This is a genomic window from Pseudomonas sp. 8209, assembly GCF_028682105.1.
GTDB classification, from domain to species: Bacteria; Pseudomonadota; Gammaproteobacteria; order Pseudomonadales; family Pseudomonadaceae; genus Aquipseudomonas; species Aquipseudomonas palmensis.
Genome location: NZ_JANIAH010000003.1, coordinates 454,569 through 549,019, shown reverse-complemented (window position 1 = coordinate 549,019; position 94,451 = coordinate 454,569). Strand labels below are relative to the sequence as shown.

Below are 94,451 nucleotides of genomic sequence, written 5' to 3'. Positions count from 1 at the left end.
CCTCTCGTAGCGGGAGGCGAATTCTACAGCGTTACAACCTGCTGTCAACCACCTTTTTCACCGCTACCGATCTTTCGATCGAAGCACCTCCAGCCTGACCTGAAACGCCCAACTCGTTGATATTCAAGGAGTTTTTCGTTCCTGCTACGCTGGAAGTGGGGCGAAGTATAAAGACTTCTGGAAACCCGTCAAGCGCTATTCGCAATAAATCTGTCACATCGGTCAAAAACGCTGAAAAACAAAAGAGGGAGGCCTTGCGGCCTCCCTCCTTTCAGCCCGACCTCAAAGGCTTGGGAATGCGAACTGCGATGCTTCATGGCTGGCGCGCTGCGGCCAACGCTGGGTGATCGCCTTGCGCCGGGTATAGAAGCGCACGCCATCCGGGCCGTAGGCATGCAGGTCGCCAAACAGCGAGCGCTTCCAGCCACCGAAGCTGTGATAGGCCACCGGCACCGGCAACGGAACGTTGACCCCCACCATGCCCACTTCGATCTCGTCGCAGAACAGACGCGCCGCTTCCCCATCACGGGTGAAGATGCAGGTGCCGTTGCCGTATTCATGATCGTTGATCAACTGCATGGCCTGCTCGAGGCTGTTCACCCGTACCACACACAGCACCGGGCCGAAGATCTCTTCCTTATAGATACGCATCTCGGGGCTGACCCGATCGAACAGCGTACCGCCCACGAAGTAACCTTGCTCATGCCCCGCAACACTGTAGCCGCGGCCGTCCACCACCAATTCGGCACCGGCGGCCAGGCCGTCATCGATATAGCCAACCACCTTGTCGCGCGCAGCCGCAGTCACCAGCGGCCCCATGTCCAGGCCGCAACTGGTACCGGCACCGATCTTCAGCGCCTTGATCTGCGGCACCAGCTTGGCCACCAGTGCATCGGCTACCTGGTCACCCACGCACACCGCTACCGAGATTGCCATGCAGCGTTCACCGCACGAACCGTACGCCGCGCCCATCAGTGCGCTGACCGCGTTGTCCAGGTCGGCATCGGGCATCAGCACCGCGTGGTTCTTCGCACCACCCAGCGCCTGCACACGCTTGCCACGACGAGTGCCCTCGGCATAGATGTACTCGGCAATCGGCGTGGAGCCCACAAAGCTCAGCGCCTTGACCTCTGGGGCTTCGATCAGCGCGTCCACCGCCACCTTGTCGCCATGCACCACGTTCAGCACGCCCTTGGGCAAGCCGGCTTCCAGCAACAGCTGGGCAATGAACAGCGACGAGCTCGGATCGCGCTCGGACGGTTTGAGAATGAAGCAGTTGCCACAGGCAATCGCCAGCGGGTACATCCACAGCGGCACCATGGCCGGGAAGTTGAACGGGGTGATCCCCGCAACGATGCCCAGCGGCTGGAAGTCGGACCATGCATCGATGTTCGGGCCCACGTTGCGGCTGTATTCGCCTTTGAGCACTTCGGGGGCAGCGCAGGCGAACTCGACGTTCTCGATACCGCGCTTGAGTTCACCCGCCGCATCCTCGAGGGTCTTGCCATGCTCTTCGCTGATCATCTGCGCAATGCGCGACTCGTTCTGCTCAAGCAGTTGCTTGAAGCGAAACATCACCTGGGCCCGCTTGGCCGGCGGGGTATTGCGCCAGGCCGGGAATGCCGACTTGGCCGAATCGATGGCCTGCTGCACGGTTTCCCGGCTGGCCAGCGCCACCTTGCGTACCGCCTGGCCGGTGGACGGGTTGAACACATCGGCGGTGCGCTCACCGCTTGAAACCATTTCACCGTGGATCAGATGCTGAACAATGCTCATGCAGAACTCCAGAAAGGGGGTTCAGGCGCGGCACCGCGCGCCTGCTTATATAAAGAGAGGGATCAGCCGACCTGGTTGATCGCTTCGCCCACCGCATCGAACAGGCGATCCAGCTCTTGCGGGGTGGTGTTGAAAGTCGGGCCGAACTGCAGGGTGTCGCCGCCGTAGCGAACATAGAAGCCGGCGTTCCACAGCTTCATGGCGATCTCGAACGGACGCACGATGGCATCCCCGTCCCGCGCGGCAATCTGGATGGCACCGGCCAGGCCGTAGTTGCGAATGTCGACGATGTTCTTCGCGCCCTTGACTCCGTGCAGCACACGTTCGAAATGCGGTGCCAGGTCGGCAGCCGACTGCACCAGGTTCTCCTTCTCCAGCAGGTCGAGTGCAGCCAGGCCGGCAGCGCAGGCAACCGGGTGCGCGGAGTAGGTGTAGCCGTGCGGGAATTCGACCGCGTATTCCGGGGTCGGCTGGTTCATGAAGGTCTGGTAGATCTCGCTGCTGGCGATCACCGCGCCCATCGGGATGGCGCCGTTGGTAACCTGCTTGGCGATACACATCAGGTCGGGCGTCGCACCAAAGGCGTCGGCACCGAACATGGCACCCATACGGCCAAAACCGGTGATCACTTCGTCGAAGATCAGCAGAATGTTGTGCTGGTCGCAGATCTCGCGCAGGCGCTTGAGGTAGCCCTTGGGCGGTGGCAGTACACCGGCGGAGCCGGCCAGCGGCTCGACGATCAGTGCCGCGATGTTCGACGCATCGTGCAGCTCGATCAGCTTGAGCATCTCGTCGGCCAGGGCGATACCGCCCTCCTCCGGCATCCCCTTGCTGAATGCGTTGCCCGGCAGCAGGGTGTGCGGGATATGGTCCACATCCAGCAACTGGCCGAACATCTTGCGGTTGCCGTTGACGCCGCCCAGGCTGGTGCCGGCGATGTTCACGCCGTGGTAGCCACGGGCACGGCCGATCAGCTTGGTCTTGGTCGCCTGGCCTTTGAGGCGCCAGTAGGCACGCACCATCTTCAGCGCGGTATCGGCGCATTCGGAACCGGAGTTGGTATAGAAGACGTGGTTCAGGTTGCCCGGGGTCAGGTCGGTGATCTTCTCGGCCAGCTGGAACGACAGCGGGTGGCCGAACTGGAAGGCCGGCGAATAATCCAGCACACCCAGCTGACGCGACACCGCTTCCTGAATCTGCTTGCGGGTATGCCCGGCGCCGCAGGTCCACAGCCCCGACAGCGCATCATAGATCTTGCGCCCCTTGTCATCCGTCAGGTAGCTGCCTTCGGCGGCGACGATCAGGCGCGGGTCGCGCTGAAAGTTGCGGTTGGCGGTATAGGGCATCCAGTGCGCATCCAGCTTGAGCTGGCTGGCAAGGCCGAGGGGAGCGTTTTCAGGCAGATTCATGGGACAAACCTCGCAAGGCAATGAGCAACATGAGGGAGGCAAACGTTGTTGCAGCTAAGTTGTCACGGGGATAAAGTCTGAAAAAGCCTACTTTTCTAATCTTCAGTTAGCTGGACACTAAACTATGAGCCGTCGCCCGGAGCCGCTTGCGCAGGTCAGTGATTTCGACATCCGTCTGTTGAAAATCTACCGCAGCGTGGTGGAATGCGGCGGCTTCTCCGCAGCCGAGAACGTGCTGGGCATCGGCCGCTCGGCCATCAGCCAGCAGATGAGCGACCTGGAGCAACGCCTGGGCCTGCGCCTGTGTCAGCGCGGCCGTGCCGGGTTCTCGCTGACCGAAGAGGGCCGCGAGGTGTACCAGAGCGCACTGCAACTGCTCGGCGCGCTGGAAAGCTTTCGCACCGAAGTCAACGGCCTGCACCAGCACTTGCGCGGCGAGCTGAACATCGGCCTCACCGACAACCTGGTGACCCTGCCGCACATGCGCATCACCCATGCCCTGGCGCAGCTCAAGGACCGGGGGCCGGAGGTACGCATTCAGATCCGCATGATCGCTCCCAGCCAGGTCGAACAGGGCGTGCTCGACGGCAGCCTGCACGTCGGCGTGGTCCCCCAGACCAGCCCGCTGTCGGGGCTCGAGTACCAGCCACTGTACAGTGAGCGCTCACTGCTCTATTGCGCGGTCGGGCACCCGCTGTTCTATGCCGATGACCGCCAGCTGGACGACGACCGCCTCAACAGCCAGGACGCGATCGCCCCCACCTTCCGCCTGCCGGCCGAGATCCAGGCCCAGTATCAGGACCTGCACTGCACCGCCAGCGCCTCGGACCGCGAAGGCATGGCGTTCCTGATTCTTACCGGGCGCTACATCGGCTACCTGCCCGACCACTACGCCAACGCCTGGGTACAGCAGGGGCGCCTGCGCGCCCTCAAACCCGACGAACGCTTCTATGACCTGAGCCTGTGCTGGGTTACCCGCAAGGGACGACGCCCGCACCTGGTGCTCGAGAGCTTCCTGGACAGCCTGGCGGCCACCCGCTGATGCGGTTTATCGGCTTTTTCGCCGATGAGCGCTTGCCCGCCTGCCACGGCTGGGTTATCAGTGCATGTGCCACACTACCCCGCTCTGTCCGGAATCGCCCATGACCTTCGAAGTCCCCGCACACCGCCTCCAGGCTACCAGGCCTGCCGGCCGTATCCGCCAGAAGAACGAGCAGGCCATCATCCAGGCTGCCGAAGACGAGTTCGCCCGTCACGGCTTCAAGGGCACCAGCATGAACACCATCGCGCTGAACGCCGGGCTGCCCAAGGCCAACCTGCACTATTACTTCACCAACAAGCTGGGCCTGTACGTGGCGGTGCTGAGCAACATCATCGAGTTGTGGGACAGCACCTTCAACACCCTGAGTGCCGACGACGACCCGGCCGAGGCGCTGAGCCGCTACATTCGCGCCAAGATGGAATTCTCGCGGCGCAACCCGCAGGCCTCGCGGATCTTCGCCATGGAGATCATCAGCGGCGGCCAGTGCCTGACCGACTACTTCAGCCAGGACTACCGCGACTGGTTCAAGGGCCGGGCCGCCGTGTTCGAAAGCTGGATGAATGCCGGCAAGATGGACCGCCTCGACCCGGTACACCTGATCTTCCTGCTCTGGGGCAGCACCCAGCACTATGCCGACTTCTCCACACAGATCTGCCAGGTAACCGGCCGCAGCCGCCTGACCAAGCAGGACATGGAAGACGCCAGCAACAACCTTATCCACATCATCCTCAAAGGCTGTGGCCTGACCCCACCGAACTGAACCCTGCTTATGCCTTTTACCCTGTTGGACACTTGCGAGTTTCGTGAAGAGATCCGCAAGAGCCGCTTCATCACCCTGGCCGGCCCCATCAGCAGCCCGGCCGAGGCCCAGGCCTTCATCGAACGGCACAGCGACCTGGCCGCCACCCACAACTGCTGGGCCTGGAAACTGGGGGCGCAGTACCGCAGCAGCGACGACGGCGAACCCGGCGGTACGGCCGGGCGCCCGATCCTGGCGGCCATCGAGGCGCAGGACTGCGACCAGGTAGTGGTGCTGGTGATTCGCTGGTACGGCGGCATTCAGCTGGGCACCGGTGGACTGGCCCGGGCCTATGGCGGTGGCGCCAACAAGTGCCTGCAACAGGCCGAAAAGCGCCTGCTGGTAAGCCGTGTCGAGCTGCACTGCAGTTGCGCATTCAGCGAACTGGCCCTGCTCAAGCTACGCGTCGCCGAAGCCGACGGCCTGGTAATGGACGAGCAGTTCACCGCCAACGGTGTCGACCTGTTGCTGGCGCTTGGCGAGGAGCAGATCGAACCGGTGCAACGACAACTGGCCGACCTGAGCCGCGGGCGCATTCTGCTCGAACGGCGCTGACACTTGCCCACATCCACTGTGGGCCCGGCTGTGGATAACCTCTTAGCACTCGGCTGCAGCCCTTCTGGATCAAGGCTCACAGAGAAACGATCATATTTTGAGCAAGATTTGATGACAGGCCATCAAGCGGCGTCGAATCAGTGACTTATCCCCAGCCAGGTGTCCTTTAGGGCCGGCTCCATGGCCACAAAACCGTGCCTGGCGCTTGCACACAAATACTGTGGAGCAAGCTGTGGATAAACCGTGAGCGCCTGCGCCAAAGGCCTGCCGGCCAATGCTCAGCGTCGATTGATCATTTTATGAGCAGCCTCCAGGCCATGCTACGCTGCGTATCCTCTGCCCACCTGTACGGAGTTATCCCATGACCGCCCCCAAAACCGCACTGATCATTGGCGCATCCCGTGGCCTGGGCCTTGGCCTTGTGCAGCGCCTGCGCGAGCAGGGCTGGAACGTGACCGCCACCGTTCGGGACCCTGCCAGGGCCCCTGCGCTGGCCGCAGTGCCGGGCGTACAGGTCGAGACCCTGGAAATGAACAGCACCGATCAGCTCGATGCACTGCAGGCGCGCCTCAAGGGTCAGACCTTCGACCTGCTGTTCGTCAATGCGGGGGTCAAGGGCCCTGATGACCAGAACCCGGAGCGGGTACAACTGGCGGATATCGGCGAACTATTCATGACCAACAGCGTCGCGCCGATTCGCGTGGCGCAGCGCTTGAGCCCGCAGCTCAACGACAAGGGTGGGGTCATCGCCTTCATGAGCTCGGTGCTGGGCAGCGTGAGCATCCCCGACGCGCCCGACCTGGCCCTGTACAAGGCCAGCAAGGCGGCACTCAATTCCATGATCAACAGCTTCGTCGTGCAGCTGGGCGACACCGGCCTGACCGTGCTGGCCATGCACCCGGGCTGGGTCCAGACCGACATGGGCGGCGAAGGCGCTGAAATCGACGTGCCTACCAGCACAGGCGGGATGGTTGAACAGGTCACCCTCAACAGCGGCAAGGGTGGCCTGCATTTCATCAACTACAAGGGCGAAAAACTGATCTGGTGATCTGACGCGCGGTGGGTGTAGACTCGGCCCTTCGCCCACCGCGGCGGACCTGGATCAGCAGACAGGGCAACACTGAGCTGGCTAACCTGAACCCACTTTCAGAGGAGCCGGCACCATGCCTGCGACCCGTATCTGGTTGAAAAACCCGCTTGCCATCTTTACCGCCAACACCCTCGACGCCCGTGGCGGCCTGGTGCTCGAAGGCGGCATCATCCGCGAAGTCCTCGGCCTCGGCCAAACCCCCGCCACACCTTGCCAGCAGACCTTCGATGCCCGTGAGCACGTGGTACTGCCAGGCCTGATCAACACCCACCACCACTTCTACCAGACCCTTACCCGTGCCTGGGCTCCGGTGGTCAACCAGCCGCTGTTCCCCTGGCTCAAGACGCTGTACCCGGTGTGGGCCCGGCTCACCCCGGCCAAGCTGGAGCTGGCGACCCAGGTAGCCCTGGCCGAACTGCTGCTGTCGGGCTGCACCACCGCTGCCGACCACCACTACCTGTTCCCCGACGGCCTGGAAAACGCCATCGACGTACAAGTGGAGAGTGTGCGCAAACTCGGCATGCGCGCCATGCTCACCCGCGGTTCCATGAGCCTGGGTGAAGCCGATGGTGGCCTGCCACCGCAGCAGACGGTGCAGCAGGGCGAGGTGATCCTGGCCGACAGCCAACGACTTATCCACAGCTACCACGAGCGTGACGCGGGCGCGCAGATCCAGATCGCCCTGGCCCCCTGCTCACCGTTCTCGGTCACGCCCGAAATCATGCGCGCCAGCGCGACCCTGGCCCAAGAGCTGGACGTGCGCCTGCACACGCATCTGGCCGAAACCCTCGACGAGGAGGACTTCTGCCTGCAGCGCTTTGGCCTGCGTACGGTCGACTATCTGGACAGTGTCGGCTGGCTCGGCCCGCGCACCTGGCTGGCCCACGGCATCCACTTCAACCCCGACGAGATTGCCCGCCTGGGCGCTGCCGGCACCGGCATCTGCCATTGCCCCAGCTCCAACATGCGCCTGGCATCGGGCATCTGCCCCACCGTGGATCTGACCGACGCGGGTGCGCCAGTGGGCCTGGGTGTGGATGGCTCGGCCTCCAACGATGCGTCCAACATGATCCTCGAAACCCGCCAGGCCCTGTACCTGCAGCGCCTGCGCTACGGTGCCGAGGCCATCACCCCCGAGCGCGTGCTGGGCTGGGCCACACGAGGTTCGGCGCAACTGCTGGGGCGCGACGACATCGGCGAGCTGGCCGTGGGCAAGCAGGCCGACCTGGCCCTGTTCAAGCTGGATGAACTGCGTTTTTCCGGCAGCCATGATCCGCTCTCGGCCCTGCTGCTGTGCGGTGCCGACCGGGCCGACCGGGTGATGGTCGGCGGCCGGTGGCGAGTGATCGATGGCCAGATCGAAGGGCTGGACGTGAAGGGCCTGATCGCCGATCACCGCCAGGCCGCCGCGCAACTGATCGCCGGCTAGGCAGCTACAGGCCCAGCAGCGCCAGCATGATGAACGTGGCGAACAGCACGAAGTGGGTCATGCCCTCGATCGCGTTGGTTTCGCCATCGTTCAGGTTGATGGCGCTGACGATCAGCGTGATGAAGATCATCACCGTCTGCACCGGGGTCATGGCCATCTGGAACGGCTGACCGGTGTACAGGGCCATGGCCTCCATCAGCGGCACGGTGAGGATCACCGTCGACAGCGAGGCCCCCAGGGCGATGTTGACCACCGATTGCATGCGGTTGGCCAGCGCCGCGCGCAATGCGGTGAGAATCTCGGGCGCGGCAGAGATGGCCGCTACCACGATTGCCGTCAGTACCGGCGGTGCTCCGCTGCCCTCCAGGCCATAGTCCAGGGTCTTGGACATGACTTCGGCCAGCAGGCCGATCACCACCACCCCCGAAATCAGAATCGCGATCGATCGCGCCTTGTGGCCGCCCGGCGTCCCTGCCACCGGGTCGCGGCGTTTCTTCTGCGGGTAGCTGTAGCTGAAAAAGTAGCTGTGCGGCCCCACCTGCATGCGCAGAAACAGCGTATACAGCACCACCATCGCGCCGATGGTGAAGGCCGAATACAGATGCCACTGGGCTTCGGGGATGAACTCGGGCACCACCATCGATACGCCCATCGCGGTCATGATCATCACGCTGTAGGTGCGTGCCGAATCGTCGTTGTAGCTCTGCTCGCCGTGCTTGAGCCCGCCCATCAACGCGGCCAGGCCCAGGATCCCGTTGATATCGAGCATCACCGCCGAGTAGATGGTATCGCGCACCAGCGTCGGCGAAGCCTCATTGCTCATCATGATGGCCAGGATCACCACCTCCACCAAGACCGCCGACAGGGTCAGGATCATGGTGCCGTAGGGGTCGCCGACCTTTTCCGCCAGCAGCTCGGCATGCTGTGCAACCCGCATCGAGGCGCACACGATCGCCCCCACCAGCGCGAACCCGGCCAACAACGCCACGCCATGGCCATGCCCCAGCAACAGCGGCTCCAATGGCCAGGCCAGCAGGGCGGTCACCACGGCCAGCAGCAAGAGCTTTTCCTGGGTCAGTAGCTTGAGCATCGGTGGCCTTGAACAGAAGGGGTGTGGCTAGAGACTGTAGCTGCTGTGGAAGGTTTCCTGCTGCCGGACCATCCGGCCAGGTTTCGCGCCGCCCCTCGTCAACCGCTGTAGAATGGCGCGCAACCGCACCTTGATGAGAACACGCTATGTACGACTGGCTTAACGCGCTGCCCAAGGCAGAATTGCACCTGCACCTGGAGGGATCGCTCGAGCCCGAACTGCTGTTCGCTCTGGCCGAACGCAATGGCATCGCCCTGCCCTGGAACGATGTGGAGGCCCTGCGCGCGGCCTATGCGTTCAACAACCTGCAGGAGTTCCTCGACCTGTACTACCAGGGCGCCGACGTGCTGCGCACCGAGCAGGACTTCTACGATCTTACCTGGGCCTACCTGCTGCGCTGCAAGGCACAGAACGTGATCCACACCGAACCGTTCTTCGACCCCCAGACCCATACCGACCGGGGCATCCCGTTCGAGGTGGTACTGGCCGGCATCAGCGCAGCCCTCAAGGATGGCCAGCGCAAGCTGGGCATCAGCAGTGGCCTGATCCTGAGCTTCCTGCGCCACCTGAGCGAAGACGAGGCCCACGCCACCCTCGATCAGGCCCTGCCCTTTCGCGATGCCTTCATCGCCGTGGGGCTGGACAGCTCGGAGCAAGGCCACCCGCCCAGCAAGTTCCAGCGCGTGTTCGACCGCGCCCGTAGCGAAGGCTTCCTGACGGTCGCGCACGCCGGCGAGGAAGGCCCGCCCGAGTACATCTGGGAAGCCCTGGACCTGCTCAAAATCCAGCGTATCGACCACGGCGTGCGCGCCATCGAGGACGAGCGCCTGATGCAGCGCATCATCGACGAACAGATCCCGCTGACCGTCTGCCCTCTGTCCAACACCAAGCTGTGCGTGTTCGACCACATGCGCGAACACAACATCCTCGAGATGCTCGAGCGTGGCGTGAAGGTCACGGTGAACTCGGACGACCCAGCCTATTTCGGTGGCTACGTGACCGAGAACTTCCATGCCCTGCATACCCACCTCGGCATGACCCAGGACCAGGCCAGGCGTCTGGCGCAGAACAGCCTGGATGCGCGCCTGCTCAAGCCCTGACCTCTGCGCGGGCAGGTCGACCCATCACCGGTGGGTCGGCCTTGCCCGCCACCTGCGGCTACTCCCCCACCGCCAACGGCATAGGCGACTGTGCAATCAGCGGGATTTCACGCAACCCGGCGGGGGTGACGTGCAAGGCGCGCGAGTCACCGTTCATGCGCACCCAGCCCGACTGCACGAAAAGCCTGAGCAGGCTGCTGCCCAGAGCCCCGCCCAGGTGCGGGCGCTGCTCGCTCCACTCGCTGCAGCAACTGCACGCACTGCAGGCTCTGCCCTCGCGCAGTGCCAATGCCTCGACGAAGATGCCAAAGTCGGCAAAGTGCAGGCGCCCCAGCGAGCTGACCTCCAACTGGCGGTCGCAGAGCTCCAGCCACTTGGCCTCCTGCAAGCGCTGGTACAGGTCGGCCGCCAGCTCACCGCCCAGGTGGTCACGGCACAAGCGTGCGCGGCGCATCGCCAGCGGGATCCCCGGCGCCTCCCGGCTGACACGCACGCCCTGACGAAAATGCTCGCGCACCGGCACACTGGCCAGCGCCTCCACAGCGGCGCCCACCTCCGGGGCTGCCAGCCGAAAATACCGTTTGCGCCCGCGCGCCTCTATCTTCAGCAACCCCCCTGCCAGCAGGCGCCCAAGGTGAGCGCAGGTGGAAGAAGGTGTCAGGCCGGTCATCCTGGCCAACTCGTCGGAGGGGCGGGCCAGACCGTCGATCAAGGCCCACAGCATGGCGCTGCGCTTGGGGTCAGCCAGCAGGCTGGCGATCACACTGATACTTGCTACAGGTTTCATATCTGCACTCCCTGCGGATTCCGAAGACGTAACTTGCCCGCCCCTGCAATGGAAACGTCTCTTGCTGGTAACGACTGCGGGGGCAAGTATATGCCGGCCTGTAAGCACTTAAACGGCCTCTATCTCCGGCAAAATTGCCCGTTTTGGGCAACCATGTGGCCTTCTGCAAAGGTCACTTTCGGGTGGCGGGCCTTCCGCCCCTGGCACCACAGCCGCATGGGGGCGGCTTTCCCTGCAGAGCGAGGGTTGCGCTCAAGGGCCGATGAGCGCGCAACGCCCTACATCCAAGGTAAACAAGTCACTCAACCTAAAATGAAATGTATGACCCTGATCCAGCGCCCGACAGCCGGCCCTGCCTAGCCGGTCATCGCCAGCAGCGGCTCCAGCAGGTGCCGGCATCTGGCCTTGAGTTCGTCGCGCAGCAACTGCACCGGCTTGCCGAGCTGCGCCCGGTGGGTGCACAGCAGATTCAGCGGCGCAGCTTCACCCCGCACCCCGGGCAGCAGCACTTCGAGGCGCCCGGCCTTCACATCGGCTGCCACATCCAGCCAGGACTTGTAGGCAATGCCCACACCTGCCACGGCCCAGCGCCGTACCACGTCGGCGTCGTCGCAAAAGCGGTCGCCACGCACCAGCACCGTCTGTGTCGCGGCCCCGTCACTGAAGCGCCACTGGTCATGCACACGGCCACCCAACTGGTACAGCAGGCAGTTGTGCTCGGCCAGCTGTGCAACCGTCGCCGGTTGGCCATGGCGCGCCAGATAATCAGGTGCGGCGCACAGCACCCGGCGGTTGTCGGGGCACAGGGGCAACGCCACCAGGCTCGAGTCTTCGGGGGTGCCGTAGCGCAGCGCCACATCCACCGGCTGGCGAAACAGGTCGGCATTGCGATCGCCCAGCAGCAGGCGCACGTTCAGCAACGGGTGCGCCTGCTGCAACTGGTCCAACCAGGGCAACAGCACATTGCGTCCGAAATCCGACGGTGCCGACAACTGCAGCACGCCGCTCACCTCGGCCTGGCCCTGAGCCAACGCCCGCCGTCCCTCCTCGAGGCTGGCCAAGGCTACCCGGGCGTGGTTGAGGAACCCCTCGCCTTCAGCAGTCAGGCGCAGACTGCGCGTCGAACGGGCCAGCAGCCGCACTTTCAATTGCGCCTCAAGGCGCTTGAGCGCTGCGCTCGCCACTGCCGGCGAAAGGTCGAGCTGGCGCGCAGCGGCCGACAGGCTGCCCAGTTCCGCGGCGCGCACGAACAGTTGCAGATCATCGGTACGCAGCACTTGTCGGCCTCATTATCAAAAAAAAAATGAAAGTATCTGCCGTTTTATCGGGTTTTAACCCCAAGTGAAAGCACTGATGATGGCGGCACTCCCCCCCTCAAGGACCTCTTCATGAAAGCCATTGCCTACTATCAATCGTTGCCGATCGCCGACCCCGCCGCGCTGCAGGACATCGAGCTGCCCGCCCCGCAGCCTGGCCCGCGCGACCTGCTGGTGCAGGTGCACGCCATCTCGGTCAACCCGGTCGACACCAAGGTGCGCCAGAACGTGCAACCCGAGGCCGGCGTGGCCAAGGTGCTGGGGTGGGACGTTGCCGGTGTGGTCAAGGCGGTGGGCAGCGAGGTCAGCCTGTTCCAACCTGGCGACAAGGTCTACTACGCAGGCTCCATCGCCCGCGCCGGGGGCAACAGCGAGCTGCACGTGGTCGACGAGCGCATCGTCGGGCACATGCCCCGAACCCTGGGTTTCGCCGAAGCCGCCGCATTGCCGCTGACCGCCATTACCGCCTGGGAGCTGCTGTTCGAACGCCTGCAGATCGCCGAAGGCAAGGCCGACCTGGGCCAGAGCCTGCTGATCGTCGGTGGCGCCGGCGGCGTCGGTTCGATCCTGACTCAACTGGCCAGCCAACTGACCGGGCTCAAGGTCATCGCCAGCGCTTCACGTCCCGAAACCCAGGCCTGGGTAAGGGAACTGGGCGCCGATGTGGTAGTCGATCACCGTCAGCCCCTGGCCCAGGCCCTGAAGGCGCAGGGTATCGATAGCGTTACCCACGTTGCCAGCCTGACGCAGACCGACCAGCACCTGGACCAGCTGGTCGAGGCACTCGCCCCGCAGGGCAAGCTGGCGCTGATCGACGACCCCAAGCAGTTGGACGTGACCAAGCTCAAGCGCAAGAGCCTGTCGCTGCACTGGGAATTCATGTACACCCGCTCGCTGTTCGAAACCGCCGACATGCAGGCGCAGCACACGCTGCTCAACCGCGTGGCCGAGCTGATCGACGCAGGCACCCTCAAGACCACCCTGGGCGAGCATTTCGGCCCGATCAATGCAGCCAACCTGCGCCGGGCTCATGCGCTGCTCGAAAGCGGTGCAGCCAAGGGCAAAATCGTGCTGGAAGGGTTCTGAGCCCCTCCGGGCCCCGGCATGACCGTCAGTCAGTACACTGACGCCGGTCATGCCGGGGCCCGGTCGCGGCGCTACAATGCTGCTGCATTTACCCAACCACACAGGTAGGCAGCGATGAAGATTATCGTCAGTGCATCAGCCCGCAAACCCGGGTGCCCGTGGCAGGTTCAGCTCGACCAGCATGTGGTCAGCTTTCGCAGCGAGGCCGAGGCTCGCGCCTTTGTCGACACCCTGCAACAACGCTTGCGGGCCCCGCACCCGCTCAAGCAGGTCGGCTGAGCTGCAGGCGTCGGGTCAACATAGCCACGCCCACCGCCGCCGCACCGCACAGGCTGATGACCAGCGCCATCGGCAGCGCGCTGCCGTCATGCAGCACTCCCACCAGGGCAGCCGCACCCGCCGCCACGCTGAACTGCACGCACCCCAGCAACGCCGAGGCACTGCCGGCGCGGGCACCCTGCCCGCTCATGGCGCAGGCCGAGGCGTTGGGGATGATGCAGCCAAGGCTGGCAATGCACACGAACAGCGGCACCAGCAACGGCCACAGCGCCTGCGTATGCAGCGCGCTGATTCCCAGCAGCACCAGCCCGGCCGCCAGGTATACCCACACCGTGCGGGCCAGCAAAAAGGCAGGCCCACGCTTGGCCAGCAATCGCGCATTCACCTGCGCCACCAGGATGAAGCCCGCCGCATTGCTGCCGAACAGCCAGCCGTAATGTTCGGCCGGTACCCCATAAAGCTTGATGAACACGAAGGGCGACCCGGCGATATAGGCGAACATGCCGGCAATCGCGATGCCGCCGGTCAGTGCATGCCCCATGAACACGCGGTCCTTGAGCAGGCGCCCGTATTGGCGCAACGCCCCCGACAGCGGCTGGCGTGGTTGGTTGGAAGGCAGGCTCTCCGGCAGGCCCAGGGCAACGGCCAGCGTACAGCCGGCGCTGAACAGGGTGAGCACGAGGAAGATCGACTGCCAGCCATACAGGTTGACCAGCACCCCGCCCAGCATCGGGGCAAGGATCGGCGCCAGGCCCATCACCAGCATCAGTTGCGAGAACACCTTGGCCGAAGCCACTGCATCACACTTGTCGCTGACGATGGCCCGCGACAGCACCATGCCTGCGCAACCACCCAGGGCCTGTACAAAACGCGCGGCGATCAGGGCGTCCAGGCTCGGTGCAAAGGCACAGGCCAGCGACGCCAGGGTAAACAGGGTCACCCCGACCAGCAGCGGAATGCGTCGACCGAAGCGGTCGGCCACCGGGCCATAGGCCAGCTGCCCCAGCGACAGGCCCAGGAAATAGGCCGCCAGGGTGGTCTGGATGTGTTTTTCGTCGGTCGCAAAGGCCAGGGCCATTGCCGGGAAGCCGGGCAAGTAGAAATCGATCGCCAACGGCCCGAACGCACTGAGTGCGCCGAGGATCAGGATGGTGCGCAGGTTCATCGGGAATCCATAGCAGGCTAAGCAAGTGCCTTAGTCTAACCGGGCTGCCATGGATAAGCCGCGAATCTTTTGCCGAATTCGCTGGCACGTGCGCCCCTTGTTGGAGCCGGCCTTGCCGGGGATCGAGCGCGCAGCGCTCGCACACCGGAATGCACAGTGCAGCAGACACACCGCCCATGCAGGGTCGGTAGCCGCTTCGCGCCGGTTCGCCAGCAAGGCTGGCTCCTACAGGCGAAGCGGCTACCGGCTTGTTCAGGCCACAAGCTCGGCCTTGTAACCCTCATCGACAATCGCCTGCACGATCTGCGGCGCCTGCAGCGAACTGTCGACGCGCACCTGCTTGCTGGCCAGGTCCACCTCTACGATGGCCTGTGCATCCTGGCTCTGTACCGCACGGGTCACGGCCTTCACACAGTGGCCACAGGTCATGCCTTGAACAGTGAATACTTGCATGGGAACTACCTCCTTGGGATTTGAGCGCAGTCTCAAGCTTGCCATCGGGGCAAGGTCAAGTGCATGCCGAACTGGAAATCCGCGCCAAGCTCGGCCAAGCTGCGCCCTTGTCGAACGATCAGCAGGAGATTCATTCATGGGCAGGGCAGCATTGGGCCTTATCGGTTTGCTCGGGTTGTGCAGCATCGTGCCCCTGGCCAGCGCCGAAGGGCCGTCGGACTACAGCGTGTTGATCATTTCCCGCGAGCGTCTGGAGGTCGCCACGTCCTGCGAGATCGGCATCTATCTCAACGACCAGCTGTCGGCGCGACTGTTCCAGGAACACTCCACCTCGTTCAACCTGCCGGGCGGCCCGGTGAACGTGCGCCTGCGCCTGCTTCCCGGGCAGGCACCGGGTTGCAACAACGGCATCGAGAACCAGCGCAGCACACGAATCAACGTACTGGCGGGCCAGGTCAACAAGTACCGCATCGTCATGGACAACAATGGCCTCAGCCTGAAGAAGGCCGCTCTGGGCTATTGACCTTGCCAATGGGGTAAGGTTGATGCTTGGCGCCTGTCCAAGGAGGAGAGCCCCATGTCCGCATCAACCACCTTCGATCTGCCGATTCAAGGCATGACCTGCGCCAGCTGCGCCGGTCGTGTCGAGCGCGCCCTGCGCAAAGTCGCCGGCGCCGAACACGTCAGCGTCAACCTCGCCACCGAACACGCCCGGGTGCAAGCCCCTGCCGGCGCCCTGCCGGCACTGGTCGACGCCGTCAGCCAGGCCGGTTACAGCGTGCCCGCCCAGAGCCTCGAACTGCAGATTGGCGGCATGACCTGCGCCAGCTGTGCCGGGCGCGTGGAGCGGGCCTTGAACAAGGTGCCCGGCGTACAGCGGGTCAGCGTCAACCTGGCCAACGAGCGCGCGCACATCGAGCTGCTGGGGCAGGTCGACAGCGCGCTGCTGATCGACGCGGTGACCCAGGCAGGTTACACGGCCAGCCTGCCGCAAGCGGGCAAGGCCGATCAGGCCGACGCCGAGCGACGCCTGCGCAAGGAGCGCTGGTCGGTCGGCCTGGCCATACTGCTGGCCCTGCCGCTGGTGCTGCCGATGCTGCTGCAGCCCTTCGGCATCCACTGGATGCTGCCGGCCTGGGCACAGTTCGTACTGGCCACCCCCGTGCAGTTCATCCTGGGCGCACGGTTCTATGTCGCGGCCTGGAAGGCGGTACGCGCCGGGGCCGGCAACATGGACCTGCTGGTAGCCCTGGGCACCAGCGCCGGTTACGGCCTGAGCCTGTACGAATGGGCGCGGGCCACCGCAGGCAGCATGCCGCACCTGTATTTCGAAGCCTCGGCGGTGGTCATCGCCCTGGTGCTGCTGGGCAAGTACCTGGAAAGCCGCGCCAAGCGCCAGACCGCCAGTGCCATCCGCGCCCTCGAAGCTCTGCGCCCTGAGCGCGCCCTGCAGGTGATCGACGGCCAGGAGCGCGACGTACCCATCAGCGCCCTGCGCCTGCATGACCTGGTGCGGGTACTGCCCGGCGAACGCTTCCCGGTGGACGGTGAGGTGATCGAGGGCCAGAGCCATGCCGACGAAGCCCTGATCAGCGGCGAAAGCCTGCCCGTGCCCAAGCAGCCGGGCGACCGCGTGACCGGCGGCGCCATCAACGGCGAAGGCCGCCTGCTGGTAAGTGTGCTGGCCCTGGGTACTGAAACCGTGCTGGCGCGCATCATCCGCCTGGTCGAAGACGCCCAGGCCGCCAAGGCCCCCATCCAGAAACTGGTCGACCGGGTCAGCCAGGTGTTCGTGCCAGCCGTGCTGGTGCTGGCCCTGGCAACCCTGGTCGGCTGGTGGCTGGCCGGCGCGCCAATCGAAACCGCGCTGATCAATGCCGTGGCCGTGCTGGTCATCGCCTGCCCCTGTGCCCTGGGCCTGGCCACACCCACCGCGATCATGGCCGGTACCGGCGTGGCCGCGCGCCACGGCATCCTGATCAAGGACGCCGAAGCGCTGGAGCGTGCCCATGCAGTCAACCGCGTGGTGTTCGACAAGACCGGCACCCTCACTTCCGGCAGCCCGCGCATCGTTCACAGCAAGGCCCAGGGCATCGAGGCAGGCGAACTGCTGCAACTGGCCGGCGCCCTGCAACGCGGCAGCGAACACCCGCTGGCCAAGGCGGTACTGGATGCCTGCCAGGAGCAGGGCCTGACCGTACCCGACATCGACGACAGCCAATCGCTGACCGGCCGCGGCATCGCCGGCCACCTCAATGGCCGCGACCTGGCCCTGGGCAACCGTCGCCTGCTGGAAGAAAGCGGCCTGCAACCGGGTGAACTCGCCACCAGCGCCCAGGCCTGGGAGGCCGAGGGGCGCACCTTGTCGTGGCTGATCGAGCGCGGTGCGCAACCACGGGTGCTGGGCCTGTTCGCCTTCGGCGACAGCCTCAAGCCTGGCGCAGACGCCGCCGTACGCCAGCTGAGCCAACAGGGCATCAGCAGCCACCTGCTGACCGGCGACAACCGCGGTAGCGCCAAGGTGGTGGCCCAGGCCCTTGGCATCAATGACGTATACGCCGAGGTGCTGCCGGCCGACAAGGCCGCCACTGTTCTCGAACTGAAGAAATCGGGTGTGGTAGCGATGGTGGGTGATGGCATCAACGACGCGCCGGCCCTGGCCGCCGCCGACATCGGCATCGCCATGGGTGGCGGCACCGATGTGGCCATGCAGGCCGCCGGCATCACCCTGATGCGCGGCGACCCGCGCCTGGTACCGGCCGCCCTGGAGATCAGCCGCAAGACCTACGCCAAGATCCGCCAGAACCTGTTCTGGGCCTTCATCTATAACCTGATCGGTATTCCGCTGGCGGCCTTCGGCCTGCTCAACCCGGTGCTGGCCGGGGCGGCCATGGCCTTGTCGAGCGTCAGCGTGGTCAGCAACGCCTTGCTGCTCAAAACCTGGAAACCGCAAACGCCGCCACAGGACGATGCCCCATGAACATCGGACAAGCCGCCAAACGTACCGGCCTGAGCGCCAAGATGATCCGCTACTACGAGTCCATCGGCCTGCTCAAGCCGGCCTCGCGCAGCGACAGTGGCTACCGCCTCTACCAGCAGGACGACCTGCACGCGCTGGCATTCATCAAGCGCTCGCGAGACCTGGGGTTTTCATTGGAGGAAGTGGCCAAACTGCTGACCTTGTGGCAGGACCGCCAGCGCGCCAGCGCCGACGTGAAAGCCCTGGCCAACGAGCATATCGCTGACCTGAACCGGCGCATCGACGAGCTGGTGAGCCTGCGCGATACGCTGAGCGAGCTGGTCGCCCACTGCCAGGGGGACGATCGCCCCGACTGCCCGATCCTCAAGGACCTGGCAGCCGGCAGCTGCTGTCACTAGCGCGTTACTGCATCCACGGCGGTGGCGGTTCCTCGGCCTTGGCCGGGCCGTTCTCCGCCTCGGCGCGTGCAGCCTGCCGGCGCGCCTCGTCCAGGCGCGCCGCTTCGATCTCGCGCATCACCCCGTCGACATCGGCGCTGTGCTCGTCCTCCGCGAACTGCCCGCTCAGCGGGCTTTCCGGAGTCAGCTCGCCGGCCTCGTACAACGCCCACATTTCCTTGGCGTAGCGGGTGGCCTTGAGCTCCGGGGCAAACTGGCCGAAGTACCCGGCCATGTTCCCCACATCGCGCTCGAGCATGCTGAACGCATGGTTGTTGCCGGCCGCATCCACCGCCTGGGGCAGGTCGATGATCACCGGGCCGTCAGGGCCGAGCAGCACGTTGAATTCCGACAGGTCGCCATGCACCAGGCCGGTGCACAGCATCAGCACGATCTGGCGGATCACGAAGTCGTGGTACTCGCGGGCCTGATCGGCCTCCAGGTGCACGTCGTTCAGGCGTGGCGCCGCATCGCCATGGGCATCGGACACCAGCTCCATCAACAGCACGCCATCGAGAAAATCGAACGGCTTGGGTACCCGCACGCCGGCACTGGCCAGGCGAAACAGGGCTGCCACCTCGGCATTCTGCCAGGCCTCCTCGGCCTCTTTGCGCCCATACTTGGAGCCCTTGGCCATGGCCCGCGCCTGGCGGCTGTTGCGCACCTTGCGGCCCTCCTGGTATTCGGCGGCCTGACGGAAGCTGCGCTTGTTGGCCTCTTTGTAGACCTTGGCGCAGCGCAGCTCGGTACCGCACCGCACCACGTACACCGCGGCTTCCTTGCCACTCATCAGGGGTCGGATGACTTCATCGACCAGCCCGTCTTCTATCAGTGGTTCTATGCGTTTTGGAGTCTTCATCGGCTTTTGTTCTGGGTCCTGTTTTGCCAAACACACGGGTATCACGGGTTGCCGGCCATCGTCTCACAGCCATGAGCCAGATGCGCGCTCACGATACAACAAGGCCCTCAAAGGAAGTGGACCCGATAATGTCCAAATAATTTAATCCCGCCTGCACCGAGTGCCTCGTGGCTTCCCGAACATGGCAGACACTCACTGCCTGAACAGTTCCCCCGGCGTCGCCCCGAACAAGCCCTTGAACGCCACGATGAACGCCGACGTCGACTCATAGCCGCAACCCAGCGCCGCCTGGGTCACGCTCTGCCCCTGCTCCAGCGCCTGCAGCGACGACAGCAGGCGCATGCGCTGGCGCCAGCCGCGAAAGCTCAGCCCCGTCTCGCGCTGAAACAACCGCATCAGGGTCTTCTGCGAACGCCCCAGGCGCTCGGCCCAGTAGGCCAGGCCGGCGTCCTGCTCCGGGTGCGCCAGCAATGCATTGCACACCTCGAGCAGGCGCGGGTGCTGCGGCAGCGGCAACGAAAAACCCACCTCGGGCAGCCCCTGCAACTGCTCCAGCAGCACCTGCACCAGATGTGCCTCGGGGCTCTCGCCTTCGGCGTAATCCACCGGGAACAGGCAGAACTGCTTGATCAGCTCACGGGCCAGCGGCGTCACCTCCAGCACCCGGCAGCGCGGCCCGGCCCACGCCGCATCGGCCTGACGCACATACAGGCTGCGCATTTCGGCACGAGTCGAGGTAATCACCTCATGCTCCACCCCGGCCGGTATCCACACGCCCCACTGCGGCGGCGCAAAAAAACTGCCCTCGGCGGTGTACACCCCCAGCACCCCGCTGATCGCATAGGAAAACTGTATCCAGTCGTGTCGATGACGCGGCGTCCACGAGCCGGCCCCCAGGCTTTCGGCACGCGCATACAGTGGCCGCGGCAGGGCATCGAGCAGCGGGATTGGGCGTGGCAGCAGATTTTGTCCGTTACTCGGCATCGCTTGGCCTTGTGTCGCGAGACGGAAGAATGGCCACAGGTTAGCCTGCCGCTTCGTTATTACAAGATGATTCGCAGGCCCGCCTATGCAAGCTCACCTCAAGCGCGTGGTAACCGACTGGTTCCTGTGCGGCATGTTTCTCGCCACCTTCCTCGCCTGGCTGTTCCCGCACTTCGGTGCCAGCGGCGGCTCGATGCACGCCGAATACGTGATCAACATCGGTGTGTTCGTGGTGTTCTTCCTGCACGGCATCAACCTGTCCAGCGAACAGATCCGCCATGGCCTGAAGAACTGGCGCCTGCACCTGATGGTGCAGGGCTTCACCTTCGTGGTGTTCCCGCTGCTGTGGTGGCTGGGCAACAGCGTGCTGGGCAGCCATGTGCCAGCGCTGCTGATGCTGGGCTTTCTGTACCTGTGCGCCCTGCCCTCGACCATCTCCTCGTCGGTGGCGCTGACCGGCAGCGCCGGCGGCAACGTGCCCGCCGCAATCCTCAACGCCAGCCTGTCCAGCGTGCTGGGCATCTTCCTGACCCCGTGGCTGGTGAGCCTGGTGGTGGGCAACGGCAGCGATGGCATCGACCTGGGCGCCACCCTGCTCGACCTGTGCGCCATGCTCCTGCTGCCGCTGGTGCTGGGGCAGTTGCTGCGCCCGTGGCTGGGCCGCTTCTTTGCCCGCCACAAGCGCTACACCAACGTGATGGACAAGGTGGTGATCCTGCTACTGGTGTACGCGGCGTTCTGCAACTCGATGATCTCGGGGCTGTGGCAGCAGCAGGGTGGCTCGGTACTGCTCACCGCCGTTCTGGGCAGCGCGTTGCTGCTGGCGCTGATCCTGTGGCTGACCACCCGCAGCGCGCGGCTGCTCAGGTTCAGCCCGGCCGACGAGATCGCCGCAGTGTTCTGCGCCAGCAAGAAATCCCTGGCCGCCGGCGCACCGATGGCCGCATTGATCTTCGGCGCCCATCCCGGGCTGGGGCTGATTCTGCTGCCGATCATGATCTATCACCCGCTGCAGTTGATCGTGTGCTCGATCATGGCCGAACACTACGCCAACCGCCCGGCGCCCCTGGCCAAGGAGGCGCCGCTGGTCAGCGCTCGATGATCGCGGTCACGCCCTGCCCGCCCGCGGCGCAGATCGAAATCAGCCCGCGGCCCTGGCCGGCCTCGTCCAGCAGCTTGGCCAGGTTGGCCAGAATGCGCCCGCCGGTAGCGGCGAACGGGTGCCCTGCAGCCAGCGAACTGCCCTTGACGTTGAGCCTGTCGCGGTCGATGGCACCCAACGGCTCGCTCAGGCCCAGCCGGCTCTGGCAGTAGTCGGCGTCTTCCCAGGCCTTCAGCGTGCACAGCACCTGGGCGGCGAAGGCTTCGTGGATCTCGTAGAAGTCGAAGTCCTGAAGGGTCAGGCCGTTGCGCTCCAGCAGTCGAGGTACCGCATAGGCCGGCGCCATCAGCAGCCCCTCCTGGCCTTTGACGAAATCCACCGCAGCATTCTGACCATCGAGAAAATACGCCTTGATCGGCAGGCCGCGCTCGCGGGCCCACTCTTCGCTGGCCAGCAGTACCACCGAAGCGCCATCGGTCAGTGGCGTGGAGTTGCCCGCCGTCAGCGTGCCCTTGGCGCTGCGCTCGAACACCGGCTTGAGGCTGGCAAGTTTCTCCAGGGTCAGGTCCGGGCGCAGGTTGTGATCGCGGGTCAGGCCCAGGAAGGGCGTGAGCAGGTCATCCTGCCAGCCTTCGGCAAACGCCCGGGCCAGGTTCTGGTGGCTGCGCAAGGCCAGCTCGTCCTGCTCGGCACGCCCTATCTGCCAGGTCTGCGCCATCAGCTCGCAGTGCTCGCCCATCGACAGCCCGGTACGCGGCTCGCCATTGCGCGGCAGCTCGGGCTTGAGGTGCCAGGGCCTCAGTTGCAGGAACACCTTGAGCTTGTCGCCCGTGGTCTTGGCCCGATTGGCCTGCAGCAGCAACTTGCGCAGCCCCTCGTTGACCGCAATCGGCGCATCGGAGGTGGTGTCCACGCCGCCAGCAATGCCGCTGTCGATCTGCCCCAGGGCGATCTTGTTGGCCACCATCAGCGCGGTTTCCAGCCCCGTGGCGCAGGCCTGCTGCAGGTCATAGGCCGGGGTCTGCGGCGACAGCCGCGAGCCCAGCACGCATTCGCGGGTCAGGTTCATGTCGCGCGAGTGCTTGAGCACCGCGCCCGCCGCCACTTCGCCCAGTTGCAGGCCATGCAGGCCGAAACGCTCAACCAGCCCTTCGATTGCCGCAGTCAGCATCGCCTGGTTGCTGGCCGTGGCGTAGGGCCCGTTGGAGCGGGCGAACGGGATTCGATTGCCGCCGATGATCGCGACCCGACGTAAAGCGCGCATGCACAGACTTCCTTATTCCGAGACGGGATAGACCCGCTATAGCGTAGGTGTTTTTTCGCCAGTCGAACGACCGAAGGCGAAACATGGTCCACACTTTGGTGCTTAATTTCCGGGAGACGTTCACATGAGCGACCGCTATATCGACTTCGCCAACTCTTCATTCGGTCGGCGCGTGGCCGGTGCCGTCGGCCTGCCCACCCCCGCCCGCCTGGAGCGCTGGGAAGCCGGCAGGCTGCGCCCGGTCGAAGGCGCCCTGCTGCTCGGCGGCGGGCCGCTGGTGACGAACGTGGCCGCCTTTGCCAGGCGCCTGACCGACGAGGTCTACAGCTATGCCGATGAAAGCCTCGAACTGCCGGCCTGGGTCGCGGGCCTGGGGCCCAAGCTCAAGGCCGTGGTGTTCGACGCCAGCCACCTGACCGACAGCGACCAGCTCAAGCAACTGCGCGAGTTCTTCCAGCCGCTGCTGCGCAGCCTGGCTGCCAGTGCGCACATCGTGATCCTGGGGCGCGCGCCCGAATCGCTGGACGACCCGCTGGCCAGCGTGGCGCAGCGGGCCCTGGAAGGTTTCAGCCGTTCGCTGGCCAAGGAACTGCGCAACGGCGCCACCCTGCAACTGCTGTATGTGGACCCGGCCGCGCAGGACCAGCTCGAAGGCGCGCTGCGCTTCTTCCTCTCGCCCAAGAGCGCCTTCATCAGCGGCCAGGTGCTGCGCCTGACCGCCTGCGCCACCCAGGTACAGGACTGGTCGCGCCCGCTGGCCGGGCGCAAGGCGCTGGTCACCGGTGCGGCCCGCGGCATCGGCGCCGCCATCGCCGAAACCCTGGCCCGTGACGGCGCCGAGGTGGTGCTGCTCGACGTGCCCCAGGCCAAGGCCGACCTCGACGCCCTGGCCGCGCGCCTGGGTGGGCGCAGCGTGGCGCTGGACATCTGCGCCAGCGATGCATCGGCGCACCTGCTCGAAGCGCTCCCCGAGGGCATCGACATCGTCGTGCACAACGCCGGCATCACCCGCGACAAGACCCTGGCCAACATGACCCCCGAATACTGGGACGCCGTGCTCGCGGTCAACCTCAAGGCCCCCCAGGTGCTGACCCAGGCGCTGCTCGACGGCGGCGCGCTGCACGACAACGCACGCATCGTGCTGCTGGCCTCGATCAGCGGTATCGCCGGCAACCGCGGGCAGGCCAACTATGCCGCCAGCAAGGCCGGCCTGATCGGCCTGGCCCAGGCCTGGGCGCCGCTGCTGGCCAAGCGGGGTGCCAGCATCAATGCGGTGGCCCCCGGCTTCATCGAAACACGCATGACGGCGGCCATCCCCTTCGCCCTGCGCGAAGCCGGGCGACGCATGAGCTCCCTGGGCCAGGGCGGCCTGCCGCAGGACGTTGCCGAAGCCGTGGCCTGGCTGGGACAGCCCGGCAGTGGCGCGGTCAACGGCCAGGTGCTGCGCGTATGCGGCCAGGCCGTGATGGGGGCATGAGCATGGACCGACACTGGCACGATCTGCACCGCACGCAAGGGCTGAGCGGGCTGTACCTGAAGGCTGCGCGCAAGCGCAGCATCACCGGCGACAGCCTGCCCGCCAGCGGCCTGCACTGCGCCATCGGCGTGAATCCACAGCGCCTGCAGGCCTACCGCAAGCTCTGCCACTTCGGCGACGACAGCCACCTGCCGCCGACCTTCCCCCATGTGATGGCGTTCGCCCTGCAACTGCAACTGCTGACCGCCGACGACTTCCCGTTCCCGCTGCTGGGCCTGGTGCACCTGAACAACCGCATCCGCGTGGTGCGCCCGCTGGGTGGCATCGGCACGCTGCGCTTCAGCGTGTTCGTCGACAACCTGCAGCCCCACGCCAAGGGCGCGACCTTCGACCTGATGACCGAAGCCGAAGACAGCCTGGGGCTGCTCTGGCACGAGCGCAGTCGCATGCTGTGTCGCGGCGTCAAGCTCGAAGGCGAGCCACCCGCCGTCGACACCCCTGAACCGCTGCCTCTGGGCGAGCTGACCCGCTGGTATGCCGACAGCGACATCGGCCGGCGCTACGCCAAGGTCTGCGGCGACTACAACCCCATCCACCTGAGTGCGCTCAGCGCTCGCCTGTTCGGGTTTCCCCAGGCCATCGCCCATGGCATGTGGAGCAAGGCCATGGCGCTGGCCGCGCTGCGCGGGCACCTGCCGCTCAGCGGCTACGAGGTGGACGTGGCCTTTCACAAGCCTGTGCGCCTGCCCAGCGAAGTGGTGCTGGAGGGCAGCGCAGTCGCACCCGACGGCCAGTTCCGCCTGGTAGGCCATGGCGACCTGGTGCACATGACCGGCAGTTGGCACACGCTGCACGAATCTTCTAGACCTGCCTGACGGACCGGGCGATAACGGTTTTCTTTGCCGGTAGCACACGATGAACAGCAACTGGATAGACCTGCGCCAGGAGCCCGATACCGGCATCGAGACCCTGCGCGCGCATTTTCGCGGGCATGCCTATGATCCGCACTGGCACGACAGCTACCTGGTGGGCGTGACCGAACAGGGCGTCCAGCAGTTCACCTGTCGCCGCGCCCGCCACCAGAGCACACCGGGCAAGGTGTTTCTGCTCGAACCCGGCGAGTTGCACGACGGCGATGCGCCCAGCCCCGAGGGCTTCACCTACCGCATGCTCTACCTCGACCCGCAATGGCTGGAGCGCGAGCTGCGCGGCTTCACCGAGCATGCCCCGCCCGCCAGCCAACCCGGTTTTGCCCACACCCTGGCCAGCGACCCGCGCCTGGCAGCGGCCACCGCGTGCGCCTTCCAGTCGCTGCACGAGCCGGAGCTGCGCATGGTGCGCCAGGCGGCACTGGACCAGTTGCTGGAGCACCTGAGCGGGCATCTGCAATGGCGCCGCCGGCTCGACCCCGACCCGCGCCTGCCGCTGGTGGCACAAAGGGCGCGCGACTACCTGCATGCACACCTGCACCACGACATCGGCCTCGAACAACTGGCGGCGGCGTGCAACATCGACCGCTTTCGCCTGAGCCGCGCCTTCAAGGCCGCGTTCGGCCTGGCGCCCCACGCCTACCTGGTGCAACTGCGCCTGGCCCATGCACGCCGGCTGCTGGCGGCAGGGTCGAGCCCGGCACAGGTGGCGCCAGCGCTGGGCTTTGCCGACCAGAGCCACCTGGGACGCTGGTTCCTGCGCGCCTATGGCATGACCCCGGCACAGTACCGCAGGCGCTGCACAAAGCTTCCAGACTGACGCGCGCCAACACGCGAGCATGCAAGCCCCTCTACCAAGGAGCCTGCCCATGCTGGCCTTCATGCTGTTTGCCTTCGTTGCGTCCATCACCCCCGGGCCGACCAATTTCCTGGTACTGAGCAACAGCGCCAGCCATGGCCTGCGCGCTGCATTGCCAATCATCCTGGGGGCCGGTGCAGGGGCCGCGCTGATCGTCTGGCTGGTGGGCAGTGGCATGGGCGAGGCACTGTTCCGGGCCCCGGCGGTGCAGCCGCTGCTCAACGGGCTGGGCGTGGCCTGGCTGACCTGGCTGGCCTGGAAGATCTTTCGCAGCCCAGTGCAGGTGCAGCAATCGGGCGCGACGTCGGCCAGGCTCGGCCTGTGGGGCGCGGCGGCGTTGCAGGTGATCAACCCCAAGACGTGGATGATGGCGCTGGCGGTGGCCAGCGTGTTCATCGATGCCGCAGCCAGCGACCGCCTGCTGCAGGTGACGCACCTGAGCCTGGTGTTCTTCGTGATCGCGCTGCCGTGCCTGGGTGGCTGGGCCTTGCTCGGCAGCGGGGCGCGGCGCCTGAGCGGTTCGCCGGTGGTGCTGCGCCGGGTCAACCAGGGGCTGGCGCTGCTGTTGCTGGTGTCGGCCTGGGCCAGCCTCTGGCAGTGAGGCCCCATGCACCTGACACAGGGCTTGCAGGAGCCGGCGTTGCCGGCGAACAGGCCAGCACAATCCCCTGAAAAACCCGCCGACCCGCGCTAAGCTACGCCGCACGAGGAGAGCCCCCACCCATGAACCTGCAAGAACTCACCACCCGCCTGCACACCATCCGCGACAACAACGACTGGCGCGGCTTCCACAGCCCCAAGAACCTGGCCATGGCCGCCAGCGTGGAAATGGCCGAGCTGGTGGAGATCTTCCAGTGGCTCAGCGAGGACCAGTCGCGCCAGCTGTCCCCCGAGCAGCTCGAACACGCCGGCCAGGAAGTCGGCGACGTGGTGCTCTACCTGTTGCTGCTGTGCAGCGAACTGGGCCTGGACATGGACCAGGTGGTGCGCAGCAAGCTGGCCGACAGCGAACGGCGCTTCGCCCGATGAAAGACCGCCACTTCGACGCACTGGCGACCCGCTTCGCCGAAAAGATCTACGGCGGCGCCAAGGGCGCCATCCGCCTCGCGGTGCTCCAGGCCGACCTCGCCGAAGCACTGCCCGACCGCCCCCTGCGCGTGCTCGACATCGGCGCGGGCCTGGGCCACATGGCCCTGTGGCTGGCCGAACGTGGCCACCAGGTGACCCTGGCCGAACCCGCCGCGCCTATGCTCGAGGGCGCCCGCGAACGCTTCGCCGCCGCCGGCCAGCCGGCCACCTTCATCCAGGCGCCCTGGCAGGAACTGCTCGGCCAGCTCACCGAACCCTACGACCTGGTGCTGTGCCACGCCGTGCTCGAATGGCTGGCCGAACCCGAGACCATCCTGCCGGTGCTGCACCAGCTCACCCGCGCCGACGGCCTGCTGTCGCTGGCCTTCTACAACCGCGACGCACTGGTGTATCGCAACCTGCTCAAGGGCCATTTCCGCAAACTGCGCGGGGCCAGCCTGGCCGGTGAAAAGCAGAGCCTGACCCCGCAAAAACCACTTGATCCGCGCGAACTCCGGGCGCACCTTGAAGGTCTGTGGGATATACACAGCGAGAGCGGTGTACGGGTGTTCCACGACTACATGCCCGTCGAGTTCCAGGCCAAGGCAGAACTGCTCGACCTGCTCGAAATGGAACTGGCGCACCGCCGCCACCCGGCCTTCGCCGGCCTGGGCCGCTACCTGCACTGGATGTGCCACCCACGCTGAGTACCGAGCCGTGTCTGCCGGGAGACTGCCATGCCGTACCGTTTGACCCTGGGCCTGTTGTGCCTGGCCCTGGCCGCCTGCCAGGGCAGCAACCCGTATGTGGCCAGCTCCCGACCGCTGCCGCCGGCCCCGCCCCAGGCGGCCACCACCTTCGACGCCAGCGCCTACCCTGCACCAGCCCGTGACTATGGCCGTTACCGCAGCTGGTCATGGCGCAACGGCCAGCTCCCGGCCGGCAGCGCCTCCAGCGACCCGGCCGAGCTTGCCGACGCAGTCAGCGCCGCCCTCGACCAGCGCGGCCTGCGGCCTGCGCGCAACACCCGCAGCGACCTGCTGGTCAGTGCCGACCTGCGCATGGAACGGCGCCTGCGCCAGGTGCGCGACGATTACTACCCCTATGACGACTACGGCTACGGGGGCATCGGCTACAACCGCTACGGCGGCTATCGCAACGGCTATGGTGTGTATGGCAGCGTGCCGATCATACGCACCTACCAGGTCGACGTGATGGTGGTGCGCCTGGACCTGTTCGATGCCGGCAGCGGCCAGCCGGTCTGGAGCGCCAGCGCAGAAACCACCAGCCAGGGCTCACCGAGCGAGCGCGCCCGCGCCCTGCGCGATGCCGTGCACAAGGCCCTGGATGGCTACCCCCCAAGCTGAAGGCAACCGGAGAATCATCATGCTGCGCCGTCTCGCTCTACTCCCCCTGTTGGCCCTGCTGGCGCTGCTCGGCGCCTGCCAGAGCAACAACGTCACCCAGGACTTCGATGCCAGCCGCGACTTTGCGGCCTACCGCAGCTGGAGCTGGCAGGAGCCGGCCCTGCAATATCGCCCGGACGACCCGCGAATCAAGAGCGACCTCACCGAGCAGCGCATCCGCCAGGCCGTCAGCGAACAGCTCGACCAGCGCGGTCTGCGCCCGGCCCAGGGCAATGCCAGGGGTGACCTCAAGGTGCAGACCTACCTGATCGTCGAAAACCGCCAGCAGCAGATCACCACCAACTACGGCGGTGCCTGGGGCGGTTACTGGGGTGGCTACTGGGGCGGCCCGGCCTACAACGAGACCCGCAGCGTCGACTACAAGGTCGCCACCATCCAGGTCGACCTGTTCGACAGCCGCGACGGCAAGCTGGTATGGCGCGGCAGCGCCGAGCAGATCATGAACAACTACCCGCCCGGCCCCACCGAGCGCAACACCGCGATCCAGAATACCGTGGCCAAGGTACTGGCCAACTACCCGCCCCACTGAGCCGGCGATGGCCGGTCGCCACCTCAAGGCGACTGGCCATTATCTTGACTACACTTCTTTGACGCATGCGTTCGCGCACGGCCTGGTGCCGGCAAAGGAGTGCTCGTGGCTACCCGATTCCCAACCCGGCAGCGTGGCGCGATCGGCCTGATGGCCGCCCTGACACTGGCCCTGGCGCTGGTGTTCGCCCTGTTGGTGATCGATAGCGGGCGGCTCTATCTGGAACAGCGTTCGCTGCAGCGGGTGGTCGACATGGCCGCCCTCGAAGCGGCTGGGCAAAGTGCGGTGTGCACCGGCAGCGGCCCGCAGGCGGCGACCGTGGCCCAGGCCAGCGCCGCACGCAACGGCTTCGCGCCCGGCGCCAAGCATACCCTGGCCACCACCTGCGGCACCTTGCAGACCGGTGCCGGCAGCCGGCGCACCTATACCGTCAACCCGAGCAAGAGCGAAGCGATCCGGGTCAGTGCCAGCAGCGCCGTGGCCACCAGCATTGCCGCCGGTGTACAGGCCCTGCTGAGCGGCGGCGCCGTGCCGGCCACCACCACCCTGCACGCCAGTGCGGTGGCCTCGCTGCCCAAGCCGCCGCAGGCGATGCTGCGTCTCAAGAGCACCCTGCTGACCATCGACACACGCAAGTCCGATGTGCTCAACGCCCTGTTCAAAGCACTTGGCGGCAACGTCAACCTCGACGTACTGGGCTGGCAGGGCATCGCCGATGTCAACGTCGACCTGCTGAGTTTTCTCGATGCCCTGGCCATCAAGGCCGGGGTGCAGGTGGGCAATTACGATGAACTGCTGGGCAAACAGCTGCACCTGACCGACCTGCTCGATGTCGCCGTCGAACTCGCCCGGCGCGGCGGCGCGGCGGCCCAGGTGGTGACCGACCTCGGCAAGCTGGTACTCGGTGCCGGCAACAACCCGCTGGTCAAGCTGGGCGATATCCTCGACATCCAGAACGGCGCGGTCCAGTCCGGCCTGGATGCCCAGATGCAACTGCTGCAACTGCTCAAGGCCTCGGTGATGCTGGCCAACAAGAACACTGCGGCCACCGCCGAGGTGCCGCTCAACATCCCGCCGCTGGTCAAGGCCAACCTGCGCCTCAAGGTCATAGAACCCGAACAGATCTCCGCCGTGGGCAACCCGCAGTACGACACCATCAAGGTGCACACCGCTCAGGTCCGTGCGCTGGTCAGCCTGGAGCTGCCGCTGCTCAACAGCATCACCGGCCTGCTCAACGCCGTGCTCGACCTGGCCGAACCGCTGACCAACGTGGTCAGCAACCTGCTCAGCCTCAATCTGGTGGCCACGCTGGAGTCGGTGTTCTGCCTGCTGGCGATCCCGTGCAAGGTCAGCGACGTCCGTTTGCTGCCTGGGGTGGTACACCTGGACATCGGCCTGGAAGTCGCCAGCGCCAGCAGCCAGGTCACCCGCTACAGCTGCAAGCCGGACAAGACCCTGACCGCCAGCACCCGCAGTTCGGCGCTCAACGTTTCGGTGGGCATGTTCAGCGATCCCCAGGCCTTTTTCAGCACAGGCAACACCGCCATTTCGCCGCTGCCGCTGATCGACATCGGCAGCAAATACTGCACGCGCTTCCTGATACTGCCGTCCACCTGCGGCGCGCGCACCGCCTTCGCTGGCGGTGGCGTAGGGCTCAAGGTCAATGCACCGCTGCTGGGCAGCAACTCCACCGGGCCTGCCACCGACCTGCTGTTTCGCAACGCCAGCGCGCCACCGGACATCGACCTGCCACCGGCCTACATGGCCACCTCGGCCAGCGATATCGTGCAGAGCCTGAACAACACCATCAATGGCATCGAGCTGCAGGTGTACCGCCCGCTCAACGGCAACCTGCTCGGCAACGTGCTGGTGGTGGCCGGCAACCTGCTCGATGACGTCAAGGCGCTGCTGCAGCCAGTGATCAGGAACCTGCTCGGCAAGTTGGTCGACCCGCTGGTCAACACACTGCTCAAGGCACTGGGGCTGGACCTGGTGAACGTCGAGGTCGGTGCCAACCTCACCTGTGACGGCAACCGCGCTCAGTTGATGCTCTGAACCGGCAGCTCGATCACGAAACACGCGCCCTCGGCGCCATTGTGTGCGCTGAGCAACCCGCCCATGCCCTCGATGATTCCGCCACTCACCGACAGGCCCAGCCCGGTCCCCACGCCGCTGGGCTTGGTGGTGAAGAACGGCTCGAAAATCCGCTCCAGCAGCCGCGGGTCGATGCCGCCGGCATTGTCGCGCACCTGCAGGCGCACCCCACCCGCCACCGGCTCGGCCTCCACCGCGATCCAGGGGCGCAACTGCGGGTCGGCCTCACGTCGGCCCAGCAAGGCGTCGCGGGCATTCACCACCAGGTTGATCAGCACCTGCTCCAGCTGATCGGCATGGCCGCGCACATGGCAGCCGCTCAGCGCCGGGCCCAGGTTCAGCGCCACGCCCTTGCCGGCCAGGCCGTCGGCCAGCAACGACACGGCACCCTCAACCGCCTGCCAGGGCTCGAACAGTTGCTGTTCGACCTCCGAACGCCGCCCGAACACGCGCATGTGGTCCACCACCTTCGAGGCCCGCAGCACCTGCGCATCGATGCGCCTGAGCTTGTCCTGCAGGTATTCCACCTGCACGTCGCCGTTCTCCAGGCGCTTGAGCGCGTTGACCACCGCCATGCGCATCACGTTCAACGGCTGATTGATCTCGTGGGCGAGGCCGGTGGCCATTTCGCCCAGGGTGGCCATCTTCGCGCTCTGCAACAGCTGCTGCTGGCTGCGCCGCAGCGCGGTGTTGTCGCGCCCCACCGCCTGTACCTCCAGCAGACGGCCCTGTTCATCGAACAGGCCGCGGTCGGACCACACCCACCAGGCATGTTCGCGCCCCGGCAGCTCCAGGCAGATTTCGGCACTGCTCACCGGCTGCTGCGGGGTCAGGCCGGCCAGGCGCTGCGAGAACGCCTCGCGCTGGGCCGGCGACATCCACTGCCCCAGGTCGCTCCCGGGCAACTGGTCAGGTAGGCACTCCAGGTAGTCGGCCAGCGGGCGGTTGCCGAACAACACAGTCAGGTCGGGCCGGTAGCGGCAGATCATCGCCGGCGAGTCCTCCACCAGCACCCGGTAACGTTCCTCGCTCTCGCGCACCCGCTCGGCGGCCAGGGTCGCCTCGGTCACGTCGAGCCAGATACCCACGGCTTCCACCGGCAGGCCCAGGTCGTCACGCAGCAGGCGCGCTTCATCCAGCACCCAGTGGTAGATGCCCTGCGCATCGCGCAGGCGGTAGCGGCTGCGCACCTGGCCCTCGCGCAGCAGGTCACGGGTACGTTGCAGCCACAGCGCCTGGTCGTCGGGGTGTACCCAGTGCGCCGGTTGCAGGTCGGCAGCGGGCGTCCAGCCAAGCAGCGGCTGCAGGCTGGCACTGAAGAATTCGGCCTGCAGCGCACCGGCGTCATAGCGCTGGATATAGATCACTGCCGGCGAGCTGGCGATCAGGTTGTCCAGCCGTGCGTGCGCGGCCCTGGCCTGCTGCTCCTGGGCCTTGATATCGCTGATGTCGAGCATGAAACCCTGCAGACGTCGCTGCTGCCCCTGCCCGTGCACATCGCCACAGATGCGGTACCAGCGCAGCGACGCGGCCTGCAGGCGCACGCACAGTTGCAGGCTGCAGCCCTTGCGCTGCAGCGCCTCGAACGCCAGTTGCGCCGCCTCCCGGTCGGCCGGGTGCAGCAGCGCCCACCAGGCCGGCAGCGCCAGTTGCGCACTCACGCCGAAACTGGCCGCCAGCCCCGGTGCCAGGTGCAGGTAGGGCTCGTGCAGCGACCACTCCCACCAGCCCGCACCGAGCAACCCCTGTACATTGTCCAGGCGCTGCTGGCTGGCCTGCAGCCGGTCGCCGGCCAGGCGCGCCAGCAGCGGCTCGGCCATGGCATCGAGCAGCAGGGGGGCCGCCTCGGGCCGGGCCTGCCCGCCCTCGTCCGCGCACAGCAGCCAGGCCTGGGCCTGATGCTGCTGCGCATGGCCCACCACATACAGCGGGTGAGTCGGGCAGAGCACCTGCAAGGCCGGAAACTCGGCGCTGCACAGCACGCGCCCCGACGGCAGGCGGTCGAGTACCGCGCTCAGGCGTGCATCGTCGGCCCAGGGCACGCTCGATGCGTCCCGCGCGAAGGTGTGCCAGCCGCCGGGGGTGCGCAGCAGCAGCGCCGCCCAGCCCATGCGCCAGTGCCAGGCCAGGCGCTGCAACTGCTCGGCGGCCACCTGGGGCAGGCGCTCCTGGCTGCAATCGCGCAGTGCTGCGCCGACCTGGCGGGCCAGTTGCTGCTGGCGCCGGGCATCCTGGCCCTGCTGACGCTGCTGCAGCAGATCGCCCACATCGAATAACTGCAACAGCCAGTCCTCGCCCTGGGCCAGCAACCAGCCGCGGGTGTGCAGGGTGCTGCCATTGGCGGTTCTGAAGTCCAGGTCCAGCGGTTGTGCCTGCCAGTCGGCGGGCTCGCCCTCGAGCACCAGCAGGCTGTGCGCCTGCACGTAGTCCTGCACCCGCGCAGCAGCCTGCGCGGGCAGCGCCAGGGCGCTGCGCAGCGGGCCGCCCAGGCGCAGCACGCGGCCCTTGTCATCGAGCCACAGCTGCAGGCCCACCGCCGCCGGTACCGGGGCCTGCGGTGCGGCCACCGCGGCGGCCGGGCGCCCGCGCCAGCGCTCGAACAGGCCGTGGCCACCGCTCAAAGCTGAAGGCTCGCGGTGGCGCCAAGGGTTGCCGGCAGGCGTGGCACCTCGCCCACCACCGGCAGGTCGAGCACCGGCAGCACCGTCGTGAGCCGGGCCTTGGCGTAGTTGATGCGCACGGTCAGCAGGTTGGTGTTGCTCAGGGTCACGACCGCGTCGGTGCCGGGCTGGAACTTCAGCGTTCCCGGCATCCACGCCAGCTGCTGGGCCAGCACCTCGCGGGCCAGTGCCGGCACATCGGTGCGGTAGGTGGCGCTGGTCGGGTCCAGCGCCATGCAGCGACGCACCGCCTCGCTGCTGGCCTGGTGGAACGACTGCAGCATCAGCAGTGGCAGGGCGTAGCTGACCACCCCGTAGAACACCGCGAAGAACACCACGAACACGGCGGCGAATTCGATCGCCGCCGCACCTTTTTGCCGTCTTGCAAGGCCTGCTTTCATGATCGCGTCTACCCTGACAATGACACCCGCAATCAAGCATAGAATCAATCACGACCAAGGGATGGCATTTCGCCTATGCAAAGCATCGTCCTGCTGCTGTGGCTCGCATTGTGTGCCGAACAGGATGCCCGAGAAAGGCAGATCAACAACACCTTGACCCTTGGCGCCGCAGCCTGCGCCCTGGCCTATCTCTTCATCACCGGGCACACCTGGATCGGCGCCGATGCCAGCGAGGGCGGCTGGGCGCTGCTGATCGTGATGCTGCTGACCCTGCCCGGCTACATGCTCGGGCGCCTGGGCGCCGCCGATGTGAAACTGCTGGGTGCGCTGGCGCTTGCCACTGATCGGATGTACCTGCTGGGCACCTTTATCGGTGCCGGGGTGGCGGTGGTGATCTGGTTGCTCAGCCGCCGCTGGCTGTGGTCCCTTCTGAGTCAGAAGGTTAAGCAACGCTTCAGGCAGGTGATCGAAGAAGCGTCAAAAAAACAGCCCTTCGCCCCCTTCGTGCTGGCCGGTTTTTTATTGGCTGCGGTATGGATCCATTGATCGAACAACCCGTCTAACCTGCTGTACATACGTTGTACATAGCCGCCAACTGCGTCTATTTTTCTAGTCACTGCCCCTCGATACCACAAGCGTCATGGCCGTACCAGGAAGGGCACGTCAGCAGGGAGTTGCGTGTGAACAAGCCAGTGAGTCCATTCAAGGTGTTGATCGTCGACGACCAGCCGTTGATCGTCGAAGAGCTGTGTGAATTCATCGAGGGCAGCGGGTACCGGTGCGTACCGTGCCACAGCAGCCAGCAGGCCATCGAGCGGTTTACCGAAGACCCGGCAATCGGCCTGGTGCTGTGCGACCTGCACATGCCCGAGCGTGACGGCATCGAGCTGGTCAAGGCGCTCAAGGCCATTGCCGGCAAGCAACGGATCTTCGAGGCGATCATGCTCACCGGGCGGGCCGAGAAGCAGGATGTGATCAAGGCGCTGCGCGAGGGGTTCGCCGACTACTACCAGAAGCCGGTGGACCTCCCCGAATTGCTCGAGGGGCTCAAGCGCCAGGAGACCGCGTTGCTGGAGCGTCAGAAGAACTTCCAGCACCTGGGCCACCTCAACCAGAAGCTGCAGTACCTGGCCGAATCCATCGACGACCTCTACCAGGACCTGGGCAAGGCCCGCGAGCAGGTGGTGGGCACGGGCCTGGGTGGCGAGGATGCAACGGCAGCCGAGAGCATGCCGGCGATCTTCGACCAGCTGTCACCGCGCCAGCTGGACGTCGCGCGGCTGGTGGGCAAGGGCCAGACCAACTATCAGATCGCCTGCGAGCTGGGCATTACCGAGAACACGGTGAAGCTGTATGTGTCGCAGGTGCTGCGCCTGACCCACATGCACAACCGCACCCAGCTGGCCCTGGCGCTGGCGCCCAACCCCTCGGCGCTGCGTCAGCGCATCACGGCGCATTGAACAGGTCGTCGTTGCCTTCGAGCCTTCGAAGGCAGCGGTGAAACCTGACACAAATTGGATATGCCAGCCCCCTTGGGCTATGCAAGAATCCGGGCCACTTCTCGTCGATGTGTGGCCTGCTCAAGCATGACTTCATTTCTCAAAGGGCTGTTTGCCCCCAGCGGTGCGTTCTTCGGCTCTATTGCCATTTTCGCTACCGTTCTGGTGGGTGCTTACATCTCCCTTTACAGCTCGGCAATAACAGGACAGTTCAACAACCTGTGCCTTGGGCTGTTACCCACCTGCGAGGGGGCGCCGCTGAATGAAGCGTCCACGGCATTCAGGCTGTTGCTCTACCTCGGCCTGTTCCTGTTGCTACGGGAAATAGCCGTCAACCGGGAAAACAACTCGGCGCGCAGCCAACTGCACAGTTACATAAAAAGCACTCCGTCAAAGTCGTTTCTCGGAAACTACTCTGCCTACATGCGTATCCTCGGCGCCCGGCGTCTGGAAATCAAAGCGGAACTCAACAGCGAGGCGCCCAAGCCCGACGTGGTCCACAAGCTGATGCGCGAGTGCCTGCACGGTGTGTTGTCGCTGGCCAAGGACTGGGATGGCAATGAAGGCAAGTCGTCGGTCTATCGAGCCAACATCATGACCCTGGTGCCGTCGGGTTTTCTCGATACGGTAACGCTTGCCGACGGCAGCATGGACAACATTGCCCGCATCATCGATTCCAGCAAGCTATTTCTGTACAACAACTCAACACTTGGCAAACTTGCAAAGTGCAGTGGCATCCTGGTGCTTGAAGATACGACTTTCACAGTGTCTACCAAAGTCGAGTTCGGCGAGCGGGACGACTTCATAAAAGAGCCGATTTGCTTCCCTTATGTCGAACAGGGTTATGCCGGTGTCACAACGCAACCCATCATCCCCGGTGCCCCCATGTGCGCCAGTTTCGGTATGGCGCAATACCTGCACCATACCCAAAGCGAAATATCTCTGTTTCTGGACAATCTTGCATACAAGAACCGCGAGTTCTGCAATCGCTTCAAACATGATGTACTGGAGTATTACAACGATATAGAAGAAGCCCAGTCGATACTCTCCATTCCCATTCAGGTTCGACGCGAGGCGGATGCGGAACAACTCCCTGTCTATGAAACCATCGCCGTAATGAATATATACCGCAACAAAAAGGGGATTTTCCGCGATGAAGACAGCGCGATGAACTTTGCTCAACTTCTGGAGCCGATTTGCTATCATTTCGGGAAAATGCTAGTATCCCTAGCGCAAATAGAACCTGAAACATGACACTCAGCGTATATTTTCATTACTTTCAGGAGCCGTAGATGACCTCCCTAAAAGTACTAAAAACCAGATACAAGGAAGAGAGCCCCAGCAAGCGCTCCTCCGAGCAAACCCGGGAAGCCCTCAAGAGCATGGTGCTCAGAAACTTCTCCGCCAAGCCCAAATCGTGAATGAAGCCCAGCCGACGCTGGGCTTTTTCTTGGGCATGACTCACTTGTCGCTATTGCTGGTCTTCTCCCACCGGAAGAAATCCGGGATCACGTATTTGTAGGTATCCAGCCAGCGTTGCATGCTCTGGTCGCGCTCCTTGGGCGTGGCGCTCTGCGGGGTCTTGGAGGCCTGCGCGCCGCTGGCCTGCACCTGCAACCACGCCTCGGTGGCCGACTGTGCCCTAGACGAAGGCCCGGGCTCGATCGCCTGGGCCAGGCCCGGCAGCACTACCAGCATCACCAGTATCCGACTGTTCATGACGACCTCTGCACGGCAGCCACACTGCCAGGTTTGAGTTGTTGGGCGCGCGCCTGCGCTTCGTTGAATTGCGCCGCACTCAGGCCCAGCCGGCTCACCAGGTCGGCCGCCTGCTGCCACTTGTCCTGGTACAGCAGCAAGGTCACCAGGTTGACCGCCGCCAGGCGGTCGCTGTCCTTGAGTTCGATTGCGGTCAGAAACTCGAAGCGCGCCTGCTCCAGCTTGCCCTGGTTCAGGTACACCACCCCCAGGTCGTTGCGGATCTTCTCGTCGGTGGGGGCCAGTTGCATGGCCCGTTGCAGATGCTGCAGCGCCTGCGCGTTGTCGCCGCGGGCCGCCGCCATCTGCCCCAGCCCATGCTCACCCTCGGCCGCCAGGCACCCGTCGAGCAGGCTGCGGTACAGCGGCTCGGCCTCGCTGCGTCCAAGCAGGCGCAGCACCTTGGCCTTGCGCACCCGCACCTGGGCCAGATCGGCCGGCAGCGCCTCCAGGTGCGCAAGGCTGGCATGCGGGCGCCCGTCGGCAAGCATCTCGTCGGCCATGGTCAGCGACAGCTCCTGGCTCGAATCGGGCTTGGCACAACTGGCCGTCGAGCCCGGCATGGCGAGCCACGGCGCCGAGCCATCCGTGGCGCAACCACCGAGCAACAACAACCCCAGCGCCGCGATGCATGCCTTCATTGCGTCCACTCCTCTCAAGCCCCGAATGCCCTGGCCAGGGCGGTCAAGCCCGGGCCGGCGAGTACGATCAGCAACGCCGGGAACAGAAACAGCATCATCACTGCCGACATCTTTCCCGACATCTTCGAAATCCGTTCCTGCAAGGTGGTCAGGCGCCGGTCATCAAGCAGTTGCTTGAGCGCCAGCAGCGACTTCATCGCCCCGCCCCCCTGGGTCAGCAACTGGCGCAGGATGATGCAGGTGTCGCTGAACGCCTCCACCCCCAGCAACTGCGCGGTCTTCTCCAGCTCCGGGGCCAGCGCCAGCCCCGAATCGACCCGTGCCAGCAACAGCCGCAACTCCTCGCTCAGCACCGGCAGCAGGCGCTGCCCCTCCAGGCTCAGCAGGCGCAGGCTCTGCTCCACCGCCAGGCCCGACTCGAACATGATGCGCAGCAGCGGTATGAAGGTCGACACCTCCTGCGCCACCTGGCGCTGACGGCGTGCCGCCAGCAGCGCCAGCAACCGCTTGGGCAGCAGGTAGCCCAACCCCAGCCCCATCAGCGGGAACAACCAGGGCGAACGGCTCTCGCGAAAGAACACCTCCTGCACCAGCACCGCCGCCCCCATCAGGCATAGCGGCAAGCCCACCTGGCAGGCCGCGAACAGCGAGCGCTGGCGCGAACGCCGCCAACCCACCCGGTCGAGCAACTGGCGGGTCTCGCCGTCCAGGTTCAGCGAACGCTGCCCCAGCCGGCTGTCGCCCATGCGCTGCAACCAGCCGCGCAGTGCCGGCTCGTCCGGCGCACGCCCCTGCAGGCGTTGCTCCACCAGGCGCTGGCTGCGCCGCTGACGCAGCCACTGACCCAGCAGCAGGGCGAACGCGCCAAACAACAACACCGCACTGAGCAACAAGGCCATCTCAGATACTCCGCAACATGCGCCACAGCGCCAGACACCCCAGCGCCTGCAGCACGAAGGCACTGAACAGCAGGCGCTGGCCGACACTGTCATGCCACATGGTCAGCAGGTAATTGGGGTTGCTGAACATGAAATAGCCGGCCACGCTGACCGGCAGCACCGCCAGCACCACGGCGGTGATGCGGGTTTCACCGGTCATCGCGCGCAGCTGCCGCGCGCCCTGCTCGCGTTCGCGAATCACCTTGATCAGGTTCTCCAGCAACTCGCTGGCATTGCCGCCATAGCGGTGGTTGATGCGCAGGCCCAGGGCGAACAGGCGCAGCTCTTCGCGCGCATACAGTTCGGCCAGATCCGACATCGCATCGTCCAGGCTCACCCCCAACTGCACGTTGCGCTTGACTCGCTGCATGGCCCCCAGCAACGGCTCGCGCGAGGCATCGATGGCCCCCAGCACCGCATCGCTCAGAGTGCGCCCGGCCTTCAGGCTGCGCACGCAATGGTCAAGCAGCACCGGCAACTGTTCGATAAGGCGGCGTACCCGGTGCTGGTAGCGCCAGGCCAGGAACAGGCGCAACAGCAACGGCCCCGCCAGCAGCACCAGCAGCAGGCCAGGCCAGCCGCCGTACAGCCCGGCGCACACGGCCAGCAGCAGCCAGCCTGCCACCCACACCATCAGCCGATCATTGCGGCGGTCGAAACCTGCACGCAACAGCATCAGCTCGAGCCAGTCGGGGCCATGTGGCCCGCTGTTGTCGGCGGCCTGCTGGTGCTGGCCCAGGCGCTGCAGAATGCGCTCGTTGCCCGAGCGGTGCAGGCTGGTATAGAACAGGCGCATCGAGATGCCGAGCATGACCAGGCCCCCCAGCCACAACCACACCGCGCCGCTCACGGCCCGGGCTCCGCATCGTTGAGGTCACGACGCAGCTTGTCGCTGGCCGGGTTGACCGCCTCGCGCAGGAAGGTGTCGCCGCCGCGCCGGTCGAGGCGAAACAGCGTGTTGGTGACATACACATCGTCGCGCACCCCCACCACCTCCAGCACCTCGCTCACGCAGCGACGGCCATCGGGCAGGCGGGCCAGCTGGATCACCACGTCGAGCGCGGCGCAGATCATCTGGCGCAAGGTCTTCTCGGCCACCTGGCGACCGGTCAGGCCCACCAGGGTCTCCAGGCGCAGCAGCGCGTCCTGCGCGTTGTTGGCGTGCACCGTGCTCATCGAACCGTCGTGGCCGGTGTTCATCGCGGTCAGTACATCGAGCACCTCGACCCCGCGGATCTCGCCCAGGATGATGCGGTCCGGACGCATGCGCAGGGCGTTGCGAATAAGCTCGCTGGCCTTGATCTCGCCATGCCCCTCGGCATTGGGCGGGCGGGTTTCCAGGCGTACCACGTGCGGGTGATCCAGCTGCAGCTCGGCCACGTCCTCGATGGTCACCAGGCGTTCACGGGGGCTGATCAACTGGCTGAGGATGTTCAGCAAGGTGGTCTTGCCGGTGCCGGTGCCGCCGCTGACCAGGATGTTGCAGCGCTTGCCCACGGCTCGTTGCAGAAAGTCGAGGATCGCCTGGTCGATGGCGCGGGTGGCCAGCAGGTCGGCGCTCTTGAGCATGTCCTTGCGAAACTTGCGGATCGACAGGCACGGCCCGTCCAGCGCCACCGGCGGGATGATCGCATTCACCCGGCTGCCGTCGGGCATGCGCGCATCGACCATCGGCGACGACTCGTCCAGGCGCCGCCCCAAAGGCGCGAGGATGCGCTGCATCACACGCTCCACGTGATGCGCGTCGATAAAGCGCAGGTCGGTCTGCTGCAGCACGCCCGCGCGCTCGATGAACACCCGGTGCGGGCCGTTGACCAGGATCTCGGTGACGCCCGCATCGCGCAGCAGTACCTCAAGCGGGCCGAAGCCGGTGAGCTCGTCGACGATCTCCTCGGCCAGGCGCTCCATCTCGTAGCGCGACACGGCCAGGTGCTGGCGCGCGATGTAGTCGCCCACCTGCTCCACCACGAACTGCGCCAGCGCCGGGCGGGCGCCCTCCAGCAGGTTGAGGCCGGTATCCTCGATGGCATCGATGATGTGCCGGTGCAAGGCCCGCTTGAGCCCCTGCGGGTCGCTGCCCGGGTTTTGCCGCGGGCCGCCGAACAGCTCGTCGCCGCTCATCTACTTGTGCCCCCACAGGCGCTTCATCCAGTTGCCCGCCTTCGGTTGCAGGCTTTCCGAACGTCGTGCCAGCCGCTCGCCCAAGGCCTTGAGCGCCTGGGTCAAGGCCTCGCGTGGGGCCACCTCGAACAGCGACAGCCCCTGGTTCTTGGCGTTCAGGCGCACCTCGGGGCTGTAGGGCAGCACCACCAGCACCGGCAGGCCATAGCGCTTGCCCAGCGCGTCGGAGTCGGGCGCCACGCTGCGCAGGTAGCGGTCCACCAGCAGGCTCGCGTGTTCCAGTTTCATGCCCTTTTCGCGCCACAGGGTCAGCACCTCCAGGTTGCGCCGGCAGTCCAGCACGTTCTGGTCGGTGTACCAGATCAGCTTGTCGCAATGGCTGACGAAGGTGCGCAAGGGCTCGCTGTCGGGCTGCCCGGCCAGGTTCACCACGATGTGCTGGAAGTGCTGGCGCAGCGCGCTGAGCAGCATGTACAGCTCGGCCGCGCTGGTGCGCTCCAGTGCCTCGTCGCTGTCGGTATAGGCCAGCAGGCGCAGGCCCGAGGGTTCGCGGGCGAACGCGCTGTCGATCAGGGTGGCATCCAGGCGGCGCAGGTGGCGCAGCGCATCACCGAAATGAAACGAGGCCTCCAGCCCCAGCAGCGCCAGGCTGTCGCCACGGGGCAGGCCCAGGTCCAGCAACAGGGTCTGCTGACCACTGCCCTGCACAACCCGCGCCAGGTGACTGGTGAGCAGGGCGCCGTCGCTGGCGCACTGGGTGCCGTACAGCACCGTCAGGCCGCCCAGGTGCGGGTTGCTGGTCACCGGTGGCAGGCGCTTGCTCAGGCGGCGCACCAACCCGGCCACTTCGCTTGAGCGCGAGCCGTAGGCGACGAAGTCCCGCGCACCGGCGCGCATCGCATTGAGCACCAGCTGGTTGTCCATGCCATCGCCCAGGGCAACGATTGCCAGCATCGGCTTGGCCTCCAGCACCCCTTCGATCAGCGCGCACTGGCTCACCACCTGCTCGCGGTCCAGGCCCACGAACACCAGGTTGGCGAAGGTCACATCCACCAGTGCGAGCAGTTCGTCGAGGCTGCCGCTGCCGGCCCCCACCACCTGGCCCAGCGGCGCCAGGGCGGTTTTCAGCCACTGCAGGTCACCGTCGTCACGGGTGATCGCAAGGAAGGTCTGGCTCAGGCTCTGGCTCATTGGCTCAATCCACTGCGCTGTTCGAAATTGCCGTTCTCGAGAAAGAACAGACGCCCCCAGCTCGGGTCGTAGGTGCGCAGGCGCTCCCCGGGCAACTCGGGCAACTTGGCATTGGCCGCCAGCGGCTGCACCAGGCGCGGGGTCACGATCATCAGCAGTTCGGTCTCCTCACGGCTGATCGACGACTGGCGAAAGAACGCGCCCAGGATCGGCACGTCGCCCAGGCCCGGAAACTTGTCCACCGCCGAGCGCGCACTGCTGCTGATCAGGCCGCTGATGATGAAGCTCTCGCCATCGGCCAGCGACACGCTGGTGTCGGTGCGCCGCACCGTCAGGCCCGGCACGGTGACGCCGGCGATGCGCACTGCGTTGTTGTAGTCCAGCTCGCTGACCTCCGGCGCCACCTTGAGGGTGATGCGGTCGCGGCTGACCACCGTGGGTGACAACGCCAGGCGAATGCCGAACTCCTTGTACTCGATGGTCACCGTGTCGCTGCCGGTGCTGGGCACCGGAATGGGGATTTCGCCGCCGGCCAGAAAGCTCGCGGTCAGGCCGCTGAGTACCACCAGGCTGGGGCGCGCCAGGGTGTAGGCGAAGCCGCTGCTTTCCAGCGCATCGATGGCCGCCAGGAAGCGGCTGCTGCCGCCGCCCCACACGATATTGAACACATCGTTGTTCAGCGGGATGCTCGGGCGCACCTTGACCAGCCCGCCAACGCCGCCACCGTCGGGGCTGGTCACCGCACCCGGCACGTAGCCCGGCGACACCGTGGTGTTGGGCACGCTGCCCGGCGAGCCGAACAGCGAGTTGTTGGAGCCCTTGAAGAACAGCCGCGTACCGGCCTCCTTGAGCTTGGTGCGGCTGACCTCGACAAAGCGGATATCGGCCTGCACCTGGCTCGGCAGCAAGGGGTCGAGGCTGGGCGGCAAGGCGCTGTCGGCCATCTCGGCAGTGGCCCGGCCCTTGATGAACAGCATGCTCTGGCGCGGCACGCTGGCGCATGCGGTCCACAGCATCAGGCTGGTGGCACCGGGGCCCACGGCGCTGACCACCACGCCGCGCTCGCCACTGGCCTGCACATCGGCGATGTTGGGGTCGCCAACCGCCGCCCGGGTGATCGGCACCGGCAGGCGGATCTCCTGCTGCAGGCCCTGGTCCAGCTCGATGCTGGCCGGCACCGGGCTCAGCCCGGCACAACCCGACGGCGCCGCCAGGGCATGGGCAGCCGGCCCCCCCAGCAACAACAGGGTCAGGATGGAACGCTTGAACATCAGCTCGGAACGACTGCTCATCAACGGGCATCCTTGCTTCGATCAGGGGGTGGGCGTTGAAGCCTGGGGGCCTCGAATGATCTGCATCTGGTGCCTGGGCGCCTGGCCTGCAACCGGGGCGGCGGCCGGGGTCATGGCCAGTTGACTGAAGCGAAAGAGGTCGCGGTTGGCGCTGTCCAGTTGCGGTGCAGCGGCCTGCGGGTCGGCCCAGTAGCTGGCCAGGCGTTTCTCTTCGGCGCTGCGTACCGCCAGGCGCAGGCTGCCTGCCTGGGCGGCCAGCAACAGGCGGCTGGCCAGGGCTTCAGGTACCGCCAGCACCACGGTGCGCGCCATGGCGCGACGCTGTTCCTGGGCCGCCTTGGCATCGGTGTCGGCCTCCGGCGGGCGGCCATCGTTGGCCAGCCCCAGTTGCTCGCCCACGCTGAGCAGGCGCAAGGCCGGCACGGCCACCTGGGCCGAGGCCTGCGGGTTGAGGTTGTCTTCGCGCAGGTACAGCAGCACATCCACGTAGTCGCCGGGGCGCAGTTGTCCGGCGGCGCCGACCACTTCGTCCACCGCCACCGCCAGGGCGCGCTCGCCGGGGTGGATCATGCGCGCCAGCGGCCCACCGGCCTCGAAACTGCTCTCCTCCAGCCAGGTACCTGCAGGCAGGGCCCGCCAGCTGGTGCGGCCCAGCACCTGCTCGGGGCGCTGGAAGCTGCCGGCCGGGGCCACCAGCAGGCGCTCGACACTCAGATCCTCGGCTGTCAGCACGGTGTAGGCGGGTACGTCGCGGCGCAGCACCAGCACGGGCTTGCGCAATGCGTCGGTGCCAGCCTCCGTGGCCTGGTCCACCGGCTGGGCCGGGCCGGCCGGCCCTGGCGCCGCCGCTTGCGGCGGCTCCGGTGCCTCGGATGCACGGCTGAGCACCAGCCCCCAGTAACCTGCCAGCACGGCACCGATCAGGAACAGCACGGCAAGGATCATGGTGATGCGACTGCTCATGTCGGCGCTCCCTCTGCCTGAACATCCCTTCGGCCGCGCGGTGTGCGAACTGGCCCGCAAACATGAAGTTGCAAGTAACTATTTCGCTATTTGACGGTAGCGCAGCTAGGACAAAACGCCATTACCCGTCAGTTTTTTTTCGGTCCGAAACCCGACACCCCCTGAAAACAACAGCTTATTGGCGCCAGCGTTGACACCCTTACTTTGGTATTAATGCCTTCTTACATTTGCCGGTTTCGAACCGCTTGACGATGCTGTGATGGCAAAGGGGAATCACCGTTTCCGGGCCCCATTACCCGCGCCTGTGGCGCAAGGAGAAGTACCATGGTCCTTTCCCGCATCCTCAAGCACTGCAAGCTGTTCTTCCATCGCAAGGACGGCGCGTCCGGTATCGAATATGCCATCGTGGCCGCCATGGTGGCCGTGGTGATCATCGGGGTCTCGACCGATGTGGGGGGCGGGGTGAAAAAGGTCTTCGACGACATCGTCGCCGCCCTGCCCTCAGCCTGATGACAGGACCTGAACATGCCGGCTTCCCACTCACGTCAACAGCTGCTGCTGGTGGATGACGAAGAAGACGCACTGCTGGAGCTGGCCGAGCTGCTGGAGGGCGAGGGCTTCTGTTGTCACACGGCAACCTCGGTCAAGCTCGCCCTGCAGCAGTTGACGCGACATCCCGACATTGCCCTGGTGATCACCGACCTGAACATGCCGGAAGAGAGCGGCATCTCGCTGATCAGGCGCCTGCGCGAGCACACGGCGCGTCAGCACCTGCCGGTGATCGTCACCTCGGGGCATGCCGACATGGATGCGGTCAGCGACCTGCTGCGCCTGCAGGTACTCGACCTGTTCCGCAAGCCGATCTACCACCTGCGCCTGCTGGAAACCCTGGACAACCTGTTCCCCAAGCCCCGCCTGCAACTGGTTCAGTGACGCCTGGCCGCCACGCGGCCCTCGCGGGTCAAGCCCGCTCCCACAGGTAGTGCGCATACCTTGTGGGAGCGGGCTTGACCCGCAATCGGTCGTCACAGCTGGTAACTGAAACTCAACGTGTACCGTGGCCGCCGATTGAAGCTGTCCAGCGCGATATCCGACATCGGCTTGGCCGCCTCCAGCGAGATGTTGTAGTAGCGCGCATCGCCAAAGCGCAGCCCCAGCGCCGCCGACGACAATCGTGAATCACGCACCGCCAGCTCGTTGAACCAGGTACGCGCGGCGTCCACCACCACGTACGGCTGCAGTACCTTGAGCCAGCTGCCATCGCGCTTGAAACTGTAGTTGACCTCGTATGCCGCACCCCAGCCCTTGTCGCCGGAAGCCTGATCGCTGGGGTAGCCGCGGCCGAAGTTCTGCCCGCCGAACACCGCGCGCTCGCTGTCGGGCAGGCTGTCGTCGGTCCAGTACAGCGCCGCCGATGCCACCCCCTGCCAGTTCTGCAAGAACCGGTCACTCTGCACCCCCGACAGGCGCAGGCGCAAAAAGTCCAGGTCGTAGTCGCTGTCGGTCTTGGCACCGAAGTGATCGAGGCCCTGGTACACACCGGCACTGAGGATGCGCAGCTGCTGCGCATCCGACTTGCTCCAGTCTGCCTCGAAGGCAAAGGCGCGCACATCGGTGCGGGTACTGACCTTCAATGGCAGGCCGACCACCCGGTAGTCGGTGCTGTCGTTCACCGCATAGAAGCGCGCTGCCACGTTCAGCCATTCGTTGCTCGAGGCGATCAGCGCCTGGCTCAGGCCGATGGAGTAACGGTCGTTCTCGCGGTGCTGCTTGAGGTCTATGCCGTTCTCCAGGCGCACCCGCGCCGCCGGGTTGCTGCGGTAGGTCGAGGCCGAAAGATTGAGCTGGGTGCCTTCGGCGTCCACGTACTGCGAGTAGTCGAGACGGTAGTAGCGTTCGTCATCCTGCCCCGGCGGGAACAGCGCGCTGAAGCTCAACTGCTCGGCCACCGCGGTCTGGGCGTTGCTGTTCAGGCCAAGCAGCGCCTGGGTGTCGTCGCGGCTGCCGTCGGTGAGGCTCAAGGTACTGGTGAACGGCTTGCGCGAGGCCTGCGCGATCAGCCGCGTGGCGCCGTCGGTGGTGCCCGGCGGCGGCACCTGGGCCTGCAAGGTCAGGCCCGGCACCCGGCTCATCAGCGCGGTGTAGCGTTCGAAGGTCTTGCGGGTGAGCGGGCGCTCGGCCTTGAGCTTGCCCACCAGCTTGTCGAGGTAGGCCGACACCGGCCCCACATCGCCCTGCAGTTCGTAATCACGTATGTAGCCTTCCACCAGCACCACGCGCAGACGGCCTTCGGCGAAGTCCTGCGGCGGCAGGTAGGCATACGACAACAGGTAGCCATCCTGCTGGTAGCGCTGGGTGAGGCGGCGGGTGGCCTCGATCAGCTCGCCCAGGGTCACCTCGCGGTCGAGCAGGCCCTGGTAGTTGTCGCGCAGTTCGCTGAGCGGGTAGATGGTGCCGCCTTCGATGCGCACCCGCTGCACGCGCACCCGCGTGCCCATCAGCAGCGGCTGTGGCTGCTGGCCGGCATCCGGTGCGGGCAGGTTCAGTTGGGGAGTGACGGGGCGAAAGGCATCGGCGGGCAGGTTGGGCGCTGGCAGCTTGCGCTCGGTCTCGTTGCTGTTGAGGAAGCTCGGCAGGGGCTCGGCATGCAGCGAAGCCACCCAGGACAGACCCAATAACGCGACGAACATCGATCGCATAGGACACTCCATGATCCTGAAAAATACGAGGGAACCAAAGACGGTTCCCTCGTCAGCCTCAAGCGTAGGTGTTGCCCGTAAAATCGTCTAATCGATGATGGCCATTTAGTTACTTGTTACCCCCGAGGCCGCCTTTCAGGCCCGTGGTCAGGCCATTGAGCAGACCGCCCACGCCGCCGCCCCCTTGCCCGTTGCCGTTGACCAGGGTACCGACCTGGCCCACGGTGCCGCCCACGGCGTTGACCGTCGCCCCCAACTGGGTGGTGACCGGGTTGTTGCCGGCTGCGGCAATCTGATTGCCCACCCCGCTGACTGCGCTGCCCACCTGGGTGACCAGGCCGTTGACCGGCGCACCGATGCCGGTTGCCGCGCCTACCTGCTGGGTAACGCTGGTCACACCGCTCACCACCGGGGTGAGGCCGGCGCCGACGCTGTTGCCCAACGCAGCGGTGGGCACCCCGGCCGGCACGCTGGCCACGCCATTGCCGCCCAGTACCGGCCCCAGCGAGGCCACGGTCTGGCCCACCTTGTTGACCGTGCTGCCTGCGGCGTCGAGCAGGCCGTTGCTGCTGCCGGCGCCGAGCCCGCTGCCCAGGCCCGCCACGGCGCCACCGGCGGTTTCCAGCAGCCCCGCACCGGGGGCGCTGCCACCGCTGCCGGTGCCGGTGTTGACCAGGCCACCGCTGGTGCCGACCGCCGTGCCGACATGGCTTACCAGCCCGCCGACGGCGGTGGTCAGCGGGTTGCCGTTGCCGGCACTGGCGACCTTGTCGCCCACCCCGTCGACTGCGCTGCCAACCTTGTTCAACAGGCCGCTGACCGGTGCACCCACCCCGGTGGCATCACCCACCTTGCCGGTGGCGCCTTCCACCAGCGACACCACCTTGACCACCTGGTTGCTCAATTGCTGGTTCAGGTTGCCCAGCTTGCCGGTGGTGCTCTGGGTGCTGAGGGTATCGCCAAGCATCACCACCACGTCGCCGACCTTGTCCACCACACCGTTGACCACGGGTATCTGTTCGATCAACTGGCTGCTGGCCACCGACTTGACCCCGCCGCCGATATCCGACACCCCGTTGCCCACGCCCTTGACCGTCTCGCCCAGGGCATTGCTGCCAGTGCCAAGCGTACCCAGGCCCTTGCCCAGGCCATCGCCGATGCTGGTGACGGCGTTGCCGGTGGCCGTCACCAGGTCGCCGGCACCGGTGCTGCCCACTACCGGTACGCCGCTGACGGCGTTGCCCACGCCGGACACGCCCGTGCCCACGCCCGACACGCCGCTGCCAACCTGGGCCACCACCTGGCCGACGACCGTGGTCGAGGTCGTGCCACCACCGTTGTTGCCGCCACCACCATTGTTGCCACCGCCGCCATTGTTACCGCCACCGCCGTTGTTGCCACCGCCGCCATCCGTACCGCCACCGCCAGTACCACCACCGCCGTCCGTACCGCCACCACCTGTGCCGCCACCACCGTCAGTACCGCCGCCGGTACCGCCACCACCACTGCCGCCATCGGTACCCGAATCGGGTGTGGAACTGCTTACGTGACTCTTGTGACCGCCACCGCCGCTGCTGCAACCGGCCAGGCTCACGGTCAAGATCAACATCACTGCCGTACTTGCTTTGATCCACGCTTGAGTTTTCATGGCGACTCCCTGCTACTGCTGCCGCTGCTTTTATAGGTGTGAAGCACCGGGTTTCCGGCCACTCCACGTCCGTTGCAGCTATCTGAGCGCGCAGGCGCAAGGGGAACAATTCTGAGCTTGGTATTAACCCGATATATACAGTCGCAGCACCAGCAAAAGCCCTTTTGCTTCAGGCACTTGAAAGCAAGGGGAAGGTGCTTTGGCAGCCCTTCCCCTTTCGCGTTATATCCATCTTACGGGTGCGCGGTCAGTCGTTGACCTGGAACTCGACCCGCGCGGTCTGCCCGCTGGCATCCAGCACGCTGAGCTCGTAGCGCCCCACCTCCTCCAGGTTCACGGCCAGCGCCGCCTGGGCTGTGGTCTCGCCCAGGGGTGCGCCGTTGAGGAACCACCAGCGCTGGCCTTCGCCACCCAGCGCCGAAACGCTCAGGTGCAGGGCATCGCGGCTGGTGGCGGGACGACGCAACTGGTCGCCCGGGCGTATCCCCACCACCGACAACGGCGCGGCACTGGCCGGTACCTGCGGCGGGCAGTTCGGGTCGATGGCCGGCAAACGCGCCTCGCGCCGCTCCAGGCGCGGCAACCACGGGTCCAGTGGTGCCGGCCACAGCGCGATGTCGCGCGGCGCGGCCCCCGCACAGGCTGCATCCACCCGCAGGCCCCGGGCATTCACCCACACCTTCTCCAGCAGGCCGACACCCAGGGGCTGGTCCTGCGCGAGCAGGGTCGGCGGCGTGGTGTTGTCCAGGGTCCAGGCAAAGCGCTGGCGCCGGCAGTTGGGGTCGGTGCGTGCCATCGGCTGGCCCAGCGGCCAGCAGATCGCGGCCACCCCGACGTTGCCCGGCACTGCCGGCACCGGGGCGGCAATGCCGCGCTGGCTGTCGCGGTTGCTCAGCACGTCATGCACCTGCAGCATCAGCGGCGCGGCCGAGGCCAGGCCGAACTGCCCCGGCACCGGAGTGCCGTCGGGGCGGCCGATCCAGATGCCGATCAGGTAGCGCGGCCCCACGCCGATCGACCAGGCATCGCGAAAGCCGTAGCTGGTGCCGGTCTTCCAGGCCAGCTGCGGGCGCTGCACCAGTTCGGCGTGCGGGTCGCGGTCGGGACGTGCCTGGCCACTGAGGATGCGCCGGATGATCCACGCCGAGCCCGGCGACAGCAGCCGGCGCTCGACCAGCGGCGCATCCGGTTGCAGGCGCAGCGGCGCGCTCATGCCGTCGCGGGCGAACGCACTGTAGCCACTGACCAGGTCTTCGAGGCGGCTGCCGGCGCCGCCCAGGATCAGCGACAGGTTCGGCTCGGCCGCCGTCGGCAGGCTCAGCGGCATGCCGCCCATGCGCATCTGCGCGGCAAAGCGCTTGGGCCCGTAGGCTTCGAGCAACTGCACCGCCGGCAGGTTGAGCGACAACGCCAATGCCGAGCTGGCCGCCACCGGGCCACTGAAACCCATCGAGAAATTGCCGGGGCGATAGTCGCCATAGCGGCGTGGCACATCCTGCAGCAACGACTCCGAATGGATCAGGCCGTCATCCATGGCCATGCCGTACAGGAACGGCTTGAGGGTCGAGCCCGGCGAACGCAGGGCAGTGATCATGTCGACGTGGCCGAAACGGCGCTCATCGCCAAGGTCCACCGACCCCAGGTAGGCGCGCACTGCCATGGTCTGCGACTCCACCACCAGGATCGCCGCCGAAGTGCGCTCGGGCAGGCGTGCGCGCCAGCCCAGCAGCAGGTCTTCCAGGCGCCGTTGCAGCGCAGCGTCGAGGGTGGTGTGGATCAGCGGCGGGCTGTCGGCACGGTTCAGCCGGCGAGCCAGCAGCGGAGCCAACGCCGGCTCCTGGCGTGGTGCCAGCAGCAGCGGTTCTTCCTGCGCTTCGGCGATGCGCTGCTGCGGCCACACCTGGTACTCGCCCAGGCGTTGCAGCACCTTGTCCCGGGCCAGGCGCGCGCGCTCCGGGTGGCGGTCGGGGCGCAGACGGCTGGGCGCCTGGGGCAGCACCGCCAGCAGCGCAGCCTCGGCCGGGGTCAGTTGCAAGGGCGACTTGCCCAGGTACGCCCAGCTGGCCGCCGCCACACCCTGCAGGGTGCCGCCGAACGGTGCGCGGTTGAGGTACAGCTCCAGGATCTGGCGTTTGGACAGGTGCCATTCCAGCTGCGCGGTGCGCCACACCTGGCGCAACTTGCCCGGCAGCGTGCGCGAGTGCGGGTCGAGCAGGCGCGCCACCTGCATCGACAGCGTGCTGCCGCCCGACAGCACGCGCCCGCCCGTGAGGTTCTGCCAGGCGGCACGGCCCAGGGCCAGCGGGTTGACCCCGGGGTGCCGGTAGAACCAGCGGTCCTCGTAGGTGAGCAAGGCTTCGAGGTAGTAAGGCGACACCTGATCAAGGGTGACCGGGTAGCGCCACACGCCCTCGGCATCGGCAAAGCGCCACAGCGGCGTGCCGTCTTCGGCCAGCACCACCCGCGCCAGATCGTCGGCCGGCATCGGCAATGGCCACAGGCGATCAGCCAGCCACAGCAACAGCACGCAGGCAAAGGCGGCGCACAGCAGCCGGGCGATGCGCGAGCGGGGTCGGGCTAAGCTGAACATCAGGCGCGGACACCTTTTTGCGTGGGTGAGGAACCGAGCCGGCAGGATGATGGCCAAAGCTCTGGGCACGGCGACTGCGCCGTAGCGTCGATCAGGAAGCGATTATGCATGTAGAAGGTTTTTTCGAATGGCTGGGGCAAGCGCTCGGCGCGGTGATCCGCTTCGTGGTGGATGCCCTGAGCGGGTTGTTCAATCTGCTGGCCAATGCCGGCGGCAACTTCATCGACGGCCTGGCACGCACACTGGGCATGGACACCTCGCTGGTCAGCATCCTGATGCTGGTGATCGGCCTGCTGTTGCTGTACTCGGCGGTGCGCGCGTTCATGCGCGCCTCGATCATCATGGGGATCATCTGGCTGATGCTGGGGTTGTGGGTGTTGAGCTGGGTGGTGCGGTGACAGCATCGCGGGTCAAGCCCGCTCCCACAGGGATTACTGCGACCCTTGTGGGAGCGGGCTTGACCCGCGATGGGGCGTGACTAGCGCCCCAGAATCACCATGTCACCCGGGCTCTCGCCCACCGCCTGCCAGTTGGGCCGGTACATCGACTCCACCTGCACCGGCGGCACGCGGTAGGTGCCCGGCGTGACCGCACGGGCCAGGTACAGCAGGTGCGTCACGCCGTACGGGTCGACGTTCATCGCCGCCACGTAGCGGTCATCGCGAAACTCCTGGTGCACCACGTTGGCGTTCTGCATCGCTTCACGCCATTCCTTCACCGCACTGCTGGCGTTGTCCAGGCTGGCCGCACTTTGCGCCAGGTTCTGGTTTTCCAGCTCCAGGCCCGCCGGCAGCAGGTCGACGATCAGCGCGTCCGGCACCCGCTCGTTGGCGCGGATACCAATGTGCACCAGCACCAGGTCGCCACTCTTGAGCGACTTGATGTTCAGTGCCCGGCCATTCATGCCCAGGTACTCGCGGTAGATGCTCATGTTGGTGCCCACCGCACGGGGTGCGAAGCGCGGGTAGCCCGACACGGTCAACTGCTGGTACACGGTCTTGTCGCTGGTGTTGGTCACGGTCAGCGGCGAGGCCAGCAACGGCCCCTCCAGCTTGAGCCCGGCCTGGGTCGGGCCCAGGTCGCGCAGCTCGCCCGCGCTGTCCAGGCGTGCACTCCAGCGGCCTTCAGGCTGCTTGAGCATGCCACGCCCGGCCATGAACAGCGCATTGCGCTCCTGGGTGGACAGGTACGAGCTGCTGGCCATCTTGTCCGACAGCTCGAACAGGCGCTGGTCGAGCTGGTCGGTGGCCAGCTTGTTCTCTTCGAGCAGGGCCAGGATCAGCGCCTCGTCACGTACCGGGCTGCCATAGTCGCTCAGCCACACGTCCTGGCGCTTGACCGCCAGGCCCGCCTGCAGGGCCTGCGCCGAGCGCGGCTTGTCGCCCATCTTGTCCAGTGCGATCGACAGCTGTACCAGCGGCAGGCCCGAGCGTGCATCGGCGCGGCGCTCGAACAGGCTGCGCAGGGCACCCAACGGGGCCTGCTGGGTACGCGCCAGCACCAGCGCCGCATACGCCTGTACTGCGAAGCGGCTGTGCTCGGCGTTGCTGGTGTAGTACGGCTCGATCAGGTTGCGTTCCTGCAGGTAGCGCAGCAGGCGTTCGTTGGCCTTCTTCAGCGCCTCGGGCGGCACCGCATAGCCTTGCTCGCGGGCACGCTGCAGGAAGTCGGTGACGTAGGCGGTCAGCCAGTACTCCTCGCTGTCGTCCGCGCTCCACAGGCCGAAGCTGCCGTTGTAGCGCTGCATGCCGAGCAGGTGCTCGATGCCCATCTCGATCTTGCGCTGGCGCACCTTGGGCTCTTCACCCTTGATGCCCAGGCGCTTGAGCGTCTCGGCATCGGCGTACAGCGACGGGTACAGCCCGCTGGTGGTCTGCTCCAGGCAGCCATAGGGGTAGGCCTCGAGGGCACGGATCTGCTCGGCGATGTTCAGCGGCGGGCGGCTCGACAGCGACAGCATCGCCTCCAGGCCCTGGGGTTCGAACGCGGCCAGGTCCTCGGCGGGCAAGGTCCATGGCTGGTCCTTGAGCGCGGCGCGGTAGTGCCTGAGCTGCGCCGGGTAGGCCGGGCGAATGCCCAGGGTCCACTCGCGGGTGAAGGCGGTGTTCGGTTCGCCCGGCAGCACCAGGCCGCTGACCTGCACCTTGACCTTGCCCTGGCCCAGGCCACCCACGGCCTGCACGCCCAGCAACGAGGTCACGCGCTGGCCGTCACGCAGGCTCAGTGGCTGCTCGGACGGGGTCAGCAGGTTCAACTGGCCCTCGGTGGTCACCTTGACCGTGAACTTCTGCGCCTTGCCCGACAGGTTGGACAGGTCCAGCGCCAGCTCGGTACGGTCGCCGCCGGCCAGAAAACGCGGGGCCGACAGTTCGGCGATCAGCGGCGCGGCGACCACGGTCTTGGCCTCGGCCATGCCGAAGCGCTCGTCGGTCCAGGCCTGGGCCATCACCCGAAGCTCGCCGTTGAAGTCGGGGATGTCCACCGTCGCCTGACCTTCGCCCTTGGCGTCCAGGGTCACCGGGGCGCTCTGCAGGGCCACGATGGTCACGCTGGTGCTGGGACGCTTGCCGCCCTTGGCCATGGCCGCGTCACCGCCGAATGCCAGGCTGGCCAGGCGGCCCTGCCCGGCTTCGATCAGCTGGCCGTAGATATCCAGCTGGTCGGCGCCGTAGGCCTTGCGGCCGAACATGCCGGTGAACGGGTCGGGGGTGGCGTAGCTGGTGATGTTGAGAATGCCCACGTCCACCGCGGCCAGCAGCACCTGCACCTGCTTGGGGATGCTGCCATCGGCATTGCGCGCCTGCACCTTGACGGTGAGCGGCTGCTTGGGACGCATCTTTTCCGGGGCCTTGAGGGTCAGCGCCAGCTTGCGCTCGGCGCGATCCAGCGGCAGGTGCAGCACGCCCACGGCACGTTTTGGCGTGGCATTGGCCTTGCGCTCGCCGGGGCGGATCACCAGGGCACTGACGTACAGGTCGTGGCGGGCCCATTTGGGGTCGAGCTTGACCGCGTAGGTCTTGCCTTCGGCAGGCACGTCGATTTCTTCCCACCACAGCGGGCCGTCATTGCCCTCGACGATCAGGTAGCCCTTGCCGGCAGCCGGCGGGGTCACGGTGATCTGCGCGGTGGCGCCATCGGCGTAGGCCGGCTTGTCCAGCGCCAGCTTGACCTGGTCGGGGCGCACGGCGCCGCCGTCGGTGTTGTCCTGGGCGCGCCAGCCAGCCCAGAAGCGCACGCTGCTGGTCACGCCGGTGCTCGGGTCTTCGACCTCGACACGGTACGGGCCCCATTCCACCGGGAAGCTCAGCTTGGCAGTGCTGCCGGCCTTGATGCTGACCGGCTGCTCGGACTGCAGCAGGAATTTCTCGTTGTAGTTGTAATCCCAACCATCGCTGGAGGAATAGTTCCAGTAGTAGTCGCGGCGCTCCTGAATCAGGCGCAACTTGAGGTTGTCGGCGGCCAGCTTGTGGCCGTCACGGTCGGCCATCAGCAGTTCGAACTCGACCGGGGTGTTGCCGTCGACCTCTTCACCGTCGAACAGCCCACGCAGGCCGGGCATGCGCTCGGCCGGCCAGATCGGCTGCTCCAGGCGCCGGGTGATCGGCCGGCCACCGGACTCCTGCAGGCTGGCCTGCACGCTCAGTTGCAGCGGCGAATGCGCCTCGGACCAGCGGCTTTCGATCTGCAGCGTGGCATCGCCCGACGCGTCCAGGGTGGTTTCGTCCAGTTCCAGGTCGTGGCTCAGGTCTTCCTCGGTGATCGAGCCGAACTGGTAGCCCGGCAAGGCCGGCACCGCTTCGCGCAGCGGGCGCACGTAGGCCTGGCCGCTGAGGCGGTTGCCCGAGGCCGGGGCGCCGTAGAGGTAGCGGCCATTGACATGGATTTCAGCGGTTTCGCCCGGGCTCAGCGGGGTCGCGCTGCCCTTGAGTTCCAGGGCCAGGCGCTCGGGCATGAAGTCTTCGACAAGGAACTCGAACACCTGCTTCTTGCCGCCGCCCAGATCGAACACCAGCTGCCAGCGCCCGGTCGGGGCTTCGCTGGCCAGTTGCAACTGGTACTGGTAGAAGCCATTGGCATCGGCCTCCCACACGAACTTGCGGCTGACCTGTTCATCCGGACGACGCACCTCGACACTGACCGGCTGGGCCTTCACCGGCTTGCCGTCCTGGTCGCGCAGCAGGCCGTTGAGCAGCACGGTTTCACCCGGGCGATAGAGGTCGCGCGGGCCGAACACGAAAAACTGCAGCGGGTTGGCCTGCGGCCCGGTCAGCGCGAATTCGGAGAGGTCGAGCGCGGCGCTGTTCAGGCGCAGCAAGGTGGTGTGCACGCCCTGCTTGGCCAGCAGTACGTCGGCCTTGGGCGGCATCGGCAATTGCGCATGGCCATCGCCGTCGGTCTTGGCCTGGGCCAGCAGCTTGCCTTCGCGGTCGAGCAGTTCGAGGTTGACCCCGTCCAGGGCCTTGCCGCCGTCCAGCGCCTGGGTGAACACGTCCAGGCGGTTGGTGTAGCGATGCGCCGACAGCCCGATGTCACTCAGGGTGAACAGGGTGGCCGGCTGCGAATAGTTGTAGCGGCCCGAGGCGCGCATCACCGCCAGGTACACCCCAGGTTCCTGCAACGGCTTGATCCCGGCAATCGGCAGCAACAGGGTTTCGCGGGTGTTGCGCACCGGGTTCAGGTCGAAGCGGCCGGCATACACCAGGTCGGCCTTGCTCAACAGCTCTTCGGAGTTGTAGTACTCGAGCGAGGTGTTGCGGCCCCAGCTGGCCAGGAAGCTGGACATCGACTCGGGCTTGATGCGGAAGAACTCGACGTCCACCTTGTCGATATTCAGCGCGATCACCGGCAGGCCTTCGGCCAGGCGCGTGGGCAGCAGCGAGCCGCGGCTGGCGAAGCCCACGGTGGGCTGCATGTCGCGGGTTTCGAGGCGGCTGACGTACTCGCTGGGGAGCTTCTTGCCGTTCACCCCGAGCAGGCCGGCATCCACGGTCAGCACCAGCTTGCGCTGCGGCTCCAGGTGGCGCAGGCGCAGCTCCATCTGGTTTTCGCTGAGCTCCCACGCGCCGTCGAGCTTGCCCCGGGTGGTGTCCACCAGGTGCACGCGCTCGGCAAGGTTCTGGTCCTTGTCCAGCGGCACCGAGAAGGTCACCGACAAGGCGCTGGCACCGTCGACCTGCACTTCGGAAACGTCTACCACCGTCAGCTCGCGACCGGCGTAGCGCTCGCCCAGGCTCGCCTGGGTGGGCGCCGGGGTCGCCGCCGGGGCCGGTGCAGCTGCGGGCGCGGCCGGTTCGGCGGGGGCCGGCGCCGGGGCTACCGGGGCGGCCTGTTCCGTTGGCGCGGGGGCCGGGGCCGGTTTATCAGTAGACGAGTCGCAAGCACTGAGCAGCGCCATGGCGCACGCCAGCCACAATCCTTTGTTGAGCATGGAGGGTAACTCTTCCGGTAGCAGGGTCTGAGACGAGCACTATATAGCAAGCTCGCGGGCATCGCTGATCGAGGCGCCCGGCGTGAGACAGCGTTCACCAGTTTTAGTGCCGGGGGCGGCTACAATGCCGGTTCTCAAGGAGCCTGCATGTCCCGACTACTCAGCGACTGGCGCGACCGCCCGACCCACCACAGGGTCTGGGCGCTGGCCGCGCCGATGATTCTTTCCAACATTTCCGTGCCCATGGTGGCGCTGGTGGACAGCGCCGTGATCGGCCACCTGCCCCACGCGCACCAGCTCGGCGCCGTGGCGGTGGGCGCCAGCCTGTATACCTTCCTGGCGTTTCTGATGGGCTTCCTGCGCATGGGCTCCACCGGCTTTGCCGCCCAGGCGGCCGGACGCGCCGACGGCGCCGCGCTGCGCCAGGTGCTGATGCAGGGGCTGCTGCTGGCGTTGCTGTTCGCCGTGCTGCTGGGGGCACTGGCGATTCCCTTCAGCCACCTGGCATTGGGCCTGATGCAACCGAGTGCCGCGCTGCAGGAAAACACCCTGGCGTTCTTCCACACGCGCTTGCTCGGCCTGCCGGCAGCGCTGGCCAGCTTTGCCCTGGTGGGGTGGTTTCTGGGTACGCAGAACGCCCGTGCCCCGCTGGCGATCCTGCTGACCACCAACCTGCTCAACATCGTGCTCAACCTGTGGTTCGTGCTGGGGCTGGACTGGGGTGTGCTGGGCTCGGCGCGGGCGTCGGTGATCGCCGAATGGTCGGCCGCGCTGCTCGGCCTGGCGCTCACGCGCCCGGCCCTGCGCGCCTACCCCGGGCAGGTGGCCTGGGCGCTGCTCAGGCGCTGGCAGAACTGGCGCCCGCTGCTGAGCGTGAACCGCGACATCTTCATTCGCAGCCTGGCGTTGCAGGGGGTGTTCTTCCTGATCACCGTGCAGGGTGCGCGCCTGGGCGAGGCGACGGTGGCGGCCAATGCGCTGCTGCTCAACGGCCTGCTGCTGACCGCGTATGCACTGGACGGCCTGGCGCATGCGGTAGAGGCACTGTGCGGGCATGCGATCGGCGCCGGGGACCGCGGCGCATTGCGCCGTTCGATGACGGTGGCGTGTGGCTGGTCGTTGATCGTCAGCCTGGGGTTTGCCGGGGTGTTCCTGCTGGGCGGGCACTGGTTCATCCAGTTGCAGACGGATATCCCCAGCGTGCGCGAGACGGCGTTCGAGTACCTGCCATACCTGGCGCTGCTGCCACTGGTGGCGGTGTGGAGCTACCTGCTCGACGGGTTGTTCATCGGCGCGACAAGGGCACGGGAGATGCGCAACGGCATGCTGCTGAGCGTGGCGATAGCACTGCCGTTCGCCTATGCGGCCAGCGGGCTGGGCAACCACGGGCTGTGGCTGGGCTTTCTGCTGTTCATGGGGCTGCGGGCGGTGACGCTGGGGGTGATGGGGTGGCGGTTGCAGCGGCGTGACGGGTGGTTTGTGGTGTAAGTGCCGGCCCTATCGCGGGTCAAGCCCGCTCCCACAGGTACTGCATCAGCTTCAAGGATGATGAAAAACCTGTGGGAGCGGGCTTGACCCGCGATTACGGTCAGGAGGACAGGTAGGACGAGCGGGTCAGCCCGAGGCGCAAGGCATCCAGGAACTGGGTACGCTCACGCGCCGTGATCTTCGCGCTGGCGCATTTGTCGCGGTAGTGGGTCATCAGCTCTTCGGGCGACAGGTGCACGTAGCGCAGCATGTCCTCGATGGTGTCGTGGGTCTCGATGCCGGCGTGGTACACGCTGCCGTTGGGGTTCTGGTAGATGTTCACCGAGTCGGTGTCACCGAACAGGTTGTGCATGTCCCCGAGGATTTCCTGGTACGCACCCACCAGGAAGATCCCCAGCAGGTAGTCCTCTCCCTCGTTGATGGCGTGTACCGGCAGGCTGGTCTCGATGCTCTGCTCGTCGACGTACTGGTTGATCTTGCCGTCCGAGTCGCAGGTCAGGTCCTGCAGCACCGCACGGCGCAGCGGCTCTTCGCCCAGGCGATGCAGCGGCAGGATCGGCAGCACCTGGCCGATGGCCCAGGTGTCGGGCAGGCTCTGGAACACCGAGAAGTTGCAGATGTACTTGTCGGCCAGCTTGTCGTTGAGCTCGTCCAGCACCTGGCGGTGCGAGCGCTGGCGCGCCTTGAGCGAGTTGTGCAACCGGCGGCACACGGCAAAGTAGCACTGCTCGGCCAGGGCCTTCTGCGCGAGGGTGATCTTGCCGTCGGCGTATTGCGCGGCCACGTCGCTCATGTAGTGGGTGGCACGCCAGTAGGTCTCGGTGACCATCTCGATGTCGGTCGGGCCCAGCAGGTCGGCCAGCCACTGCACGGTTTCGGGCAGGCTCTGCTTGTCCTCGATCTCGGGTACTTCGTCGTTGTGCTTCTCGACGTCGGTTACCTGCACCACCAGCATCGCGTGGTGCGCGGTCAGCGCGCGGCCGCTCTCGGAGAAGATGTGCGGGTGCGGCAGGCCCTGCGCGTCGCAGAACTCCTTGAGCATGCCCACCACCACGCCGGCGTAGTCGTCCATGTCGTAGTTGATCGAGCTGGCATTGCGCGAGTGGGTGCCGTCGTAGTCCACGCCCAGGCCGCCGCCCACGTCGATGTGGTCCACTGGCAGGCCCAGCGCACGCAGCTCGCCGTAGTAGCGGATGGCTTCCTTGAAGCCGTGCTGGTAGTCCGCCAGGTTGGCGATCTGCGAGCCCATGTGAAAGTGCAGCAGGCGAATGCCCTGGTCCAGGCCGGCATCGCGAAAGCGCTGCACTACCGAAATCAGCTGCGCAGCCGACAGGCCGAACTTGGACTTCTCGCCGCCGGTATCGGCCCACTTGCTCGAAGCCAGCGACGACAGGCGCACGCGCAGGCCGACCTGCGGCTTGACCTTGAGGTCGGCGGCTTCCTCGATCACCAGTGCCACTTCGGATTCTTTCTCGATCACGATGAACACGTTGTGACCCAGTTTCTGCCCCATCAGCGCCAGGCGGATGAACTCGCGGTCCTTGTAGCCGTTGCAGACGATGGTGCCGCCCTTGGGCGCCAGCGCCAGCACCGCCAGCAGCTCGGGCTTGGAGCCGGCCTCAAGGCCGATGGACACGTTCTGCGTGGCGATGATGTTCTCCACCACCGCTTCCTGCTGGTTGACCTTGATCGGGTACAGCGCGGTGTACTGGCTCTGGTACTCCAGGCGCGCGATGTTGGCGTCGAATGCGCCGGTCAGCTGGCGCACGCGGTGTTGCAGGATGTCGGGGAAACGTACCAGCAGCGGCAGCGACAGGCCGCTCTGGCGCAGCTCGTCGACCTGCTCGTACAGGTCGATCGGCGCACTGTCCGGCCCGTTGGGGCGTACTTCGACGCGCCCGGCCTCGTTGATCGCGAAGTAACCCGCGCCCCAATGGCGAATGCCGTAAACACTGCGGCTGTCGGCCACGGTCCATTGGCTGCCATCGTCTTTGCGTGTGCGTCGTACGGACATCGAAGTCCCCTATAAAGAAAGTCGTGAACACCGGCCAGGGCGTGCTGGCCAGTGTAGAAAATGAAGATGACGATTCTCCCTGTTCAGGCATAGACCCCTGCCCAGGGAACGAGTTTAGAAGTGCTGCAGGAAAAACCTCGCAGCGGCCATCAGCCGCCGGACTTTTTCGCCTTGAAGCCTTGCTTGATCAGCTCGGCCAGCAACAACTCGACGTGGTCGCCCTGGATCTCGATGACGCCGTCTTTCAACGCGCCGCCCGTACCACAACGCCGCTTGAGCGTGGTGGCCAGTTCCTTGAGTTGATCCAGGGGGAGCGGTACGCCACTGATGGTGGTCACCGTCTTGCCGCCACGGCCTTTGCTTTCACGACGCACACGGGCAATGCCGTCGCCTTCGGGGATGAGTGTCTGCTTGCAGATGCAGGCATCGACGGGTTTGCTGCAGTCCGGGCAATGCCGGCCTGCATCGGTGGAGAACACCAGGCCACCGAGGGCGGCGAATGATGCGGCTTTCTTGGCCACTTTTGATCCTCTGCGTTGAGGACAAAAACTGGTCGATGCCCCGGGGCGAGGTACCGACCGCGAAGCCCCACTCTGGCAGGGGCAGCGCACCTGCCGCGGCAAGCCGTGGCAGGGTGAAAAGGCCGCGCAGTGTAACCACAATTGCGCCGAATGCTAAGTGCAAAACTGCGCCATTTTGCTTGGCTTTCGCGACGTCAGCCGCGCCGCGCCACGAAACGGTTCAGCGCCGCCAGCGAGTCGGGGCAGTAGGGGGTGCTCAGGCTGTCGTCCAGGGCTGCCTGCAAGGGCATGAAGCGGGCCTGGCTGACCTCCTCGGGCTGCAGGCGCAAAGGCCCGTCCCAGACCGCCGAGAACACAGCGCACCAGAGCCGGTTGCCAGGCTGGTCGAAGAAGAAGCGCTCGTGGAAGCTCAGCGACACGCCGCTCACCCCCAGCTCCTCGGCCAGCTCGCGCGCGGCGCAGCGCTCGTAGCTTTCGTGCTCGTCGACCATGCCGCCGGCGGCCACATCCCAGTAGCCGGGGTAGATCGCCTTGCTCAGGGTACGCTGGTGCACGCACAGCTCGCCGGCACTGTTGAACAGCAGGATGTAGGTGCCCCGCCCGATCAGCCCCTGCTCGCGCAGCTCGGCCCGCGGCTTGGCGCCGAGCAGGTTGTCCTGCTCGTCGACCCAGGCGATGCGCTCGGCATCCGAGGCGGCGCGGTGCGCCGCCTCGCTCTGGCTGAACAGCATCAGCCCTGGGACAGCAGCTGGCGCAGGTCGATCACTGCGGCGTTGGCGCGGGAAATGTAGTTGGCCATCACCAGCGAGTGGTTGGCCCACATGCCGAAGCCGCTGCCGTTGAGTACCATCGGGCTCCACAGCGGCTCCTGCGAGGCTTCCAGCTCACGGATGATCTGGCGCACGCTGACGGTGGCGTTCTTCTTGGCCAGCACGTCGGCGAAGTCGACCTCGATGGCGCGCAGCAGGTGCGACAGCGCCCAGGCCTGGCCACGGGCTTCATAGAACACGTTGTCGATCTGCAGCCACGGCGTCTCGACCACTTCCTCGTCCAGCTGCGGCACCTGGCCCGGCACCACCGATTCGGTCTTGAGGGTGGTGTTGAGCTTGACCCGGCCCACGCTGGCCGACAGGCGCTGGGACAGCGAGCCCAGGCGCGTGGCCACGTCGCCCAGCCAGTTGTTGAGGTTGTCGGCACGGGTGTAGAACAGCGCGCCCTGCTGGTCGGGCGAAGCCAGGCGCTTCTGGTAGCGGTTCAGTGAATTGATGCCTTCCTGGTACTCCGACTCGCTCGACGGCAGGATCCAGCTCTTGTTGTCGAAGTTGAAGCGCGGCTCGGCCTTGGCAAGGTCGGCGTCTTCGGCCGACTGAGACTGCGAACGGGCGAAGTCCTTGCGCAGGGCACGGCTGAGGTCACGTACCTGCACCAGCACGCCATATTCCCAGCTGGGCATGTTGTCCATCCACAGGCCCGGCGGGAAGCGGTCGTTGGAGATGTAGCCGCCTGGCTTGTCGAGCAGGGTGGCAACCACGGTCTTGAGGGTTTCGACGGTGGTGTAGCCGACGACCATCTGCTGGCCGTTGCGCTCGGCGGCGGCCTGGGCGTTCTGCTGCACCGGGAACAGGTCGGGCTCCTGGCTCCAGTACCAGCCCAGGGCGATGGTCACCAGCAGGTACAGACCGATCAGGGTGCCCAGCGCCCGGCTGAACAACAGCCCGCCGAAGTAGCTGCGGGTGCCCGAGCCACGGGCGTCCACCCGCTCGCGTGCCTCGGCTTTGCCTGTACGGTTTTTCCAGTCCAGCATGGCGTTGTCCTTTCTGTCAGGTCGTGTCCAGGGTTCGACCGCGCGGCCCCCGCTTCGTGCCCACGCCGGCCAGCATTGTGTGCCAGCGTGCGCGGCCGGGGCGCCAGCCAAGCCTGCACTATAAATCAAGCGCGCCGCTTCGCATAAGTGACTAACGGGTCAGGAAAGGAATTTAGCGCCACCCCAGTTAATTGATGCAGCACACTCGATTGCCGGAAAAGTGGTGCTAGCATAGAGCCATCACTCGAATTGCCTCACCCCTTACAAGTAGTCAGGACATGACCGAGCCAGAAGACCCGAATCGTGCGCGCCTCAAGCAACACTTTGCCCAGCGGGTCATTCACCAGGCCCGGCAAATTCTCGAGATCTGGCAGCGCCTGCAGCGCAGCGAGTGGACCAGCTGCGACCTGAGCGAGCTGGGCGAGGCCAACCTGCGCCTGCAGCGCTACGCCGAACGCTTCGAGCAGCCCGAGCACAGCCTGCTGGCCGATGCCATCGGCCAGACCCTGGCGGCGGTGGAGGCCAACAGCGCGCGCCTGAGCAGCAGCCTGATCAACGAACTCAACCGCCTGATGCAGCGCCTGTCGCGTACCGGCCTGCGCCAGGGCGACCAGCTCGAGCGCACCCCGCTGCCGCCGCTGCGCAAGCCCATCTACGTGATGCTGCAGGACCACGAGCGCGCCGAGCGCCTGGCCAAGCAGCTGGAGTTCTTCGGCCTGGGGGTCGAACCGCTGTACAGCCCCGAGGCGTTCCAGGCCTCGATGGCCGAGCGCCTGCCGGCGGCGATCGTCATGGATGTCGACTTCGGCGGCCAGGGCCAGGGCCTGCAGCTGGCTGCCCAGGCCCAGCAGGGCCTGGAGCAGCGCGTGCCGCTGCTGTTCTTCAGCCTGCACGAAACCGATACCCCCACCCGGCTTGCCGCGGTACGCGCCGGCGGCCAGGAATTTCTCACCGGTACCCTGGAGGCCTCCAGCCTGCTGGAAAAGGTCGAGCTGCTCACCAGCGTGACCCAGTACGAACCGTTCAAGGTGCTGGTGATCGACGACTCGCGGGCCCAGGCACTGCACACCGAGCGCCTGCTCAACAATGCCGGCATCGTCACCCGCACCCTCACCGATCCGATCCAGACCATGGCCGAGCTGGCCGACTTTCAGCCCGACCTGATCATCCTCGACATGTACATGCCCGCCTGCACCGGCACCGAGCTGGCCAAGGTGATCCGCCACAACGACCGCTATGTGAGCGTGCCGATCATCTACCTGTCGGCCGAGGACGACCTGGACAAGCAGCTCGATGCCATGAGCGAGGGTGGCGACGACTTCCTCACCAAGCCGATCCGTTCGCGCCACCTGATCACCACCGTGCGCAACCGTGCGGCCAGGGCGCGCAACCTCAAGGCGCGCATGGTGCGCGACAGCCTCACCGGGCTGTACAACCACACGCACATCCTGCAACTGCTCGAAGACTGCAGCTTCCGGGCGCGGCGCGAAGACCGCCCGCTGAGCTTTGCCATGCTCGACATCGACCACTTCAAGAAGGTCAACGACAGCCACGGCCACCCCATGGGCGACCGGGTGATCAAGAGCCTGGCGCTGTTTCTCAAGCAGCGCCTGCGCAAGACCGACTTCATCGGCCGTTATGGCGGCGAAGAGTTCGCCATCGTGATGCCCAACACTGACCTGCACGCGGCGCACAAGGTGCTGGACGAGATTCGCCGGCGCTTTGCCGAGATCCACTACCCGGCGCAGCCGCGTGACCTGTCGTGCACCTTCAGTGCCGGGGTGGTGCAACTGAGCGACGGGCTGGATGCGCTGAGCATGGCCACCGCAGCGGACGAGGCGCTGTACCTGGCCAAGGGTGCGGGGCGCAACTGCGTACAGCGGGTCGAGGCCTGAGCCTTTTCGCCAGCAACCCGGCCCCTGTAGGAGCCGGCGTTGCCGGCGACAGGGCCACCATATAGCCACTTTATTTCGCAACACCCCTGCCATCGTCATAACCACGTCATAAAAACGCAATAACTTCAGGCACTTGCCATCCCGCCGTTGGTAGAGCCCGCTCATGCGCCTGAAGTTGCTGACCAATCTGAACACCCTGCTGCTGGTAACCGTGTGCCTGGCCCTGGGGGCGACCCTGTGGTGGTCGCAACGCGCCCTGGAACAGCCCTACCTGTTGATGGAGCGTTACCTGGCGCTGTCCCAGCAGTTCCAGAACCAGGTGGCCCGCAACACCCAGGACTACCTGAACAGTGGCGATGCCCTGCGCCACGCCACCGCGCTGCAGAGCACCCAGGACCTGCAACAGGAACTGGCCCAGCTGCCCGATGAGCTGGCCGCGCAACTGCGCCCCAGCCTCGACACCCTGCAGGCATTTACCGCCAATGAGCTGCTGGCCGCCGGCAAGCTCGCTGGCGACCCCCAGGCCCTGTTGCTGCAGGCCGAACGCGAACTGGGCGCCAACCTCGAACAGCTCGCCCGCTACGCCCACGACAGCGGCCACCCCGAGGCGGCGCATTACCAATCGGCACTGCTGGAAGCCAGCCTGCACCTGGGCCGCCTGTCGCTGGCGCGTGACAAGCTGGTGAGCAGCGGGCGCAGCGAGCTGGCCGACGAGGTGGAGCGCGAACTGCAACTGATCATCACCCAGGCCAAAGCCCTCGACGCCCTGCCATTGCTGGGCGTGACCGCGGCGGTGGAATCCGGCGCCGACGACTTCGCCGCGATGATGGGCCTGCAGAGCGAGGCCACCACCAGCGCCGAAGACGTCGGCGTGGCCCTCAAGCGCGAGCTGGGCAGTTTGCTGGCGCGCTACCCGGCAGAACTGCAGCGCACCCGCGCGCAGATCGAGCGCCGTACCGAACTGGCCACCACCACCCAGGCGCGCATGGCCGCCGTGCAGCAGGCCATCGCCGACCTGGAACCGGGGGTGCGCGCGCAGCATGGGCAGATCCAGGGCGAAGTGCGGGTGATCCAGGGCCTGATGATCGGGTTGATCCTGCTGATCGCCCTGCTCATCGACACCTTGCAGCGGCGCCTGGCGCGGGTGCTGGGCAACCTGGCGCCGGCGCTCTCGCAGTGGGCCGGCGGCGACTTCAGCCAGGCCATTGCGCTGGGGCGCAGCAACCGCGAAATGCACGACATCCAGGATTCGCTCAACCGCCTGCGTGCCTACCTGGTGGACCTGGTGGGCACCATCCGCAGCAACGCCGAGCAGGTGGCCGGCAGCAGCCACGCCCTGGCCGGCATGAGCAGCGCGCTGCACGACGGCGCCGAGCGCCAGGCCGGCGACACCGCGCAGATCCGCGACGCGCTGGGCGAACTGGAGGCCACCATCACCCAGGTGGCCGGCGATGCCAGCCAGGCCGCCGACGCCAGCCGCCACGCGGGGCTGGCGGTGGAACAGGGCCAGGCGGTGATCGGCCAGAGCCTGAGCGGGCTGCGCCTGCTGGTGGACGAGGTGCAGGGCAATGCACAGATGATCGAGGGCCTGGCCCAGGAGTCGGCGACCATTGGCGGCGTGCTCACGGTGATCCGCTCGATTGCCGAACAGACCAACCTGCTGGCCCTGAATGCGGCCATCGAGGCGGCAAGGGCCGGAGAGATGGGCCGCGGCTTTGCCGTGGTGGCCGAGGAGGTGCGTTCGCTGGCCCAGCGCACCACCGGAGCCACCGGCGAGATCCAGACCCTGATCGCGCGCCTGCAGCAGGCGGCACGCGAATCGGTGGAAGGCATGCGCGCGCAGCTGGAGCACGCCGAGGCCACTGCCCAGCAGGCGCAGTCTGCCGATGGAGCGCTGGACGAGATTGTCGCGGCGATCCAGACCATTGCGCAGACCGCCGTACGCATCGCTGACGTGACCGCGCAGCAGAGCGGTGCGGTGAGCGAGATTCGCGACCATAGCGAACGGATCCACGAACTGGGCGCGGACAACCTGGAGCGCATTGGCGAGGGGCGCGAGCAGGGTGAGCATCTGCTGCGCCTGGGCGGGGAGCTGAACACCGCCGTGCAGGCGTTCCGGGTCTGATCCAGGGGACTCTCGCGGGTCAAGCCCGCTCCCACAGGTATGCATCCTGATTGAGCCAGATGCATTGTCTGTGGGAGCGGGCTTGACCCGCGATGGGTTCAACTCGATTGCTCCTGCTCAAACTCCGTTATCATTGCCCCCACGTTCCCCCCAGCGAGACCGCTCATGCGTCGCCTGCTTTGCCTCCTGCTTCTGGTCCTGGCCCTGCCCGCCATGGGCGCCGGGCTGCTCGACAACCGCCCCAGCGCCACCCTCGGCGCACCGGGCCTGAACAACAGCGCCGACTTCCTGCCCGTGCGCGAAGCCTTCAAGCTCAACCTGATCCAGGGCGACGCCCAGGCCATCAAGCTGCGCTTCGTCACCACCGAGGGCTACTACCTCTATCGTCACCGCTTCCAGTTCCGTACCGAACCTGCCGACATCGCCCTGGGCACCGCGCAGCTACCTGCCGGCGAGGCCAAGCACGACGAGTACTTCGGCGACGTCGAGGTGTACCACGGCATCCTCGACATCGACCTGCCACGCACTGCCGACCAGCGCCCCTTCACCCTGGTGGTGAGCTATCAGGGCTGCGCCGACAAGGGCCTGTGCTACCCGCCGGAAACCGAGCGCCTGAGCATCGACGGCGTCGGCGCCCCGTCCACCGCCGCCGCGCCGGCCAGCAGCAATGCCTGGAGCTGGAAGGAAATGCTGCTGTTCTTTCTTGCCGGCGTCGGCCTGACTTTCACCCCTTGCGTGCTGCCGATGCTGCCGATCCTTTCCGGGGTGGTGCTGCGTGGCCAGGTCGGCGGCGGTCGCGGCCTGGCCCTGTCGCTGGCCTACGTGCTGCCGATGGCCGCCTGCTTCGCCCTGCTCGGCGCGCTGATGGGCCTGTTCGGTGCCCAGCTCAATTTGCAGGCACGCCTGCAATCGGCCTGGGTGCTGGTGCCCTTCGCGGCATTCTTCGTGGTATTCGCCCTGGCCATGTTCGGCCTGTTCGAATTGAAGCTGCCGCAGTTCATCAGCAGCCGCCTGGACCGCGTGGCCGGGCAGACCAAGGGCGGCTCGCTGCTGGGCGCCGCCGTACTCGGGGTGGTTTCCAGCCTGCTGGTCTCGCCCTGCGTGTCGGCGCCACTGGCCGGTGCGCTGCTTTATATAAGCGCCAGCGGCGATGCCATCGGCGGGGCGCTGAAACTCTTCGCGCTGGGCCTGGGCATGGGCGCGCCGCTGCTGCTGGTGGCCACCGGCGGTGCGGCCTGGCTGCCCAAAAGCGGGCCGTGGCTGGTCACGGTGAAGAACGCCATCGGCGTGCTGCTGCTGGGCCTGGCCATCGGCCTGCTCAGCCGCGTGCTGCCCGGCCCGCTCACCCTGCTGCTGATCGGTCTGCTGGCAGCCGGCGTGGCGCTGTTCCTCGGCGCCCTGGAATTCGGCGTGAAGACCACCGGCCAGCGCCTGGCGCAGCTGCTCGGCCTGTTGCTGCTGGCCTACGCGCTGGCCTGCTGGTACGGCGCCTTCAGTGGCCAGGCCGACCCGCTGCGGCCACTCCCCGCCCCCGCCAGCACCCCCTCGGCCGCACCGGTCAGCGCCTGGCAGACGGTGAACACCCCCGCCGCCCTGGATGGCCTGCTGGCCGAAGCCAGGGCGGCCGGGCAACCGCTGCTGCTGGACTGGTACGCCGACTGGTGCATCAGTTGCAAGGTGATCGAGCATGACGTGCTCGGCAATCCGGCCGTGCAGGCGCAACTGCAGGGCTACCGCCTGGTACGGTTCGACATCACCCAAAGCAACGCCGAGCAACGCGCGCTGCTGGACCGCTACCAGCTGTTCGGCCCGCCGGGCTTCCTGGTGTTTGCCGCGAACGGCAGCGAAAAAACCGACAGCAGGGTGATAGGCGAGGTAAAAGCCGGCGAATTTGCCGAACACCTGGCGCGCATTCGCAGCGAAGTGGGTCTATAACTGCTGGGGCCGCTTGAAAAGCGCCACGGATGACCGAAATTGGCAAGATAGTCATAAATTTCGCGCGAATCTCGGTCATCGTGCTGGCTATTGCAGGTAACTGGACAGTGCTCGGCAGTTTGCGGCATAGTCGCCGCGCTACGTTTTTGCCCGACAATAAAAGGAACCGCAGATGGCAACGCTACTGGTGCTGCATGGCCCCAACCTGAACCTGCTAGGCACCCGCGAACCGGGCGTCTACGGGGCCGTGACCCTGGCCCAGATCAACCAGGACCTGGAGCAGCGTGCACGCGCCGCCGGCCACCATCTGCAATACCTGCAAAGCAATGCCGAGTACGAACTGATCGATCGCATCCACGCCGCACGCAACGAAGGGGTGGACTTCATCCTGATCAATCCGGCGGCTTTCACGCACACAAGCGTCGCATTACGTGACGCATTGCTGGCGGTGAGCATCCCATTCATCGAAGTGCATCTGTCCAACGTGCACAAGCGCGAGCCGTTTCGCCACCACTCCTACTTTTCAGACGTCGCCGTAGGGGTGATCTGCGGCCTGGGCGCCACCGGCTATCGCCTGGCCCTGGAGTCCGCCCTGGAACACCTGGCAGCGCACGCCAAACCCTGAATAACCGAAGCCTGGCCGCAGGCCGGGCCGTGTACGAACGTTAACATTCACGTTTATACGACCCTGACCGACCCTTGGGAGTTGATGATTAATGGATATCCGTAAAGTCAAGAAACTGATCGAACTGCTGGAAGAGTCTGGCATCGACGAGCTGGAGATCAAGGAAGGCGAAGAGTCCGTCCGTATCAGCCGCCACAGCAAGACCCCGGCCCAGCAGTACTACGCGCCAGCCCCGATGGCTGCCGCACCGGCCGCCGCCCCTGTGGCCGCCGCTGCCCCGGCTGCCGCCGAAGCGCCAGCCGCGCCGAAGCTCAACGGCACCGTGGCCCGCTCGCCAATGGTCGGTACCTTCTACCGCAAAGCCTCGCCTACCTCGCCTGCCTTCGTCGAAGTCGGCCAGACCGTGAAGAAAGGCGACACCCTGTGCATCGTCGAAGCCATGAAAATGATGAACCACATCGAAGCTGAAACCAGCGGTGTGATCGAATCCATTCTGGTAGAAGACGGCCAGCCGGTTGAGTACGACCAGCCGCTGTTCACCATCGTTTGAACCGCGGAGAACCAACGATGCCAGCCAAGTTGGAAAAAGTCCTGATCGCCAACCGCGGGGAAATTGCCCTGCGGATCCTGCGCGCCTGCAAAGAGATGGGCATCAAGACCGTCGCCGTGCACTCCACCGCCGACCGCGAGCTGATGCACCTGGGCCTGGCCGACGAATCGGTATGCATTGGCCCGGCTTCGGCCACCCACTCCTACCTGCACATCCCGGCGATCATCGCAGCCGCTGAAGTGACCGGCGCCACCGCCATTCACCCAGGCTACGGTTTCCTCGCGGAAAACGCCGATTTCGCCGAGCAGGTCGAGAACTCCGGCTTCGCCTTCATCGGTCCCAAGGCCGACACCATCCGCCTGATGGGCGACAAGGTGTCGGCCAAGGACGCGATGATCAAGGCCGGCGTACCGACCGTTCCGGGTTCCGACGGCCCGCTGCCGGAAGACGAGGAAGAAGCCCTGCGCATCGGCCGTGAAGTCGGCTACCCGGTGATCATCAAGGCCGCCGGTGGCGGTGGTGGTCGCGGCATGCGCGTGGTGCACAAGGAAGAGGACCTGATCGCCTCGGCCAAGCTGACCCGCAGCGAAGCCGGCGCCGCCTTCGGCAACCCGATGGTGTACCTGGAGAAGTTCCTGACCAACCCGCGTCACGTGGAAGTCCAGGTACTGTCCGACGGCCAGGGCAACGCCGTGCACCTGGGTGACCGCGACTGCTCGCTGCAGCGCCGCCACCAGAAGGTGCTGGAAGAAGCGCCAGCCCCGGGTATCGACGAAAAGGCCCGCCAGGAAGTCTTCGCCCGCTGCGTCAAGGCGTGCATCGACATCGGCTACCGTGGTGCCGGCACCTTCGAGTTCCTCTACGAGAACGGCGCGTTCTACTTCATCGAAATGAACACCCGTGTTCAGGTGGAGCACCCGGTTTCGGAGATGGTCACCGGTATCGACATCGTCAAGGAGATGCTCAGCATCGCCGCTGGCAACAAGCTGTCGTTCACCCAGGATGACGTGGTGATTCGCGGTCACTCGCTGGAGTGCCGGATCAACGCCGAAGACCCGAAGAAGTTCATTCCGAGCCCGGGTACCGTCAAGCATTTCCACGCACCGGGCGGCAACGGCGTTCGCGTCGACTCGCACCTGTACAGTGGCTATGCGGTACCGCCGAACTACGACTCGCTGATCGGCAAGCTGATCACCTACGGCAAGGACCGTGACGAAGCCATGGCGCGCATGCGCAATGCGCTGGACGAGATCGTCGTCGACGGCATCAAGACCAACATCCCGCTGCACCGCGAGCTGGTGCGCGATGAAGGTTTCTGCAAAGGTGGCGTGAACATTCACTACCTGGAACACAAGCTCGCCAACGACGAGTGATGCAGGTGTGATGTGAAAAAGACCCCGGCCTGGTGCCGGGGTCTTTTTTTTGTGTTGCCTTCTTCGCCGGCAAGGCCGGCTCCTACAGGGGAACGTCGAATCTGTAGGAGCCGGCCTTGCCGGCGAAGGCGCGCCGCCTAATGCTGCCCCATGCGCGGCATCTCGATGCCATGCGCATGCACCCGCCGGTACAAGGTGGCCCGCGAAATACCCAGCGCCTTGGCCGCCTCCCCCGGTTTCCAGCGATGGCGTACCAGCGCCTCCAGCAGCACCTGGCGCTGCGGGCTCATGCTGGCCTGCACCTGGCCCTGCACCTGCGCCCCGCGCACATCCGCCGGCAGGTCCTGCAACTGCAGCGTGCCACCGGCGCACACCGCGCAGGCGTAACGCAGCACCTGGCGCAACTGGCGCAGGTTACCCGGCCAGCGATACCCCAGCAGGCACTCCAGCGCTGCCTCGCTCAAGCCCACGTCCACCCCGCAACCGGCCGCCTCCTCGGCCAGCAAGCGGTTGATCAAGGCCAGCCGGTCACTGCGCTCGCGCAGCGGCGGCAGCTCGAAGCGCGCATTGGCCAGGCGAAAGTACAGGTCTTCGCGAAAGCGCCCGTCGGCCACCCGCGCCGCCAGGTCGCGGTGCGTGGCGCAGATCACCTGGATATCCACACGCTCGCGCCTGGCCGCACCCAGCGGCGCCACCTCGCCTTCGGCCAGCACCCGCAGCAGGCGGGTCTGCAAGGCCAGCGGCATGTCGCCGATCTCGTCGAGAAACAGCGTGCCGCCATCGGCCTGCTGCAGCAGCCCGCGCATGCCCTTGCTGGAGGCCCCGGTAAACGCCCCGGCCACATAGCCGAACAGCTCGCTCTCGATCAGGCTCTCGGGAATCGCCGCGCAGTTGAGCGCCACGAACGGCTTGCCGGCCCGCGCGCTGCGTTCATGCAGCTGGCGCGCGAACACCTCCTTGCCCGCACCGGTCTCGCCCACCACCAGCACCGCCAGGTTGCAGTTCTTGACCCGCACCGCCAGGCGCAGGCTTTCCTCCACCCGTGCATCCACCCCGCCCGGCACCGGCACCACCCGCGCCGGACGCTGTGGCGAGCTGACCCGCACATGCAGCGCATCGCCATCGGCGCTCCAGCTCAGGCGCTGGGCCGACTCGTCGGTCACCGCGCGCAACTGGTCCAGGTCGAACAGCTGGCCGATATGCGCCGGCAGCTCGCCGTAGCGCGAGAGCAATGCCGAGCGCGCCAGGCTGTTGAGCGCCTGCAGGCGTCCGTCGGCATCCCAGGCCAGCAGAAAGTCCGGCTGGCTGTCCACATACCCCGGCGCGCTGTGCGCCCGCAGCACCCAATGCGCCTGGGCGTTGTGCATGAAAAACGCGTTCTCGATCTCCCGCGCGGTCTGCACCACCAGTTGGCGGATCAGGTGCTGGCTGCGCCGGTCGTCCGGCGACTGCAGTGCCGACACGTCGACCACCCCCAGCAGCTTGCCCTGCGGGTCGAACACCGGCGCCGCCGAGCAGGTCAGGCCGATGAACGCGGCGCGAAAGTGATCGCGCTTGTGCACCGTGACCGGCACCTGGCTGGTCAGTACCGCCGCCACTCCGCAGGTGCCCTCCTCGCCTTCCGACCAGCAGGTGCCCAGGTACAGACCGGCCTTGCGGCAGTCGTTGCGCAGCGCGGCGTCGACGCGGTAGTCGATGGTGCGACCCTGCGCGTCGGTCAGCAGCACGCAGTAGTCGGCCCCGCGCACCCGCTCGTGCAGGCGCGCCACCGCATCGCTGGCAATGCGCATGAACAGCTCGGCGCGTTCGCGGCATTCGTTGAGCAGGGTTTGCGACAGGATGCGCGGCCCTTGCTGCGAGGAAGGGTCGAGGCGGTGCTGCTCCATCGAGCGGCGCCAGGAATCGAGGATCAACGGCGGTACCGGCGCCTGGGGCTGGCGGTCGGCATTCTTGAGCACACGGCTGACACAGTCGACGTGGGCTCTGGAGTTCGCGGCAAGCATGGGGCCTCCGGTTCTCGTGTTCTTGTCGTTATGCGGCCCATTAAGCGCCGTTTGCCAGGCCCCGACAAGCACCGCCTGGGCAAGCGGCGCCGTGAGACGCAGCGTCTCGGTGTCTCGCCGCTGCGCTGCCCGCACTGCAACGCAGCGTCTTGCCGACACCCCGCGAGTACGCCCCTGCAATGCTGCACAAAGGCTCTGGGTCAAGCCTTTCACCCAACCTGGCACCACCCTTGCTCCAGCCCTGGTACACAAGAACCAGAGGTGCGCCATGAGCCATCCCGCCCCCACCGTGGGCATCATCGTCAACCCGGCCTCGGGCCGCGACCTGCGCAGGCTTACCGCCAGCGCCGGCCTGTACTCCAGCACCGACAAGGCCTCGGCCGTGCAACGCCTGCTGGCCGCCTTCGCCGCCACCGGCATCCGGCGCGTGCTGCTGCCGCCGGACATGACCGGCATCGCCGCCGCCGTGCTCAAGGCCAGCAACGGCCCGCAGGCCGCCGGCCAGCGCTGGCCGCAACTGGACATCCTCGACATGCCGCTGCGCCAGACCGTGGAGGACACCCGCCTGGCCGCGCGCCAGATGCTCGCCCGCGGGGTCGCACTGATCGCCGTGCTCGGCGGCGACGGCACCCATAAGGCGGTGGCCGCCGAGGTCGGCGACATTCCGCTGCTGACCCTTTCCACCGGTACCAACAACGCCTTCCCCGAATTGCGCGAGGCCACCAGCGCCGGGCTGGCCGGCGGGCTGTTCGCCGCCGGGCGCATCCCGGCCCAGGTGGGCCTGCGCCGCAACAAGCGCCTGCTGGTGCGCGACCCGGCGCGGGAGCTGTGCGAATGGGCGCTGGTGGAAGTCGCGGTGTCGCCGCAGCGCTTCATCGGCGCCCGCGCCCTGAGCCGCGCCGAAGACCTTGCCGAAGTCTTCGCCACCTTCGCCGAACCCCATGCCATCGGCCTCTCGGCGCTGTGCGGGCTGTGGTGCCCGGTGTCGCGCCACGCCGCCGAAGGCGCCTGGGTACGTCTTAACGGCCAGGCCGAACAGGCGCTGCTGGCGCCGCTGGCCCCTGGCCTGGTGCAAGGCTGCGGCATCACCGCCGCCGGCCCGCTGGCACCGGGCGTCGCCTACTCCCTGAGCCTGTCCAGCGGCACCCTGGCGCTGGACGGCGAGCGCGAGATCGAGTTCAGCGAGCACGACCGTCCCACCGTCACCCTCGACGCCCACGGCCCCCTGAGCATCGACGTGGAGGCCGTACTGGCCTTCGCCGCCCGCCATCGCCTGCTGGCGGTAGGCCGCGAACACCCGCGACACCCTGCGCACCCTCAGTGCTGAGACAACCCTGGAGAACAACAAGATGTCCACTCACCTGAACACCGAGCAACTTCTGCATGCCTACCGGGTCATGCGCACCATCCGCGCCTTCGAAGAGCGCCTGCACATCGAGTTCGCCACCGGCGAGATCCCAGGCTTCGTGCACCTGTATGCCGGCGAAGAGGCGTCGGCCGCCGGGGTCATGGCGCACCTGCGCGACAGCGACTGCATCGCCTCCAACCACCGCGGCCATGGCCACTGCATCGCCAAGGGCGTGGACGTGCACGGCATGATGGCCGAGATCTACGGCAAGAAGACCGGCGTGTGCGGCGGCAAGGGCGGCTCGATGCATATCGCCGACCTGGAAAAGGGCATGCTCGGCGCCAACGGCATCGTCGGCGCCGGCGCGCCCCTGGTGGCCGGCGCTGCCCTGGCGGCCAAGCTCAAGGGCACCGATGACGTGGCCGTGGTGTTCTTCGGCGACGGCGGCTCCAACGAGGGTGCGGTGTTCGAGGCCATGAACCTGGCCGCGATCATGAACCTGCCGTGCATCTTCGTGGCCGAGAACAACGGCTACGCCGAGGCCACCGCCTCCAACTGGTCGGTGGCGTGCGACCACATCGCCGACCGCGCCGCCGGCTTCGGCATGCCCGGGGTGACCATCGACGGCTACGACTTCTTTGCCGTGCACGAGGCGGCCGGCGCCGCCATCGAGCGTGCCCGCAGCGGTCAGGGCCCGTCGCTGGTGGAGGTCAAGCTGACCCGCTACTACGGCCACTTCGAAGGCGACGCGCAAACCTACCGCGCCCCGGACGAGGTGAAGAACCTGCGCGAAACCCGCGACTGCCTGATGCAGTTCCGCCAGCGCACCACCCGCGCCGGGCTGCTCGGCGACGCCCAGCTGGACCTGGTGGATGCCCAGGTCGAGGACCTGATCGAAGACGCCGTGCGCCGCGCCAAGTCCGACCCCAAGCCCCAGCCTGCCGACCTGCTCAGCGACGTGTACGTCGCCTACCCCTGAGCACGCTGCCCTTACAACAAGAACAATCGGAGAATCATCATGGCGAGAAAAATCAGCTACCAGCAGGCCATCAACGAAGCCCTGGCCCAGGAAATGCGCCGCGACCCCACGGTGTTCATCATTGGCGAGGACGTCGCCGGCGGTGCCGGTGCACCGGGCGAGAATGACGCCTGGGGCGGTGTGCTCGGCGTCACCAAGGGCCTTTACGGGCAGTTCCCCGGCCGCGTGCTGGACGCGCCGCTATCGGAAATCGGCTATGTGGGCGCAGCGGTCGGCGCCGCCACCCAGGGCCTGCGCCCGGTGTGCGAACTGATGTTCGTCGACTTTGCCGGCTGCTGCCTGGACCAGATCCTCAACCAGGCAGCCAAGTTTCGCTACATGTACGGCGGCAAGGCGGTCACCCCGCTGGTGATGCGCACCATGGTCGGCGCCGGCCTGCGCGCCGCCGCCCAGCACTCGCAGATGCTCACCTCGCTGTGGACCCACATCCCGGGCCTGAAGGTGGTGTGCCCGTCGTCGCCGTATGACGCCAAGGGCCTGCTGATCCAGGCGATCCGCGACAACGACCCGGTGATCTTCTGCGAGCACAAGCTGCTCTACAGCCTGCAGGGCGAAGTGCCGGAAGAGGTCTACACCGTGCCGTTCGGCGAGGCCAACTTCTTGCGTGACGGCGACGACATCACCCTGGTGACCTACGGGCGCATGGTCCACCTGGCCATGGAGGCGGCGGCCAACCTGGCGCGCCAGGGCATCGACTGCGAGGTACTCGACCTGCGCACCACCAGCCCGATGGATGAAGACAGCATTCTCGAAAGCGTGGAAAAGACCGGCCGCCTGGTGGTGATCGACGAAGCCAACCCGCGCTGCTCGATGGCCACCGACATCAGTGCGCTGGTGGCGCAGAAAGCCTTCGGCGCACTCAAGGGCCCGATCGAGATGGTCACTGCGCCGCACACCCCGGTGCCGTTCTCCGACGCGCTGGAAGACCTCTACATCCCCACCGCCGCCAAGATCGAGGCTGCCGTGCACACAGTGATGAAAGGGAGGGACGCGGCATGAGCCAGATCCATACCCTGACCATGCCCAAGTGGGGCCTGTCGATGACCGAGGGGCGCATCGACACCTGGCTCAAGCAGGAAGGCGAGCACATCAGCAAGGGCGACGAGGTGCTGGACGTGGAGACCGACAAGATCTCCAGCAGCGTCGAGGCCCCGTTCAGCGGCGTGCTGCGCCGTCAGATCGCCCGGCCCGACGAGACCCTGGCAGTGGGGGCGCTGCTGGCCGTGGTGGTCGAGGGCGAGGCCAGCGACGCGCAGATCGATGCGGTGGTGCAGCGCTTTCAGGCCGATTTCGTGCCTGGTGACGGCGCCGAGCAGGACAGCGGCCCGGCGCCGCAGAAAGTCGAGCTGGACGGGCACCGGGTGCGCTACTTCGACCTCGGCGAAGGCGGTACGCCGCTGGTGTTGATCCACGGCTTCTGCGGCGACCTTAACAACTGGATGTTCAACCACCCGGCGCTGGCCGCCGAGCGCCGGGTGATCGCCCTCGACCTGCCCGGGCATGGCGAGTCGGGCAAGCACCTGCAACGCGGCGACCTGGATGAGCTGAGCCAGAGCGTGCTGGCCCTGCTCGATCACCTGGACCTGGGGCGCGTGAACCTGGCCGGGCACTCCATGGGTGGTGCGGTGGCCTTGAACCTGGCGCGGCTGGCACCTGCGCGGGTGCAGTCGCTGAGCCTGATCGCCAGCGCCGGGCTGGGGCGCGAGATCAATGGCGGCTACCTGCAGGGCATCGTTGCGGCGGCCAACCGCAACGCCCTGAAGCCGCAGATGACGCAGCTGTTCTCCGACCCCGGGCTGGTGACCCGGCAGATGCTCGAGGACATGCTCAGGTTCAAGCGCCTGGAGGGGGTGGACGAGGCCCTGCGACAACTGGCCGACGCACTGGCCAGCGACGGCGTGCAGCGTCACGACCTGCGCCCGGTGGTGGCGCAGCAGCCGACGCTGGTGCTGTGGGGCAGCGATGACGCGATCATCCCGGCCACCCATGTGGACGGCCTGCCAGCCGAGGTGGCGATACTGCCGGGCCAGGGGCACATGGTGCAGCTGGAAGCGGCCGAGCAGGTCAATGCGCGGCTGCTGGCGTTTTTGCGCGGGCACTGACCAGCACCGGTTTGTGTCTCGAGGGCTGCTCTGCAGCCCGATCGCGGGTCAAGCCCGCTCCCACAGGGATCACTGCCGTCTCTGTGGGAGCGGGCTTGACCCGCAATCACGCCAGTACAGACACTGCAGCGCCCCCGATACAAACCCCTCGCACTCAAGTAAACTGGCGCGCTTCGCGCAGCCCCCAGCGGCTGCCCTCCACGAATTACCCAAAGGTGCCCGCCATGCCCTGGCTGCAAGTACGTCTGGCCATCAGCCCGGAACAAGCCGAAACCTACGAAGATGCCCTGCTCGAAGTCGGCGCCGTCTCCGTCACCTTCATGGACGCCGAAGACCAGCCGATCTTCGAACCGGACCTCAACACCACCCCGCTGTGGTCGCACACCCACCTGCTGGCCCTGTTCGAAGCCGACGCCGAACCCGAGGCAGTGTTTGCCCACCTGCAACTGCTGACCGGGGCCGCCCTGCCCGAGCACCAGGCCGAAGTGATCGAAGACCAGGACTGGGAACGCAGCTGGATGGACAACTTCCAGCCCATGCGCTTCGGCCAGCGCCTGTGGATCGTGCCCAGCTGGCACGCCGCCCCCGAGCCGGACGCCGTCAACCTGCTGCTCGACCCGGGCCTGGCGTTCGGCACCGGCACCCACCCGACCACCGCCCTGTGCCTGGAATGGCTCGACGGCCAGGACCTGAACGGCACTGAAGTACTCGACTTCGGCTGCGGCTCGGGCATCCTCGCCATCGCCGCCCTGCTGCTGGGCGCACGCAAGGCGGTGGGCACCGACATCGACGTGCAGGCCATCGAGGCCTCGCGCGACAATGCCGGGCGCAACGGCATCGCCGACGCGCTGTTCGACCTGTACCTGCCCCAGGACATGCCGGCCATGCAGGCCGACGTGCTGGTGGCCAACATCCTCGCCGGCCCGCTGGTCTCGCTGGCCCCGCAGCTGTCCGGCCTGGTACGCCCCGGCGGCCTGCTGGCGCTGTCGGGCATCCTCGCCGAACAGGGCGATGAAGTGGCCGCCGCCTACGCCAAGGACTTCGACCTGGACCCGATCGCCGTGCGCGATGGCTGGGTACGCATCAGTGGTCGCCGGCGCTAACTGCGCCTAGACTACAACTCTGCACAACCCGGACCGCCGCATGACCGACAGTTTCGTCACCCAGTGCCCGCATTGCCAGACCAGCTTTCGCGTCAGCCACACTCAATTGAGTGTGGCCCGCGGGGTAGTGCGCTGCGGCAATTGCCTGCAGGTATTCAACGCCGCCAAGCAGCTGCTGGAGCAGAGTGCAGCGCAACAGGCGCTGCAGGTCGCCCCCGCGCTGCCGCCGGCAACGCCGTTGCCTGCGCCGGTGGCCGAACCCGAACATGCACCGCAGCCAGCGCCGTCGGCCCCCGCGCCGATCAGCCAGCGCGAATGGACGGCCAGCGCGCTGGACGTCGACCTCGACCAACTGGACCTCGACCAGGAACTCGCCCGCCTGGAGCAACGCGAAATCCAGCCGATCAGCGAGTTCAAGCGCAGCCAGGCCGAAGACTTCGACCTGGCGCCACGCCGCGAGGACAGCCTCAGCGCCCAGCGCGACGGCCCGGACGACACCTCGTACACCGACAGCCTGTTCAGCAGCCCGGCCGACGAACGCGAAGCCCAGGCAACGCCGCAGCCGCCGCTGGTCGACGAACCCGTCCCGGCTACCGTGGCGCTGCCGGGCGAGCGCACCGAACCCTCGCTGTCGCTGGACCTGGACGGCCTGGATGACGAGCCCCCGCTGCGCGAGCAGCCCCTCCACGACCCCGACGTGGTGGCCGAGCACCTTTCGGCACGCGACCCGGGCGATGAGCCCGACGCGCCGGACCCGGCGTTCGACGACGCCCCGAATACCCGCCACGAACCCGACCTTGGCCCGATGGCCGCACGCTCGCCACGCAAGCCGGCGCTGGTCGACATCGTCGACGACCCGCTGCAGCTCGACTGGCAGAAGCCGCGCAGCCACTGGGGCCGGCGCCTGCTGTGGGCGCTGCTGACTCTGCTGGCTGGCGCGGCACTGGCTGGCCAGTACATCGCCTATCACTTCGACGAACTGGCCCGCCAGGACCAGTACCGCCCCTGGTTCCAGCAGCTGTGCCCGCAACTGGGCTGCGAAGTGCCTTCCAAGGTCGACATCGCCCGCATCAAGAGCAGCAACCTGGTGGTCCGCAGCCACCCGGACTTTGCCGGCGCGTTGATCGTGGACGCGATCATCTACAATCGTGCGCCCTTCTCGCAGCCATTCCCGCTGCTGGAGCTGCGGTTTGCCGACCTCAACGGCCAACTGATCGCCAGCCGTCGCTTCAAGCCCGGCGAGTACCTGAGCGGCGAGCTGGCCGGCAAGGCCGAAATGCCCAGCCAGACCCCGATCCACATCGCCCTGGACATCCTCGATCCGGGCCCGAAGGCGGTCAACTACAGCCTGAGCTTCCGCTCGCCGGAGTAAACCCAGCGACCAGCGGCAAGCTTCAGGCGGCAAGAGAAAAGCGCGGTATCACGCCACTCCTGCTTTTGGCTGGGGCTTGAAGCTTGTCGCTTGCCGCTCAAACTGTTCATATTTTATCCAGATCGACCTTTATCCGGTCACCGAGAGCGGGTATCATGCCCACCCTTTTTCGAACTCTAAGATCGGCCCCCACAACAGGGAACTCCTATGTCGGCGGTACGCATCGGCCCATACACACTGCAGAACGCCCTGATCCTTGCCCCGATGGCCGGGGTCACGGACCAGCCTTTTCGTCAGCTGTGCCGACGAATGGGCGCAGGCCTGGTGGTGTCCGAAATGGTCAGCAGCGACATGAGCCTGTGGAACAGCCGCAAGTCGCGCCTGCGCATGATTCACGATGGCGATCCCGAGCCCCGCTCGGTGCAGATCGCCGGCGGTGACGCGCAGATGCTCGCGGCCGCGGCCCGGGCCAATGTCGAGGCCGGCGCGCAGATCATCGATATCAACATGGGCTGCCCGGCAAAAAAAGTCTGCAACAAAGCTGCAGGCTCTGCTTTATTGAAGGATGAAGTACTGGTCAACGAGATCCTCCAGGCGGTGGTCGCCGCCGTGGACGTACCCGTTACCCTCAAGATCCGCACCGGCTGGGACCGGGACAACAAGAATGGCCTGACCGTGGCGAAGATCGCCGAGCAGGCAGGCATTCAGGCACTGGCCGTACATGGCCGCACCCGTGCCGACCTGTACACCGGCGACGCCGAGTACGACACCATCGCCGCCATCAAGCAGGCGGTGTCGATACCGGTATTTGCCAATGGCGACATCACGTCGCCGCAAAAGGCCCGACAGGTGCTCGACGCCACCGGCGCCGACGGCCTGCTGATCGGCCGCGCCGCCCAGGGGCGGCCGTGGATCTTTCGCGAGGTCGAGCACTACCTGCGCACCGGCGAGCTGTTGCCGGCACCGCAGTTGGCTGAAGTGGAACGAATTCTGCTGGAGCACCTGGCCGCGCTGCACGCCTTCTATGGCGATGTGATGGGTGTGCGTATCGCCCGCAAGCATGTGGGCTGGTACCTGGCAACGTTACCGGGCGCCAGGGAGTTTCGCGCCCGCTTCAATGGTTTGGAAGAAACACACGCGCAGTGCGCCGACGTTCGCGAGTTTTTCCGCGAACGTGAACAGAGCCTTGAGACAGAGGACGGACAAGGGGTGGCCGCATGACGATGATGACCGAGACTTTAGTGAGTGGAACAACGCCCGTGAGCGACAACGTCAACCTGAAACAGCACCTGAACACCCCGAGCGAAGAGGGCCAGACCCTTCGCGGGAGCGTGGAGAAGGCGCTGCACAACTACTTTGCGCACCTCGAGGGCGCTGCTGTCACGGACGTGTACAACCTGGTGCTCTCTGAAGTCGAGGCACCCTTGCTCGAAAGCGTGATGAACTACGTCAAGGGCAACCAGACCAAGGCCAGCGAGCTGCTGGGGCTCAACCGGGGCACCTTGCGCAAGAAGCTCAAGCAGTACGATCTGCTGTAACAACGAATCCACACCAGAAAAGGCGGCTCCCATTCGATGAGGTCGCCTTTTTTGCTGACTCCACCGCGTTATGGAATCTGAAATGACCGACCAGACTACCCGCCTGCCGATCCGCCGCGCCTTGATCAGCGTTTCCGACAAGACCGGAATCCTCGAATTCGCCCGTGAGCTGCAACAGCTCGGCGTCGAGATCCTGTCCACCGGTGGCACCTTCAAGTTGCTCCAGGACAATGGCGTCGCCGCGGTGGAAGTTGCCGACTACACCGGCTTTGCCGAAATGATGGACGGCCGGGTCAAGACCCTGCACCCCAAGATCCACGGTGGCATCCTCGGCCGTCGCGGTACCGATGACGCCATCATGGCCGAGCACGGGATCAAGCCGATCGACCTGGTCGCCGTCAACCTGTACCCCTTCGAAGCCACCATCTCCAAGCCGGGCTGCGACCTGCCGACCGCCATCGAGAACATCGACATCGGCGGCCCGACCATGGTTCGCTCGGCGGCCAAGAACCACAAGGACGTGGCCATCGTGGTCAACGCCAGCGACTACGGCCAGGTACTCGAGAGCCTCAAGGCCGGTGGCCTGACCTACGCCCAGCGCTTCGACCTGATGCTCAAGGCGTTCGAGCACACCGCCGCCTACGACGGCATGATCGCCAACTACATGGGCACCGTGAACCAGTCGGCCGACACCCTGAGCACCGAAGACCGCAGCCAGTTCCCGCGCACCTTCAACAGCCAGTTCGTCAAGGCCCAGGAAATGCGCTACGGCGAGAACCCGCACCAGAGCGCGGCGTTCTACGTCGAGGCCAAGCCGAGCGAGGCCGGCATCGCCACCGCCACCCAGCTGCAGGGCAAGGAGCTGTCGTACAACAACGTGGCCGACACCGACGCCGCGCTGGAATGCGTCAAGAGCTTCGTCAAGCCGGCCTGCGTGATCGTCAAGCACGCCAACCCGTGCGGCGTGGCCGTCAGCCCGGACGCCGAGGGCGGCATCCGCCAGGCCTACGAGCTGGCCTACGCCACCGATACCGAATCAGCCTTCGGCGGCATCATCGCGTTCAACCGCGAGCTGGATGCCGAAACCGCCAAGGCCATCGTCGAGCGTCAGTTCGTCGAAGTGATCATCGCCCCGAGCGTGAGCGAAGAAGCCCGCGCCGTGGTGGCCGCCAAGGCCAACGTGCGCCTGCTGGCGTGCGGCCAGTGGTCGGCCGAGCGTGCCGCTGCCTGGGACTACAAGCGCGTCACCGGCGGCCTGCTGGTACAGAGCCGCGACATCGGCATGATCACCGAGGGCGACCTGAAGGTGGTGACCAAGCGTGCGCCGACCGAGCAGGAAATCCACGACCTGATCTTCGCCTGGAAAGTGGCCAAGTACGTCAAGTCCAACGCCATCGTCTATGCCAAGAACCGCCAGACCATCGGTGTCGGCGCCGGCCAGATGAGCCGCGTGAACTCGGCGCGCATTGCCGCGATCAAGGCCGAGCATGCCGGCCTGCAGGTACAGGGTGCAGTCATGGCCTCGGATGCGTTCTTCCCGTTCCGCGACGGTATCGACAACGCGGCCAAGGTGGGTATCACTGCGGTGATCCAGCCGGGCGGTTCGATGCGTGATGCCGAGGTGATTGCCGCGGCCGACGAAGCCGGCATCGCGATGGTGTTCACCGGCATGCGCCACTTCCGTCACTGACCAACAGAAAAGGTGCAGACATATCCCTGTGGGAGCGGGCTTGACCCGCGATGCGAGCGACGCGGTACTTCCTGATCGCGTGGCCCCCATCGCGGGTCAAGCCCGCTCCCACAGGACCTCGCTCTTGCAATGACCTGCACAGAACAGCACTCATCCGAATTAGCGTCATCGAGGTTTTGACATGAACGTTTTGATCATCGGTAGCGGCGGCCGCGAACACGCCCTGGCCTGGAAAGTTGCCCAGGACCCTCGCGTCGAGACTGTCTTCGTCGCCCCCGGCAACGCCGGCACCGCCACCGAAGCCAAGTGCAAGAACGTCGACATCGACGTCACCGCCCTGGACCAACTGGCCGACTTCGCCGAGAAGAACGTCGCCCTGACCATCGTCGGCCCCGAGGGCCCGTTGGTGGCCGGCGTGGTCGACCTGTTCCGCAGCCGCGGCCTGGACTGCTTCGGCCCCACCAAGGGCGCGGCGCAGCTGGAAGGCTCCAAGGCCTTCACCAAGGACTTTCTGGCCCGTCACAAGATTCCGACCGCCGACTACCAGAACTTCACCGAAGTGGAGCCGGCCCTGGCCTACCTGCGCGAAAAAGGCGCACCGATCGTGATCAAGGCCGACGGCCTGGCCGCGGGCAAGGGCGTGATCGTCGCCATGACCCTGGCTGAAGCCGAGGACGCGGTACGCGACATGCTCGCCGGCAATGCCTTCGGCGACGCCGGTTCGCGCGTGGTCATCGAAGAGTTCCTCGACGGCGAGGAAGCCAGCTTCATCGTCATGGTCGACGGGCAGAACGTGCTGCCGATGGCCACCAGCCAGGACCACAAGCGCGTCGGCAACGCCGACACCGGCCCCAACACCGGCGGCATGGGCGCCTACTCGCCAGCCCCGGTGGTCACTGCCGAAGTCCACCAGCGCGTGATGGACCAGGTGATCTGGCCGACCGTCAACGGCATGGCTGCCGAAGGCAACGTGTACACCGGCTTCCTGTATGCCGGGCTGATGATCGACAAGGCCGGCAACCCCAAGGTCATCGAGTTCAACTGCCGCTTCGGCGACCCGGAAACCCAGCCGGTGATGCTGCGCCTGGAATCGAGCCTGGTGCTGCTGATCGAAGCGGCGTTCGCCAAGGCCCTGAACAAGGTCGAAGCGCAGTGGAACCCGCAGCCGAGCCTGGGCGTTGTACTGGCCGCCGGCGGCTACCCGGGCGACTACGCCAAGGGCGCACCGATCAGCGGCCTGGACGCCGCAGCCAAGCTCACCGGCAAGGTGTTCCATGCCGGTACCGCCCTCAAGGACGGCCAGGTGGTCACCAGCGGTGGTCGCGTACTGTGTGCCACTGCCCTGGGTGAGACCGTCGAAGCCGCGCAGCAGCAGGCCTACCGCCTGGCCGCCGAAATCGAGTGGGACGGCAGTTTCTACCGCACCGACATCGGTTACCGCGCCATCGCCCGTGAACGTGGCGAGCACCAGGAGTAAGCTGACACGGCAAGGCTCCAAAGGGGCCTTGCCTTCGGCTTGGCACGCCGCGCATAGTTGCAAACCGGCATTTGGCTAGGAAGGGATATCTCGTGCGTTGGCTCAGGATTGCCATTGGACTCACCGTCAGCCTGCTGACTCTGCTCTGCCTGTTCCCGGCCACGGCCGATTCGGGCAGTGGGTGGTCGGTATTGCTCGACGATCAGGCCAACCTGCAACTGAGCGACATCCGTTCCGAGCGTTACCGTAACCAGTTCAGTCCCATCGAGCTCAACCAGCTCGATGCCGCCGAGCCCCAGCAGGCGCTCTGGCTGCATTACCACCTGCCCCCACACCAGCCCGAACAGGTACTGCGCCTGTTCGCCCCGGACCTGTCGCACCTGAACCTGTATGTGGTCGACGGCGCCCGGCTGATCGAGCAGTCCCACAACGGCCGCCCGGACACCAACGGCCCGGTGAGCCTGACCACCAACGATCACCTGCTGGCGGTGCCGAGCAGCGACCAGGCCCAGGACCTCTACCTGCGGCTGGTCTCCGAGCACCAGCTGCGGCCCGGCATCAGCCTGATGCCCGCCGTGAGCGCCGCCGCCGACCAGCGCCAGCCACTGCTGTTCGGGTTGCTGTTCGGCTGCATGGGCATGCTGATCCTGCACAACCTGGTGCGCTTCGGCTATTCGCGCTCCACCAGCAGCCTGTGGCTGGCCGGCTACCACAGCCTGATGCTGCTCAGCGCGCTGATCCTGCTCAACCTGAGCGGGCCGTGGAACCTCTGGCAGACCTCGCAGACCCCGGCCGCCTACCTCACTGCCCTGCTCGCCAGCCTCTGCGGGCTGGCCTTCACCCTGCGTTTCTTCGCCCCCCTGCAGCAGCCGCGCCTGGCCCGCCTGCTGCAAGGCGAGATCCTGCTGATCGCCATCGGCGGCCTGTTGCTGCTGTTCGTCGACACCTTGCCGTTGAACCTGGCCACCTACGCGCTGGTGGCCCTGGCCAGCCTGAGCATGCTGATCACGGCCGTTTGCCACTGGGTGCGCGGCTTCGCCCCGGCGCGCCTGTTCAGCCTGGCCATGCTGGTGTTCAACCTGGGCTGCCTGGTGGTGCTGCCGGCGCTGCTGGGCCTTACCCGCACCCCCACCGAATGGCTGCTGTTCATACTGCTGGGGTTCACCGCCTTCACCGGCCTTCTGCTTAACATGGCCCTGGGCGAGCGCCTGCGCAGCATCAGCGAGGCGCGCTTCAGCGCCAGCCGCGAGCTGGCCGCCAGCACCGCCGAAATCAACGCCAAGGCAGAGTTTCTGGCACGCATCAGCCACGAGATCCGCACCCCGATGAACGGTGTGCTGGGCATGACCGAACTGCTGCTGGGCACCCCGCTGTCGGTCAAGCAGCGCGACTATGTGCAGACCATCCACAGTGCCGGCAACGAGCTGCTGACCCTGATCAACGAGATCCTCGACATCTCCAAGCTCGAGTCCGGCCAGATCGAGCTGGATGACGTGCAGTTCGACCTCAACGCCCTGATCGAGGACTGCCTGAGCATCTTCAGGGCCAAGGCCGAACAGCAGAACATCGAACTGATCAGCTTCACCCAGCCGCAGGTGCCGCGGGTCATCAGCGGTGACCCCACGCGCCTGCGCCAGGCCCTGCTGAGCCTGCTGGAAAACGCCCTGAAAAAGACCGAGCAGGGCGAGATCCTGCTGGTGGTGGCACTGGACCAGCGCGGCAGCAGCCCGCGCCTGCGCCTGGCCGTGCAGGACAGCGGCGAACCGATCCCGCCCAGCGAGCGCGAGGCACTGCTGCAGGCCGAGTTGCACAGCGAGCACGTGCTGTCGAGCAACAAGCTTGGCGGCCTGCTGGGCCTGGTGATCGCCAAGCAACTGATCGCCCTGATGCAGGGCGAGTTCGGCATCAAGACCAGCCACAACCAGGGCAACACCCTGTGGATGACCCTGCCGCTGGACCCGCAGCGCCTCGAACAGCCCGCCGCCGACCTCGACGGCCCGCTGCGCGATGCCCGGGTGCTGGTGGTGGACGACAACGACACCTGCCGCAAGGTGCTGGTGCAGCAGTGCAGCGCCTGGGGCATGAACGTGAGCGCCGTGCCCTCGGGTAAGGAAGCCCTGGCCCTGCTGCGCACCAAGGCGCACCTGCGCGACTACTTCGATGCCGTGCTGCTCGACCAGAACATGCCCGGCATGACCGGCATGCAACTGGCCGCCAAGATCAAGGAAGATCCGAGCCTGAACCACGACATCCTGATCATCATGCTCACCGGCATCACCAATGCGCCGAGCAAGGTCATCGCCCGCAACGCCGGGGTCAAGCGCATCCTGGCCAAGCCCGTGGCCGGCTACACCCTCAAGACCACCCTGGCCGAAGAACTGGCCCAGCGCAGCAAGGGCCAGATGCTCGGCATGCAGCCGCCCAGCCTGGCCACCCCGCTGGACGTGCCCGCCGACTTCCGCATCCTGGTGGCCGAAGACAACAACATCTCCACCAAGGTGATCCGCGGCATGCTCGGCAAGCTCAACCTGGAGCCCGACACCGCCAGCAACGGCGAGGAAGCCCTGCAGGCCATGAAGGCGCAGCGCTACGACCTGGTGCTGATGGACTGCGAGATGCCGGTGCTGGACGGCTTCTCGGCCACCCAGCAGCTGCGCGCCTGGGAGGCGGTCAGCCTGCGCCCGCGCACGCCGGTGGTGGCGCTGACCGCGCACATCCTGGCCGAGCACAAGGAGCGCGCACGCCAGGCCGGCATGGACGGGCACATGGCCAAGCCGGTGGAGCTGTCGCAACTGCGCGAACTGATCGAATACTGGGTGGCCCACCGCAAGCCCCACGAGCAGCCCGACAACGCGCCCGTCCCCCACTGATACACTTGCCCAACGCCCCCTTTGCCGCGAGCCCACGCCATGCTCCATGAGTTGTTCAGCGTCTACCTGAAGATGCTCGTGCTCTACAGCCCGTTCTTCGTCCTGTCCTGCTTCATCAGCCTGACCCGCGGCCACTCCAGCAAGGAGCGCAAGCAGCTGGCCTGGCGCGTGGCGCTGGCGGTACTGATCGCCAGCGTGTTGCTGTACCTGTTCGGGCGGGCAATCTTCGGCATCTTCGGCATCACCCCCGACGCGTTTCGCATCGGCGCCGGCAGTGTGCTGTTCATCTCGGCGCTGGGCATGGCCCAGGGCAAGTCGGCGGTCAACACCGACAACGTGCAGCAGGACGTGACCATCGTGCCGTTGACCATCCCGCTGACCGTCGGCCCCGGCACCATCGGTGCGCTGCTGGTGATGGGCGTCAGCCAGCCGCACTGGGACGACAAGCTGCTGGCCATCGTGAGTATCGCTCTGGCCAGCTTCACCGTTGGCCTGGTGCTGTTTCTGTCGCACCGCATCGAACGGCTGCTTGGCGACCAGGGCCTGCAGATCGTCAGCCGGCTGATGGGCCTGTTCGTGTGCGCCCTGGCGGCGCAGATCATCTTCACCGGGATCAAGGGCTACCTGGTGCTCTAGCCCCTACCGGTCCTGGAAGAAACCTTCCGAGAGTGCCCGGGTCTGGGCCAGTACGAACGTGCGATGGCTCGCGTACGCCTGGCGATCGAACAGGTAGCAGCCACCATGGGGCGTCAGGGTCACGTAGCGCCGGTAGGTATCGGTCAGAAAGCCGTGTTCGACGTCCACTTCAAAGCGCATCACCAGCCCGCAGAAACACAGCATGGGCTGGTTGCGTCGATCGGTGAAACAGGGCGTGACCTTGCAGTGCATGGCCTTCTCCACGTCGCGCCTGGGCATGGCCGAAGACTCGAAGTGGCGTCGGGCCTTGGTCTCCAGGTCGAGGTCGCGCAGCGACTGGCTGATCACCTGGTGAAACAGCACCTCGGCGTCCCGCTGTACCACCGTGACCTCGAAGGCACGCACCTGCGCCAGGTCGTGGGCAGCCGTGGACACCGACGACAGAAAGCTGATCAGGCGGCAACCATGCCGCAGCAGGCAGGCATGGTGGAACTCATTCCAGGCCTGCGGCGAGGCATGCTGACCAACCGCTTTGCTGGCGTACATCTCGGCGTACACCATCAGGTCCATCATGTCCTGCATGTCGGCAGGGTCCATGCCCTCACCGAACGACACCCGGTTGTCGCCGATCACCTGCGAACGTTCAGTGGAGGTCATGGGTGCCCCCTTGCAGCGAGCCGTCGGCCTTGGCCTTGGCCTGCGGCACCACCCGCCTGAGCACAACGGCATCGTCCTCCAGGGCTGCCACCGTCATGTCGCGCAGTCGCGCATAGCGCGCAACCGACAACTGCTTGTGGCTGTAGAAGAACAGCGCGTCGCCCGGGCTGTCGACCCCGCAGAACGTCTGGTGCAGAAAGTCCTGCTGAAGCGGCACCACCAGCGCCAGGCTCACAAACAGGCTGAACACCTGGTCTGGCGCAGTACACGCACTGAGCTGGAAGTTGATCGCCGTGCGCTGGCTGGCCTGGCTGTGCGCGAGCACCTGGGCACGAAACAGCTGGCGCGCCGGGTGCTCGTAGGCCAGTTCGCAAATCTGCTCCAGCATGCCGGTCATCTGCCGCACGATGGCCGCAGGCAACTTCTTCTTCAGGTGCCTGGTCACCAGCGCGACGATGCTCAGGTCATCCAGGCCGGCGAACCTGGACACATCGGACTGCACGGTCTGGGTGCTCCACATGAGCTGGCCCAGGCCGTCCACATTGCGCTTGAACCAGGCCCGGGGGTTGGCGGTGACCAGGCCGTCCTGGTTGGCCGACACCTGCGCCAGCAAGTGGGAGTTCAGTACATCATCCCTGTCCGGTGCGCTCAACCCGCCGGGAAATGAAATCAGCTGCGCACCATTGACCCATGTCTCGTACTGCATTGCCATGCCTCGACTCCTTGAGGATAGCGGCACCGGCGCCTTGACACCGGTGCCGGTAGAATTACTTCTTCTTGATTTTCCTGAAGAAGTTATCCGAGGAAATACCCATGTAGTCGTGGATGTCGTCTTTGTTGCGCTGATAGACACGTTCGTTCCAGTTGACCATGGTGGCCACCTGAGTGATGTCCATGGTTTCGTTGTCCCACTTCCAGAACAGTGCGCCGCCCTTGTCGGTACGCTTGTTGTATTCAAGCCCGATGAACAGTGTCACGGCTTCGCCGTTATCCGTTTCAAGGCACGGCAGAATGCGGCAACTGTCCTTGCTCGCGCCGGTGCTGTTGTTGTTGAACAGGGTGATCATGTCCTCGTCGCCCTTGAGCTTGTCGAGGGCCCTGGAAACCAGCGGGATCATGGCGGCTGCGTTGCCACCGGCCACCGAGGCGACGATTTCCAGCACCACGCTGTCCATGGTGATGTCGCGCTTGCTGGTGTTGTAGCTCTGACGGTCCGAACTGGTCATGAACCAGCCGGCGTGCAGCATGGCCTCCCGGTAGGCTGCCAGCCATTGCAGGGGCTGCTCCTGAATACTGCCCGAGGTGTTGGCCACCATCTCGGCGAACAGGGTGGCGTCCTTGGCCATCTGGCGCTTGTCCGCCGACAGCTTGTCGGCAAAGGTCAGAATCGTCGGGCCTTCGCTGGTCATCAGTGCCACTTCGCCCGCTTCGTCATCGAGCCCTTCACTGGCCAGCAGCCCGCGCATGGACAGCGGCGAATGCTGAAGATCCGGTACTTCCAGGTTGCTGAAGAATTCAGCGCTTTTTTCCGCGCAGGGAAACACAGTCGAGTTATCCATAACATCATCCTTGTTCAGTTTTGGTTTGCCGCGGCACAGCCAGGCCACTGCAAACTATCACCGGGCCTGCATGAAAAAAGGTGCGCCCGTTTCCAGGCGCACCTTTCTTTCCCTACGAGACCCTGTGGCTATCCAGGGCGGCCGGCGCCATACCAACGCGGCGTGTACACCCACTCGCCACCGTCGGCACGCGCGAAGGTGCAGGTGGTGGACGACCCCACCAGCACCATGGTGCGCATGTCCACCTGCTCTGGCGTCAGCTCGCCCAGGGTCAGGGTGCGCAGGGTCTGGCCGGGGCGGCCGATGTCACGGCCCAGCACCACCGGGGTGGCTGGCGTGCGGTGCTGGCGCACGATCTCCAGGGCACGCCCCAGCTGCCAGGGCCGCGAGCGCGAGATCGGGTTGTAGAAGGCCAGCGCCAGGTCGGCCTGGCAGGCGAGGTCCAGGCGTTTCTCGATGATGTCCCAGGGCTTGAGGTTGTCCGACAGCGACAGCACGCAGAAGTCATGCCCCAGCGGCGCACCGGCCTGCGCGGCGGTGGCCAGCGAGGCCGAGACGCCCGGCAGCACCTGCAGCTCGACGCTGTGCCACTGCGGGTCCGTCGACTCGTGCAGGGCTTCGAGCACCGCCGCTGCCATGGCGAACACGCCCGGGTCGCCCGACGATACCACCACCACCGAGCGGCCTTGCGCGGCCAGCTCGAAGGCATGCCGTGCGCGCTGCATTTCTTCGCGGTTGTCGGTGCAGTGCAGCACCTGATCGGCGCGGAACGGGCCGGCCATGCGCACATAGGTTTCATAACCCAGCACGTCATTGGCGCGTGCCAGCTCGGCCTTGACCGCCGGCACCATCAGGTCGGCGGCGCCCGGGCCTAGGCCGATCACCGCCAGGCGGCCACGGGCGCGCCCGATCCGTTGCGGGTCGATCGGCTGGCCGGCCACCGCAATCGCCACGCCCTCGCCTGCGCACTGCGGCGCCAGCAACTGCGGCCAGGCCTGCGCGGCCAGCTCGGCAACGCTGCCGGCGGCCGGGGCGAAGCGCAACGGCACGCCCAGCTCGGCCGCTGCCGCGTGCAACGCCGGGCTGGCCATCTCGCTGTCGGCCGCCAGCAGGCAGGCCAATGCCGGCTCGGCGATCTTCGCGCGGTGCAGCACCGCACGCACCGCCGCGGCCAGCTCCGGCACCTGGGCACTCACGGCCACCAGCACGCAGCGCGGGTAGATCACCAGCTCGTTGGCGTCGGCCTCACGTGCATCGCAGCCCACGTGAATGGCCAGCTGCGCCTGCTCGCTCTGCGGCAGTTGCGCCTGTTCGAGCCACGGTGCGGCGCCATCGATGCGCACGCTTTCACCGGCCAGCAGGTCGGACACGAAACGCTTGCCCAGCTCCAGGTCGGCCAGCGCATAACCACTGGGCGGGTTGAGCAGGCAGGTGCCGAAGCGCAGCTCGCCGCTGGTGGTGATGGCCGGCGCCACGCCGAGGCCGGCGGCGATCTCGCGGGCCAGCCCGTTGACCCCGCCCAGCCCGCCCAGCAGCGGCACCACGGCGCTGCCGTCTTCGGCCACGGCCAGTACCGGCGGTTCGGCGCCCTTCTCCAGCAACACGCTGGCCAGGCTGCGAATCACGATGCCGGCGGCGCACAGGGCAATGATCGGTGTGTCCTGCTGGTACAACTGGCGCAGGGTGGCGCCGAAGTCCTGGTAGCTGCGGTCCGTGCCCTCGACCCGCCCGGCCAGGCCGTGGATCAATGCATCGGGGTACAGCTGCTGGAGCCTGCGGGCAGTGGCCAGGCTGCCCTTGCCCAGGATCACGATGGCCGGTGCGTGAGATGTCATCACCCTTGCCACCGTTCACCCGGCACGATGATCAGCGAGAAGTATGGCGAGGACTGCGGGTCGACCGCATCCAGCGCCACGATCTTCTGGTTGGCCATGGTCGCGCGCTCCACGTACAGCGCTCGCTCGGCCAGGCCCAGTTCGGCCAGCACCTGGCGCACCTTGGGGAAATTGCGCCCCAGCTTCATGATCACCGCCGCGTCGGCATCGGCCAGGCGGCGCTTGAGCTCGTCGGCCGGCAGCACGCCCGACAGCACCGACAGGCTCTGGTTGCGGTACACCAGCGGCGCGCCGAGTACCGAGGCGCCACCGAGCATCGAGCACACGCCGGGGATCACCTGGGCCTCGTAGCGCTCGGCCAGGCGGTCGTGCAGGTACATGTAGGAGCCATAGAAGAACGGGTCGCCTTCGCAGATCACCGCCACGTCGCGGCCGGCATCCAGGTGCGCGGCCACTTCCAGGCTGGCGCCGTCGTAGAAGTCGCTGATCACCTGTTCATACGACAGCGGCGCCGGCAGCGCCTCGGTGGTCACCGGGTACACCAGCGGCAGCAATGTCTGCGCCTGCTGCAGGTGCGCCTCGATGATTCCGAAGGCATTGCCGCGCTTGCCCTTGGCCACGAAATACGCCACCACTGGCGCCTCGCGCAGCAGGCGCAGCGCCTTGACCGTGATCAGTTCGGGGTCGCCGGGGCCCACGCCCAGGCCAAGCAGTCGTCCGCGTGGCTGCATCATTCGACCTCCGTGGCCAGGGCATTGACCGCCGCTGCTGCCATCGCGCTGCCGCCCAGGCGGCCCTCGACGATCACGAACGGCACGCCACGGCTGTCGGCCGCGAGCATCGCCTTGGACTCGGCCGCGCCGACGAAACCGACCGGGAAGCCGAGGATCAGCGCAGGCTTCGGCGCCCCCGCATCGATCATCTCGAGCAGGTAGAACAATGCGGTCGGCGCATTGCCGATCACCACCACGCTGCCTTCCAGGTGCGGGCGCCACAGCTCCAGGGCCACCGCCGAGCGGGTGTTGCCCAGCTCCTTGGCCAGGCCCGGCACGCTGTCGTCGCGCAGGGTGCAGATCACCTCGTTGTTGGCCGGCAGGCGTGCACGGGTGATGCCTTCGGCGACCATGCGCGCATCGCACAGGATCGGCGCACCGTTGGCCAGCGCCTCGCGCCCGGCCTTGCCGGCGCCTTCGCTGAAGCGCAGCTTGTCGACCACCTCGACCATGCCGCAGGCATGGATGACCCGCACCGCGAGTTTTTCCAGGTCGGCCGGGATCCGCTCCAGGCGAGCCTCCTGGCGAATGATGGCGAAGGAGTTGCGGTAGATCTCCTGGCCGTCGCGGATGTAATCAATCATCGGGGTTGCTCCGTAGGCGGGCGTCGAGTTGCGCGCCCGCTTCTTTCAATGTCAGGTTGCGCCCGCCAGGGGCGCCCAGGCCCGGCTGCGCCGGGTCGTGAAAATACAGGTCGTAATGCCCGGGCCCGACCGCCAGCAGGGTGGCCGGTGCACGGTGGGCCAGCGCGCAGGAACGCGCGCAGCCGCTCAGGTGAATGCCGGCCACCGGGCCCGGCTCGCGCAGCAGCGCCGCCAGCTGCACGGCGTCGGCCTTGGTGTCGGCCAGGGCCTTGGCGCAGCCGGCCGAACCGGTGCAGGCCACCATGCGCGCCAGCGGCTGCG

The 94,451-nt window shown here is 66.3% G+C and carries 83 protein-coding genes (1 of these 83 only partly in view); 47 read left to right on the top strand and 36 right to left on the bottom strand.

The window, feature by feature from the left end; translation table 11 throughout:
- Window positions 1–282: 282 nt before the first annotated feature.
- Both NP552_RS09240 and NP552_RS09235 read right to left on the bottom strand, forming a co-directional pair.
- On the bottom strand, window positions 283–1,776 hold the full coding sequence (locus NP552_RS09240) for a CoA-acylating methylmalonate-semialdehyde dehydrogenase (RefSeq protein WP_043860970.1): 1,494 nt from the start codon (window positions 1,774–1,776) through the stop codon (window positions 283–285).
- 62 nt (window positions 1,777–1,838) lie between these two features.
- On the bottom strand, window positions 1,839–3,185 hold the full coding sequence (locus NP552_RS09235; protein ID WP_100632875.1) for an aspartate aminotransferase family protein: 1,347 nt from the start codon (window positions 3,183–3,185) through the stop codon (window positions 1,839–1,841).
- Between the two features lie 124 nt (window positions 3,186–3,309).
- Between NP552_RS09235 and NP552_RS09230 the strand changes: the two genes are divergently transcribed.
- The 5 genes from NP552_RS09230 to NP552_RS09210 all read left to right on the top strand — a co-directional run bounded on the left by NP552_RS09230 (window position 3,310) and on the right by NP552_RS09210 (window position 8,100).
- Entirely contained in the window at window positions 3,310–4,227 is a 918-nt protein-coding gene (locus NP552_RS09230) for a LysR family transcriptional regulator (RefSeq protein ID WP_043860968.1), read from the top strand.
- Window positions 4,228–4,327: 100 nt separating this feature from the next.
- A complete protein-coding gene (locus tag NP552_RS09225) occupies window positions 4,328–4,987 on the top strand; it encodes a TetR/AcrR family transcriptional regulator (protein WP_100632876.1) in 660 nt (219 codons plus the stop codon).
- Between the two features lie 9 nt (window positions 4,988–4,996).
- On the top strand, window positions 4,997–5,581 hold the full coding sequence (locus NP552_RS09220; RefSeq protein ID WP_043860966.1) for an IMPACT family protein: 585 nt from the start codon (window positions 4,997–4,999) through the stop codon (window positions 5,579–5,581).
- A 361-nt stretch (window positions 5,582–5,942) separates the two neighbouring features.
- Window positions 5,943–6,629 carry an SDR family oxidoreductase gene (locus NP552_RS09215; RefSeq protein ID WP_043860965.1) on the top strand — a complete coding sequence of 229 codons (687 nt, stop codon included), beginning with the start codon at window positions 5,943–5,945 and terminating at the stop codon, window positions 6,627–6,629.
- Window positions 6,630–6,744: 115 nt separating this feature from the next.
- Window positions 6,745–8,100 (top strand): 8-oxoguanine deaminase, encoded by a 1,356-nt coding sequence (locus NP552_RS09210; RefSeq protein ID WP_078481571.1) that lies wholly within the window; start codon window positions 6,745–6,747, stop codon window positions 8,098–8,100.
- A gap of 4 nt (window positions 8,101–8,104) precedes the next feature.
- Here NP552_RS09210 and NP552_RS09205 read toward each other — a convergent pair whose 3' ends face one another.
- Window positions 8,105–9,190 (bottom strand): calcium:proton antiporter, encoded by a 1,086-nt coding sequence (locus NP552_RS09205; RefSeq protein WP_043860963.1) that lies wholly within the window; start codon window positions 9,188–9,190, stop codon window positions 8,105–8,107.
- 146 nt (window positions 9,191–9,336) lie between these two features.
- On the opposite strand from NP552_RS09205, the gene NP552_RS09200 reads away from it, so the two are divergent.
- The gene (locus NP552_RS09200) at window positions 9,337–10,290 is read left to right on the top strand and encodes an adenosine deaminase (protein WP_054916632.1); all 954 of its coding nucleotides are present in this window, start codon (window positions 9,337–9,339) and stop codon (window positions 10,288–10,290) included.
- Between the two features lie 58 nt (window positions 10,291–10,348).
- On the opposite strand, the gene NP552_RS09195 is transcribed toward NP552_RS09200, so the two are convergent.
- Together NP552_RS09195 and NP552_RS09190 are read right to left on the bottom strand one after the other, a co-directional pair.
- Window positions 10,349–11,077, bottom strand: a complete 729-nt coding sequence (locus NP552_RS09195; protein WP_043860961.1) for an ArsR/SmtB family transcription factor — start codon at window positions 11,075–11,077, stop codon at window positions 10,349–10,351.
- Between the two features lie 356 nt (window positions 11,078–11,433).
- Window positions 11,434–12,354 (bottom strand): LysR family transcriptional regulator, encoded by a 921-nt coding sequence (locus NP552_RS09190; protein ID WP_043860960.1) that lies wholly within the window; start codon window positions 12,352–12,354, stop codon window positions 11,434–11,436.
- Between the two features lie 111 nt (window positions 12,355–12,465).
- Between NP552_RS09190 and NP552_RS09185 the strand changes: the two genes are divergently transcribed.
- Both NP552_RS09185 and NP552_RS09180 read left to right on the top strand, forming a co-directional pair.
- Window positions 12,466–13,479: a zinc-binding alcohol dehydrogenase family protein gene (locus tag NP552_RS09185; RefSeq protein WP_043860959.1), complete on the top strand. Its 1,014-nt coding sequence runs from the start codon at window positions 12,466–12,468 to the stop codon at window positions 13,477–13,479.
- A 114-nt stretch (window positions 13,480–13,593) separates the two neighbouring features.
- Window positions 13,594–13,758: a sensor domain-containing protein gene (locus NP552_RS09180; protein ID WP_116052671.1), complete on the top strand. Its 165-nt coding sequence runs from the start codon at window positions 13,594–13,596 to the stop codon at window positions 13,756–13,758.
- Here the strand turns inward: NP552_RS09180 and NP552_RS09175 are convergent.
- Both NP552_RS09175 and NP552_RS09170 read right to left on the bottom strand, forming a co-directional pair.
- Window positions 13,742–14,923 carry a multidrug effflux MFS transporter gene (locus NP552_RS09175; protein WP_054916633.1) on the bottom strand — a complete coding sequence of 394 codons (1,182 nt, stop codon included), beginning with the start codon at window positions 14,921–14,923 and terminating at the stop codon, window positions 13,742–13,744. The two genes, NP552_RS09180 and NP552_RS09175, sit on opposite strands and share 17 nt — an antisense overlap.
- 252 nt (window positions 14,924–15,175) lie before the next feature.
- Window positions 15,176–15,376 (bottom strand): heavy-metal-associated domain-containing protein, encoded by a 201-nt coding sequence (locus NP552_RS09170; protein ID WP_043860957.1) that lies wholly within the window; start codon window positions 15,374–15,376, stop codon window positions 15,176–15,178.
- 136 nt (window positions 15,377–15,512) lie between these two features.
- Between NP552_RS09170 and NP552_RS09165 the strand changes: the two genes are divergently transcribed.
- From NP552_RS09165 to cueR, 3 genes are read left to right on the top strand one after another with little or no spacing between them, the layout of a single operon-like run.
- Window positions 15,513–15,899, top strand: a complete 387-nt coding sequence (locus NP552_RS09165) for a hypothetical protein (protein ID WP_054916634.1) — start codon at window positions 15,513–15,515, stop codon at window positions 15,897–15,899.
- Between the two features lie 54 nt (window positions 15,900–15,953).
- Entirely contained in the window at window positions 15,954–18,356 is a 2,403-nt protein-coding gene (locus NP552_RS09160) for a heavy metal translocating P-type ATPase (RefSeq protein ID WP_274096655.1), read from the top strand.
- Entirely contained in the window at window positions 18,353–18,754 is a 402-nt protein-coding gene (cueR, locus tag NP552_RS09155) for a Cu(I)-responsive transcriptional regulator (protein ID WP_043860954.1), read from the top strand. Before NP552_RS09160 ends, cueR begins: the two co-directional genes overlap by 4 nt.
- Before the next feature lie 4 nt (window positions 18,755–18,758).
- On the opposite strand, the gene NP552_RS09150 is transcribed toward cueR, so the two are convergent.
- Window positions 18,759–19,652, bottom strand: a complete 894-nt coding sequence (locus NP552_RS09150) for a PA4780 family RIO1-like protein kinase (protein WP_043860953.1) — start codon at window positions 19,650–19,652, stop codon at window positions 18,759–18,761.
- Window positions 19,653–19,844: 192 nt separating this feature from the next.
- Window positions 19,845–20,636, bottom strand: a complete 792-nt coding sequence (locus NP552_RS09145; protein WP_088514185.1) for an AraC family transcriptional regulator — start codon at window positions 20,634–20,636, stop codon at window positions 19,845–19,847.
- A gap of 85 nt (window positions 20,637–20,721) precedes the next feature.
- Between NP552_RS09145 and NP552_RS09140 the strand changes: the two genes are divergently transcribed.
- Complete coding sequence (locus NP552_RS09140) at window positions 20,722–21,738, top strand: bile acid:sodium symporter family protein (RefSeq protein WP_043860951.1); 1,017 nt, start codon at window positions 20,722–20,724, stop codon at window positions 21,736–21,738.
- Here the strand turns inward: NP552_RS09140 and NP552_RS09135 are convergent.
- A complete protein-coding gene (locus tag NP552_RS09135; protein ID WP_043860950.1) occupies window positions 21,725–23,002 on the bottom strand; it encodes an acetyl-CoA C-acetyltransferase in 1,278 nt (425 codons plus the stop codon). The genes NP552_RS09140 and NP552_RS09135 overlap by 14 nt on opposite strands.
- A 124-nt stretch (window positions 23,003–23,126) precedes the next feature.
- Here NP552_RS09135 and NP552_RS09130 point away from each other — a divergent pair, with 124 nt between their 5' ends.
- The 9 genes from NP552_RS09130 (at window position 23,127) to NP552_RS09090 (ending at window position 31,346) form a co-directional block, all read left to right on the top strand.
- On the top strand, window positions 23,127–24,479 hold the full coding sequence (locus NP552_RS09130) for a 3-oxoacyl-ACP reductase (protein ID WP_058540781.1): 1,353 nt from the start codon (window positions 23,127–23,129) through the stop codon (window positions 24,477–24,479).
- Window positions 24,480–24,481: 2 nt separating this feature from the next.
- Entirely contained in the window at window positions 24,482–25,354 is an 873-nt protein-coding gene (locus NP552_RS09125) for a MaoC family dehydratase (RefSeq protein WP_088514183.1), read from the top strand.
- Window positions 25,355–25,394: 40 nt separating this feature from the next.
- Window positions 25,395–26,228, top strand: coding sequence for an AraC family transcriptional regulator (locus tag NP552_RS09120; RefSeq protein WP_043860947.1), 834 nt, complete (start codon window positions 25,395–25,397; stop codon window positions 26,226–26,228).
- Window positions 26,229–26,277: 49 nt separating this feature from the next.
- Window positions 26,278–26,868, top strand: a complete 591-nt coding sequence (locus NP552_RS09115; protein WP_104572955.1) for a LysE family translocator — start codon at window positions 26,278–26,280, stop codon at window positions 26,866–26,868.
- Between the two features lie 122 nt (window positions 26,869–26,990).
- Entirely contained in the window at window positions 26,991–27,296 is a 306-nt protein-coding gene (locus NP552_RS09110) for a MazG-like family protein (protein ID WP_043860945.1), read from the top strand.
- Entirely contained in the window at window positions 27,293–28,042 is a 750-nt protein-coding gene (locus tag NP552_RS09105; protein WP_054916639.1) for a methyltransferase domain-containing protein, read from the top strand. Before NP552_RS09110 ends, NP552_RS09105 begins: the two co-directional genes overlap by 4 nt.
- A 30-nt stretch (window positions 28,043–28,072) precedes the next feature.
- Window positions 28,073–28,702, top strand: a complete 630-nt coding sequence (locus NP552_RS09100; protein ID WP_078481562.1) for a DUF4136 domain-containing protein — start codon at window positions 28,073–28,075, stop codon at window positions 28,700–28,702.
- 19 nt (window positions 28,703–28,721) lie between these two features.
- Window positions 28,722–29,291: a DUF4136 domain-containing protein gene (locus NP552_RS09095; protein ID WP_043860942.1), complete on the top strand. Its 570-nt coding sequence runs from the start codon at window positions 28,722–28,724 to the stop codon at window positions 29,289–29,291.
- A gap of 105 nt (window positions 29,292–29,396) precedes the next feature.
- Window positions 29,397–31,346: a pilus assembly protein TadG-related protein gene (locus NP552_RS09090; RefSeq protein WP_274096654.1), complete on the top strand. Its 1,950-nt coding sequence runs from the start codon at window positions 29,397–29,399 to the stop codon at window positions 31,344–31,346.
- Here the strand turns inward: NP552_RS09090 and NP552_RS09085 are convergent.
- Window positions 31,331–34,006: an ATP-binding protein gene (locus NP552_RS09085; RefSeq protein WP_274096653.1), complete on the bottom strand. Its 2,676-nt coding sequence runs from the start codon at window positions 34,004–34,006 to the stop codon at window positions 31,331–31,333. The two genes, NP552_RS09090 and NP552_RS09085, sit on opposite strands and share 16 nt — an antisense overlap.
- The gene (locus NP552_RS09080) at window positions 34,003–34,446 is read right to left on the bottom strand and encodes a TadE/TadG family type IV pilus assembly protein (RefSeq protein ID WP_043860940.1); all 444 of its coding nucleotides are present in this window, start codon (window positions 34,444–34,446) and stop codon (window positions 34,003–34,005) included. Before NP552_RS09080 ends, NP552_RS09085 begins: the two co-directional genes overlap by 4 nt.
- Window positions 34,447–34,521: 75 nt before the next feature.
- Between NP552_RS09080 and NP552_RS09075 the strand changes: the two genes are divergently transcribed.
- The 4 genes from NP552_RS09075 to NP552_RS09060 all read left to right on the top strand — a co-directional run bounded on the left by NP552_RS09075 (window position 34,522) and on the right by NP552_RS09060 (window position 37,366).
- The gene (locus NP552_RS09075; RefSeq protein ID WP_043860939.1) at window positions 34,522–34,992 is read left to right on the top strand and encodes an A24 family peptidase; all 471 of its coding nucleotides are present in this window, start codon (window positions 34,522–34,524) and stop codon (window positions 34,990–34,992) included.
- Window positions 34,993–35,126: 134 nt separating this feature from the next.
- Window positions 35,127–35,906, top strand: coding sequence for a response regulator transcription factor (locus NP552_RS09070; protein ID WP_043860938.1), 780 nt, complete (start codon window positions 35,127–35,129; stop codon window positions 35,904–35,906).
- Window positions 35,907–36,032: 126 nt separating this feature from the next.
- Entirely contained in the window at window positions 36,033–37,199 is a 1,167-nt protein-coding gene (locus NP552_RS09065) for a hypothetical protein (RefSeq protein ID WP_058540787.1), read from the top strand.
- Between the two features lie 38 nt (window positions 37,200–37,237).
- The gene (locus NP552_RS09060; RefSeq protein WP_256582768.1) at window positions 37,238–37,366 is read left to right on the top strand and encodes a hypothetical protein; all 129 of its coding nucleotides are present in this window, start codon (window positions 37,238–37,240) and stop codon (window positions 37,364–37,366) included.
- Between the two features lie 40 nt (window positions 37,367–37,406).
- On the opposite strand, the gene NP552_RS09055 is transcribed toward NP552_RS09060, so the two are convergent.
- The 8 genes from NP552_RS09055 to cpaB are packed head-to-tail and all read right to left on the bottom strand — an operon-like array spanning window position 37,407 to window position 44,849.
- Window positions 37,407–37,664 (bottom strand): DUF3613 domain-containing protein, encoded by a 258-nt coding sequence (locus NP552_RS09055; protein ID WP_088514179.1) that lies wholly within the window; start codon window positions 37,662–37,664, stop codon window positions 37,407–37,409.
- Window positions 37,661–38,344 (bottom strand): tetratricopeptide repeat protein, encoded by a 684-nt coding sequence (locus tag NP552_RS09050; protein WP_274096652.1) that lies wholly within the window; start codon window positions 38,342–38,344, stop codon window positions 37,661–37,663. The genes NP552_RS09055 and NP552_RS09050 overlap by 4 nt, the downstream gene beginning before the upstream one ends.
- Before the next feature lie 14 nt (window positions 38,345–38,358).
- The gene (locus NP552_RS09045) at window positions 38,359–39,243 is read right to left on the bottom strand and encodes a type II secretion system F family protein (protein WP_274096651.1); all 885 of its coding nucleotides are present in this window, start codon (window positions 39,241–39,243) and stop codon (window positions 38,359–38,361) included.
- Window position 39,244: 1 nt separating this feature from the next.
- Window positions 39,245–40,093 (bottom strand): type II secretion system F family protein, encoded by an 849-nt coding sequence (locus tag NP552_RS09040; RefSeq protein ID WP_274096659.1) that lies wholly within the window; start codon window positions 40,091–40,093, stop codon window positions 39,245–39,247.
- Window positions 40,094–40,128: 35 nt separating this feature from the next.
- Window positions 40,129–41,403 carry a CpaF family protein gene (locus NP552_RS09035; protein WP_043860934.1) on the bottom strand — a complete coding sequence of 425 codons (1,275 nt, stop codon included), beginning with the start codon at window positions 41,401–41,403 and terminating at the stop codon, window positions 40,129–40,131.
- Window positions 41,404–42,594 carry a pilus assembly protein gene (locus NP552_RS09030; protein WP_043860933.1) on the bottom strand — a complete coding sequence of 397 codons (1,191 nt, stop codon included), beginning with the start codon at window positions 42,592–42,594 and terminating at the stop codon, window positions 41,404–41,406.
- On the bottom strand, window positions 42,591–43,886 hold the full coding sequence (locus NP552_RS09025) for a type II and III secretion system protein family protein (RefSeq protein ID WP_054916708.1): 1,296 nt from the start codon (window positions 43,884–43,886) through the stop codon (window positions 42,591–42,593). Before NP552_RS09025 ends, NP552_RS09030 begins: the two co-directional genes overlap by 4 nt.
- Window positions 43,887–43,907: 21 nt before the next feature.
- Window positions 43,908–44,849, bottom strand: coding sequence for a Flp pilus assembly protein CpaB (cpaB, locus tag NP552_RS09020; protein WP_058540791.1), 942 nt, complete (start codon window positions 44,847–44,849; stop codon window positions 43,908–43,910).
- Window positions 44,850–45,173: 324 nt separating this feature from the next.
- Here cpaB and NP552_RS09015 point away from each other — a divergent pair, with 324 nt between their 5' ends.
- Window positions 45,174–45,359, top strand: a complete 186-nt coding sequence (locus NP552_RS09015) for a Flp family type IVb pilin (RefSeq protein WP_043860930.1) — start codon at window positions 45,174–45,176, stop codon at window positions 45,357–45,359.
- A 15-nt stretch (window positions 45,360–45,374) separates the two neighbouring features.
- Complete coding sequence (locus NP552_RS09010) at window positions 45,375–45,782, top strand: response regulator (RefSeq protein ID WP_043860929.1); 408 nt, start codon at window positions 45,375–45,377, stop codon at window positions 45,780–45,782.
- Between the two features lie 92 nt (window positions 45,783–45,874).
- Here NP552_RS09010 and NP552_RS09005 read toward each other — a convergent pair whose 3' ends face one another.
- The 3 genes from NP552_RS09005 to pbpC form a co-directional block, all read right to left on the bottom strand.
- Window positions 45,875–47,548, bottom strand: coding sequence for a ShlB/FhaC/HecB family hemolysin secretion/activation protein (locus tag NP552_RS09005; protein ID WP_043860928.1), 1,674 nt, complete (start codon window positions 47,546–47,548; stop codon window positions 45,875–45,877).
- 109 nt (window positions 47,549–47,657) lie between these two features.
- A complete protein-coding gene (locus NP552_RS09000; protein WP_337994632.1) occupies window positions 47,658–49,157 on the bottom strand; it encodes a collagen-like triple helix repeat-containing protein in 1,500 nt (499 codons plus the stop codon).
- Window positions 49,158–49,443: 286 nt separating this feature from the next.
- Complete coding sequence (gene pbpC / locus NP552_RS08995) at window positions 49,444–51,786, bottom strand: peptidoglycan glycosyltransferase PbpC (RefSeq protein ID WP_274096649.1); 2,343 nt, start codon at window positions 51,784–51,786, stop codon at window positions 49,444–49,446.
- Between the two features lie 104 nt (window positions 51,787–51,890).
- Here pbpC and NP552_RS08990 point away from each other — a divergent pair, with 104 nt between their 5' ends.
- Complete coding sequence (locus NP552_RS08990) at window positions 51,891–52,184, top strand: hypothetical protein (protein WP_043860925.1); 294 nt, start codon at window positions 51,891–51,893, stop codon at window positions 52,182–52,184.
- A gap of 80 nt (window positions 52,185–52,264) precedes the next feature.
- Here the strand turns inward: NP552_RS08990 and NP552_RS08985 are convergent, their stop codons facing one another.
- A complete protein-coding gene (locus NP552_RS08985; RefSeq protein ID WP_274096648.1) occupies window positions 52,265–57,214 on the bottom strand; it encodes an alpha-2-macroglobulin family protein in 4,950 nt (1,649 codons plus the stop codon).
- Window positions 57,215–57,361: 147 nt separating this feature from the next.
- Between NP552_RS08985 and NP552_RS08980 the strand changes: the two genes are divergently transcribed.
- Window positions 57,362–58,702 carry an MATE family efflux transporter gene (locus NP552_RS08980; protein ID WP_274096647.1) on the top strand — a complete coding sequence of 447 codons (1,341 nt, stop codon included), beginning with the start codon at window positions 57,362–57,364 and terminating at the stop codon, window positions 58,700–58,702.
- A gap of 100 nt (window positions 58,703–58,802) precedes the next feature.
- Here NP552_RS08980 and speA read toward each other — a convergent pair whose 3' ends face one another.
- From speA to NP552_RS08960, 4 genes are all read right to left on the bottom strand, one after another.
- Window positions 58,803–60,716: an arginine decarboxylase gene (gene speA / locus NP552_RS08975; protein WP_043860454.1), complete on the bottom strand. Its 1,914-nt coding sequence runs from the start codon at window positions 60,714–60,716 to the stop codon at window positions 58,803–58,805.
- Window positions 60,717–60,865: 149 nt separating this feature from the next.
- Window positions 60,866–61,237, bottom strand: coding sequence for a translation initiation factor Sui1 (locus NP552_RS08970; RefSeq protein ID WP_043860455.1), 372 nt, complete (start codon window positions 61,235–61,237; stop codon window positions 60,866–60,868).
- Window positions 61,238–61,431: 194 nt separating this feature from the next.
- Complete coding sequence (locus NP552_RS08965; RefSeq protein WP_043860456.1) at window positions 61,432–61,968, bottom strand: NUDIX hydrolase; 537 nt, start codon at window positions 61,966–61,968, stop codon at window positions 61,432–61,434.
- Complete coding sequence (locus tag NP552_RS08960; RefSeq protein WP_043860457.1) at window positions 61,968–63,041, bottom strand: DUF2333 family protein; 1,074 nt, start codon at window positions 63,039–63,041, stop codon at window positions 61,968–61,970. Before NP552_RS08960 ends, NP552_RS08965 begins: the two co-directional genes overlap by 1 nt.
- A gap of 278 nt (window positions 63,042–63,319) precedes the next feature.
- Here NP552_RS08960 and NP552_RS08955 point away from each other — a divergent pair, with 278 nt between their 5' ends.
- The 6 genes from NP552_RS08955 (at window position 63,320) to accC (ending at window position 71,544) form a co-directional block, all read left to right on the top strand.
- Window positions 63,320–64,936, top strand: a complete 1,617-nt coding sequence (locus NP552_RS08955; protein ID WP_043860458.1) for a response regulator — start codon at window positions 63,320–63,322, stop codon at window positions 64,934–64,936.
- 163 nt (window positions 64,937–65,099) lie between these two features.
- Window positions 65,100–67,061 carry a methyl-accepting chemotaxis protein gene (locus NP552_RS08950; protein WP_054916139.1) on the top strand — a complete coding sequence of 654 codons (1,962 nt, stop codon included), beginning with the start codon at window positions 65,100–65,102 and terminating at the stop codon, window positions 67,059–67,061.
- Window positions 67,062–67,226: 165 nt separating this feature from the next.
- Complete coding sequence (locus tag NP552_RS08945; protein WP_258661245.1) at window positions 67,227–68,996, top strand: protein-disulfide reductase DsbD; 1,770 nt, start codon at window positions 67,227–67,229, stop codon at window positions 68,994–68,996.
- 172 nt (window positions 68,997–69,168) lie between these two features.
- Entirely contained in the window at window positions 69,169–69,621 is a 453-nt protein-coding gene (gene aroQ, locus NP552_RS08940) for a type II 3-dehydroquinate dehydratase (protein ID WP_043860461.1), read from the top strand.
- Between the two features lie 91 nt (window positions 69,622–69,712).
- Entirely contained in the window at window positions 69,713–70,171 is a 459-nt protein-coding gene (gene accB / locus NP552_RS08935) for an acetyl-CoA carboxylase biotin carboxyl carrier protein (protein ID WP_043860462.1), read from the top strand.
- Window positions 70,172–70,188: 17 nt separating this feature from the next.
- Window positions 70,189–71,544, top strand: a complete 1,356-nt coding sequence (accC, locus tag NP552_RS08930; protein WP_043860463.1) for an acetyl-CoA carboxylase biotin carboxylase subunit — start codon at window positions 70,189–70,191, stop codon at window positions 71,542–71,544.
- Window positions 71,545–71,681: 137 nt separating this feature from the next.
- On the opposite strand, the gene NP552_RS08925 is transcribed toward accC, so the two are convergent.
- Window positions 71,682–73,547: a sigma-54-dependent Fis family transcriptional regulator gene (locus NP552_RS08925; RefSeq protein ID WP_100632887.1), complete on the bottom strand. Its 1,866-nt coding sequence runs from the start codon at window positions 73,545–73,547 to the stop codon at window positions 71,682–71,684.
- A gap of 268 nt (window positions 73,548–73,815) precedes the next feature.
- Between NP552_RS08925 and NP552_RS08920 the strand changes: the two genes are divergently transcribed.
- The 12 genes from NP552_RS08920 (at window position 73,816) to NP552_RS08865 (ending at window position 88,722) form a co-directional block, all read left to right on the top strand.
- On the top strand, window positions 73,816–74,874 hold the full coding sequence (locus tag NP552_RS08920; RefSeq protein WP_274096646.1) for an ATP-NAD kinase family protein: 1,059 nt from the start codon (window positions 73,816–73,818) through the stop codon (window positions 74,872–74,874).
- Between the two features lie 22 nt (window positions 74,875–74,896).
- The gene (locus NP552_RS08915; protein ID WP_043860466.1) at window positions 74,897–75,874 is read left to right on the top strand and encodes a thiamine pyrophosphate-dependent dehydrogenase E1 component subunit alpha; all 978 of its coding nucleotides are present in this window, start codon (window positions 74,897–74,899) and stop codon (window positions 75,872–75,874) included.
- A gap of 39 nt (window positions 75,875–75,913) precedes the next feature.
- Window positions 75,914–76,933, top strand: a complete 1,020-nt coding sequence (locus NP552_RS08910) for an alpha-ketoacid dehydrogenase subunit beta (protein ID WP_058541559.1) — start codon at window positions 75,914–75,916, stop codon at window positions 76,931–76,933.
- Window positions 76,930–78,036 carry an acetoin dehydrogenase dihydrolipoyllysine-residue acetyltransferase subunit gene (locus NP552_RS08905; RefSeq protein ID WP_274096645.1) on the top strand — a complete coding sequence of 369 codons (1,107 nt, stop codon included), beginning with the start codon at window positions 76,930–76,932 and terminating at the stop codon, window positions 78,034–78,036. The genes NP552_RS08910 and NP552_RS08905 overlap by 4 nt, the downstream gene beginning before the upstream one ends.
- A 224-nt stretch (window positions 78,037–78,260) precedes the next feature.
- On the top strand, window positions 78,261–79,139 hold the full coding sequence (prmA, locus tag NP552_RS08900; RefSeq protein WP_043860469.1) for a 50S ribosomal protein L11 methyltransferase: 879 nt from the start codon (window positions 78,261–78,263) through the stop codon (window positions 79,137–79,139).
- Between the two features lie 40 nt (window positions 79,140–79,179).
- Entirely contained in the window at window positions 79,180–80,511 is a 1,332-nt protein-coding gene (locus NP552_RS08895) for a DUF3426 domain-containing protein (protein ID WP_058541561.1), read from the top strand.
- A gap of 207 nt (window positions 80,512–80,718) precedes the next feature.
- Window positions 80,719–81,732, top strand: a complete 1,014-nt coding sequence (gene dusB, locus NP552_RS08890; protein WP_043860471.1) for a tRNA dihydrouridine synthase DusB — start codon at window positions 80,719–80,721, stop codon at window positions 81,730–81,732.
- Window positions 81,729–82,049: a DNA-binding transcriptional regulator Fis gene (gene fis, locus NP552_RS08885; RefSeq protein WP_003186237.1), complete on the top strand. Its 321-nt coding sequence runs from the start codon at window positions 81,729–81,731 to the stop codon at window positions 82,047–82,049. Before dusB ends, fis begins: the two co-directional genes overlap by 4 nt.
- Before the next feature lie 82 nt (window positions 82,050–82,131).
- Window positions 82,132–83,739 (top strand): bifunctional phosphoribosylaminoimidazolecarboxamide formyltransferase/IMP cyclohydrolase, encoded by a 1,608-nt coding sequence (gene purH / locus NP552_RS08880; protein ID WP_058541562.1) that lies wholly within the window; start codon window positions 82,132–82,134, stop codon window positions 83,737–83,739.
- Between the two features lie 181 nt (window positions 83,740–83,920).
- Window positions 83,921–85,216, top strand: a complete 1,296-nt coding sequence (purD, locus tag NP552_RS08875) for a phosphoribosylamine--glycine ligase (RefSeq protein WP_043860473.1) — start codon at window positions 83,921–83,923, stop codon at window positions 85,214–85,216.
- 92 nt (window positions 85,217–85,308) lie between these two features.
- Window positions 85,309–88,086 (top strand): hybrid sensor histidine kinase/response regulator, encoded by a 2,778-nt coding sequence (locus NP552_RS08870; RefSeq protein WP_043860474.1) that lies wholly within the window; start codon window positions 85,309–85,311, stop codon window positions 88,084–88,086.
- A gap of 39 nt (window positions 88,087–88,125) precedes the next feature.
- On the top strand, window positions 88,126–88,722 hold the full coding sequence (locus NP552_RS08865) for a MarC family protein (RefSeq protein ID WP_043860475.1): 597 nt from the start codon (window positions 88,126–88,128) through the stop codon (window positions 88,720–88,722).
- 3 nt (window positions 88,723–88,725) lie between these two features.
- On the opposite strand, the gene NP552_RS08860 is transcribed toward NP552_RS08865, so the two are convergent.
- The 7 genes from NP552_RS08860 to cobG all read right to left on the bottom strand — a co-directional run.
- Window positions 88,726–89,379 carry a hypothetical protein gene (locus NP552_RS08860; protein WP_043860476.1) on the bottom strand — a complete coding sequence of 218 codons (654 nt, stop codon included), beginning with the start codon at window positions 89,377–89,379 and terminating at the stop codon, window positions 88,726–88,728.
- Window positions 89,366–90,091, bottom strand: a complete 726-nt coding sequence (locus NP552_RS08855) for a hypothetical protein (protein ID WP_274096644.1) — start codon at window positions 90,089–90,091, stop codon at window positions 89,366–89,368. Before NP552_RS08855 ends, NP552_RS08860 begins: the two co-directional genes overlap by 14 nt.
- A 55-nt stretch (window positions 90,092–90,146) precedes the next feature.
- A complete protein-coding gene (locus tag NP552_RS08850) occupies window positions 90,147–90,938 on the bottom strand; it encodes a hypothetical protein (protein ID WP_058541565.1) in 792 nt (263 codons plus the stop codon).
- Window positions 90,939–91,066: 128 nt separating this feature from the next.
- Window positions 91,067–92,773 carry a precorrin-3B C(17)-methyltransferase gene (cobJ, locus tag NP552_RS08845; RefSeq protein ID WP_274096643.1) on the bottom strand — a complete coding sequence of 569 codons (1,707 nt, stop codon included), beginning with the start codon at window positions 92,771–92,773 and terminating at the stop codon, window positions 91,067–91,069.
- On the bottom strand, window positions 92,773–93,504 hold the full coding sequence (locus NP552_RS08840) for a precorrin-2 C(20)-methyltransferase (RefSeq protein ID WP_054916149.1): 732 nt from the start codon (window positions 93,502–93,504) through the stop codon (window positions 92,773–92,775). Before NP552_RS08840 ends, cobJ begins: the two co-directional genes overlap by 1 nt.
- Window positions 93,504–94,130, bottom strand: coding sequence for a precorrin-8X methylmutase (locus NP552_RS08835; protein WP_054916150.1), 627 nt, complete (start codon window positions 94,128–94,130; stop codon window positions 93,504–93,506). Before NP552_RS08835 ends, NP552_RS08840 begins: the two co-directional genes overlap by 1 nt.
- A protein-coding gene (gene cobG / locus NP552_RS08830; RefSeq protein WP_443201032.1) for a precorrin-3B synthase crosses the window boundary here: on the bottom strand, window positions 94,123–94,451 show its final stretch. The gene runs 1,015 nt beyond the window's last position; 329 of the gene's 1,344 nt are visible here — the last part of the coding sequence; its start codon lies beyond the right edge, outside the window; it ends in the stop codon at window positions 94,123–94,125. Before cobG ends, NP552_RS08835 begins: the two co-directional genes overlap by 8 nt.

Excerpts from the sequence above, each read along its gene's own strand:
- NP552_RS09240 (WP_043860970.1), bottom strand. The coding sequence starts at position 1,776 with ATGAGCATTGTTCAGCATCTGATCCACGGTGAAATGGTTTCAAGCGGT.
- NP552_RS09235 (WP_100632875.1), bottom strand. The coding sequence starts at position 3,185 with ATGAATCTGCCTGAAAACGCTCCCCTCGGCCTTGCCAGCCAGCTCAAG.
- NP552_RS09230 (WP_043860968.1), top strand. The coding sequence starts at position 3,310 with ATGAGCCGTCGCCCGGAGCCGCTTGCGCAGGTCAGTGATTTCGACATC.
- NP552_RS09225 (WP_100632876.1), top strand. The coding sequence starts at position 4,328 with ATGACCTTCGAAGTCCCCGCACACCGCCTCCAGGCTACCAGGCCTGCC.
- NP552_RS09220 (WP_043860966.1), top strand. The coding sequence starts at position 4,997 with ATGCCTTTTACCCTGTTGGACACTTGCGAGTTTCGTGAAGAGATCCGC.
- NP552_RS09215 (WP_043860965.1), top strand. The coding sequence starts at position 5,943 with ATGACCGCCCCCAAAACCGCACTGATCATTGGCGCATCCCGTGGCCTG.
- NP552_RS09210 (WP_078481571.1), top strand. The coding sequence starts at position 6,745 with ATGCCTGCGACCCGTATCTGGTTGAAAAACCCGCTTGCCATCTTTACC.
- NP552_RS09205 (WP_043860963.1), bottom strand. The coding sequence starts at position 9,190 with ATGCTCAAGCTACTGACCCAGGAAAAGCTCTTGCTGCTGGCCGTGGTG.
- NP552_RS09200 (WP_054916632.1), top strand. The coding sequence starts at position 9,337 with ATGTACGACTGGCTTAACGCGCTGCCCAAGGCAGAATTGCACCTGCAC.
- NP552_RS09195 (WP_043860961.1), bottom strand. The coding sequence starts at position 11,077 with ATGAAACCTGTAGCAAGTATCAGTGTGATCGCCAGCCTGCTGGCTGAC.
- NP552_RS09185 (WP_043860959.1), top strand. The coding sequence starts at position 12,466 with ATGAAAGCCATTGCCTACTATCAATCGTTGCCGATCGCCGACCCCGCC.
- NP552_RS09180 (WP_116052671.1), top strand. The coding sequence starts at position 13,594 with ATGAAGATTATCGTCAGTGCATCAGCCCGCAAACCCGGGTGCCCGTGG.
- NP552_RS09175 (WP_054916633.1), bottom strand. The coding sequence starts at position 14,923 with ATGAACCTGCGCACCATCCTGATCCTCGGCGCACTCAGTGCGTTCGGG.
- NP552_RS09170 (WP_043860957.1), bottom strand. The coding sequence starts at position 15,376 with ATGCAAGTATTCACTGTTCAAGGCATGACCTGTGGCCACTGTGTGAAG.
- NP552_RS09165 (WP_054916634.1), top strand. The coding sequence starts at position 15,513 with ATGGGCAGGGCAGCATTGGGCCTTATCGGTTTGCTCGGGTTGTGCAGC.
- NP552_RS09160 (WP_274096655.1), top strand. The coding sequence starts at position 15,954 with ATGTCCGCATCAACCACCTTCGATCTGCCGATTCAAGGCATGACCTGC.
- cueR (WP_043860954.1), top strand. The coding sequence starts at position 18,353 with ATGAACATCGGACAAGCCGCCAAACGTACCGGCCTGAGCGCCAAGATG.
- NP552_RS09150 (WP_043860953.1), bottom strand. The coding sequence starts at position 19,652 with ATGAAGACTCCAAAACGCATAGAACCACTGATAGAAGACGGGCTGGTC.
- NP552_RS09145 (WP_088514185.1), bottom strand. The coding sequence starts at position 20,636 with ATGCCGAGTAACGGACAAAATCTGCTGCCACGCCCAATCCCGCTGCTC.
- NP552_RS09140 (WP_043860951.1), top strand. The coding sequence starts at position 20,722 with ATGCAAGCTCACCTCAAGCGCGTGGTAACCGACTGGTTCCTGTGCGGC.
- NP552_RS09135 (WP_043860950.1), bottom strand. The coding sequence starts at position 23,002 with ATGCGCGCTTTACGTCGGGTCGCGATCATCGGCGGCAATCGAATCCCG.
- NP552_RS09130 (WP_058540781.1), top strand. The coding sequence starts at position 23,127 with ATGAGCGACCGCTATATCGACTTCGCCAACTCTTCATTCGGTCGGCGC.
- NP552_RS09125 (WP_088514183.1), top strand. The coding sequence starts at position 24,482 with ATGGACCGACACTGGCACGATCTGCACCGCACGCAAGGGCTGAGCGGG.
- NP552_RS09120 (WP_043860947.1), top strand. The coding sequence starts at position 25,395 with ATGAACAGCAACTGGATAGACCTGCGCCAGGAGCCCGATACCGGCATC.
- NP552_RS09115 (WP_104572955.1), top strand. The coding sequence starts at position 26,278 with ATGCTGGCCTTCATGCTGTTTGCCTTCGTTGCGTCCATCACCCCCGGG.
- NP552_RS09110 (WP_043860945.1), top strand. The coding sequence starts at position 26,991 with ATGAACCTGCAAGAACTCACCACCCGCCTGCACACCATCCGCGACAAC.
- NP552_RS09105 (WP_054916639.1), top strand. The coding sequence starts at position 27,293 with ATGAAAGACCGCCACTTCGACGCACTGGCGACCCGCTTCGCCGAAAAG.
- NP552_RS09100 (WP_078481562.1), top strand. The coding sequence starts at position 28,073 with ATGCCGTACCGTTTGACCCTGGGCCTGTTGTGCCTGGCCCTGGCCGCC.
- NP552_RS09095 (WP_043860942.1), top strand. The coding sequence starts at position 28,722 with ATGCTGCGCCGTCTCGCTCTACTCCCCCTGTTGGCCCTGCTGGCGCTG.
- NP552_RS09080 (WP_043860940.1), bottom strand. The coding sequence starts at position 34,446 with ATGAAAGCAGGCCTTGCAAGACGGCAAAAAGGTGCGGCGGCGATCGAA.
- NP552_RS09075 (WP_043860939.1), top strand. The coding sequence starts at position 34,522 with ATGCAAAGCATCGTCCTGCTGCTGTGGCTCGCATTGTGTGCCGAACAG.
- NP552_RS09065 (WP_058540787.1), top strand. The coding sequence starts at position 36,033 with ATGACTTCATTTCTCAAAGGGCTGTTTGCCCCCAGCGGTGCGTTCTTC.
- NP552_RS09060 (WP_256582768.1), top strand. The coding sequence starts at position 37,238 with ATGACCTCCCTAAAAGTACTAAAAACCAGATACAAGGAAGAGAGCCCC.
- NP552_RS09055 (WP_088514179.1), bottom strand. The coding sequence starts at position 37,664 with ATGAACAGTCGGATACTGGTGATGCTGGTAGTGCTGCCGGGCCTGGCC.
- NP552_RS09050 (WP_274096652.1), bottom strand. The coding sequence starts at position 38,344 with ATGAAGGCATGCATCGCGGCGCTGGGGTTGTTGTTGCTCGGTGGTTGC.
- NP552_RS09045 (WP_274096651.1), bottom strand. The coding sequence starts at position 39,243 with ATGGCCTTGTTGCTCAGTGCGGTGTTGTTGTTTGGCGCGTTCGCCCTG.
- NP552_RS09040 (WP_274096659.1), bottom strand. The coding sequence starts at position 40,093 with ATGCTCGGCATCTCGATGCGCCTGTTCTATACCAGCCTGCACCGCTCG.
- NP552_RS09035 (WP_043860934.1), bottom strand. The coding sequence starts at position 41,403 with ATGAGCGGCGACGAGCTGTTCGGCGGCCCGCGGCAAAACCCGGGCAGC.
- NP552_RS09030 (WP_043860933.1), bottom strand. The coding sequence starts at position 42,594 with ATGAGCCAGAGCCTGAGCCAGACCTTCCTTGCGATCACCCGTGACGAC.
- NP552_RS09025 (WP_054916708.1), bottom strand. The coding sequence starts at position 43,886 with ATGAGCAGTCGTTCCGAGCTGATGTTCAAGCGTTCCATCCTGACCCTG.
- cpaB (WP_058540791.1), bottom strand. The coding sequence starts at position 44,849 with ATGAGCAGTCGCATCACCATGATCCTTGCCGTGCTGTTCCTGATCGGT.
- NP552_RS09015 (WP_043860930.1), top strand. The coding sequence starts at position 45,174 with ATGGTCCTTTCCCGCATCCTCAAGCACTGCAAGCTGTTCTTCCATCGC.
- NP552_RS09010 (WP_043860929.1), top strand. The coding sequence starts at position 45,375 with ATGCCGGCTTCCCACTCACGTCAACAGCTGCTGCTGGTGGATGACGAA.
- NP552_RS09005 (WP_043860928.1), bottom strand. The coding sequence starts at position 47,548 with ATGCGATCGATGTTCGTCGCGTTATTGGGTCTGTCCTGGGTGGCTTCG.
- NP552_RS09000 (WP_337994632.1), bottom strand. The coding sequence starts at position 49,157 with ATGTTGATCTTGACCGTGAGCCTGGCCGGTTGCAGCAGCGGCGGTGGC.
- pbpC (WP_274096649.1), bottom strand. The coding sequence starts at position 51,786 with ATGTTCAGCTTAGCCCGACCCCGCTCGCGCATCGCCCGGCTGCTGTGC.
- NP552_RS08990 (WP_043860925.1), top strand. The coding sequence starts at position 51,891 with ATGCATGTAGAAGGTTTTTTCGAATGGCTGGGGCAAGCGCTCGGCGCG.
- NP552_RS08985 (WP_274096648.1), bottom strand. The coding sequence starts at position 57,214 with ATGCTCAACAAAGGATTGTGGCTGGCGTGCGCCATGGCGCTGCTCAGT.
- NP552_RS08980 (WP_274096647.1), top strand. The coding sequence starts at position 57,362 with ATGTCCCGACTACTCAGCGACTGGCGCGACCGCCCGACCCACCACAGG.
- speA (WP_043860454.1), bottom strand. The coding sequence starts at position 60,716 with ATGTCCGTACGACGCACACGCAAAGACGATGGCAGCCAATGGACCGTG.
- NP552_RS08965 (WP_043860456.1), bottom strand. The coding sequence starts at position 61,968 with ATGCTGTTCAGCCAGAGCGAGGCGGCGCACCGCGCCGCCTCGGATGCC.
- NP552_RS08960 (WP_043860457.1), bottom strand. The coding sequence starts at position 63,041 with ATGCTGGACTGGAAAAACCGTACAGGCAAAGCCGAGGCACGCGAGCGG.
- NP552_RS08955 (WP_043860458.1), top strand. The coding sequence starts at position 63,320 with ATGACCGAGCCAGAAGACCCGAATCGTGCGCGCCTCAAGCAACACTTT.
- NP552_RS08950 (WP_054916139.1), top strand. The coding sequence starts at position 65,100 with ATGCGCCTGAAGTTGCTGACCAATCTGAACACCCTGCTGCTGGTAACC.
- NP552_RS08945 (WP_258661245.1), top strand. The coding sequence starts at position 67,227 with ATGCGTCGCCTGCTTTGCCTCCTGCTTCTGGTCCTGGCCCTGCCCGCC.
- aroQ (WP_043860461.1), top strand. The coding sequence starts at position 69,169 with ATGGCAACGCTACTGGTGCTGCATGGCCCCAACCTGAACCTGCTAGGC.
- accB (WP_043860462.1), top strand. The coding sequence starts at position 69,713 with ATGGATATCCGTAAAGTCAAGAAACTGATCGAACTGCTGGAAGAGTCT.
- accC (WP_043860463.1), top strand. The coding sequence starts at position 70,189 with ATGCCAGCCAAGTTGGAAAAAGTCCTGATCGCCAACCGCGGGGAAATT.
- NP552_RS08925 (WP_100632887.1), bottom strand. The coding sequence starts at position 73,547 with ATGCTTGCCGCGAACTCCAGAGCCCACGTCGACTGTGTCAGCCGTGTG.
- NP552_RS08920 (WP_274096646.1), top strand. The coding sequence starts at position 73,816 with ATGAGCCATCCCGCCCCCACCGTGGGCATCATCGTCAACCCGGCCTCG.
- NP552_RS08915 (WP_043860466.1), top strand. The coding sequence starts at position 74,897 with ATGTCCACTCACCTGAACACCGAGCAACTTCTGCATGCCTACCGGGTC.
- NP552_RS08910 (WP_058541559.1), top strand. The coding sequence starts at position 75,914 with ATGGCGAGAAAAATCAGCTACCAGCAGGCCATCAACGAAGCCCTGGCC.
- NP552_RS08905 (WP_274096645.1), top strand. The coding sequence starts at position 76,930 with ATGAGCCAGATCCATACCCTGACCATGCCCAAGTGGGGCCTGTCGATG.
- prmA (WP_043860469.1), top strand. The coding sequence starts at position 78,261 with ATGCCCTGGCTGCAAGTACGTCTGGCCATCAGCCCGGAACAAGCCGAA.
- NP552_RS08895 (WP_058541561.1), top strand. The coding sequence starts at position 79,180 with ATGACCGACAGTTTCGTCACCCAGTGCCCGCATTGCCAGACCAGCTTT.
- dusB (WP_043860471.1), top strand. The coding sequence starts at position 80,719 with ATGTCGGCGGTACGCATCGGCCCATACACACTGCAGAACGCCCTGATC.
- fis (WP_003186237.1), top strand. The coding sequence starts at position 81,729 with ATGACGATGATGACCGAGACTTTAGTGAGTGGAACAACGCCCGTGAGC.
- purH (WP_058541562.1), top strand. The coding sequence starts at position 82,132 with ATGACCGACCAGACTACCCGCCTGCCGATCCGCCGCGCCTTGATCAGC.
- purD (WP_043860473.1), top strand. The coding sequence starts at position 83,921 with ATGAACGTTTTGATCATCGGTAGCGGCGGCCGCGAACACGCCCTGGCC.
- NP552_RS08865 (WP_043860475.1), top strand. The coding sequence starts at position 88,126 with ATGCTCCATGAGTTGTTCAGCGTCTACCTGAAGATGCTCGTGCTCTAC.
- NP552_RS08860 (WP_043860476.1), bottom strand. The coding sequence starts at position 89,379 with ATGACCTCCACTGAACGTTCGCAGGTGATCGGCGACAACCGGGTGTCG.
- NP552_RS08855 (WP_274096644.1), bottom strand. The coding sequence starts at position 90,091 with ATGGCAATGCAGTACGAGACATGGGTCAATGGTGCGCAGCTGATTTCA.
- NP552_RS08850 (WP_058541565.1), bottom strand. The coding sequence starts at position 90,938 with ATGGATAACTCGACTGTGTTTCCCTGCGCGGAAAAAAGCGCTGAATTC.
- cobJ (WP_274096643.1), bottom strand. The coding sequence starts at position 92,773 with ATGACATCTCACGCACCGGCCATCGTGATCCTGGGCAAGGGCAGCCTG.
- NP552_RS08840 (WP_054916149.1), bottom strand. The coding sequence starts at position 93,504 with ATGCAGCCACGCGGACGACTGCTTGGCCTGGGCGTGGGCCCCGGCGAC.
- NP552_RS08835 (WP_054916150.1), bottom strand. The coding sequence starts at position 94,130 with ATGATTGATTACATCCGCGACGGCCAGGAGATCTACCGCAACTCCTTC.